General features: G+C 59.7%; 104 protein-coding genes, 5 tRNA genes, 6 pseudogenes and 1 riboswitch (1 of these 116 running past the window's edge). Of the genes and pseudogenes, 68 read left to right on the top strand and 47 right to left on the bottom strand.

Going from position 1 to position 113,117, the window contains the following annotated elements:
* The 6 genes and pseudogenes from CAF73_RS00555 to CAF73_RS30690 all read left to right on the top strand — a co-directional run.
* Positions 1-483, top strand: the 3' portion of a protein-coding gene (locus CAF73_RS00555; RefSeq protein WP_085701628.1) for a fatty acid desaturase. The gene continues 459 nt to the left of window position 1, outside the view; only the last 483 of its 942 coding nucleotides appear in the window; its start codon lies beyond the left edge, outside the window; the stop codon is at positions 481-483.
* 7 nt (positions 484-490) lie between these two features.
* Entirely contained in the window at positions 491-1,282 is a 792-nt protein-coding gene (locus CAF73_RS00550) for a phosphate/phosphite/phosphonate ABC transporter substrate-binding protein (protein WP_085701627.1), read from the top strand.
* Positions 1,283-1,409: 127 nt separating this feature from the next.
* On the top strand, positions 1,410-1,955 hold the full coding sequence (locus CAF73_RS00545) for a sigma-70 family RNA polymerase sigma factor (RefSeq protein ID WP_085701626.1): 546 nt from the start codon (positions 1,410-1,412) through the stop codon (positions 1,953-1,955).
* The gene (locus CAF73_RS00540; RefSeq protein ID WP_085701625.1) at positions 1,952-2,965 is read left to right on the top strand and encodes an ABC transporter substrate-binding protein; all 1,014 of its coding nucleotides are present in this window, start codon (positions 1,952-1,954) and stop codon (positions 2,963-2,965) included. The genes CAF73_RS00545 and CAF73_RS00540 overlap by 4 nt, the downstream gene beginning before the upstream one ends.
* A 579-nt stretch (positions 2,966-3,544) precedes the next feature.
* Positions 3,545-4,315 (top strand): annotated as a pseudogene (locus CAF73_RS30695) (PAS domain-containing protein); the annotation flags it as partial.
* Between the two features lie 9 nt (positions 4,316-4,324).
* A complete protein-coding gene (locus CAF73_RS30690) occupies positions 4,325-4,864 on the top strand; it encodes a methyl-accepting chemotaxis protein (RefSeq protein WP_371320920.1) in 540 nt (179 codons plus the stop codon).
* A gap of 86 nt (positions 4,865-4,950) precedes the next feature.
* On the opposite strand, the gene CAF73_RS00530 is transcribed toward CAF73_RS30690, so the two are convergent.
* From CAF73_RS00530 to CAF73_RS00520, 3 genes are all read right to left on the bottom strand, one after another.
* Positions 4,951-5,517 (bottom strand): hypothetical protein, encoded by a 567-nt coding sequence (locus CAF73_RS00530; protein WP_085701623.1) that lies wholly within the window; start codon positions 5,515-5,517, stop codon positions 4,951-4,953.
* Between the two features lie 154 nt (positions 5,518-5,671).
* Positions 5,672-7,093 (bottom strand): MFS transporter, encoded by a 1,422-nt coding sequence (locus tag CAF73_RS00525; protein ID WP_085701622.1) that lies wholly within the window; start codon positions 7,091-7,093, stop codon positions 5,672-5,674.
* Between the two features lie 125 nt (positions 7,094-7,218).
* Positions 7,219-7,659 (bottom strand): PACE efflux transporter, encoded by a 441-nt coding sequence (locus CAF73_RS00520; RefSeq protein ID WP_064598890.1) that lies wholly within the window; start codon positions 7,657-7,659, stop codon positions 7,219-7,221.
* A gap of 121 nt (positions 7,660-7,780) precedes the next feature.
* On the opposite strand from CAF73_RS00520, the gene CAF73_RS00515 reads away from it, so the two are divergent.
* Positions 7,781-8,653 carry a LysR family transcriptional regulator gene (locus tag CAF73_RS00515; protein ID WP_085701621.1) on the top strand — a complete coding sequence of 291 codons (873 nt, stop codon included), beginning with the start codon at positions 7,781-7,783 and terminating at the stop codon, positions 8,651-8,653.
* Between the two features lie 70 nt (positions 8,654-8,723).
* Here the strand turns inward: CAF73_RS00515 and CAF73_RS00510 are convergent, their stop codons facing one another.
* Entirely contained in the window at positions 8,724-9,755 is a 1,032-nt protein-coding gene (locus CAF73_RS00510; RefSeq protein WP_085697120.1) for a LacI family DNA-binding transcriptional regulator, read from the bottom strand.
* 216 nt (positions 9,756-9,971) lie between these two features.
* Between CAF73_RS00510 and CAF73_RS00505 the strand changes: the two genes are divergently transcribed.
* Together CAF73_RS00505 and CAF73_RS00500 are read left to right on the top strand one after the other, a co-directional pair.
* Entirely contained in the window at positions 9,972-10,505 is a 534-nt protein-coding gene (locus CAF73_RS00505; protein WP_085701620.1) for a gluconokinase, read from the top strand.
* Positions 10,506-10,587: 82 nt separating this feature from the next.
* On the top strand, positions 10,588-11,940 hold the full coding sequence (locus CAF73_RS00500; RefSeq protein ID WP_085697118.1) for a GntP family permease: 1,353 nt from the start codon (positions 10,588-10,590) through the stop codon (positions 11,938-11,940).
* A 192-nt stretch (positions 11,941-12,132) separates the two neighbouring features.
* Here the strand turns inward: CAF73_RS00500 and alaC are convergent, their stop codons facing one another.
* Complete coding sequence (gene alaC / locus CAF73_RS00495) at positions 12,133-13,341, bottom strand: alanine transaminase (protein WP_085701619.1); 1,209 nt, start codon at positions 13,339-13,341, stop codon at positions 12,133-12,135.
* 139 nt (positions 13,342-13,480) lie between these two features.
* On the opposite strand from alaC, the gene CAF73_RS00490 reads away from it, so the two are divergent.
* The 3 genes from CAF73_RS00490 (at position 13,481) to CAF73_RS00480 (ending at position 15,512) form a co-directional block, all read left to right on the top strand.
* Entirely contained in the window at positions 13,481-14,143 is a 663-nt protein-coding gene (locus tag CAF73_RS00490; protein ID WP_085701618.1) for a LysE family translocator, read from the top strand.
* Between the two features lie 68 nt (positions 14,144-14,211).
* The gene (locus tag CAF73_RS00485; protein WP_085701617.1) at positions 14,212-14,706 is read left to right on the top strand and encodes a GyrI-like domain-containing protein; all 495 of its coding nucleotides are present in this window, start codon (positions 14,212-14,214) and stop codon (positions 14,704-14,706) included.
* Between the two features lie 317 nt (positions 14,707-15,023).
* Positions 15,024-15,512, top strand: a complete 489-nt coding sequence (locus CAF73_RS00480) for a GNAT family N-acetyltransferase (protein ID WP_085697114.1) — start codon at positions 15,024-15,026, stop codon at positions 15,510-15,512.
* Positions 15,513-15,627: 115 nt separating this feature from the next.
* On the opposite strand, the gene CAF73_RS00475 is transcribed toward CAF73_RS00480, so the two are convergent.
* Complete coding sequence (locus CAF73_RS00475) at positions 15,628-16,113, bottom strand: N-acetyltransferase (RefSeq protein WP_085697113.1); 486 nt, start codon at positions 16,111-16,113, stop codon at positions 15,628-15,630.
* A 141-nt stretch (positions 16,114-16,254) separates the two neighbouring features.
* Between CAF73_RS00475 and CAF73_RS00470 the strand changes: the two genes are divergently transcribed.
* From CAF73_RS00470 to CAF73_RS00460, 3 genes are read left to right on the top strand one after another with little or no spacing between them, the layout of a single operon-like run.
* Positions 16,255-16,680: a nuclear transport factor 2 family protein gene (locus CAF73_RS00470; protein WP_085701616.1), complete on the top strand. Its 426-nt coding sequence runs from the start codon at positions 16,255-16,257 to the stop codon at positions 16,678-16,680.
* A 40-nt stretch (positions 16,681-16,720) separates the two neighbouring features.
* Entirely contained in the window at positions 16,721-17,065 is a 345-nt protein-coding gene (locus tag CAF73_RS00465) for a YciI family protein (RefSeq protein WP_007951101.1), read from the top strand.
* Positions 17,058-18,287: an RNA polymerase sigma factor gene (locus tag CAF73_RS00460; protein ID WP_085701615.1), complete on the top strand. Its 1,230-nt coding sequence runs from the start codon at positions 17,058-17,060 to the stop codon at positions 18,285-18,287. The genes CAF73_RS00465 and CAF73_RS00460 overlap by 8 nt, the downstream gene beginning before the upstream one ends.
* Before the next feature lie 122 nt (positions 18,288-18,409).
* On the opposite strand, the gene CAF73_RS00455 is transcribed toward CAF73_RS00460, so the two are convergent.
* Positions 18,410-19,135: an SDR family oxidoreductase gene (locus CAF73_RS00455; protein ID WP_085697110.1), complete on the bottom strand. Its 726-nt coding sequence runs from the start codon at positions 19,133-19,135 to the stop codon at positions 18,410-18,412.
* A gap of 111 nt (positions 19,136-19,246) precedes the next feature.
* Here CAF73_RS00455 and CAF73_RS00450 point away from each other — a divergent pair, with 111 nt between their 5' ends.
* On the top strand, positions 19,247-20,083 hold the full coding sequence (locus tag CAF73_RS00450) for a LysR family transcriptional regulator (RefSeq protein ID WP_085701614.1): 837 nt from the start codon (positions 19,247-19,249) through the stop codon (positions 20,081-20,083).
* Between the two features lies 1 nt (position 20,084).
* Here the strand turns inward: CAF73_RS00450 and CAF73_RS00445 are convergent, their stop codons facing one another.
* The gene (locus CAF73_RS00445; RefSeq protein ID WP_085701613.1) at positions 20,085-20,939 is read right to left on the bottom strand and encodes a LysR family transcriptional regulator; all 855 of its coding nucleotides are present in this window, start codon (positions 20,937-20,939) and stop codon (positions 20,085-20,087) included.
* 88 nt (positions 20,940-21,027) lie between these two features.
* On the opposite strand from CAF73_RS00445, the gene CAF73_RS00440 reads away from it, so the two are divergent.
* Entirely contained in the window at positions 21,028-21,465 is a 438-nt protein-coding gene (locus CAF73_RS00440; RefSeq protein ID WP_085701612.1) for a multidrug/biocide efflux PACE transporter, read from the top strand.
* A 58-nt stretch (positions 21,466-21,523) separates the two neighbouring features.
* Here the strand turns inward: CAF73_RS00440 and CAF73_RS00435 are convergent, their stop codons facing one another.
* Entirely contained in the window at positions 21,524-22,279 is a 756-nt protein-coding gene (locus CAF73_RS00435) for an SDR family NAD(P)-dependent oxidoreductase (RefSeq protein ID WP_085701611.1), read from the bottom strand.
* Between the two features lie 120 nt (positions 22,280-22,399).
* On the opposite strand from CAF73_RS00435, the gene CAF73_RS00430 reads away from it, so the two are divergent.
* Positions 22,400-23,296, top strand: a complete 897-nt coding sequence (locus CAF73_RS00430) for a LysR family transcriptional regulator (protein ID WP_085701610.1) — start codon at positions 22,400-22,402, stop codon at positions 23,294-23,296.
* 25 nt (positions 23,297-23,321) lie between these two features.
* On the opposite strand, the gene CAF73_RS00425 is transcribed toward CAF73_RS00430, so the two are convergent.
* Positions 23,322-24,935 carry an inorganic phosphate transporter gene (locus CAF73_RS00425; protein WP_085701609.1) on the bottom strand — a complete coding sequence of 538 codons (1,614 nt, stop codon included), beginning with the start codon at positions 24,933-24,935 and terminating at the stop codon, positions 23,322-23,324.
* A gap of 241 nt (positions 24,936-25,176) precedes the next feature.
* A complete protein-coding gene (locus CAF73_RS00420; RefSeq protein WP_085606510.1) occupies positions 25,177-26,199 on the bottom strand; it encodes a transporter in 1,023 nt (340 codons plus the stop codon).
* A gap of 275 nt (positions 26,200-26,474) precedes the next feature.
* Between CAF73_RS00420 and CAF73_RS30685 the strand changes: the two are divergent.
* The 3 genes and pseudogenes from CAF73_RS30685 to CAF73_RS00410 form a co-directional block, all read left to right on the top strand.
* Positions 26,475-27,164: pseudogene (locus CAF73_RS30685) on the top strand (methyl-accepting chemotaxis protein); the annotation flags it as partial.
* A 165-nt stretch (positions 27,165-27,329) separates the two neighbouring features.
* Entirely contained in the window at positions 27,330-28,097 is a 768-nt protein-coding gene (locus tag CAF73_RS30680; protein ID WP_371917914.1) for a methyl-accepting chemotaxis protein, read from the top strand.
* Positions 28,098-28,209: 112 nt separating this feature from the next.
* Complete coding sequence (locus CAF73_RS00410; protein WP_085701607.1) at positions 28,210-28,653, top strand: hypothetical protein; 444 nt, start codon at positions 28,210-28,212, stop codon at positions 28,651-28,653.
* A gap of 60 nt (positions 28,654-28,713) precedes the next feature.
* On the opposite strand, the gene CAF73_RS00405 is transcribed toward CAF73_RS00410, so the two are convergent.
* Positions 28,714-29,019, bottom strand: coding sequence for a PepSY domain-containing protein (locus tag CAF73_RS00405; protein WP_007951089.1), 306 nt, complete (start codon positions 29,017-29,019; stop codon positions 28,714-28,716).
* Between the two features lie 138 nt (positions 29,020-29,157).
* The gene (locus CAF73_RS00400; protein ID WP_085701606.1) at positions 29,158-30,285 is read right to left on the bottom strand and encodes a glycerophosphodiester phosphodiesterase; all 1,128 of its coding nucleotides are present in this window, start codon (positions 30,283-30,285) and stop codon (positions 29,158-29,160) included.
* Positions 30,286-30,502: 217 nt separating this feature from the next.
* On the opposite strand from CAF73_RS00400, the gene CAF73_RS00395 reads away from it, so the two are divergent.
* Entirely contained in the window at positions 30,503-30,829 is a 327-nt protein-coding gene (locus CAF73_RS00395; RefSeq protein ID WP_085701605.1) for a DUF2025 family protein, read from the top strand.
* 85 nt (positions 30,830-30,914) lie between these two features.
* Here the strand turns inward: CAF73_RS00395 and CAF73_RS00390 are convergent, their stop codons facing one another.
* Positions 30,915-31,229 (bottom strand): antibiotic biosynthesis monooxygenase, encoded by a 315-nt coding sequence (locus tag CAF73_RS00390; RefSeq protein WP_085701604.1) that lies wholly within the window; start codon positions 31,227-31,229, stop codon positions 30,915-30,917.
* A complete protein-coding gene (locus tag CAF73_RS00385) occupies positions 31,226-31,933 on the bottom strand; it encodes a CTP synthase (RefSeq protein WP_085701603.1) in 708 nt (235 codons plus the stop codon). The genes CAF73_RS00390 and CAF73_RS00385 overlap by 4 nt, the downstream gene beginning before the upstream one ends.
* Before the next feature lie 15 nt (positions 31,934-31,948).
* Between CAF73_RS00385 and CAF73_RS00380 the strand changes: the two genes are divergently transcribed.
* A complete protein-coding gene (locus tag CAF73_RS00380; RefSeq protein WP_085701602.1) occupies positions 31,949-32,890 on the top strand; it encodes a LysR family transcriptional regulator in 942 nt (313 codons plus the stop codon).
* Between the two features lie 7 nt (positions 32,891-32,897).
* Here the strand turns inward: CAF73_RS00380 and CAF73_RS00375 are convergent, their stop codons facing one another.
* From CAF73_RS00375 to CAF73_RS00360, 5 genes and pseudogenes are all read right to left on the bottom strand, one after another.
* On the bottom strand, positions 32,898-33,440 hold the full coding sequence (locus CAF73_RS00375; protein WP_085697097.1) for a DUF1003 domain-containing protein: 543 nt from the start codon (positions 33,438-33,440) through the stop codon (positions 32,898-32,900).
* A gap of 125 nt (positions 33,441-33,565) precedes the next feature.
* Positions 33,566-34,003 (bottom strand): annotated as a pseudogene (locus CAF73_RS30675) (methyl-accepting chemotaxis protein); the annotation flags it as partial.
* 108 nt (positions 34,004-34,111) lie between these two features.
* A pseudogene (locus CAF73_RS30670) lies at positions 34,112-34,885 on the bottom strand (PAS domain-containing protein); the annotation flags it as partial.
* A gap of 175 nt (positions 34,886-35,060) precedes the next feature.
* A complete protein-coding gene (locus CAF73_RS00365; protein ID WP_085701833.1) occupies positions 35,061-36,113 on the bottom strand; it encodes a diguanylate cyclase in 1,053 nt (350 codons plus the stop codon).
* 147 nt (positions 36,114-36,260) lie between these two features.
* A complete protein-coding gene (locus CAF73_RS00360) occupies positions 36,261-36,869 on the bottom strand; it encodes a TetR/AcrR family transcriptional regulator (RefSeq protein WP_085701600.1) in 609 nt (202 codons plus the stop codon).
* A 213-nt stretch (positions 36,870-37,082) separates the two neighbouring features.
* Between CAF73_RS00360 and CAF73_RS00355 the strand changes: the two genes are divergently transcribed.
* Positions 37,083-38,135, top strand: a complete 1,053-nt coding sequence (locus CAF73_RS00355) for an MBL fold metallo-hydrolase (protein WP_085701599.1) — start codon at positions 37,083-37,085, stop codon at positions 38,133-38,135.
* Between the two features lie 42 nt (positions 38,136-38,177).
* Here the strand turns inward: CAF73_RS00355 and CAF73_RS00350 are convergent, their stop codons facing one another.
* From CAF73_RS00350 to CAF73_RS00305, 10 genes and pseudogenes are all read right to left on the bottom strand, one after another.
* Positions 38,178-38,429 (bottom strand): XRE family transcriptional regulator, encoded by a 252-nt coding sequence (locus tag CAF73_RS00350; protein ID WP_085701598.1) that lies wholly within the window; start codon positions 38,427-38,429, stop codon positions 38,178-38,180.
* Positions 38,430-38,449: 20 nt separating this feature from the next.
* Positions 38,450-38,767: a hypothetical protein gene (locus tag CAF73_RS00345; protein ID WP_085701597.1), complete on the bottom strand. Its 318-nt coding sequence runs from the start codon at positions 38,765-38,767 to the stop codon at positions 38,450-38,452.
* A gap of 93 nt (positions 38,768-38,860) precedes the next feature.
* Positions 38,861-39,271: pseudogene (locus CAF73_RS00340) on the bottom strand (helix-turn-helix domain-containing protein); the annotation flags it as partial.
* Positions 39,272-39,336: 65 nt separating this feature from the next.
* Positions 39,337-40,323 carry a hypothetical protein gene (locus tag CAF73_RS00335; protein ID WP_085701596.1) on the bottom strand — a complete coding sequence of 329 codons (987 nt, stop codon included), beginning with the start codon at positions 40,321-40,323 and terminating at the stop codon, positions 39,337-39,339.
* 89 nt (positions 40,324-40,412) lie between these two features.
* Positions 40,413-41,126: an HNH endonuclease signature motif containing protein gene (locus CAF73_RS00330; protein WP_085701595.1), complete on the bottom strand. Its 714-nt coding sequence runs from the start codon at positions 41,124-41,126 to the stop codon at positions 40,413-40,415.
* Between the two features lie 113 nt (positions 41,127-41,239).
* A complete protein-coding gene (locus CAF73_RS00325) occupies positions 41,240-41,773 on the bottom strand; it encodes a Bro-N domain-containing protein (protein ID WP_085701594.1) in 534 nt (177 codons plus the stop codon).
* Positions 41,774-42,193: 420 nt separating this feature from the next.
* On the bottom strand, positions 42,194-43,150 hold the full coding sequence (locus CAF73_RS29525) for a sce7725 family protein (RefSeq protein ID WP_139834791.1): 957 nt from the start codon (positions 43,148-43,150) through the stop codon (positions 42,194-42,196).
* Positions 43,151-43,178: 28 nt separating this feature from the next.
* Positions 43,179-44,036, bottom strand: a complete 858-nt coding sequence (locus CAF73_RS00315; RefSeq protein ID WP_139834790.1) for a sce7726 family protein — start codon at positions 44,034-44,036, stop codon at positions 43,179-43,181.
* Between the two features lie 156 nt (positions 44,037-44,192).
* Entirely contained in the window at positions 44,193-45,443 is a 1,251-nt protein-coding gene (locus CAF73_RS00310; RefSeq protein ID WP_085683612.1) for a ribonucleotide-diphosphate reductase subunit beta, read from the bottom strand.
* Positions 45,444-45,998: 555 nt separating this feature from the next.
* Positions 45,999-46,259 (bottom strand): DUF2790 domain-containing protein, encoded by a 261-nt coding sequence (locus tag CAF73_RS00305; protein ID WP_085683611.1) that lies wholly within the window; start codon positions 46,257-46,259, stop codon positions 45,999-46,001.
* A 452-nt stretch (positions 46,260-46,711) separates the two neighbouring features.
* Here CAF73_RS00305 and acs point away from each other — a divergent pair, with 452 nt between their 5' ends.
* The 7 genes from acs to argR all read left to right on the top strand — a co-directional run bounded on the left by acs (position 46,712) and on the right by argR (position 54,751).
* On the top strand, positions 46,712-48,667 hold the full coding sequence (acs, locus tag CAF73_RS00300; RefSeq protein ID WP_085697086.1) for an acetate--CoA ligase: 1,956 nt from the start codon (positions 46,712-46,714) through the stop codon (positions 48,665-48,667).
* 694 nt (positions 48,668-49,361) lie between these two features.
* A complete protein-coding gene (locus tag CAF73_RS00295) occupies positions 49,362-50,135 on the top strand; it encodes an ABC transporter substrate-binding protein (protein WP_064383630.1) in 774 nt (257 codons plus the stop codon).
* Between the two features lie 91 nt (positions 50,136-50,226).
* Positions 50,227-50,916, top strand: coding sequence for an ABC transporter permease (locus tag CAF73_RS00290; RefSeq protein ID WP_007951063.1), 690 nt, complete (start codon positions 50,227-50,229; stop codon positions 50,914-50,916).
* Positions 50,913-51,611 carry an ABC transporter permease gene (locus CAF73_RS00285; protein ID WP_085697085.1) on the top strand — a complete coding sequence of 233 codons (699 nt, stop codon included), beginning with the start codon at positions 50,913-50,915 and terminating at the stop codon, positions 51,609-51,611. Before CAF73_RS00290 ends, CAF73_RS00285 begins: the two co-directional genes overlap by 4 nt.
* 1 nt (position 51,612) lies before the next feature.
* Positions 51,613-52,725: a succinylglutamate desuccinylase/aspartoacylase family protein gene (locus tag CAF73_RS00280; RefSeq protein WP_085701592.1), complete on the top strand. Its 1,113-nt coding sequence runs from the start codon at positions 51,613-51,615 to the stop codon at positions 52,723-52,725.
* A gap of 23 nt (positions 52,726-52,748) precedes the next feature.
* Positions 52,749-53,513: an ABC transporter ATP-binding protein gene (locus CAF73_RS00275; protein ID WP_003227281.1), complete on the top strand. Its 765-nt coding sequence runs from the start codon at positions 52,749-52,751 to the stop codon at positions 53,511-53,513.
* Between the two features lie 257 nt (positions 53,514-53,770).
* The gene (argR, locus tag CAF73_RS00270) at positions 53,771-54,751 is read left to right on the top strand and encodes a transcriptional regulator ArgR (protein WP_011335538.1); all 981 of its coding nucleotides are present in this window, start codon (positions 53,771-53,773) and stop codon (positions 54,749-54,751) included.
* Between the two features lie 48 nt (positions 54,752-54,799).
* Here argR and CAF73_RS00265 read toward each other — a convergent pair whose 3' ends face one another.
* Positions 54,800-62,533, bottom strand: a complete 7,734-nt coding sequence (locus CAF73_RS00265; protein ID WP_085701591.1) for a dermonecrotic toxin domain-containing protein — start codon at positions 62,531-62,533, stop codon at positions 54,800-54,802.
* 306 nt (positions 62,534-62,839) lie between these two features.
* Here CAF73_RS00265 and CAF73_RS00260 point away from each other — a divergent pair, with 306 nt between their 5' ends.
* From CAF73_RS00260 to astE, 7 genes are all read left to right on the top strand, one after another.
* Positions 62,840-64,060 (top strand): aspartate aminotransferase family protein, encoded by a 1,221-nt coding sequence (locus tag CAF73_RS00260; protein WP_085701590.1) that lies wholly within the window; start codon positions 62,840-62,842, stop codon positions 64,058-64,060.
* A 201-nt stretch (positions 64,061-64,261) separates the two neighbouring features.
* Positions 64,262-65,281: an arginine/ornithine succinyltransferase subunit alpha gene (gene aruF, locus CAF73_RS00255; protein WP_064598807.1), complete on the top strand. Its 1,020-nt coding sequence runs from the start codon at positions 64,262-64,264 to the stop codon at positions 65,279-65,281.
* A 51-nt stretch (positions 65,282-65,332) separates the two neighbouring features.
* A complete protein-coding gene (astA, locus tag CAF73_RS00250; protein ID WP_011335534.1) occupies positions 65,333-66,358 on the top strand; it encodes an arginine N-succinyltransferase in 1,026 nt (341 codons plus the stop codon).
* Positions 66,355-67,824, top strand: coding sequence for a succinylglutamate-semialdehyde dehydrogenase (gene astD / locus CAF73_RS00245; RefSeq protein ID WP_176247697.1), 1,470 nt, complete (start codon positions 66,355-66,357; stop codon positions 67,822-67,824). The genes astA and astD overlap by 4 nt, the downstream gene beginning before the upstream one ends.
* 138 nt (positions 67,825-67,962) lie before the next feature.
* Positions 67,963-69,309, top strand: coding sequence for an N-succinylarginine dihydrolase (astB, locus tag CAF73_RS00240; protein WP_085701588.1), 1,347 nt, complete (start codon positions 67,963-67,965; stop codon positions 69,307-69,309).
* 59 nt (positions 69,310-69,368) lie between these two features.
* Positions 69,369-69,659, top strand: coding sequence for a topoisomerase II (locus CAF73_RS00235; RefSeq protein ID WP_085701587.1), 291 nt, complete (start codon positions 69,369-69,371; stop codon positions 69,657-69,659).
* Between the two features lie 12 nt (positions 69,660-69,671).
* A complete protein-coding gene (gene astE, locus CAF73_RS00230; protein ID WP_007951052.1) occupies positions 69,672-70,682 on the top strand; it encodes a succinylglutamate desuccinylase in 1,011 nt (336 codons plus the stop codon).
* A 148-nt stretch (positions 70,683-70,830) separates the two neighbouring features.
* Here the strand turns inward: astE and CAF73_RS00225 are convergent, their stop codons facing one another.
* Complete coding sequence (locus CAF73_RS00225; RefSeq protein ID WP_039772077.1) at positions 70,831-71,340, bottom strand: 6,7-dimethyl-8-ribityllumazine synthase; 510 nt, start codon at positions 71,338-71,340, stop codon at positions 70,831-70,833.
* A gap of 102 nt (positions 71,341-71,442) precedes the next feature.
* Positions 71,443-71,614, bottom strand: a riboswitch (FMN riboswitch).
* 197 nt (positions 71,615-71,811) lie between these two features.
* Here CAF73_RS00225 and ltaE point away from each other — a divergent pair.
* From ltaE to CAF73_RS00185, 8 genes are all read left to right on the top strand, one after another.
* Positions 71,812-72,816, top strand: coding sequence for a low-specificity L-threonine aldolase (gene ltaE, locus CAF73_RS00220; protein WP_085701586.1), 1,005 nt, complete (start codon positions 71,812-71,814; stop codon positions 72,814-72,816).
* 146 nt (positions 72,817-72,962) lie between these two features.
* Positions 72,963-75,587, top strand: coding sequence for an alanine--tRNA ligase (gene alaS / locus CAF73_RS00215; protein WP_085683602.1), 2,625 nt, complete (start codon positions 72,963-72,965; stop codon positions 75,585-75,587).
* A 90-nt stretch (positions 75,588-75,677) separates the two neighbouring features.
* Positions 75,678-76,919 carry an aspartate kinase gene (locus CAF73_RS00210; protein WP_007951048.1) on the top strand — a complete coding sequence of 414 codons (1,242 nt, stop codon included), beginning with the start codon at positions 75,678-75,680 and terminating at the stop codon, positions 76,917-76,919.
* 186 nt (positions 76,920-77,105) lie between these two features.
* On the top strand, positions 77,106-77,294 hold the full coding sequence (gene csrA, locus CAF73_RS00205) for a carbon storage regulator CsrA (protein ID WP_002554426.1): 189 nt from the start codon (positions 77,106-77,108) through the stop codon (positions 77,292-77,294).
* A gap of 62 nt (positions 77,295-77,356) precedes the next feature.
* Positions 77,357-77,447, top strand: a tRNA-Ser gene (locus CAF73_RS00200).
* Between the two features lie 107 nt (positions 77,448-77,554).
* A tRNA-Arg gene (locus CAF73_RS00195) sits at positions 77,555-77,631 on the top strand.
* Positions 77,632-77,703: 72 nt separating this feature from the next.
* Positions 77,704-77,780 (top strand) — tRNA-Arg (locus CAF73_RS00190).
* 72 nt (positions 77,781-77,852) lie between these two features.
* A tRNA-Arg gene (locus tag CAF73_RS00185) sits at positions 77,853-77,929 on the top strand.
* 19 nt (positions 77,930-77,948) lie between these two features.
* Here the strand turns inward: CAF73_RS00185 and CAF73_RS00180 are convergent.
* The gene (locus CAF73_RS00180) at positions 77,949-78,467 is read right to left on the bottom strand and encodes a cell envelope protein SmpA (RefSeq protein ID WP_085701585.1); all 519 of its coding nucleotides are present in this window, start codon (positions 78,465-78,467) and stop codon (positions 77,949-77,951) included.
* 320 nt (positions 78,468-78,787) lie between these two features.
* Here CAF73_RS00180 and mgtE point away from each other — a divergent pair, with 320 nt between their 5' ends.
* The gene (gene mgtE, locus CAF73_RS00175) at positions 78,788-80,230 is read left to right on the top strand and encodes a magnesium transporter (RefSeq protein ID WP_011335525.1); all 1,443 of its coding nucleotides are present in this window, start codon (positions 78,788-78,790) and stop codon (positions 80,228-80,230) included.
* 114 nt (positions 80,231-80,344) lie between these two features.
* Here mgtE and CAF73_RS00170 read toward each other — a convergent pair whose 3' ends face one another.
* Positions 80,345-80,671 (bottom strand): Arc family DNA-binding protein, encoded by a 327-nt coding sequence (locus tag CAF73_RS00170; RefSeq protein ID WP_003178899.1) that lies wholly within the window; start codon positions 80,669-80,671, stop codon positions 80,345-80,347.
* Between the two features lie 112 nt (positions 80,672-80,783).
* Here CAF73_RS00170 and CAF73_RS30090 point away from each other — a divergent pair, with 112 nt between their 5' ends.
* Together CAF73_RS30090 and phnN are read left to right on the top strand one after the other, a co-directional pair.
* Positions 80,784-80,939, top strand: a complete 156-nt coding sequence (locus tag CAF73_RS30090) for a hypothetical protein (RefSeq protein ID WP_176247691.1) — start codon at positions 80,784-80,786, stop codon at positions 80,937-80,939.
* 121 nt (positions 80,940-81,060) lie between these two features.
* Positions 81,061-81,630 carry a phosphonate metabolism protein/1,5-bisphosphokinase (PRPP-forming) PhnN gene (phnN, locus tag CAF73_RS00165; protein ID WP_085701584.1) on the top strand — a complete coding sequence of 190 codons (570 nt, stop codon included), beginning with the start codon at positions 81,061-81,063 and terminating at the stop codon, positions 81,628-81,630.
* On the opposite strand, the gene CAF73_RS00160 is transcribed toward phnN, so the two are convergent.
* Both CAF73_RS00160 and CAF73_RS00155 read right to left on the bottom strand, forming a co-directional pair.
* Entirely contained in the window at positions 81,605-81,784 is a 180-nt protein-coding gene (locus CAF73_RS00160) for a PA3371 family protein (protein WP_085701583.1), read from the bottom strand. The two genes, phnN and CAF73_RS00160, sit on opposite strands and share 26 nt — an antisense overlap.
* Before the next feature lie 19 nt (positions 81,785-81,803).
* On the bottom strand, positions 81,804-82,031 hold the full coding sequence (locus CAF73_RS00155) for a hypothetical protein (protein ID WP_085701582.1): 228 nt from the start codon (positions 82,029-82,031) through the stop codon (positions 81,804-81,806).
* Positions 82,032-82,315: 284 nt separating this feature from the next.
* Here CAF73_RS00155 and CAF73_RS00145 point away from each other — a divergent pair.
* The 5 genes from CAF73_RS00145 to CAF73_RS00125 all read left to right on the top strand — a co-directional run bounded on the left by CAF73_RS00145 (position 82,316) and on the right by CAF73_RS00125 (position 87,855).
* Positions 82,316-82,392: transfer RNA gene (locus CAF73_RS00145), tRNA-Arg, on the top strand.
* A gap of 275 nt (positions 82,393-82,667) precedes the next feature.
* Complete coding sequence (locus CAF73_RS00140) at positions 82,668-84,272, top strand: tetratricopeptide repeat-containing response regulator (protein WP_085697072.1); 1,605 nt, start codon at positions 82,668-82,670, stop codon at positions 84,270-84,272.
* Positions 84,269-84,961, top strand: coding sequence for a sensor histidine kinase KdpD (locus CAF73_RS00135; RefSeq protein ID WP_007960318.1), 693 nt, complete (start codon positions 84,269-84,271; stop codon positions 84,959-84,961). Before CAF73_RS00140 ends, CAF73_RS00135 begins: the two co-directional genes overlap by 4 nt.
* A gap of 219 nt (positions 84,962-85,180) precedes the next feature.
* Complete coding sequence (locus CAF73_RS00130; protein ID WP_176247696.1) at positions 85,181-86,422, top strand: glutamine synthetase family protein; 1,242 nt, start codon at positions 85,181-85,183, stop codon at positions 86,420-86,422.
* Between the two features lie 68 nt (positions 86,423-86,490).
* A complete protein-coding gene (locus tag CAF73_RS00125; protein WP_085701580.1) occupies positions 86,491-87,855 on the top strand; it encodes an MFS transporter in 1,365 nt (454 codons plus the stop codon).
* Positions 87,856-87,915: 60 nt separating this feature from the next.
* Here CAF73_RS00125 and CAF73_RS00120 read toward each other — a convergent pair whose 3' ends face one another.
* The 4 genes from CAF73_RS00120 to flgA form a co-directional block, all read right to left on the bottom strand.
* The gene (locus CAF73_RS00120; protein WP_085697068.1) at positions 87,916-88,662 is read right to left on the bottom strand and encodes a flagellar brake protein; all 747 of its coding nucleotides are present in this window, start codon (positions 88,660-88,662) and stop codon (positions 87,916-87,918) included.
* A 95-nt stretch (positions 88,663-88,757) separates the two neighbouring features.
* A complete protein-coding gene (locus CAF73_RS00115) occupies positions 88,758-89,225 on the bottom strand; it encodes a flagella synthesis protein FlgN (RefSeq protein WP_085683591.1) in 468 nt (155 codons plus the stop codon).
* Positions 89,226-89,273: 48 nt separating this feature from the next.
* A complete protein-coding gene (gene flgM, locus CAF73_RS00110) occupies positions 89,274-89,600 on the bottom strand; it encodes a flagellar biosynthesis anti-sigma factor FlgM (protein ID WP_007960324.1) in 327 nt (108 codons plus the stop codon).
* Positions 89,601-89,807: 207 nt separating this feature from the next.
* Positions 89,808-90,569: a flagellar basal body P-ring formation chaperone FlgA gene (flgA, locus tag CAF73_RS00105; RefSeq protein WP_085701579.1), complete on the bottom strand. Its 762-nt coding sequence runs from the start codon at positions 90,567-90,569 to the stop codon at positions 89,808-89,810.
* An 82-nt stretch (positions 90,570-90,651) separates the two neighbouring features.
* Between flgA and CAF73_RS00100 the strand changes: the two genes are divergently transcribed.
* The 6 genes from CAF73_RS00100 (at position 90,652) to flgE (ending at position 95,661) form a co-directional block, all read left to right on the top strand.
* Entirely contained in the window at positions 90,652-91,584 is a 933-nt protein-coding gene (locus CAF73_RS00100) for a chemotaxis protein CheV (protein ID WP_085697066.1), read from the top strand.
* Positions 91,585-91,631: 47 nt separating this feature from the next.
* Positions 91,632-92,459, top strand: coding sequence for a protein-glutamate O-methyltransferase CheR (gene cheR / locus CAF73_RS00095; RefSeq protein WP_085697065.1), 828 nt, complete (start codon positions 91,632-91,634; stop codon positions 92,457-92,459).
* A 241-nt stretch (positions 92,460-92,700) separates the two neighbouring features.
* Positions 92,701-93,108, top strand: a complete 408-nt coding sequence (gene flgB, locus CAF73_RS00090; RefSeq protein WP_085697064.1) for a flagellar basal body rod protein FlgB — start codon at positions 92,701-92,703, stop codon at positions 93,106-93,108.
* Between the two features lie 3 nt (positions 93,109-93,111).
* Positions 93,112-93,555, top strand: a complete 444-nt coding sequence (gene flgC / locus CAF73_RS00085) for a flagellar basal body rod protein FlgC (protein WP_085701578.1) — start codon at positions 93,112-93,114, stop codon at positions 93,553-93,555.
* Positions 93,556-93,570: 15 nt separating this feature from the next.
* Positions 93,571-94,299 carry a flagellar hook assembly protein FlgD gene (flgD, locus tag CAF73_RS00080; protein WP_085697063.1) on the top strand — a complete coding sequence of 243 codons (729 nt, stop codon included), beginning with the start codon at positions 93,571-93,573 and terminating at the stop codon, positions 94,297-94,299.
* Positions 94,300-94,329: 30 nt separating this feature from the next.
* Positions 94,330-95,661, top strand: a complete 1,332-nt coding sequence (gene flgE / locus CAF73_RS00075; protein ID WP_085697062.1) for a flagellar hook protein FlgE — start codon at positions 94,330-94,332, stop codon at positions 95,659-95,661.
* 252 nt (positions 95,662-95,913) lie between these two features.
* Here flgE and CAF73_RS00070 read toward each other — a convergent pair whose 3' ends face one another.
* Entirely contained in the window at positions 95,914-98,808 is a 2,895-nt protein-coding gene (locus CAF73_RS00070) for a ribonucleoside-diphosphate reductase subunit alpha (RefSeq protein WP_085701577.1), read from the bottom strand.
* 735 nt (positions 98,809-99,543) lie between these two features.
* Here CAF73_RS00070 and CAF73_RS00065 point away from each other — a divergent pair.
* Together CAF73_RS00065 and CAF73_RS00060 are read left to right on the top strand one after the other, a co-directional pair.
* On the top strand, positions 99,544-100,266 hold the full coding sequence (locus tag CAF73_RS00065; RefSeq protein WP_085697060.1) for a response regulator: 723 nt from the start codon (positions 99,544-99,546) through the stop codon (positions 100,264-100,266).
* Positions 100,263-101,873 (top strand): ATP-binding protein, encoded by a 1,611-nt coding sequence (locus tag CAF73_RS00060; protein WP_085701576.1) that lies wholly within the window; start codon positions 100,263-100,265, stop codon positions 101,871-101,873. Before CAF73_RS00065 ends, CAF73_RS00060 begins: the two co-directional genes overlap by 4 nt.
* 115 nt (positions 101,874-101,988) lie before the next feature.
* Here CAF73_RS00060 and CAF73_RS00055 read toward each other — a convergent pair whose 3' ends face one another.
* Both CAF73_RS00055 and CAF73_RS00050 read right to left on the bottom strand, forming a co-directional pair.
* The gene (locus tag CAF73_RS00055; protein WP_085701575.1) at positions 101,989-102,714 is read right to left on the bottom strand and encodes a 4'-phosphopantetheinyl transferase; all 726 of its coding nucleotides are present in this window, start codon (positions 102,712-102,714) and stop codon (positions 101,989-101,991) included.
* Between the two features lie 98 nt (positions 102,715-102,812).
* Positions 102,813-103,604 carry a dienelactone hydrolase family protein gene (locus CAF73_RS00050; protein WP_085697057.1) on the bottom strand — a complete coding sequence of 264 codons (792 nt, stop codon included), beginning with the start codon at positions 103,602-103,604 and terminating at the stop codon, positions 102,813-102,815.
* A 142-nt stretch (positions 103,605-103,746) separates the two neighbouring features.
* Between CAF73_RS00050 and CAF73_RS00045 the strand changes: the two genes are divergently transcribed.
* From CAF73_RS00045 to CAF73_RS00035, 3 genes are all read left to right on the top strand, one after another.
* On the top strand, positions 103,747-104,352 hold the full coding sequence (locus CAF73_RS00045) for a hypothetical protein (RefSeq protein ID WP_085683581.1): 606 nt from the start codon (positions 103,747-103,749) through the stop codon (positions 104,350-104,352).
* A gap of 104 nt (positions 104,353-104,456) precedes the next feature.
* Positions 104,457-105,134, top strand: a complete 678-nt coding sequence (locus CAF73_RS00040; RefSeq protein WP_085683580.1) for a response regulator transcription factor — start codon at positions 104,457-104,459, stop codon at positions 105,132-105,134.
* Positions 105,131-106,477: an ATP-binding protein gene (locus tag CAF73_RS00035; RefSeq protein ID WP_085697056.1), complete on the top strand. Its 1,347-nt coding sequence runs from the start codon at positions 105,131-105,133 to the stop codon at positions 106,475-106,477. The genes CAF73_RS00040 and CAF73_RS00035 overlap by 4 nt, the downstream gene beginning before the upstream one ends.
* Before the next feature lie 4 nt (positions 106,478-106,481).
* On the opposite strand, the gene CAF73_RS00030 is transcribed toward CAF73_RS00035, so the two are convergent.
* Positions 106,482-107,480 (bottom strand): AraC family transcriptional regulator, encoded by a 999-nt coding sequence (locus CAF73_RS00030; protein ID WP_085697055.1) that lies wholly within the window; start codon positions 107,478-107,480, stop codon positions 106,482-106,484.
* A 352-nt stretch (positions 107,481-107,832) separates the two neighbouring features.
* Here CAF73_RS00030 and CAF73_RS00025 point away from each other — a divergent pair, with 352 nt between their 5' ends.
* Entirely contained in the window at positions 107,833-109,167 is a 1,335-nt protein-coding gene (locus CAF73_RS00025; RefSeq protein ID WP_085697054.1) for a dicarboxylate/amino acid:cation symporter, read from the top strand.
* A gap of 145 nt (positions 109,168-109,312) precedes the next feature.
* A complete protein-coding gene (locus tag CAF73_RS00020) occupies positions 109,313-110,494 on the top strand; it encodes a CaiB/BaiF CoA-transferase family protein (protein ID WP_085701574.1) in 1,182 nt (393 codons plus the stop codon).
* Positions 110,495-110,577: 83 nt separating this feature from the next.
* Here CAF73_RS00020 and CAF73_RS00015 read toward each other — a convergent pair whose 3' ends face one another.
* On the bottom strand, positions 110,578-111,072 hold the full coding sequence (locus tag CAF73_RS00015) for a SprT family zinc-dependent metalloprotease (RefSeq protein WP_085697052.1): 495 nt from the start codon (positions 111,070-111,072) through the stop codon (positions 110,578-110,580).
* Positions 111,073-111,244: 172 nt separating this feature from the next.
* On the bottom strand, positions 111,245-111,847 hold the full coding sequence (locus tag CAF73_RS00010) for a Yip1 family protein (protein WP_007957761.1): 603 nt from the start codon (positions 111,845-111,847) through the stop codon (positions 111,245-111,247).
* Positions 111,848-112,136: 289 nt separating this feature from the next.
* Between CAF73_RS00010 and ttcA the strand changes: the two genes are divergently transcribed.
* Complete coding sequence (ttcA, locus tag CAF73_RS00005; RefSeq protein WP_064598661.1) at positions 112,137-112,961, top strand: tRNA 2-thiocytidine(32) synthetase TtcA; 825 nt, start codon at positions 112,137-112,139, stop codon at positions 112,959-112,961.
* Between the two features lie 41 nt (positions 112,962-113,002).
* Here ttcA and CAF73_RS30365 read toward each other — a convergent pair.
* Positions 113,003-113,117, bottom strand: a pseudogene (locus CAF73_RS30365) (IS110 family transposase); the annotation flags it as partial.

The following is a 113,117-nucleotide window of genomic DNA, read 5'->3' as shown; positions in this document are numbered from 1 at the left end:
CTTGGCGCGCCGCTGGCGTTGCTGGCGCTGGCCGGTGAAGAATTGCAACGACTGAAAAGCCGCGAGCGCCAGGCCTGGCTGATGTGGCTGACCCACGGCGCCCTGGCCGTGCTGATGCTGTTTTTCATCGCCCGCTACAGCGTGTTGCCGGTCTGGCATTACCTGTTTTTGATCAGCGTGCCGGCGCTGTCGATTGCGATGGTTCGCTCTTACTATGAACACCGGCCGCACACACAAGCGGAACAGCGCACGGTGCTCAACGAAGCCGGGTGGCCTTGGCGCTGGCTGTTCCTGAACCTGAATTTCCACCTCGTGCACCACGATTTGCCGAAGCTTTCGTGGTACGACTTGCCCGAGGCCTACCGCATGCGTCGGGAGCAATGGGTGGCGCGCAGCGGTGGATTTCTGGTGCAAGGTTACGGGCAACTGTGGCGCCAGCACGGCATCAAGCCGATCGACAGCCCGCAGCATCCGTTTATTTGAGGCCAGCATGACGTCAGGTTACGCAGAACTGTTGATGTACATCGCCCCCGCGCCGATCCGCGCGGCCAATGAACAGTGGCTGGCGCGGATTCTCGAGCACTTGGGCTATTCGCGGCTCAGTGCCGAAGGTTTGTCGCTGCCGGAGCTCTGGCTGTCGCCGCAACTGCTGCTGACCCAGACCTGCGGCTACCCGCTGATGACCGCACTGCGCAGGCAGGTGAGGATTGTCGGCCGTCCGCGCTACGAATTGCCGGACGCCACGGCCGGCAATCATTGCAGCCTGATCCTTGCCCGCGCCGATGATCCGCGCCGACATCTGGCGGAGTTCTTCGACAGTCGCGGAGTGATCAACAGCGAAGACTCCAACAGCGGCATGAACCTGTTGCGTCAGCGTCTGGCGCCATTGCAGCGGGACGGGCAGTTTTTTGCTTCGGTGGGCATCAGTGGCGGCCATCGCGAAAGCCTGCGCTGGTTGCGCGAGGACCGTGCCGATCTGGCGGCCATCGACAGCGTGACCTTCGCGTACCTGGCACAGTACGCCGTTGAAGAGGTCATTGGATTGCGGGTGTTGGCGCGCAGTGCGTTCAGCCCGACCTTGCCCTTTATCACCGCCGCCAGCACGTCGGACCAGCAGATCGAACGCTTGCGCCGAGCCATGAACCGCAGCCTTCAAGACCTGCCCGAGGTGGCCCGCATCCTCGGCTTGTCCGAAGTCCTGCCTGCCAGCGAAAACGATTACCTCATCCTGCTGGATTACCAGCGCGAGGCCGAAGAACTGGGTTATGGCCGCTTGCGTTAGGGCCCTCGATTAATTCACTAATGGAATATAAGAATTCTTTTTAAGTATTTTTAACGCATAAGGCACCTTGCTAGGATCGCGCCACCGGACGACCGGACATTCAGCGACCCTTGACCAAGGAGCCCCCATGTCCGGCGCCGACTCATTCCATCGCAATCATGTGAACACGTTGTTTCGCGACCATTACCCGTGGTTGTGCACGCGTCTGCGTCGGCAATTGAATGATGCGGCCACGGCCGAAGACATCGCCGCCGAAACCTTCGCGCAACTGCTCGAAGCCCCGGACCTGACCGCCATCCGCGAACCCCGCGCCTTGCTCACCACCATCGCCCGACGCCTGCTGTACGAACGCTGGCGGCGCGGCGATCTGGAGCGTCGGCATCTCCAGCAACTGCGACAGAGTGACCTTGATCACGGGCCGTCCCCAGAGGAACTGGCCGACCTGTCACAGAGCCTCAAACATCTGGACCGGACGCTCCAGCGCCTGCCGGGCAAAGTCCGTTCGACCTTTCTGCTGGCGCGCATCGACGGCCTGACCTACCCGCAAATCGCCGCCGAACTGGGCATCTCCCAGCGTTCGGTCAGCCTGTACATGACCCGTTCCCAGGCGCTGTGCAACCGCCACAGCGCCAATCAAACCCTGATTTCCTCCCAGAACAAGAGGTCCGCATGAGATCGATCAAAACCCTGCTCGGCAGTTCGCTGCTGGCCCTGACCCTGACGACCGGGCATGTTGGCGCCGCGGAAACGAGAGCGCCGATCCACTTCGGTGACATCACCTGGGAAAGCGGCAGTTTCATCACCGAAGTGCTGCGCCTGATCGTCGAGAAAGGCTACGGCTACCCGACCGACACACTGCCGGGCAGCACCGTCAGCCTGGAAGCGGCGCTGGCGAAAAACGATATTCAAGTGATCGGTGAAGAGTGGGCAGGGCGCAGTCCGGCGTGGGTCAAGGCCGCTGCCGAAGGTAAGGTGTTCGGTCTTGGCGACACCGTGAAGGGCGCCACCGAAGGCTGGTGGGTGCCGGAATACGTGATCAAGGGCGACCCCGAGCGCGGGATCAGACCGCTGGCGCCGGAGCTGAAATCGGTGGCCGACCTGCCGCGCTACAAGGATGTGTTCAAGGATCCGGAAGACCCGAGCCGCGGGCGTTTCCTCAACAGCCCGACGGGCTGGACTTCGGAGATCGTCAACAGCCAGAAGCTCAAGGCGTATGCGCTGAACGACAGCTTCGTCAACTTCCGTACCGGTTCCGGCGCGGCGCTGGATGCCGAGGTGGCGTCGTCGATCAAGCGCGGCAAGCCGGTGCTGTTCTATTACTGGTCGCCGACGCCGTTGCTCGGCCGTTTCAAACTGGTGAAGCTGGAAGAGCCGCCGTTCGACGCCGAAGCCTGGAAAACCCTGGCCGATGCCAGCAACCCAAACCCGAAAGGTACCCGCTCGATGCCGGCGAGTCTGGCGATTGGCGTGTCGGCGCCGTTCAAGGCGCAGTACCCGGAACTGGTGACGTTCTTTGAGAAAGTCGATTTGCCGATAGATCTGCTGAACCAGACCCTGGCCGGGATGAGCGAAAAGCGCCAGCAACCACGCCAGGTGGCCGAAGCGTTTCTGCGCGATCAACCGCAAGTGTGGACGCCTTGGGTGCCGGGTGATGTGGCGAGCAAGGTGAGCGGGAGTCTGTAATTCTTTTCTGAAATTTCTGTAGTGCTGCACCGTCGCCATCGCGGGCAAGCCCACACAGGTATAACGCTGACTTGAACAGCGCGTAGAACCTGTGGGAACGGGCCTGCCCGCGAAAGTGGTAGATCAAACAAAACACATTCGCTGAACCGTTTCTCGTCCGCTTCCTGTCCGAATTCACTCAATGCTGGCCGACTAGTGGCCTTGCGCAAAGCATTGCGCTGTCTATGCTCATTCATAACTAACTATGTCGAACGCCTTCAGTGTGGTTCGACCGCTAGCAGTTACCGATCTCAAAGCTGCCAGAGTGCGCAATCCAAGGCACCGACACTTGACCGACAAGGAGCTGTTTTTAAAGGGAAGTTCTTCTGCATGTTAGGAATGGCCCGTCACCGGGCTATCAAGAGAAGGATGTCTTGATTAGAGCGTCGCCGCATGGACCCTCCGATTGATCATCGTTTATCACCTGACAACTTCCTCCTGTGGAGGAATGCGTGTGCCTGTTCCGTGGAACGTAGTGGTGGATTCTGAAAGACCTGAACTTTCATCAAATCAAAAGACTGCGCTCAAGGTGATCGAGACATGTTCAACCTACATCACAAGGCTGACCTGCAGGAAATCGAACGCTTCAGTTGTGCCCTGACCGAAGCCAACGCCAAGTTGGCGGCGATCAGCCGTTCGATGGCAATGATCGAATTCACTCCCGAAGGCATCGTGCTGGATGCCAATGAGAACTTCTGCAAGACCATGGGCTACAGCGCCGAAGAAGTGCGTGGCAAACATCACCGGATCTTTTGTGAAGAAGAGTTCTATCGCAGCGAGGAATACGCCAAGTTGTGGCGTGACCTGGCCCGGGGCGAACCCATCAGCGGTACTTTCCTGCGCTTGAACAAGAGTGGCCGGGAGATCTGGCTCGAAGCCAGTTATATGCCGGTGTATGGCCCGGACAAACAAGTCCGCAGTGTGATCAAAGTGGCGTCGGACATTACGACGCGCGTGAACAAGGAAAAGGAAGAGGAAAGCATGCTGGCCGCGATCGGCCGTTCGATGGCGGTGATCGAGTTCACCCCGGAAGGCAATGTGATCTCGGCCAACGACAACTTCCTCAAGACCATGCAGTACTCGCTCAACGAAATCGTCGGCCACCATCACAGTCTGTTCTGTCACCGGGCCGAAGCCGAATCCGCGCAGTACAAAGCGTTCTGGGCTTCGCTCAATCGCGGCGAATATCACTCGCACCGTTTCGAGCGCAAGAACAAGTCCGGGCAGACCGTCTACCTCGAAGCCTCGTACAACCCGCTGTTCGACGCCAAGGGCCGGTTGTACAAAGTGGTGAAGTTCGCCAGCGACATCACCCACCAGATGACCACCTTGCAGACTGCTGCGGAATCGGCCCACAGCACTTCGGTACAAAACGACGCCTGCGCGCAAAAAGGCTCACAGGTCGTGCAGCAAACGGTGCAGATCATTCAGGACATTTCCCGCGATCTCAATGAAGCGGCGCTGAGCATCGATGCGGTCAGCAAGCAGTCGGACATCATCGGCACCATCGTCCAGACCATTCGCGGGATCGCCGACCAGACCAACCTGCTGGCGCTCAACGCGGCCATCGAAGCGGCGCGGGCGGGTGAGCACGGACGCGGTTTTGCGGTGGTGGCGGACGAAGTGCGCAGCCTGGCGGCGCGGACCAGCCAGGCGACCCTGGAGATCGTCGATGTGGTGCGCAAGAACCATGAGTTGTCACTGAGTGCGGTGTCGAGCATGCAGTCGAGCCTGAGCCGCACCGGGCTCGGTGTGGAACTGGCGAACGAGGCGGGCGACGCGATCCGTGAGATTCAGCAGGGCTCGCGGCATGTGGTGGATGCGATCAGCCAGTTCAACGAGACGTTGCAGCTGAACTGACTGATCGCAACGTCCGAAAAACCTGTGGGAACGGGCAAGTCCGCTCCCACAGGTGTCAGTGCTTAATCCGATTCAACCGGCAGCAGTCAGAGTGCGGCGAGGAACTTGTCAGCCGACTCGTCGCTGATCTTCGCCGAATTGGCGTCTTGCTTGTTCTGCTTCTCGGCTTCGGCCAGCTTCATCTTGTCCTGCAGGCGCTCGGCGATCTCTTTGCCGATGGCCAGTTGTTTCTCCGGCGGCATGGCTTTGATGTCGTCTTCGGTCAGGCCCATTTCCTGGAGGATACTGTCGCGCAAACGCTGTTCCGGCGTCTTGCTCATGTAGTCCTTGAACTCGTCCAGCGCCGATGAACCTGAGGATTTGGTCGGCGAGTTATCGGAGGTTTGCAGGGCGACGCGGGTCTTGGCGAATGCCTCGTCGACGTTGTCGCTGATGCGCGTGGCTTCGCTGACTTGCTGAGTGGCGAGCTGGGTGGCCGACTCTTGCACCTTGGCGGTGGCTTCGGCGGTTTGCGCCTGTGTCTGGGCTTGCAGGGTTTGCAGCATTGCGCCATGCAACCCGCCTTGCAGGCCGGCAGCGGCGGTGGTGGTTGCGTCATCATTCAGGTGCTTGGGCAGATGGATGATTTGCTGTTGTTTTGCACTGACCAACATGATGGATAGACCTGTAGGTAATGGCTGTCAGCCCTACGCCAGCAAATACCGTGCCTTTCGAAAAAGTCGTTTTATTTCAGTTGTTTGGGTTCAAGCATAACCGGATGAAGCGGTCATCCCTTGCCGGTGGGCGGCAGAGGATGACCGTTGTCCGTCAGCGATGGGCGATGTTTTCCAGCGCCAGGTTGCGGGTGCGGGGGCCGAAATAGCCGATGGTCAGCATCACGATCAGCATGCTGACAACGATGAACGCCAACACGCCCGGTGTGCCGAAGTGGTCGAGGAACAGACCGATCAACAGGCTGCTGAACACCGTCGACAAACGACTGAATGAATAGCAGAAGCCCACCGCCCGGGCGCGAATGTTGGTGGGGAACAGTTCGCTCTGATAGGAGTGATAACTGAAGCTGAGCCAGGCGTTGCAGAAGGTGATCATCACCCCGCAGAAGATCAGGCCGAAGGCGCTGGTCTGCAGGGCGAACAAGGTGCCGAAGGTCATGGCGCCCAGCGCCGAGCCGACGATCTGCCATTTGTTCTCGAAGCGGTTGGCGAATTTCACGAACAGCAACGGCCCGAGCGGGTAGGCGAGGGTGATGATGAACGCGTACATCAGACTGTGGGTGACGCTGACACCCTGACCGGAAAGCAACGCTGGCAGCCAGTTGCCGAAGCCGAAGAAACCGATGGCCTGGAAGATGTGGAAGGCGATCAGCATCAGCGCGCGGCGCCGGTACGGTGGTTGCCAGATATCAGCGAAACGGCCCTTGCCTTCAACGTCGACGGGCATGGCTTGCGGTGCGTCCAGTGGTTGACGGTGATCTTTCTCGCAGCGTGCCTCGATGCCATCGAGAATCCGGTTCGCTTCATCGAAGCGGCCATGCTGGGCCAGCCAGCGCGGCGATTCCGGCAGACGCTTGCGCAGCCACCAGATAAACAATGCAAACACCGCACTTGCCAGCACCACCCAACGCCAGCCGGACACCCCGAACGGCGCCTGCGGCACCAGCCACCAGGACATCAGCGCCACCGCCGGCACCGACAGGAACTGCACGAAAAACGCGAAGGCAAACGCCGAACTGCGCATGCGTTTGGGCACCAGTTCCGAGAGGTAGGCGTCAATGGTTACCAGCTCGATGCCGAGGCCGATGCCCACCAGAAAACGCATGCAGATGATCCCCAGCGCCGAACTCTGCACGCCCATCAGCACCGTGGCGACGGTGTACCAGACCAGCGCGAACGTGAAGATCGCCCGCCGCCCGAACCGATCCGCCATGGGGCTGAGCAGACTGGCGCCGAGAAACAGGCCGAGGAACGTCGCCGAGGCGAACGCGGCCTGATCGGAGAAACCGAACACGCCCTGATTGCCGGTGGCGAAGATGCCGTCGCGGATCAGGCCTGGGCTGATATAGGCGGTCTGGAACAGGTCGTAGAGTTCGAAGAAACCACCGATCGACAGCAGCGCCACCAGCCGCCAGATTGTGGTGACGGCCGGGAGGCGGTCGATGCGGGCGGAAATCTGTGCGGCGCGTATCGGGTCGATGCCGTCGCGTTGTGCGGCGGGGGCGTGTGCAGTCATGGGCTGATCCATTTTTTATTGATGGAAAAGCTTAGCCTGCTATCGGAAATCAAGGATTGTTTATATCGGCGGTTGGCGCGGAAAAACCGCCGATTTCTTGCAATATCTGCTTACCAATTAACGATTTATGTCGCGGGCTGCGGATCCGGCAATGCCGAGGCCGGAAGGCCGAACACTTTATCGAACAGCCAGTTGAAGGCGAAGGTGTAGCAAGGGATGAACACGATCAGCGCCAGATCCAGCAAAAAGGCCTGCACAAGGCTGATGTTCATCCACCACGCGATCAGCGGAATCAGGAACACGATCAGCGTCAGCTGGAAGCCGACGGCGTGGGCAATGCGCCGTTTCACCGTGCGGGTGCGTGACACCTGACGGCTTTCCCAACGCTCGAACAGCGAGGTGTAGATGAAGTTCCAGGTCACGGCGATGGTGGTAATGATCACCGCCAGCGGGCCCGTGCTGCCGGGCGAAGTGCCGGACAGCAGCGCCAGACCGAGGGCCGAGAAGGTCATGCCGATCACTTCATAGAGCGACACATAGACCAGTTTGCGTTTGACGCCTTGCATGGGAAATTGCCTCTTTCTTTCGACTTGTTGCCAGTGGGACTGGCGAAGGCGACGAAAGATAGCTTCAATTGAGGTGACAGAAAAAGTAAGTAGCTTTCAGTTTTATTGATAGGTGTGTGAAGTGAATTTCAACAGCGAAAGCATCGAACTGTTTCTCGCCGTGATCGAGCGCGGCTCGTTTTCCGCCGCTGCCAGAGCATTGGGTAAAGTCCCGTCGGCGGTGAGCATGGCCATCGGCAATCTGGAGGCCGAACTCGGCTATGCATTGTTCGACCGCCGTCACCGCGAACCGCAACCCACGGCCATGGCGCTTTCGCTGGTGCCCCACGCGCGATTGATCGCCGATCAGCTCAAGCAATTGCAGGTGCATGCGGTGCAATTGTCGTTGGGGCTGGAGAGCAAATTGTCGATCGGCGTGGCGGCGGATATTGATCGTCGACGGTTGTTGGCGGCCATCAGGGAGATCAGCGAGCGTCATCCGCTGCTCGATATCGAAGTGCTGACTGCGCCGCAGGACGATGTGCTGGCGATGCTTCACAGTGGCCGGGTCAGCGTTTGCCTGGCGTTCGCCGGGTTGAGTGTGAACGTGCTGGAGCGCTTTCAGTTTGTCGGCAGCGAGCGAATGATTGCGACGCTGGCGGCGGACAGTCCGCTGTTGCAGGGGCAGGATCTGTTTCTCGAGGATCTGGTGCATGTGCGGCAGATCGTGGTCGGCAGTCGTGATTTGCCGATCAGCGAAACACGGCCGCTGGTGGCTGAATCCCACTGGCGCACCGATAGTCTGGAGACGGCGCTGGAGATGGTCGAGGCGGGTTTGGGCTGGGGCAATTTCCCGTTGTCGGTGGTGCAGCCGTGGCTCGATAGCGGTCGATTGAAACGGCTGAATTTCCGCAACATCGAAAACGGCCTGGTGCTGCCGGTGCATGCGGTGTGGCTCAAGAGCCAGCCGTTGCAGAAGGGGGCGGCGGCATTGGTTGAAATACTCGGCCGGTGATCGTTCCCACGCTCTGCGTGGGAATGCAGTCCGGGACGCTCCGCGTCCCTTCCAGAGCCGAACGCAGAGGTCAGGTGCTCTCGCGGATTTTCAATTCGAAGCCCATGTCCTCGACCGGCCGCGCCACGCTGTTGCCGGCCATCAGCGTCAGCATCTGTTCCGCCGCACGCCGGCCGATGGCTTCACGCGGGGTGTTGATGCTGCTCAGGCGCGGCACCATGTGCTCCGACATCGGCAAATCGTTGAAGCCGAGGATCGCCACTTGTTCGGGGATCCTGATTCCGTTGCGCAGGGCCTCGAGCAGGGCGCCCTGAGCCAGGTCGTCGTTGCCGAAAAAGATCGCATCGACATCCGGATGCGCCGCCAGCAATTGCAGAAACAACTCGCCGCCCAGGCCCACGGACGATGAACGCGGGGTCAGCACTTCCAGATCCGGGTCGTAGCGACCGGCCTTCTGCAGTGCTTTGCGAAAGCCTTCGCCACGCAGCAATGTGCGCTGATCGAGCTGCGCGCCAATGTACGCCAGACGCTTGCGGCCACGGGACAACAAATGTTCGGCAGCCGTTTCGCCGGCGCTGAGCTGTGAGAAACCGACGCAATTCACCCCGGCGGCGCTGTCCAGCTCCATCATGTACACGCAGGGAATGTTGCTGGCCTCGATCATCCGCCGCGAACTTTCGGTGCGGTCGAAACCGGTCAACAGGAGGCCGCGTGGCTGATAGGCCATGTAGTTGCGCAGCAGGTTTTCTTCTTCATCGCGCGAGTAGTGGAAGTTGCCGATCAGCACTTCGAAGCCCTTGGGCGTCAGCACCCGATGAATGGCTTCCAGGGTGTCGATGAACAACAGGTTGGACAGCGAAGGCACCAGCACCACCACCGAATGGCTCTGGGCCGAGGCCAGGGCGCGGGCGGCGGGGTTGACCACGTAGTTGAGTTCCAGCGCGGCTTTCTGGACTTTTTCCACCAGTTCGGTGGCAACCGTGCTGACCCCGCGCAGGGCGCGCGAGGCGGTAATCGGGCTGACGCCGGCCAGACGGGCGACTTCGTTGAGGGTGGGACGGCCGGTGGTGCGGGTGTTTTTATCGTTTTTAGGGGTGGTCATCGGGCGGCTTGCCAAACAAAAATCAAGGCACTAAGGTAGCGCTGTCCTTATGCAGCTGCAAATGCGTAAGCGAGGTCCTGCCTGATCCTCGCTTTTTGGCGTACCGACAAAACCTGCTGCAACCCAAAAAAACGACAAGAAGGCGTCGGCAACTTCTGCCTGTGCACTAGAGTCATAGCTAGCAAAGGTAGCGCTGTCTGCGCGCTGAGGTGTTACATGAATCATCCCATCACCGCCCTGGTCATCATGGGCGTTGCCGGTTGCGGCAAGACGTGCGTCAGCCAGGCCCTGTGCCAATTGAGCGGCGCCACTGCCATTGAAGGCGATACTTTCCATCCGGCCGCGAACATCGAAAAGATGAGCGCGGGGATCCCCCTGAACGACGAAGACCGTGCCGGCTGGCTCGACAGCCTGTGCGACGAACTGCGTCGCGTCGACGCCCTGGGCGAACGCCCGGTGCTGACCTGCTCGGCCCTCAAGCACATTTACCGCGAACGCCTGCGCAGCGCCTTGCCGGGCCTGGGCTTCGTATTCCTCGAATTGACGCCTGAAGTCGCCGCCGACCGCGTTTCCCATCGCCCGGGCCACTTCATGCCGGCCACCTTGATCGAAAGCCAGTTCGCCACCCTCGAATCGCCGATAGGCGAGCCGTTGACCCTGGCCCTGAATGCTTCGATCCACAGCGTCGAAGAACTGGCGTCGCAAGCCCACGTCTGGTGGCAGGCCCATGGCCTGAAACAGGCGGTATGAGTGTGATTGCGAAGATAGCGCTGTCATTACGGCTTCTGATTAACCCGCTTTAATAACAACAACAAACCAGGAGACACCCCCAATGTTTGGCATGTCCCATGACGCCTACCTGCTGCTTGATGCAGTGGTCACGGTGATCGGGCTTATCGTCCTGATCACCAAGTTCAAGATTCACCCCTTCATTGCCCTGACCATCGCCGCCGCGTTCCTCGGCCTGACGTCCGGCATGCCGATCGGCACCATCATCAAGGCGTTCCAGGACGGCTTCGGTGGCGTGCTCGGTTTCGTCGGCATCATCCTCGCGCTGGGCACCATGCTCGGCAAGATGATGGCCGAATCCGGCGGTGCCGATCAGATCGCCCAGACCCTGATCCGCGCGTTCGGCAAGGACAAGGTTCAGTGGGCGATGATGTTCGCCGCGTTCCTGGTGGGCATTCCGCTGTTCTTCGAAATCGGCTTCGTGCTGCTGATTCCGCTGGTGTTCATCGTGGCTCGCCGCACCGGTGTGTCGATCATCAAGATCGGTATCCCGCTGCTCGCCGGCCTGTCCGCCGTGCATGGTCTGGTGCCACCGCACCCGGGCCCGCTGCTGGCCATCGGCGTGTTCGGTGCCGACATCGGCAAGACCATTCTGTACGGTCTGATCGTCGCGCTGCCAACCGCCATCATCGCTGGCCCGATCTTCGGTACGTTCATCGCCAAGCACATTCCCGGTACACCGAATCAGGAACTGGTCGATCAACTGGCCCGTGAGTCGGACTCGCAGGATCTGCCAAGTTTCGGCATCACGCTGGTCACCGTGCTGTTGCCGGTGTTCCTGATGCTGCTGAAAACCTTCGCTGACGTGGTGATGCCGGAGGGTCATTTCTTCCGCACCTGGATGGACATGATCGGTCACCCGATCTCGGCACTGCTGCTGGCGTTGCTGCTGTCGCTGTACACCTTCGGCTACAAGCAGGGCATCGGTTCTCAGCAGATGCTCAAATGGCTCGACGCGAGCCTGGCGCCGACTGCCGCGATCATCCTGATCATCGGTGCCGGCGGCGGTTTCAAGCAGATGCTGGTGACCAGCGGCGTGGGCGACGTGATCGGCCACATGGCGGTCAGCGCGCAAATCTCGCCGATCCTGCTGGCGTGGCTGGTGGCGGCGGTGATTCGCATCGCGACTGGTTCGGCCACCGTGGCGACCATCACTGGCGCGGGCATTGTGGTGCCGGTGGTCGGGATGATTCCGGGCGTGAATCGTGAGTTGCTGGTGCTGGCCACCGGTGCCGGCTCGCTGATTCTGTCCCACGTCAACGACGCCGGTTTCTGGCTGGTGAAGCAGTACTTCAACATGACTGTGGCCGAGACCTTCAAAACCTGGACGGCGATGGAAACCATCCTGTCGGTGGTTGGCCTGGGCTTTATTCTGTTGCTGTCGCTTTTCGTCTAACGGCGAATCGCAGACACAAAAAAACCGCAGCGATGCGGTTTTTTTGTGGGTGCAATTCGCGAGTGATCGTTCCCACGCTCCGCGTGGGAATGCCTCAATGGACGCTCTGCGTCCGCTTTCGGCAGGGACGCGGAGCGTCCCGGGCTGCATTCCCACGCGGAGCGTGGGAACGATCAGGTGGGGAGGAGGCAGTTACTTAGTGCCCAGGCCATCCGCCCGGAACATCCCGCGAATCCCGCGGACCGCCTGACGAATCCGGTCCTGGTTTTCGATCAGCGCGAAGCGCACATGATCGTCGCCGTACTCACCAAAGCCGACACCCGGCGAGACGCAGACCTTGGCCTCGGCCAGCAGCTTCTTGGCGAACTCCAGCGAACCGAGGTGCGCGTAGGCTTCGGGAATCTTCGCCCAGACGTACATCGAGGCTTTCGGGTTCTCGACCATCCAGCCCAGTTCATGCAGGCCCTTGACCAGTACGTTGCGGCGCTGGCGATACTGCTCGGCGATGTCACGCACGCACTGTTGATCGCCTTCCAGCGCAGCAATCGCGGCCACCTGCAGCGGGGTGAACGTGCCGTAATCGTGGTAGCTCTTGATCCGCGCCAGCGTGCTGACCAGTTCCGGGTTGCCGACCATGAAACCGATGCGCCAGCCCGCCATGTTGTAGCTCTTGGACAGGGTGAAGAACTCCACCGCAATGTCCTTGGCGCCCGGCACCTGCATGATCGACGGGGCTTTCCAGCCGTCGTAGACGATATCGGCGTAGGCCAGGTCATGCACCACCAGCACGTCGTACTGTTTGGCGAGGGCGATCACCCGCTCGAAGAAATCCAGTTCCACACATTGCGCGGTCGGGTTGGACGGGAAGCCGAGGATCATCATCTTCGGTTTCGGAATCGAGCCGCGAATCGCCCGTTCCAGTTCGGCGAAGAAGTCCACGCCCGGCACCAGCGGCACCGACCGCACTTGGGCGCCGGCAATCACGGCACCGTAGATGTGAATCGGGTAGCTCGGGTTCGGCACCAGCACGGTGTCGCCCTGGTCCAGGGTCGCCAGCATCAGATGCGCCAGGCCTTCCTTGGAACCGATAGTGACGATGGCTTCGCTTTCCGGGTCGATCTCGACCTCGTAGCGTTCCTTGTACCAGTTGGAAATCGCCCGACGCAGGCGCGGAATGCCCTTGGACGTGGAATAACCGTGGGTGTCTTCGCGTTGTGCAACCTGCACCAGTTTTTCAACGATGTGCGGCGGCGTGGCGCCGTCGGGGTTGCCCATGCTCAAGTCGATGATGTCTTCGCCACGACGTCGGGCGGCCATCTTCAGCTCGGCAGTGATGTTGAAAACGTAAGGGGGGAGTCGATCAATGCGCGCAAAGCGGCGCGGCGAACCTTGTTCAGCCATTGTTGCCTCGGATAACGTAAGCGCCCGGAACCGTCCGAGCGACGCTGGTCACTGCGGTGACCTGTGGCGGAAGATAAGGGCAGCAATGGCTGACTGTCCAGCGTGCACGACAACAATTTTTTCCCAAGGAAAACGGTTAATGGAATTCACCAGTGGCTTCTTGCTGAGCCTTTCGCTGTGCCTGGATATCGGCGTGGCCAACATCGCCATGATCACTTTGGCCATGCAGCGCGGCTATTTTCAGGGCTTCGCATTGGGCCTCGGCACCTGCGTCGGCGACCTGATCTACGCGGTACTGGCGCTGGCCGGGATGACCGTTCTGCTGCAATACGAAACCGTGCGCTGGGTACTGTGGATCGGCGGTTCGGCGTTGTTGGTCTATTTCGCGGCGAAGATGATCCATTCGGCGATTCATCACGAAGCGCAATTGGCGGCGACCGCCGAAGTCGGGCAGAACTCCCATCGCAAGGAGTTCTTTCGCGGGATTTTTCTCGCCATGTCGTCGCCGAGCGCCATCCTCTGGTTCGCGGCCGTCGGCGGCACCTTGATCGCCCGTTCCGGTGGCGGCGGCCCTTTGAGCTCGGCGCTGTTCCTCGGCGGTTTCTTGTGCGCCGGGCTGCTGTGGTCGGCGGGGCTGTGTTTCGCCGCGAGTCACGGCGGCAAGTTGCTCGGCGACAAGCTGCTGCGCTATTCCTACCTGGCATCTGCGGCGATCTTCTGCTATTTCGCGGTCTACGTGATCGTATCCGGTTATAACGAATTCGTCGGTTCAGGCGCCGCCGAGGCCCTGCATACGCTGTAAATGTGCGAATCGGGTTTGGCTTCTATACTCCCAGCCGAACCCCCTTTTTTCGTTCAAGGAGTCGCGTCATGGATGAGCAAAAACGCGTCGAAGTGGCTGAACCTCGCTTCGAACATGGGCACTTCCTGCTGATTGCAGGTTTTCGCGATCGCTTTACCAAAGAGACCGTTCAGGACATCTCCGCGCTGTGGGAAAAACTGATCCCGCACATCGGAAGCATTCCGGGTCAAAAGGGCGAAGTGACCTACGGCGTTTGCAGCAATTTCGACGGTAACGGCGGTTTCGATTACATGGCCGGGGTCGAAATCAGGAAGCTGGATGACTTCCCGCAGGAAAAGTATCCGTGGATCGAAATCCTGCCGCGTCAGTACGCAGTGTTCGAACACAAGGGGTCGCTGGATCAGCTGCCGCAGACCATTGACTACATCTACAACACCTGGCTGCCGGCGTCTGATTACAAAGGGCTCAACGCCCCGGAGCTGGAGCGCTACAGCGCCGACTTCAACCCGAAGCTCAATACCGGCAAGCTGGAAATCTGTGTCCCGGTCGAAAAGAAAACCTGATCGACAACCGGCAGCGCGAACCCGCTTCGCGCTGCCGGTCGAGCCTTACTTGCCCTTGATCCGTCGTGCCCGCAACAGGTCGATGCCCAGGGTGATGAAACCGAAGACACTGATGCCCAACACCATCAACAAACCGATTTCCACGCTGCTCATAAACGGTTCCCTCCTCGGGTGATCAGAGACAGGCGTCAGAAATAGACCGTCCCGAATCCGAAGAAAAGCGCTTATACGCAGGCTTTACGCTCCCCGCGCGGATCGATATGAACACCTTATTCCTTTATCCTTGGCCGCCTTGTTTCCACTGATTTCGAGCCGCCATGAACACCGTCATCCGCCACGTCACCGCCGCCGACCTGGACCGCTGCTACGCCATCGAAACCCTCGCCTATGAAGGCGACGAAGCCGCGACCCGCGAGAAGATCGCCACGCGCATCGCCACCTGGCCGGACGGGTTCATCGTCGCCGAGGTGGACGGGCAGGTGGCCGGGTTCATCAACTCCGGCGCGGCGTTCGATGTGCAGATGTCCGACGAGGCGTTCAAGGAACTGATCGGCCACGACCCGGCCGGGCCTAACGTGGTGATCATGTCGGTGGTGGTGCACCCGGACTATCAGGGCCAGGGCCTGGCCAAGCGTCTGCTGGGTGAATTCATCGAACGCATGCGCGAGCAGGGCAAGGCAACGATTCACCTGATGTGCAAGGAGCGGCACATCCCGCTGTACGCCGGATTCGGTTTTGCCTATATCAAACCGTCCGAGTCCGACCACGGCGGGATGGCGTGGCACGAGATGATCCTGACCCTCTGAGGAGAAGCCCCTGACCTGATCGTTCTCACGCAGCGCGGGAACGATCAACGGGTGGGTCGGTAGAGCATGTCGCGCACCCGCGCCTTACTCTCGATCATCGTTGCTCCCCCGACGATTAGAAGAACAACCCCATCCGCCGCTCGTAACCGATACGGCCCTTGTACGCTTCGCCGCTGTCGACAAAACCGTACTTGGCGTACAGCGCAATCGCGGCGTCGTTGTCGGCGTCCACCGACAGTTCCAGCCCTTTGATTTCCGGCCATGCCTCGCGCGCAACTTCTGGCAGCGCCAGCAGGCAGGCCTTGCCATAGCCCTTGCCCTGGGCGCGGTGATCGACCTGCAACGCATGCAGGGTGGCGCTGTGTTCATCGGCCCATTCCGGCAACGCCGGCGGGCGCTTGAGCAGCAGGAAGGCCACCGGCACGTCTTCGGCCAAAAGCGCAAATCCCTTCACGCCTGGGCCGGGTTTGGACAGCAGCGTGTGCAGGGCGCCGTGGATGTCGCCGGAGAATTTGATCTGCTCGGGGTGGATTTCAATGGCCTCGACCTGTTGGCGTTGGGCGGCGTTCAGGCTTTCGTAAGGTACGAGTCGGGCTGACACGGGAATTTCCTTTTCCTGCAAAGATGAGCCTCGGATTCTAGCGATTTTGGCTTCTTCGGTAATTTTTTGTTTCGGTTGTCGATCCGGCCAAACGCCGAACGACTAAGGGTGTCTTCACAACAAAAACCAGGGAGAAACCCCATGAGTACGCAAGCGCAGATTCAAGCCGTGATCGACACCTACCGTCAGGCCGTCATGACCAAGGACGTGGACAAGGTCATGACCCTTTACGCCGACGACATCCTCTCGTTCGATGCGATCAAGGCCCTGCAATTCAAGGGCAAAGATGCCTACCGCGCCCACTGGATCGCCTGCATGGAAATGTGCCCCGGCCCGCACATCTTCGAATTCCACGAAATCGCCATCGAGACCGGCGACAACATCGCCTTCGCTCACTGGGTCGCCAACTGCGGCGGGACCAATGAAAAAGGCGAAACCCAGAGTTGCTGGATGCGCGCCACTGCCTGCTATCGGCTGGTCGGCGATGCCTGGAAAATTGCCCACGAACACTGGTCGGCACCGTTCGATCCGATGACTGGTGCGACCCTGTTCGATGCGAAACCCTGATCTTCAGCCATAGTTGATCCGTCCGATTCAGGAGAACGCCATGAAGTATTTATGCCTGGTCTACAGCGACGAGCGCCTGCTGCATTCATCGCCCGACAGCCCGGAAGACGCCGAGTGCTGGGCCTATGCCGAGTCGATCCAGGGCAGCGGGCGGATGGTCGCCGCCGAAGCGCTGGAGTCGGTGCAGACCGCCACCACGGTACGCATGCGCAACGGCAAGCTGTCGATCACTGACGGCCCGTTCGCCGAGACCAAGGAGCAGCTGGCCGGTTTCTACCTGATCGACGCGCGGGATCTCAACGAGGCGATTCAGGTCGCCGGGAACATTCCGGCGGCCCGGGTCGGCAGCGTCGAAGTGCGTCCCGTGCGCCAGTTGAATGTCTGAGGTCAGGGCGCGGGTCGAGCAGGTCTATCGCGAAGACTCGCGGCGGATCCTCGCGACCCTGATCCGCCTGCTCGGCGATTTCGACCTCGCCGAAGAAGCCTTGCACGAGGCGTTCTTCGTCGCGGTCGAGCGCTGGCAGCGTGACGGCGTGCCGGACAATCCGCGGACCTGGCTGGTGTCCACCGGGCGTTTCAAGGCCATCGACGTGTTGCGCCGTCGCGCCCGGTTCAAGGCCTCGCAACCATTGTTGCTGGCGCAACTGGAAGAACTGGAACAGGCCGAATGGGACGCTGAAGACGTGGAAGACGATCGCTTGCGCCTGATCTTCACCTGCTGTCATCCGGCGCTGGCGGCGGACGCGCAAGTGCCGCTGACCCTGCGTGAAGTCTGCGACCTCACCACCGAAGAAATCGCCCGCGCATTCCTCTCGGCCCCGGCGGCGATTGCCCAGCGCATCGTGCGGGCCAAGGCGAAGATTCGCGACGCGAAAATTCCTTATCAAGTACCGAGTCTGAGTGAGTTGCCCGAACGCCTCGACAGCGTGTTGCGGGTGATTTATCTGGTGTTCAACGAAGGCTACTCGGCGTCCGGCGGCGCCCAGGTGACCCGCGAGGATTTGACCCGCGAGGCGATTCGCCTCGGGCGGTTGTTGCTGGAGTTGTTGCCGGACCCGGAAGTCATGGGGTTGCTGGCGTTGATGCTGCTGCATGAGTCGCGGCGGTCGGCGCGCTCTTCTCCGGATGGTGAGTTGATTTTGCTGGATGACCAGGATCGTAGTTCGTGGAATGCCGAGCTGATTGCCGAGGGCTGCAATCTGGTGGAGCGGGCGCTGACCACCGGACGCTTCGGCCCTTATTGCCTGCAAGCGGCAATCGCGGCAGTGCACGCCGAGGCGCCGACAGCAGAGGCGACGGACTGGGCACAGATCGTCGGGCTGTACAACGTTTTGCTGCGGGCGGTGCCGTCGCCGGTGATCGAGTTGAACCGGGCGGTGGCGGTGGCCAAGCGCGACGGGGCGCTGGCCGGGTTGACCTTGATCGAGGGGATTCTGCAGCGCGGGGAGCTGCAGGATTACCACCTGGCGCATTCGGCACGGGCGGAGTTTTGTCGACAGTTGGGGCGGGTCGAGGAGGCTCGGGCGGCTTATGCGCGGGCGCTGGAGTTGACGCGGCAGGAGCCGGAGCGGCGGTTTATCGAGGGGCGGCTTAAAGCACTGGACTGATCCGAAAGGATCGTTGGCAATATTGGCCCCTTCGCGGGCAAGCCCGCTCCCACAATTGGAATGCGATCAAATGTGGGAGCGGGCTTGCCCGCGAAGGGGCCATTTAGGTCTGTAACAATGGATCAGGCCTGCTGACGCGTAGCAGCCATCACAATCTCGCGAATACAAACCCCCTGCGGCTGCCCATACGCATAGGCAATCGCCGTCGCCACATCTTCGGCGCTCAGCACCGTGCCGCCCATGTCCTGCTTCCACGCCTGATACCCGGTCTTGATCGCCTCATCCGTGGTGTGGCTCAGCAATTCGGTCTCCACCGCACCCGGCGCAATCGTGATCACGCGCACGTTATGCGGCGACAACTCTTCACGCAGGTTTTCCGACAACCCGTGCACCGCAAACTTGGTGCCGACGTACGCCACATGGTTGGGGAAGGTCTTGCGCCCGGCCACCGAGCTGACGTTGATGATGGTGCCGTGCTTGCGCTCGATCATCCCGGCCACCACCGCGTGTACGCCGTTGAGCAAACCTTTCACGTTGACGTCGAGCATCTGGTCCCACTGCGCCGGGTCCTGTTTGCTCATCTCGCCCAGCAGCATCACGCCGGCGTTGTTGATCAGCGCATCGGCCGGGCCAAATTGCGCTTGCGCCTCGGCGACAGCGGCCAGCAACGCGGCGCGGTCGGTGATGTCGACGCGGCGGTTGAGGGTGTTCGGCAGTGCCAGTGCTTCAAGGCGTTCGATGCGCCGGGCCAGCAACAGCAGAGGATGGCCGGCAGCGCTCAAGCGGCGGGCGGTGGCTTCGCCGATGCCCGAGCTGGCACCGGTGATGATGATCAATGGCTTGCCCATGGTTGAACTCCTGAAATAAGAAAAACAAATAACCAGATTCGTGGCGCAGTATATTTAGCCCGCTGGAGGCTGAAAAATGCCTTATTCCTCTGTCTGCTATCGGAATCTCCTATGGATATCCGCCATCTCAAAGCCTTCCTCGCCGTGTTCGAGGAACGCAACATCACCGCTGCCGCGCAACGGCTGTTCATCAGTCAGCCCACGTTGTCGGTGACCATCAAACAACTGGAAGAAGAACTCGGCGCGCCGCTGTTCGTGCGTCAGCCCCGTGGTGTGGAGGTCAGCGACGAAGCGCGATTGTTGTACCCGCAGGCGCGGCGGATGGTGGCCGAAGCCGAGGCGCTGAGCCGGATGTTTCGCGGCCGCGAAAACCGCGCGCCGCTGACCCTCGGCATCGAGGGCGACATCGCCGCCAGCCACATCGAAGCCTTCGTGCGCATGGCCCATCAGGCGTTGCCCAATCTGCTGCTGACCCTGGAGGAGGGTTGTCACGGCGATGGTCGATTGGCGGTCGAGGAAATGTGCTGCGAGGACGAACTGTTCCTGCCGTTGTGGGAAGAATCCTATGTGATGGCGCTGCCCCTTGATCATCCGATGGCCAACGCGCAGGCCGGCTGGGCGCCGATCGAGGACTGGATCACCTGTCCGCAACATCCGTCCCATCAGCGTTTGATGGCGCTTTATGGGCGGTCGCCGGAAGCCGTGGCGGGGCATGCCGGTTCACTGCAACAGGCGTTGCACATGGTGGCGGCGGGCGTTGGCGTGGCGATGTTGCCGCGGTCGCTGGTCAGCGGGCACGAGCGTATCGTCGTGCGTGCGCTGCACCTGCCGGCGCCGACCCGGCGGGTGGGATTGTGTTACGCGGCGCAGGCGCTGGAGTTGCCGGCGATGCGCCGGTTGCACGAGTATTTTCAGGTCAATCGCCCGGCCGCCATCGAGGCGGCCTGAGCTATTCCAGCATTTTGCTGAGCAACCAGCTGCCCGCCGGCCCCGGCGGGTACAGCCGCGACCACAGTGCATCGACGAACACCGGTTTCGGCCAACCGCGCACCTTCAGTTCAACCAGCAAGTCATTGCCGAAACGCTCCACCAGCCAGCGCGGCAATGGCGCCCAGCCGAAACCTTTTTCCGCCATTTCCAGCAGCATCAGATAACTCGGCGCCGACCACACCCGGCCTTTGCCGCGACTGTCATAGGGATTGACGATGGTGGCCAGGCGCAGCTCGCGATGTTGTTCAAGGACTGTTTGATCGATGGATTCCTGCGTTGCCAACGGATGGTTGCGACCTGCGAACAAGGCGATTTCAGTGCGTTCGGCGACGGTCGCAGTCGCCAGATCCGGCGGGTAGTTGTCCTGCATTTCGGCGAACGCCAGGTGCGCCCGACCGCGCTGCACCAGTTCAACCAGGTCATCGCATTCGGCGATCAGGCATTCCAGTTCCAGATCCGGATACCGCTGCTCGAACCCCACCAGTGCCGCTTCGAATCGGTCGGACTGATACGTGTCGGAAATCGCCACCGTGAGTTTCGGTTCGACGCCTTGAGCCAATTGGCGGGCGGTCATTTCCAGTCGGCTGGTGGCCGCCAGAATCGCCTCGGCCCGTTGCAGCATCACGTGGCCGGCCGGGGTCAGCGTCGGTTTGCGGCTGCTGCGGTCGAACAGGATCAAGTCCAGATCAATCTCAAGGCTGGCCACCGCCGCACTCACCGTCGACTGACTGCGCCCGAGTTTGCGCGCCGCCGCCGAAAAAGAACCTTGAGTCGCCGCCTGGACAAACGCCAGCAACACTTCCTGAGAGGCCATGAACTATTGCCTTGATCGATGGTTATTGGTTTTGAAGTATCGGTTTGGTGCTGGATCATGGCAACCATCTTCACAGAGGAGTTCGGCCATGACTGCCAACAAATCCATCACTGAACGTATTTTCCAGGCCATCGGTTTCGAACTTTTGGCGATCCTGATCTGTACTCCGTTGCTGGCCTTGATCATGGGCAAGCCGCTGGTCGAAATGGGTGCGGTCACCATTGCCATCGCGCTCTTGGCCCTGGGCTGGAACGTGGTGTTCAACGGCTTCTTCGATCGCATGCTCAAACGCTGGAACATCCCGCACAACGCCTGGGTGCGGGTGGCGCACGCGCTGCTGTTCGAGGGCGGTTTGATCGTGATGGGCGTGCCGCTGATTGCCTGGTGGCTGTCGGTCAGTCTGTGGCAGGCGTTCCTGCTCGACATCGGCGTGCTGCTGTTCTTCCTGCCGTACACCTACATCTACCACTGGGGTTATGACGTGGTGCGCGAGCGGCTGGTGATGCGCAACGCTTGCCAGAGCTGAAACAAAAAATCGCAGCCTGAGAGGGCTGCGATTTTTTTGTCCGGTTTTTGTTGAGGGTTTAGAGAAACATCCCGCCCGACGCTTCAATCCGCTGACCATTGATCCACTGCGCCCCCGGCGACAGCAGCAGCGCCAACGCGCCGCCAATGTCATCCGGCTTACCCGCACGACCCAGCGCGGTGTTGCTGGCGACCATCGCGTTCAGCGCCGAATTGTCGCGCACCGCGCCGCCGCCGAAGTCGGTTTCGATGGCGCCCGGGGCCAGGATATTCACGGCGATCTGCCGCGCGCCCAGTTCCTTGGCCTGATAGCGGGTCAGCACTTCCATCGCGCCTTTCATCGCCGCGTAAGCGGCATAACCCGGCAGGGTGAAACGGGCCAGACCGCTGGAGATGTTGATGATCCGCCCGCCATCGTTGATCAGCGGCAGCAGTTGCTGAGTCAGGAAGAACGGCCCTTTCAACTGCACGTTCATCAGCAGGTCGAACTGCTCCGGCGTGGTGTCGGTGAAGGACGCATGCACGCCAATCCCGGCGTTGTTGATCAGGAAATCGAAGCGCGGACGATCGAGCTGTTGCAGCGCCTGTTCGACTTGCACGGCGAAATCGGTAAAGCCTTCGCTGCGGCCGACATCCAGTTGCAGCATCACGGCGTTGGCGCCGAGATTTTTCAGTTCCGCGACCAACGACTGCGCTTCATCGGCGCGGCTGTTGTAGGTGCCGATGATGTCCACGCCTTGGGCGGCGAGGTGCAGGGCGGCGTTCTTGCCGAGGCCACGGCTGGCACCGGTGATCAATGCGATTTTGCGGTTCATGGGTCTTCCTCGTTGGCGGTGACGGTTGATGGGGCAAAGTTTATTTATCCGCCGTGAGGTGATAAACAGACTGAAACCGGAATCACTGGTCGGATTGTCCGAACAATCAATGGGTGGCTCATGAACAAACTGGAACTGCTGCGCACCTTCGTCCGGGTCAGCGAATTGTCGAGTTTCACGATGGCGGGGGAGAGTCTGGGGTTGCCGCGTTCGACGGTGTCCGAACAGGTTCAGGCGCTGGAGACCCTGCTCGGCACGCGCCTGCTGCAACGCACCACGCGCCGGGTGCAGGCGACTCAGGACGGGCTGGCGCTGTACGAGCGCAGCAAGGATCTGCTGTCGCACATGGACGAAATCGAGAACCTGTTCCGTCAGGACGAAGCGTCGCTGACCGGGCGGATTCGGGTCGATATGCCGAACATTCTGTCGCGGCGGCTGATCATGCCGAAGCTGCCGGAGTTCATGGCCCGTCATCCGAATCTGGAACTGGAAATCAGCAGCACCGATCGCCGGGTCGACCTGCTCGCCGAAGGTTTCGATTGCGTGCTGCGCGTCGGCGCGCAGCCGGATCAATCCGTGGTGGCGCGGCATCTGGGGGATTTCAGCATGATCAACTGCGCCAGCCCTGCATATCTGGAGCGTTACGGCGTGCCGCAAACGCTTGAGGATCTGGCGCAGCATCGGCTGGTGCACTACGTCGGTGTGCTCGGTTCGCGTTCGGAAGGGTTTGTCTACGAGCAGGACGGGCAGGTCCATCGCGTGCCGATGGCCGGCAGCGTGACGGTCAACAGCACCGATGCCTACGAGTCGGCGTGCCTGGGAGGATTCGGTCTGATTCAGGTGCCGCGCACCGGCATGAACACCTATCTGGACAGCGGCGAGATCGTCACCGTGCTGCCGCAATACGCCGCGCCGGCGATGGGCATTTCACTGCTGTACGCGAGGCAGCGGCATCTGCCGTTGCGGGTTCGGGTGTTCATGGATTGGTTGGGGGATTTGATTCGCTCAACGCTTTAACAGCTCCCACAAAAGCCCGAAGTGTTCAAAAGATCCGGGTAAACAGCCAATACAGACTGCCCGACAGCACAATCGCCGCCGGCAAGGTCAGCACCCACGCCATCAGCAGATTGCGGATGGTCTTCATCTGCAGGCCGCCACCGTTGGCGACCATGGTCCCGGCCACGCCCGAGGACAACACATGAGTGGTCGACACCGGCAGACCGAACATGTCGGCGGCGCCAATGGTCAGCATCGCAACCGTTTCTGCCGAAGCGCCCTGGGCGTAGGTCAGGTGGGTCTTGCCGATCTTCTCGCCGACCGTGACCACGATCCGCTTCCAGCCGACCATGGTGCCCAGCCCCAACGCGATCGCCACGGCAATCTTCACCCACAACGGAATAAACCGCGTGGCGTTGTCGATCTGCTGTTTGAACAACTGCAGCTTGCCGGTGGTATCGGCGTCGAAGTTACCGACCTTGCTCTTGTCCATCAGGCGAATGGTTTCGCTGGCCAGGTACATGTCGTTACGCACGTTGCCCATGGCCTCGGCCGGCACTTTCGCCAGCGAGCCGTAGCCTTTGACTTCTTCACCGATGTGTCCGGTCAGGGAAGCAAGGGCCGGGATCAGTTGCGGCGTGGCTTGCTTGCTGCGCACGTAATCCGAGAGCACCGGACGCGGATCGGCCGGGGCCGGCAGCGGGGCGCTTTTCACCAGCGCCTGCTGGGTGACCTCGGCCACCGCCGCGAACTGCAACGTCTGATCGGCAGGCATGGTGCGGTTCAGCGCATAAGCCATCGGCAGCGTACCGACCAGAATCAGCATGATCAGGCCCATGCCTTTCTGTCCGTCGTTGGAGCCGTGGGCGAACGAGACGCCGGTGCAGGTCGCAATCAGCAGACCGCGAATCCACCACGGCGGCGGGGTGTTGCCTTTCGGTGCCTTGTACAGCGAACGGTTCTTCACGAATGCGCGCAACGCCAGCAGCAACAGCGCCGCACAACCGAAACCCACCAGCGGCGAAAGAAGCAGGGCGTAACCGATCTTGGTCGCCTGGGCCCAGTCCACACCGCTGGTGCCGTCGCGGCCATGCATCAACGCGTTGGCCACGCCGACGCCGATGATCGAACCGATCAGCGTGTGCGACGACGAAGCCGGCAAGCCCAGCCACCAGGTGCCGAGGTTCCACAGAATCGCCGCGATCAGCAGGGCGAAGATCATCGCGAAACCGGCGGACGAACCGACCTGCAGAATCAGCTCCACCGGCAGCAGCGCGATGATGCCGAACGCCACCGCGCCGCTCGACAGCAACACGCCGAGGAAGTTGAAGAACCCCGACCAGACCACCGCGAAATACGGCGGCATCGAATGGGTGTAAATCACCGTGGCCACGGCGTTGGCGGTGTCGTGGAAACCGTTGACGAACTCGAAGCCCAGCGCAATCAACAGCGCCACGCCGAGCAGCAGAAAAGGGGTCCAGGTGGTGACCACCGTGCCGAGTTGGTGCATGTCGTGCATCAGGCTGTAGGCGGTGAACAGCAGCCCCATCGCCAGCACCGCAAAAAACACCACGTAGGTGAACGGGCCGGTTTTCTTGTCGAGGACCGGTCTGCCACTGGCAGCGGAGGCCGGGCTGGCGGTCAGGGAGGGAGTAGCCATGGGCGGACAATCCTGAGCGGGGGAAGGAGTGTTGCCCATGATCGTTGCTAAATATTACAGAGAATCTGCGATAGATCAGTGTTTGGGGTTTTAGCTTCACCGCTGATCTGAAGGATGATGATCGTTCCCACGCTCCGCGTGGGAATGCATAAGGTGACGCTCTGCGTCACAGGGACGCGGAGCGTCCCGGGCGGCATTCCCACGCGGAGCGTGGGAACGAGCGGCACAAGGAGATCGGCTCTTAATAATCCCGTCGCTTGCGAAACGCCCAGCGCCCGGCGATCACGGTGAACGTCGCCACCAGCGCCACCAGAATCCAGAACCCTTCGGGATCGGTGGCCAGCGGCACACCGCCGACGTTCATGCCGAAGAAACCGGCAATGATGTTGATCGGCAGCGCCAGTACCGTGACCACGGTCAGGGTAAACAGGGTGCGGTTGCTCTGTTCGTTGAGGTTGGCGGCGATCTCTTCCTGCAACAGCTTGATCCGCTCGCCGAGGGCGGTGAGGTCGTTGATGATCAGCGCGAACTCCTCGGTGGATTTGCGCAGCTCCTTCACGTCTTCCTTCTGCAACCACGGCGGCGGCCGGTTGAGCAGGCGCAGCAGCGAACCCGGCTCCAGCGCCAGCAATCGTTGCAGGCGCACCAGCACCCGGCGGTTGGCGCCGAGTTCGGCGCGGTTGGTCGAGAGTCGCGAGGAGAGTAATTCGTCTTCGACCTGATCGACGCTCATGCTGGTCTTGCGCACGATCTGGGTCAGCACTTCACCCTGATCACGCAGCAGATGCACCAGCAGTTCCAGCGGCGAACGAAAGCACTCGCCGGACTTCACCGAAGAACGCAGCTTGTCCACCGAGTGCAGCGGTTGCAGGCGCGCACTGACGATCAGTTTGCTGCGCACGCAGACCCACAGCGTCGACACGTCCGACGACACCATGCTGCTGAGGTTGAACACCACGTCGTTGACCACTGCCAGCAACGCCGAATCGACATGCTCGATGCGCGTCGAGCGCGAGCCTTCGTGCAGCGCTTCGAAAAACTCTTCGGGCAATTGCAGATGGCTTTTCATCCAGCGCTCGCACGCGGCGTGGGCCAGGTTCAGGTGCAGCCAGAGAAATTCATCGCCCTCGCTGTCGTCTTGCAGGCAGCGCAGGGCGGTCGCCGAATCCACCTCGCGCCCGCGTTCACCGGGGCGAAACCGAAAACCGTAAAGCAGGCCGAACAGGTCAGGATCACGATGACTGATATCGAGGCTGTGGTTCATGAAGGCTCGCTGCGAGGAGGCGTCTGTCGCGGGATTTGCAGATTCACCTGAGCCGCATCATCGCAATGTCACATGACACTTGTGTGACAGCAAAATGATGTCAAATCAATGCGTTACCGGCGGTCGGATATTTCTAAAGAAGGGCTCTGGCACGCCGATCACGCATGGGTTAGGTTGCGCGCCTTCGGCCAAGAGCCAAGGTTCGCCGACAGGGATGTCCGGTTAAAAAATCACGTCTTGCCGGACGTGCCTCATCCCTGTCCCGAGTACCTGCGATGCTGCAAAAATCCCTGAGAGCGCAAATTCTTGCCCTGCTGAGCGGCAGCCTGCTGGCGATGCTGTTGATCGCGCTGGCTTGTTTTCACTTCCTGTCCAACGGCGTGCAGAGTTACAGCCAGTTGATCGCCGGCCCCTTGCACGCCTCGCAACTGATCGACGAAGCCAACCTGCAATTCAAGGTGCAGGTCCAGGAGTGGAAAAACGTTCTGCTGCGCGGCAAGCAACCGGCGGATCTGGCCAAATACTGGAGCCAGTTCGAAGACCGTCAGCGCGATGTGCAGGGCATCCTCGGTGAGCTTGCGAATCAGAAAAGCCTTGAGCCTGCACTGAAAACCCGCATCGAACGTCTGCGCGAAGAACATCGTCAGCTCGGTGCTGCGTATCAGAAGGGTCGCGATGCCTACGTCGCCGCCGGTGCCGATCCGACCGCTGGCGACGCTGCCGTCAAAGGCGTCGACCGAGCCGCCAGCGACCAGATGAGTGAACTGGTGGCCGAGCTGCGCAAGCAGGGCACCGAACAATCGGCGCAGATCAGCGCCAGTGCCGATCGCACCGTTTGGCTGGGGCTGCTGGTGATGCTTGCGTCGGGCCTGCTGATCGGTTTGCTGAGCCTGTGGCTGGTCAACCGAAATCTGGTCGAACCGATCCGCAAACTCATCGACTACGTCACCCAGTTGAGCAAGGGCCGTCTGGTCGAGCGCGTGGCCAGCGACCGTCAGGACGAGCTGGGTAACCTGGCGGCTGCCGCCAACACCCTGCGCGATTTCCTCGCCGAAACCTTCAATCACCTGCAACGCAGCGCCAGGGATCTGGACAGTGCCAGCGGCGAGTTGAACGCCATCGCCACGCTGATGGCCGGCGGCACCAACGAGCAGTTCAACCGCACCGATCAGGTGGCCACGGCGATGAACGAAATGTCCGCCACCGCTCAGGAAGTCGCCCGTCATGCGGCTGACGCTGCGCGTGCTGCCGACGATGCCGACCAGTCCGCGCAACAGGGCGAGAAGGTCATGCAGAGCACCATCCACAGCATCACCCAGATGCGCGGTGAAATCGCCAACACCGCCACGGTCATCCGGCGTCTGGAAGCCGACAGCGGCCGCATCGGCAAGGTGCTGGAAGTGATTCGCGGGATCGCCGAGCAGACCAACCTGCTGGCGCTCAACGCCGCCATCGAAGCGGCCCGGGCCGGGGAAGCCGGGCGTGGTTTTGCGGTGGTCGCTGATGAAGTGCGCAACCTCGCGCAGCGCACGGCGGAGTCGATCATCGAGATCAACCAGATCATCCACAGCGTGCAGACCGGTGCGGTGGACGCTGCCCAGGCCATCGACAGCGGCCAGACCCGCAGCGATGAAAGCGTCGAGCAAGTGACCCAGGCCGGCGCCATGCTCGAGCGCATCACCCACGCGGTGGAAGCGATCCGCGACATGAACCGCCAGATCGCCACGGCGGCTGAAGAACAGACCTCGGTGGCCGAAGACATCTCGCGCAACCTGACCGAGATCACCTCGATCGCCAGCACCAACCTCGACAACGTGCAGCGCACCGAAAGCGCCAGCCGGAACCTGCACGGCCTGTCGGGCCAACTGAACGACGTCACCGCGCGCCTGAGCGTCTGACCGGCCAGTGACTGTGTACCGGTTCGGTTACCGAGTCGGTACACAGTCGATCTCAATTCGTGCAGACCGCCGCCGATGCCCGGTCATCTATAACCGGCATTGGAGATTTCCCATGGTCAGCATCACGTCTGTTTCGATCAATCAGACCGTCACCACGCCCACCAGCAAAACCTCGATTGCCGATACGGGCGACGACACCTCGACCACGGCGGCGGCCAGCACCGGGGTGAAAGCCGATACCAGTAAAGTTGCGGCGGGCGGTGGTGCGGCGCCGGCGGGGGACAGCAATTCCAGCAGCGATGAATCGGACACCGTGAAAGAACTGCGCAAGCAGATTGCCGAGTTGCAGAAGCAGTTGCAGGAAGAGCAACAGGCGCTGCAAGCGGCTCAGGCCAAAAAGGAAAGTGATCAGGCCAGGATGACCGAGGTCGCCGCCGCGCAAGCTCAGGTCACCAGCACCTCGGCGTCGTTGCAAACGGCAACGGCGGCGTTGTTGCAGGCGTTGCAGGATTCGGATTCGAGTACGTCAGGCTCGCTGGTCAGTACCTCCGCATAATTTGCGGACACAAAAAAGCCGCACGATTTATTAATCGTGCGGCTTTGTCTTATCAGCCAATCAAGTGTCTTGCTTGTTGGTCAGCACCTTGCCGGTCGTTGCGTCGAAGTCCACATCGAACTCTTTGCCATCAGCCGTACGCAATTCAACTTCGTACTCATAACCATTGAAGTGGTTATCCAGATCCGTGTCGGTAATGGTCGCACCCGGATGCAGTTTCAGCGCTTGTTCGTTCATCGACTCCAGCGACTTGATCTTGCCTTCCTTGACCAGTTGCGGGATCTGGTCGACGCGAACGTCAGCCTGGGCCAGGCCAGCGGTGAGGGTCAGGGCGGCAGCGGTAAACAGGGCAGTCAGGGTTTTCATGGGTTATTCCTTTGGGTGATTCGTTTAAGTGAGTTCAGGTTAATCGCCGCAACTTAATTCACCCTTAAAACGCAGCGAGCAGGCCGGACTCCTCTAGGGAGCGAGCCTGCTCGCGGTACTGACGCCCTGATTTGCAGATCAGAAGCCGTTGTTCTTCAACACCTGATCCACACTGGCGGCGGCCGGGCGTTTATAGAACTTCAACAGTTCGCTGGCGCGGTTGGTGAAGATGCCGTCGACGCCGGAGTCCATGACCTTCTCGAAGTCCACCGGCTCATCCACGGTGTAGACGTGCACCAGCATTCCCTTGTCGTGGGTGTACTGGTTCATCCATGGCTGCACCAGGTCCGAATAGCTCTGATCGCCGCCGTGGGTCAGCTTCGCCGAAGGGCCGGTGCCGATGGCGCCCTGGGCCTTGGCGTAGTCGATCCACTGCTTGAATTCGGCCTCGGATTTCGGCTCTTGCTTGCCGTAGAACGCGTTCTTGTCCTTCTCGCCGGATTCGGCAAAGGTCACTTTGGATTTCGGCTCGATGCTGCCTTCGCCCACCCACAGCAGCAGGATTTTTGGCACCTGCGGCATTTCCTTCTGCAGCATTTCAAGGCTGCTCTTTTCGAAGGTTTGCAGGATCACCTTGCCTTTACCCTGGCCGACACCGAGAGCGCTTTTCGCCAGTTTCGAACCGGCCGGGCTGAGCCAGCCGCGATCCTGGAGTTTTTCCTTCAGGTCATGCTCGATCCCCGGGAACAGTTTCGGCTCCTTGGTTTCGATGTACAGACCCGGCTTGTGCTTCGGATTGGCCTGGGCGATGTCGATGATTTCGTCCAGGGTCAGAATCTTCAGACCGACGTAGGAAGGACGCGCGCGATCCGGGTATTTGGCGTTGTACCAGCTGCCGGCGTCGAGGGTTTTCAGTTCGGCCATGGTGAAGGCATTGGCCGGGCTGTCCTTGCGCTCCGGAAACTTGGTGGCGACGTCGGTGGTGCGCTGCAGATTGTCATCGTGCAGGGCGAACAGCACGCCGTCCTTGCTGCGCTGCAAGTCCATTTCCAGGTAATCGGCGCCCAGGTCGCGGGCCAGTTTGTAGGAGGCGGCAGTGGATTCCGGGGCATCGAAGGACGCGCCACGGTGGGCGATCACCGCCGGACGCGGAATGCCCTCGGAGGCAGCGAGCGCAGCAGGGCTTGGCTGGGCGGCGGCATGAGCCTGGCCGAGGCCGAGCATCAGGCTCAGCAGCAGTGCGCTTTTGGTGAACGTGGCGGGCATGTCGAGGTCCTTTCGCAGGTATTTTCGAAGATGTACCTTTTAGCAACTCAAACGAAAACGTGCTATCGCGAGACCGACATAAACGTACTGAAAACGAATATTTCCGCACTTTTGTGCGTTCGTTTGCAGTACGCTTGGGCACGGCAACCGCCCCGGCAGAGGGCGCGCCTCTCATTGCCCTGCGTGTAGACCATCGATCCTTTTCGTGAGGTTTACCATGCGCATCACATCGCAACTCATCTGCCAGGCGGCCGACGACCTCAAGGGCTTCGTCGGCCTCAACCGCAAGACCGGCCAGTACATCGTGCGCTTCAGTGAGGACTCGTTCGGCATGGACGTGGCCGATGACGGCATTATTCCCGCCAGCGAATTCGTCTGGGCACCGGCCACCGAACAGACCATGACGTTGAAGCGCGAGTTGATCCAGTTGCTGCTCGATCAGCACATCGACGACCGGATCAATATCACCGAGCCGTTGCGCGTTTACATGAGCAAGCGTGAAGTGCCGGAGATTGAGGCGGTGCGCAGTCTGGTGAAGGGCTGAGGTTCTGCTGTGACTTTTCTGGCTTCATCGTCGGAACGCCGCCCGGGGCAAGCCCGCGATGAGGTCAGTGAGCACGCCTCAATACTCACAGAGCAAACCGATACTCCCGCTCCACCCGACACACCCGCGTATGAAACGCCGAATACCATTCCGCCCGCCCGCGCGCCTGAATCACCCGGTGCTCCGGATGCTCGCGCCAGGCCAGAATCGCCGCCTCACTCTCCCAGTACGAAACCGTAATCCCCACGCCGTCCGCGCCCCGGATCGAATCGATACCGAGAAAACCCGGTTGCTCGGCCACCAATTGCATCATGCGCTCGGAGGCCTCGGTGTAGCCGTTGTCACCCTCGGTGCGGGTCGAGGTGAAGATCACGGCGAAGCATTCAGTGTTCGGTTTCATCGAGGTTGCTCCGCGCAGGCTTCGACAAACGCCCGCACCAGCGGTGGCAATTGCCCCTTGAGTGCTGCGCGTTCCGGCTGGAACAGCGTCGCGACAAAGAACACATGGTTTTTCAGTTCGATGGCGCGCAGATCACCTGCCGAATCGTGACCCACGGCGTGCAGATCATGGATCAGCAACTCCCGTTCGAACTGCGGATTCACACCATAGCGGCAGCGATAGCCTTCGCGAATCTCCGACGTTTCGTACGCCTTGGCGATCAACGAACCGGGCACCAGATGGATGCTGTCCACCGCTTCCACCAGTGAACACGTCAGGGGCGAGAGCACCGCACGGCTCGAGTCAGGTGAAGTTTCGCCATGCTCGGCGTCGGCCCAACCCAGTACGTTGCGGGAAAACTCCAGCACCGCATGCTGAAAACCGCCGCAGGTGCCGAGGAAAGGGCGCTGCTGTTCGCGGGCAAAACGAATGGCTCGCAGTGCACCGACTTCGCTTTTGTAGGGGCTGGCCGGCACACACCAGAAACCGTCGAAATTTTCCAGCGGCGTCTCGGGCAGGATTCGGTCGGTGGCCAACCAGTCGAAATCGACCGGATGGCGAAGGTGCTCCGTCGCCAGACCAAGGGCGAGCGGGATGGCCCGGTGGGCGGTGACTTGCGGATCGTAATCACCGATCAGGGCGACGCGCAGGGCTCTGGATTCCATGAGTACTCGCTGTGCTTGTTGAGGGATGGCGCTCACTATAGATTGGCGTTCACGCACTCAAAATTGGCGTTTGCCCAAGTGATCAATGCAGCCACGCAATACCGACTGGATTTCCCGGATCTGGCCCTGATCCTCGCTTTAGTGCGCGGCGGCTCTCTGGCCCGGGCCGCGCAGCTGCTGAAGGTCGATGTGTCGACGGTGTTTCGCGCCGTGCGCCGACTGGAAGCCGCACTGGGACAGCAACTGTTCGAAAAAAGCCGCGCCGGTTACCTGCCCACCAGCCTCGCGCAAACCCTGGCCGAGCAGGCCGAACGTGCTGAACAAGCGCTGGAAGCGGCGCGTATTGGTGTGGAGCAGGGCGGTGAAGTGGTCAGCGGCACGGTGCGCCTGACCTGCACCGACTCGGTGTTGCAAAGTCTGTTGCTGCCGGCGCTGGCGCAGTTCATGCCGAACTACCCGGCGCTGACCATCGAGCTGAGCACGTCCAACGATTTCGCCAACCTCAGCCGTCGTGATGCCGACATCGCCGTGCGCCTGACGCGTACACCGCCGGAGCATCTGGTCGGACGGGAGCTGGCGAAGATTTCCTACCGGGTCTGCGCCAGTCCGCGTTATCTACAAAAGGTTGAAGCGGCCGATCTGGCAGCGCTGACCTGGATCGCCCCGGACGACTTTCTGCCCGATCACCCGACCGTTGCCTGGCGCCGTCAGCAGTTGCCGGGTGTGACGCCAAGTTATCGCTGCAACAGCATGCTGTCTGTGACCGAACTGGTCCGCGCCGGACTGGGCGTGGCGGCGTTGCCGGACTTTCTCATCAACGAAGGGCTGCAAGCTCTGAGCGAACCCTTGCACGGTTATGACACCGCGCTTTGGTTGCTGACCCGCCCGGACTGCCGCGCATTGCGCTCGGTGGTCACGTTGTTCGATGAGTTGGGGCGGGCGTTGCGTCTGGCCTGAAGAGGAATCATGACGAAGGGCGTTGTTCCTGTTGCAGGATGTGCTGATGAACTTCGCGTGTGAGGATTTCGATGCGCTCGGTCAGGTCCTTGGTCATCTCGGTCAGGTGTGTGTTCTGCTGCAGTAATTCGAGCAGTTGCGCAGTGTTCTTCGCCGCCTCCGCTTGGCGTTCGCTGTTGGCCACTGCCAGCGCCTCACGGTGCTGTGCGTCGGCCTCTGATTGCGCTTTGTCCCGTGCGGCCTGACGGGTCTGGGCCAGCAGAATCAGCGGGGCGGCATAGGCGGCCTGCAAACTGAACGCCAGATTCAACAGGATGAACGGGTAAGCGTCGAACCCGGTTACGCCGCTGACGTTGAGCCCCATCCAGAGCACCACAATCAGAGTCTGCGCGCCGAGAAAGGTCGGCGTGCCGAAGAATCGTGCAAACGCCTCGGCGCGCAAGGCGAACTTGTCGTTGCCGAACGTCGTGTTGAGATGGGCGTGGGGGCGGTGGAAGCGCAGGTGATCGGCGGCGGCAGGGGAAGGCGATTCGGGATGTTTGATAGTCATGATGGGCTCGGTGACGCTTGGGACTGAAGACACTATAGTCCCGCGCCGTGGAGCTTGTGCTCAGCGCTGGCAGCTGGCTCCCGAAATAGATGCCAGCGCCGGGGGCTAGCCGATGGTGGCGGATTTCATCCTCGCGCCCGCTCATTGGCGAACATGCTTACGGCTTCCACCGCCTCGCTGGCGCCGTCACGAATCTGCAGGATTACCGTGCCGGCCTGATCCGCCAGTTCAACACCCTGTGCTGCGCGACCCCGGGTGCCGTCCATGCTCTTGATCGCCTGACGGGTTTCACTCTGGATCAGGCCGATCATATTGGAAATCTCTGCTGTCGAGCCGCTGGTGCGCGCCGCCAACTGCCGCACTTCATCGGCCACCACCGCAAAGCCGCGACCCTGCTCGCCCGCACGGGCGGCTTCGATGGCGGCGTTCAGGGCCAAAAGGTTGGTCTGGTCGGCAATTGCGCGGATGGTGTTGACGATGGCGGTGATCTGTTCGGAGCGCTCGCCCAGTTGCGCAATCAGTGTGGATGACTCGGCAATGTCGTCGGCGATTTCGCGCATTTCACTGGCCGCTTGCTGGATCACTTGCGTGCCTTGCTCGGCGACTTTTCGGGTGGCCACGGAGATGTGATAAGCGGCACTGGCGCTGCGTGCATCCTGCTCATGCTGCTCGACCCGGGCGGTTACGTCGGACGCGAATTTTACGACTTTGCACAAGCGGCCGGCGGCGTCGTAGACCGGGTTGTAGTTGGCTTCCAGCCACACGGTCTGGCCGCGTTTGTCGATGCGTTCGAACTGCCCCTGAAACAACTCGCCCTGGTTCAACCGGCGCCAGAAGTCCTGATAGTCGCTGCTGTTGACCAGATCCGCCGGGCAGAACAGCCGATGATGCTTGCCCTTCAGTTCGGCGAGTGTGTAACCCATGCGCGTCAGAAAATTCTGATTGGCAGTGAGGATATTGCCGTCGAGATCGAATTCGATCACCGCCATGGCGCGATCGATGGCCTGCAACTTGGCGTTGGCTTCACTTTCCTGCTGGACTTTGGTGGTGACGTCCATGGCGTATTTGACCACTTTCACTACCCGGCCCGAGGCATCCTTGATCGGGTTGTAGCTGGCCTCGAGCCAGATCGGTCGGCCTTGGCTGTCGATTCGTTCAAAGGTGCCGGACTGGAACTGGCCGCTTTTCAATCGCGACCACAACTCGGTGTATTGATGGCCATTGGCAAACGCTGGCGGGCAGAAGCGGCGATGGGGCTGGCCGATCGCCTGTTCAGCCGTGTAGCCCATGGTTTTCAGGAAGTTCTCGTTGGCACTGAGCACGACGCCGTCGAGATCGAATTCGATCACCGCCATGGAGCGGTTGATCGCTTCCAGCAGACTGGACTGTTCGGTAATGGTGTTTTGGAGATCGGCGAGGACGGTCTTGTGGCGATTGAAAAACATGCTGGAGGCACTCTGGAAATAGGGCTGATAGTGGGTTCCCTGTTTCCGCGTCAGTCAGCCAGACATGTCGATGGCTGGCAGCAGTGTGCCAGCATCCAGGCTGGCGAGCTCACTTATACAAAACTTTATAAACTTGTACAAGAAATCGATTTTTTTCAATTTTGTACAAGTTTTTTCAGGCGCTGGATCGGCTCAACGCTACGCTGATCGTGTTACGTCCCGCGTGCTTGGCGGTGTATAGCGCCTTGTCGGCATCGTCGAACCACTCAAGGGCGTCGGCGTAGAGGGTCTGATAGCGGGCGAGGCCGATGCTCAGGCTGACGCGCAGTTCGGCGACATCGGGGTGGCGATAACGATCCATCCTCTGACGCAATTGCTCCATGAGTGCTTCGGCCTTGTTCAGTGGCAGGTTGGGCAAGATGACGCAGAATTCATCGCCGCCGTAACGCCCGGCCAGCTCGCTTTCGTCGAGCACGAATTTCAGCTCGCGACTCAATTGCCGCAGCACCGCATCGCCGACGATGTGCCCGTAACTGTCGTTGATCGACTTGAAATGATCGATGTCGATCAGCGCCAGAATGGCTTGGGAATTGTGTTGTCGGCACTGCTGGAACTTGAGATGCAGCAGGTCTTTCCAGGCACCGTGGTTGAGCAGTCCGGTCAGGCTGTCGGTGCGGCTTCGGGCGCTCAGGGTGCGTTTGTGTTCGGCGAGTTTGATCGCCAACCGGTAACAGACCATGCCCAGCGCCAACGGATAAAGGGTCAGCATTGGCAGGCAGGCCCAAACCTGAATCGGCGTGGCCGTCAGGGTGAAATGGACGCCGAACACTGACCAGCCCAGCAGCACGCCGATCACCTGAGCGAGGGCGCCGAGCAGGAACAGGCGCTGGCCGCCGGCGGCCACGTTGTTCATGGTCATCATCGACAGAATGGTTACTGTGGTCAGCGGATTGAACTGGAAGCACGCGGTCCAGAAGCCGCCGCAAACCGAGTCATAAAGCAGGTTGCGGCGTTCGGCGCGATAGGGGAAAGCCGAGCGGGTCGACCATTGATAGGCCACGTGAGGCCAGAGAAAACCGTTGAACAGCAACAGCGCCCAGAGCCAGCCCGGCATGTTCAATGGATACAGCGCTGCACTGACACTGAAAAAACCGATGCCCAACCCGATGGCCCGTGGCAAGTAAATGCGCTTGGCGAATGACAAGCCTTTGCCGCGTTGGTTTTCCATGATGTTCTGCGCCAGATTCATTCTGAAACACTTTGCAGTGTCATTCTTCAGACAGACCGTTCATCGGCCAAAGGCAGACATTGTCATTTATTCCAGCGGGAAAATTCAGTGTCCTTATGAGCCATTTACCGTGGCGCAGGTCCTTGTCTAGAGCTGATAACAGGCCAGAAACATATCGAGTGCAGAGTCGACCACGGCATTTTGCGTGGTGCTGTCGAGTGAGGGCTGGCCCATGGAGATCTGCGGCCAGAATGCAAACGCCTTCAACAACCCCTGCACCTGATGCGCGGCGAACTCCGGATCAACCGGTTTCAACCGACCGTCGGCCTGGGCGGCACGAATCCACACGGTCACGCTTTCCTCACGTTCGCCCATGCGCGCCACCATGTTTTGCGCGCGCTCGGGGGAGTGGATCGCGGCGGCGATAGCGACCCGGGCCAGGTTCATGAAGTTGTCGTCTGCCATCGTCTGCAGTTTGGCCAGCAGCATCGTTCGCAATTGATCGCGCAATGGCTGGTCGGGCTGGTACGACACGGCTTGCTCGGTGCTGATCCGTGCCCACAACTGGTTGAGAATTTCGGCGAACAGCTCTTCCTTGCTGGGGAAATGGTTGTACACCGTGCGCTTCGACACCCCGGCAGTGGCCGCAATCCTGTCCATGCTGGTGACCTCGAAACCGTTGGTACGGAATTCGGTGATCGCAGCCTGGATGATGGCTTCGCGTTTACGGTCGGTGAGGCGCTGGGGGGCTGTCATAAATTCGATTCGGCAGGAAAAGGGTGAAATTACACTCGGCAGTTTACTTGTCACCAGGATTGATGCAACCTAGAAAGTACACCGGTCAGTGTAATGCTGCGTTAATCGGTGCAACCTAAAACCAGATGTCCGGCTGATGCGTGCGTGCCTTGGCCATTATCGTCCCACCGTGGGAATCCGTGAATTGCGCGGTGTTTCCGGAGTCATTCAGTCATGGCCAAATCCATTGCTTCTGCGGGCAGTCAAACTCCTGAACCTTCGCGTCAAGCCGAAGGCGTATTCCGCAACCATGCGCCGGTGCAGCGTGAAGGTGTGCGCAAGATGCTACGAATCATGTGGAACATGATCTTCCACAAACCGCGCAACACCCGGCCGGCCGCGGCCATTCCGGTGCAGCCACTGACCCGCGCGGACCTGATCGCGGCGCCCAACCACAGCGTTTATCGCCTCGGTCACTCGACCCTGCTGCTCAAACTGCAAGACAAATTCTGGATCACCGACCCGGTGTTCGCCGAGCGTGCCTCGCCGGTGCAATGGGCCGGGCCGAAACGCTTTCACCAACCACCGATCAGCATCGACGAATTGCCGCCGATCGAAGCGGTGATCCTGTCGCACAACCACTACGACCACCTAGACTACGAAGCGGTGTTGAAACTGGCCGACAAGGTCAACGTCTTTCTGACCCCGCTGGGCGTCGGCGACACCCTGATCAAATGGGGCATCGATGCCGACAAGATCCACCAGTTCGATTGGTGGCAGGGCACCGAAGTCGCCGGCATCCGCTTCATCGCCACCCCGTCGCAGCATTTTTCCGGTCGCGGTCTGTTCGATGGCAACCAGACCCTGTGGGCTTCCTGGGTGATCATCCACGGCGACACACGGATTTTCTTCAGCGGTGACAGCGGCTACTTCGACGGCTTCAAACGCATCGGCGAACAGTACGGCCCGTTTGACCTGACCCTGATGGAAACCGGCGCCTACAACGTCGAATGGCCCCACGTGCACATGCAACCGGAAGAAACCCTGCAAGCCCACATCGACCTCAAGGGCCGCTGGTTATTCCCGATCCACAACGGCACGTTCGATCTGGCGATGCATGCCTGGCATGAACCGTTTGATCGCATTCTGGCGCTGGCCTGGGAGCGCAGTGTTTCCATTACCACCCCTCAAATGGGCGAGGCGTTCAACCTGGCACAACCGCAACGCGGGAATGCGTGGTGGTTGGAGGTTGAAGGGGAGAGTGAGGCGGTGGTTCAAGGGGCCTGACGAGTTTCTCGGGCTCGCTCCCCATCGGAGCGAACCGCTCTTTCAGGCTTCTTTTTCCGAAATCTGATTCAGGTACTTTGAAATTGTGGCGGATGGTATATCGCGGAATCGTCCTCGGAGCATGCCCTCTAGTTTCTCCAGCGATATCTCAAGTTTCTCCGCCGCTTCAATTCCGCTCATCTGCGCAGTTTCCATCAGTGCAGCCAACTTCATCACCGCTTCTGCCTTGGTCTGCATCTCGTATGCATCACCAACGCCTAGGTCTTGATAAACGTTACCTGTGCTTTCTTCCATTTCGATCAAGTCCTGAGTCTTCAGTCTGCCATCGCATAATTCCCACGTTCCACCGACTCGGCCGTGGTCCCTTTGATGCTTGTCGAACGCCCCGGCGCAAACCCCGGAAAGAACACCAGCCCCTGCGCCTCGAACCGATACGTCAACGCCAGCCGCGCCGCATCCGCAACGTCCTGCTGCGCTTCGAACCGCTGAATGTCGTCAACCGAAACCCCGGCTTCCCGCGACAGTTGTTCCACGCTCCAGCCCAACATCTCTCGGGCCTGGGCGCAATGGGTCGGGGTGAACTGGAAAAGGGCAATACGTTCGAGGATGAGGTTCATCGCAGAAGAGGCCATGGTGTGCTCCGGGCTCGAGAGTGCTGATGGAAAATGTACTGTGTTTTTGTACAGTTGTTTTCGGCCGGGATCAAACGCATTTTTTGATTTGCCCTAGTTCGCCGCCTCCAACCAGACGGACGGTGCCTGACCGAGGATCCGGCGGAACATCGTCGAGAACGCCGCCGGGCTGTCATAGCCGAAATCCAGGGCAATTCGCGTCACCGCTTCACCGGCCGCCAGCCGTGCCAGTGCCAATACCACGCAGGCGCGCTGGCGCCATTGGCTGAAACTCAGGCCGGTCTGCTGGCGAAACAGTCTGTTGAAGGTGCGTAAGCTTACGTGCAGCTGATCGGCCCATTGCTGGGGTGATTGGTGGGCATTCGGCTGATGCAGAAAGGTCTGACACAGTTCGAGCAGTCTTCCGTCAGGCGGCAGCGGGATATGCAGCGGCAATGGCGCACTGCGTACCAATTCATGCAGCAACAAATCGATCAGCGCGCCGTCGCGCCCGCTCAGGTCATACGTCTGGCTGTACTCCCTGATCAAACCCCGGCGCCGTCAAACTGCAACTGCCCCAAGGCTAACCCTCACGCCAGCCCCGGCGCTTCACGAATGATGAAGTGATCCAGGTTCTCGATATTGGCATTGAAGACCTCGAAAGGCTTTTCGGGGTTCTTCTTGCCCGGCACCTGCTTCAACTCCGGCGTCACGCCATAGAAGAAGCAGAACAACTCCTTGTCACTGTCGATGGCGTGCTTGATCTCTTCCAGAAACGCCTTGCGCTTGCGGTAGTTGTCGATCAGCTTCTTGTTGAGATAGACACTTACCGGATAAGGCTTCTTCTTGCTGTCATCCGGTTTCTTGAACCAGACCCTGTCCTCGAAATCGATCCGGAAACTGGCGCTGTGAAAGTCCTCGATCTTCTTGATCCGGCCCCAGTAAATCAGCCCCTTGTTGTCCATCAAGTACTCGATCTTCTTGAAGAACGAACTGTACGGCGCCGTATGCTCGCCAATCTTCAACGGCATGCGCTTGAGCAAATCCTTGTCCGCGAAGTTCGACACAAAACACTCCACGGGGTGAGCGAAGACACTGGTCTTGTCCGGCGCCGTCTCACGACTCGGCGATTCTTTCAAAGGGGCAGTCGCCACCCGCACCGGATCATCCCGCAACACATCCGCCGCCCCCGCTGGCGCAGCGGGCTTGCGCACATACTCACGGCGCGTCAGTAACAACTCCGACGGGAAATGCTCCTCCCGCCCGTCATCCGCTTCCCCATCCGCCGCCTCAACCCCAGACGCCGACGTCTTCAAACTCACATACGGACAACCCGCCACATGCTGCGTACCGGGCAGATTCTTGAAGTGCGGCGTGCGCACGTAATTCACGTTCTTGGCGTTGAAGGTGCCCAACTCGTTGGAGGCATCGAACGCCGAACGACAGGCGTCGTTGGGGCACTGGAAATGCTCCTTGGCGGAATCGAACGCCACCGTCTCATCGAAATTGAGATCGCGAACGTCATAGATCGACAGCTTGTCGTCGAGGCTGAGGCAGTAGGCGAGGTCGAATTTCATGTTGGGGCTCGGGTCCTTGAGTGGGGGGGTTAGTAGCGAGAGGCGGGTTGGATTTCTTTCCTCACCACATCCTCTATTGGGCAGAGAATTTACTGCCGCTTCAACCGTTTCACTTTTTTATAGAGCGAATCAGTGAACTCCACTCGGTCGCTCGAGTGGTGGCAGCGCCGATGGCAATTCGGACAGAGCGCAACAGTATTGTTTTTGTGATCCTTACCCTGCTGTGCCAAGTGCTTAACGTGATGAACCTCAAGGTACGGTTTTCCATCCACTTCGAATGGACCAGGTTGATCACAGGCCTCACAAATACCTTTAGCGTTTTCTAGAATCCAGCCTTTGATTTTTGAGTTTCGAACGAAGTACCGGGTAACTGTCACCCCTTGATGTGGGGGCGAGTCATCTTCTGGAACGTCTACGAAATTCTGTGCTTTAGCTGGCTTAACGTGTCGACTCCGAACGCCACCCTCGGTAGCAAGCAGCTCGGTGCTCTGAGTCAGAAGGCCTTTGGCTTCTAAAATTTTGGTCAGGCGCGCAGTGATCCCCGAGCCAATGTTGACTTTCGGCTTGTAATGGACAATTGGCTTCAGTCCCAGCTCATCAAAAAGAGCCGAAATGTTTTGTAGGCGATAGTCGATCGACTTGGTATTGCGACTGGCGAGCACGTCATCCTGCAGAAGCTTGTGCTCTGCAGACTTGTTGAATTTTTCATCGTTTGGATATTTCGCTTGAATCGCGAGATAGGCGTCGACCGATGCTTCCAATTCGTCATTGGTCCAGCCTTTTTGTTCCTTTTTCGTATCCATACAGTCGCCGAGGGTTGTTAACCCTCGGACGATACTGAGTGGCCATTACAGCTGTCTACGAAAATTCCTACAGAATATCGCGACGGATCTCGCATGGTCCTACAACCACAGCTCTAACCCATCGAGTGCTTCGAAGACTGGAATACTTGCGCGACTCTCCGCCACCAAGGTTTCGCCGCTCTAGCTCGCTCTTGGCTCTGATCATTCAGCAGGTAAGGCATGTCTCGCAGCCGAATCCAGCCTTCATCTCGCCAATGCAGCAAGCTCAGCGACATCTCCGGCCAATCCAGCAAACTCAACATCGGTCGATCCGTGTTCTCAGACGGATCCGCGTCGCGCAAGGCTGGCACAACCTGATTGGTTAGCCACTCACGTAGCAGCCGGTTTCCTGGGACGTAGTGATATACCAACAGCGCATACACACCAGATTCGCTAAGCATCAGCTGTTTTTCGGGTTGTCGGTAATAGTCGACCCACAGGACGCGGTGCTGATCTTTATCTAGCTTGTTGACCATGCGATCGCATAGGTGGACTCCCATCAGGCGGCCGATATCGCGGGCACAGAACCACGGTTGGTTTTCAAGGAGGAGGGCGTGAAGGGCAAGGTTGTGACGATTGAAAACTGTGGGTGTGATGACTTCAGACATGATCGACCTCCTTGTGTGGAGGCGTAAATGCAGCAGTAAAGCTGTAGGTGATTTCCTTCACTGAGAAGGGAAAAATCTTAGGCATATCCATTACCTCTACTTGATAGCTTTCTTAGGGCTAAGGCGCCGGGAGTTAAGAAACCCCAAGTAGAAGGCCGGACATATTCCCCTTTCGGGTCTTGTATTAGCCCACTCCCGACATAGCAGAGGTGTTTTACGCCCACGAGAAATCCATAGGCACAAAAAAGCCGCATCTTTCGGGAGCGGTCAAGCCGCTACTTGAGGCGTTTCTTAGGCGCCGGAGACAAAAGCCTATGGACATTTGTTCTCGTGGTCAAGAGCTAGATTTATTTATCAAGTGCTCTGAGTTAATCATACGATCTTTAGGTCGAGCGATTTTTAATCGCTCGACCTTTTTGTTTAGAGTCGTTTATTTAAAACGTCAAGCATAAGCTGGATGTGATGTTTTATCTGATATTCTTTGTTTTTTGGCAGTCCTGACCATGTACTATGTTTTACATGATCGTCGTAGGCTTTCAAACTGCTATTCCAGCCGAACTCAGTTGGCGAGCCTCTTACTTGACGGACTAGTTTGCGCGCCATCTCTAAGAATTTTGTTTCTGCGTCACTGATGTTTCTATCGGTTTCGTCTGATACAAAATGCTCAATCCAGATGTCTGAGGTATTAGAGTTTTTATAGATTATATGGCTTGCCACGGCGCCGGGTTTTCCGCCACCCATTTCGAGTTTTTTTCCCGTGATGGTGTAATCACCAATTGCACAGAAATCTTTACCTACGGCTTTGTGTTTGTCCGTAAAAAATTCTTTTCCACTGTAGTCTGCATTACGGTCAAGTTTGTTGAAAAAATCTTGTGTGATTACGGCTTTGTTTTTTGGTATTTTAGAAAGCTGTGCGGTGGAGATTTTGTCGTTGAGGATTACATGAAATGAAACTTGACTAAGGGTGGAATTTGTCTGTATTTCTGCTTCGCTAAGAGCTGGGTTGTTGTAAAGAAGTGCGACGTTTTTGCTCGGGTACTGTTTTAGGAATGCAGCTACGTGGCTTTGTGTAGTTGTAGGTCCTATGCAATAACCTGGGAGTAAGGTTGAATGACTGTTGAATAAGTTTTGACTGTTTTTGACAAGATTTGCCTGCGTTGCTGGGCTATTTAAATATTGGTGTTGGTTTGGGTTCGTAACGACTATTAAGGGTTTTTTATCGTTTCCGAAGGCGTCCATGCAGCGATGTATGCCACTAGTGTCGGAAGTTACGGGCTCTAATATCGGTAATAGTCCTGTTAAGTCAGCTTTTTCAGTGACCAGGAATCTTAGAGCTAGTAACTCTGATGCGCGTGCGTAAAGGTACGGGCTATACATATTGCTTTCCTTGCTAATGAAAATGTGGCTAATTAATTTTTTCCTCAAGTGCCGTTAGTAAACGAGCTCTCTGAGGTCTGGACAGAGGGGAGGCGTATCCGAGAACCCTTAAATGGCTAGGAAGACTCCTCATGAAATCTACAGTTTCAGGTCTGGTTGTCCTTTGGCGCATTGCATCAATATAAATTTTGTGTGCTGCCTGTTTCTCAATTTCTAAAAATATTTTTTCACAATGGTTTCTTATTATGCCATTGGGTAATTGGATTTTTTCTCCTGTTACTCTTTCGAGTGCTGGTAGGTATTCATCTTTTCGCAACATTCTAAATATTATTTTTTGGTCAATGTTTTCAATGTTGCTGGTTGCTGGCTTTATTTCTGAAAAACTTCCTTTTGAAGTTAGTGATAATACTCCAATGTGTGAGTCGGCTTTTTCAGCATAGCGTTTTGCTTGTTGTGGGTGTGTGACGATATATATCTTGTCAAAGGCTTTTGTGTAGTCTGGTGTCTGGGAAGTTAGCCTTCTTGGGCTGTCGAATTCGGTCTTTATCTCGTACGCTGTTGATGTTCCATTGAATACCGCAGCATCTACAATGGAGCTTCCCACTGGCAGTTCTATTGAAAGTGCTGATGAGTTTGGGCTGTGTCGGCCAAAGATTATGCGATCCGCGATAGCGGACTTATATATATATTCATTTCTATAGTTTTTTTGAATCGAATTGTATGCGTAAGCATATAAGTCGTTAGTTGTACTGATGCGTATGTGGTCGATTTTATCTAGGTAGAGTTTGAAAATGTCGCGTGGATTTTCTCCACGGGCTAGCGACGTAAATGTTGTACGGTTGAGAATCCTTGCTAGGAATCGTGCGTGATCTATATCAGGTTGCATGCCGAATTCCGAAAAAAATGGTGATGATGCGAGACCAGTCTAGCAGGTGAGAATTGAAGAGATAAGGGTGAGGTCGACAAGCTGGTTCTGATGAATCGAAAATCAAAAAAAGGGCTACCAGTGGTAGCCCTTGCTGTGTTTCAGGGGAGCATCGGATCAATCCCAGCTCAACGCACCACCAGTCTGATACTCAATAACTCTCGTCTCAAAGAAATTCTTCTCTTTCTTCAAGTCCATAATCTCGCTCATCCAAGGGAACGGGTTAGTCGTCCCTGGGTACTCTTCCTTCAAACCGATCTGCGACAGACGACGGTTAGCGATGAACTTCAGGTAGTCCTCCATCATCGCTGCGTTCATGCCCAGTACGCCGCGAGGCATGGTGTCGCGGGCGTATTCGATTTCGAGCTGAGTGCCTTGCAGGATCATCTGCGAGGCTTCTTCCTTCATTTCGGCGTCCCACAGGTGTGGGTTTTCGATTTTGATCTGGTTGATCACGTCGATGCCGAAGTTCAGGTGCATGGATTCGTCGCGCAGGATGTACTGGAACTGCTCGGCGACGCCGGTCATTTTGTTGCGGCGGCCCATGGAGAGGATCTGGGTGAAGCCGCAGTAGAAGAAGATGCCTTCCAGAACGCAGTAGTAGGCGATCAGGTTGCGCAGCAGTTCTTTGTCGGTCTCTACGGTGCCGGTGTTGAATTCCGGGTCGGAGATGGCGCGGGTGTATTTCAGGCCCCAGGCGGCTTTTTTCGCGACCGACGGGATCTCGTGGTACATGTTGAAGATCTCGCCTTCATCCATGCCCAGCGATTCGATGCAGTACTGGTAGGCGTGGGTGTGGATCGCCTCTTCGAAGGCCTGGCGCAGGATGTACTGGCGGCATTCCGGGTTGGTGATCAGGCGGTACACGGCCAGGGCCAGGTTGTTGGCAACCAGGGAGTCGGCGGTGGAGAAGAAGCCGAGGTTGCGCATCACGATGCGGCGCTCGTCGTCGGTCAGGCCTTCCGGGTTTTTCCAGAGGGCGATGTCGGCGGTCATGTTGACTTCTTGCGGCATCCAGTGGTTTGCGCAGCCGTCCAGGTATTTCTGCCAGGCCCAGTCGTACTTGAATGGCACGAGCTGGTTGAGGTCGGCGCGGCAGTTGATCATGCGCTTTTCGTCAACGGCGACACGGGCGGCGGAGCCTTCGAGTTCGGCGAGGCCTTCGGCGACGTCGAGGGAATCCAGTGCAGCCTTGGCGCGGGCCACGGCGGCCGAGTCTTCGGCGGTCACGGCACGGGCTTCGAGGGCGGCGGCACCGCCGGCGCTGTCGAGGCGGTCCATGTTGGCTTCGCTAGCGTGGCCGGCGTTGGCGCCTTTCACTACTGCTTCTTCACTGTCTTCTTTGTCGAATTCGTCCCAGCTCAGCATGACGTGTCGTCTCCTGCGTGAGGGCCTGTGCCCGTGTGAAAACTGATGGGTTGGTTTTTCACACGGCCGTACAGGCCGCGTTGGATGTCGTTTTTTGCAGCGGTGCTACGCAGGCAATAAACAGAAAATTTTTTTCGGGTTTCCGAGAGCCTCTGACGGGCGCGAGTCAGCGTTGACGCTGCTGCGGGGCTTCAGAATGGCTTTGATCCCTGTAAGGGAATATTGCTGACCCGATGGGGCGGCATTATAGGGAAAAAAACAACCGCGTGGGGGAGGGCGAAACAGCGCAGGGTGGTCGAGCGGGAAGGTGATTTCGTTCGGAGCGAGGGTTTACAGGGCTTTCGCCGGGATTGGCCCCGGAGAATTTTTTTTCATTAATTTTTTGGCGTGTGATTGATTGCTCAAAAAACGAGCAAAAAACCGTGTTTTTCACTATATCTTGTGTTTTGCAAGCCTTTTGCGCCGCTTCAAACACAACTGAGCCCGACCGAAGCCGGGCTGGAATCGACCCTCGATGTTGCGCTGAGCGATCCGATTCGGTGCAGTCTCAAAACATCAATTGGTGCAGCCGTTGCCCATGATGCTGTAACGCAGGATGTGACGCTGACCCTTGGAGTCGTCGTACTCCATTTTCATCGGTACTACTTCGCAGACATTTGGAACTTCGCTCATGGAAACAACTTTGGCGATGTCCAGGTGAGTGGAGTAAGTGTATTCCTCGATGGCGGGTTGTTGCTGTGCGACATCAGTCGGAACCTCGTCTGCCATGGCGGTTGCGCACAGACTGCTGAGGGCCAGAACCAATAAAGCTTTCATTTGAAATTTACCTTCTTGAGGTCGAGTGGGGTCACGCAACCTTTTTGGGGTTGCGTGTGGAACTTCATCGTTTTGCTTTGTTACTTCAGAACTGGATTAACGGCCTTCGTGGGGGCTGTAACCTTGTTAATCGCTTTGCCTTGTCGGCGAGGTGAATTTTAGGGAGGCGGAGTAGGGGTAAACAGACCCGGTTTTGATAAACACCTTTGGCAGATTTGGTAACAATCGCTGGATATCGTGTGACCACCGCTGCGGCTTTCTCGGGAAACCGGGTCGTCTGAATCGCTCGCAAGCCAGCTCCCACAAGGGTTGCGTCATTTGCTTCAGGGGTGTTCCGGGCATTTCTGGATGTTTTGTAGGGGCTTGTTACTACCATCGTCGAATGGTTCTATACGGGCGCCCCGGCTACAACAGGGTCATACAAAAACAACTATTACACCGAGGTAGGAAAGATGAGTGCGGCTTCCCTGTATCCCGTTCGTCCCGAGGTTCTGGCCAATACGCTGACCGACGAGGCGACCTACAAAGCCATGTACCAACAGTCGGTCGTCAACCCTGACGGCTTCTGGCGCGAACAAGCCAAGCGCCTCGACTGGATCAAGCCTTTCACCACGGTGAAACAGACTTCGTTCGACGATCACCATGTCGATATCAAATGGTTTGCCGACGGCACCCTGAACGTTTCCTACAACTGCCTCGACCGTCATCTGGCCGAGCGCGGCGATCAGGTCGCCATCATCTGGGAAGGCGACGATCCTTCCGAAAGCCGCAACATCACCTACCGCGAACTGCACGAACAAGTGTGCAAGTTCGCCAACGCCCTGCGTGGCCAGGACGTACATCGCGGCGACGTGGTGACCATTTATATGCCGATGATTCCCGAAGCCGTGGTCGCCATGCTGGCCTGCACCCGGATCGGTGCGATTCACTCGGTGGTGTTCGGCGGTTTCTCGCCGGAAGCCCTGGCCGGGCGCATCATCGACTGCCGCTCGAAAGTGGTGATCACCGCTGACGAAGGCATCCGCGCCGGCAAGAAGATTTCCCTCAAGGCCAACGTCGACGACGCCCTGACCAACCCGGAAACCAGCAGCATCCAGAAAGTCATCGTGTGCAAGCGCACTGGTGGCGACATCAAGTGGAACCAGCATCGCGACATCTGGTACGAAGACCTGATGAAAGTGGCGGGCACCGTCTGCGCGCCGAAAGAGATGGGCGCCGAAGAAGCGCTGTTCATCCTTTACACCTCCGGTTCCACCGGCAAGCCGAAGGGCGTTCAGCACACCACTGGCGGCTATCTGTTGTACGCGGCCATGACTCACGAGCGCGTGTTCGACTACCGTCCGGGCGAAATCTACTGGTGCACCGCCGACGTGGGCTGGGTCACCGGTCACTCCTACATCGTCTACGGCCCGCTGGCCAACGGCGCGACCACACTGTTGTTCGAAGGCGTGCCGAACTATCCGGACATCACCCGGGTGGCGAAGATCGTCGACAAGCACAAGGTCAACATCCTCTACACCGCGCCGACCGCGATCCGCGCGATGATGGCCTCCGGCACCGCCGCTGTTGAAGGCGCGGACGGCAGCAGCCTGCGTCTGCTGGGTTCGGTGGGCGAGCCGATCAACCCGGAAGCCTGGGACTGGTACTACAAGAACGTCGGCAAGTCCCGTTGCCCGATCGTCGATACCTGGTGGCAGACCGAAACCGGCGGCAACATGATGAGCCCGCTGCCGGGCGCTCATGCAATGAAGCCGGGTTCTGCAGCACGTCCGTTCTTCGGTGTGGTGCCGGCGCTGGTGGACAACCTCGGCAACATCATCGAGGGCGAGGCCGAAGGCAATCTGGTGATTCTCGATTCGTGGCCAGGTCAGGCGCGCACGCTGTATGGCGATCATGACCGTTTCGTCGACACCTACTTCAAGACCTTCCGTGGCATGTACTTCACCGGTGACGGCGCCCGTCGCGATGCCGACGGTTACTACTGGATCACCGGTCGCGTGGACGACGTGCTCAACGTGTCCGGCCACCGCATGGGCACCGCCGAGATCGAAAGCGCGATGGTCGCTCACCCGAAAGTCGCCGAAGCGGCGGTGGTCGGTGTGCCGCACGACATCAAGGGGCAGGGCATTTATGTCTACGTCACCCTGAAAAACGGCGAAGAGCCGAGTGAGCAGCTGCGTCTGGAACTGAAGAACTGGGTGCGCAAGGAGATCGGTCCGATTGCTTCGCCGGACGTGATCCAGTGGGCGCCGGGGCTGCCGAAGACCCGTTCGGGCAAGATCATGCGCCGCATCCTGCGCAAGATCGCCACGGCCGAGTACGAAGGGTTGGGTGATATTTCCACCTTGGCCGATCCGGGTGTGGTGCAACACCTGATCGATACGCACAAGACCATGAACGTCGCGTAAGCGGCGGGTCTGGAGGCTGAAAAGCCCCGCCCGGCATCGCGCCGGGCGGGGCTTTTTCATTTGTGGAGTCGATCGTTCCCACGCTCTGCGTGGGAATGCAGCCCGGGACGCTCTGCGTCCCAAGAGCGGACGCAGAGCGTCGAGGGAGGCGTTACCACGCGGAGCGTGGGAACAATCAGTTAGGGGGGGAATCTTCGGCCAATAATTATCGAATTGCTCCGTCAGCCCATTCCCACTGTTACCCGTCAGCCTTCAAGTAACTGAATGTGTAACCGCCCGCTCCGCAACGGGGCGTCCGGAAACGCATCGCCCCGTTTTAGAGCCTCAAAACCCCCGGTGAAAAATAAGAGGCATCCCCGCGCTTGCCGGATTAGAAGGGTTTGCGAATAATAGGCCCGCAATTTGCAGCATAGATCGGTTCACTGTCTTTCGCTCTTGCATGAAATTGCAGGGCTGTCAATGTGCTCAAGCGGGTTTCTCGGTGCATCTGTAATTAGTTGTCGCATTGAAGAAATATCGGCTTCGGGCCTGTCGTTAGAATGCCGATCACTCGCTCGTCGTGGCTTGCGTTGAAGCCTTCGCGGTTTTGACTGGAACTGTCCCACGCACGCAGCAATCGATTTCGTTACACCCATTCGCATATTGGGCTGTCGCTCACTCTGCCGTTTTTGCCCTTTACCGATGGAGTCCCAAGATGAAGAAACTTGTGCTGCTTGGCGCCCTGGCACTGTCCGTGCTGTCCCTGCCGACATTCGCCGATGAAAAGCCTCTGAAAATCGGTATCGAAGCGGCTTACCCTCCATTCGCCTCCAAAGCGCCGGACGGCAGCATCGTCGGTTTCGACTACGACATCGGCAACGCACTGTGCGAAGAAATGAAGGTCAAGTGCCAGTGGGTCGAGCAAGAGTTCGACGGTCTGATCCCGGCACTGAAAGTGCGCAAGATCGACGCGATCCTGTCGTCCATGTCGATCACTGAAGACCGCAAGAAGTCCGTGGACTTCACCAACAAGTACTACAACACCCCGGCTCGCCTTGTGATGAAGGAAGGCACTCAGGTCAGCGAAGGTCTGGCCGAGCTCAAGGGCAAGAACATCGGCGTGCAGCGTGGTTCGATCCACGAGCGTTTCGCCCGCGAAGTCCTGGCCCCGCTGGGTGCCGAGATCAAGCCGTACGGCTCGCAGAACGAAATCTACCTCGACGTGGCCGCCGGCCGCCTCGACGGCACCGTGGCGGACGCTACGCTGTTGAATGACGGCTTCCTGAAAACCGACGCCGGCAAAGGCTTCGCGTTCGTGGGCCCGGCGTTCACCGACGTCAAATACTTCGGCGACGGCGTAGGCATCGCGGTACGCAAGGGCGACGCCCTGAAAGACAAGATCAATACTGCCATCGCGGCCATCCGCGAAAACGGCAAGTACAAGGCAATCCAGGACAAGTACTTCGACTTCGACATTTACGGCAAGTAAAGACGTCGCTCGACCCGTCCGAAATGGCGCAAGCAACAGGATCTCTGCGGTTTGCGCCATTTTTTCATCCCAACTTTCGAGGACCTGAATCATGTTGAAAGGCTACGGGGCTGTCATCCTCGATGGCGCTTGGCTGACGCTTCAGCTCGCCTTGTCGTCCATGGCCCTGGCCATCGTTCTCGGGCTGATCGGCGTCGCGTTGCGCCTGTCGCCGGTGCGCTGGCTGGCGTGGCTGGGCGATCTGTATTCCACGGTGATTCGCGGGATTCCCGACCTGGTGCTGATCCTGCTGATCTTCTACGGCGGTCAGGACCTGCTCAACCGCGTTGCGCCGATGCTCGGCTATGACGACTACATCGACCTGAACCCGCTGGCCGCCGGTATCGGCACCCTCGGTTTCATCTTTGGTGCGTACCTGTCGGAAACCTTCCGCGGCGCGTTCATGGCGATCCCCAAAGGTCAGGCCGAAGCCGGCATGGCGTACGGCATGAGCAGCTTCCAGGTGTTCTTCCGGGTGCTGGTGCCGCAGATGATCCGTCTGGCGATTCCGGGCTTCACCAACAACTGGCTGGTGTTGACCAAGGCCACCGCGCTGATTTCCGTGGTCGGTCTGCAAGACATGATGTTCAAGGCCAAGCAGGCGGCCGACGCCACCCGCGAGCCTTTTACCTTCTTCCTCGCAGTGGCGGCGATGTACCTGGTGATCACCAGTGTCTCGTTGCTGGCGCTGCGTCACCTTGAGAAGCGCTACTCGGTAGGCGTAAGGGCGGCTGATCTATGATCTTCGACTACAACGTCATTTGGGAGGCCCTGCCGCTGTACCTCGGCGGTCTGGTCACCACCCTCAAGTTGCTCGCGCTGTCGCTGTTCTTCGGTCTGCTCGCGGCGCTGCCGCTGGGGCTGATGCGGGTATCCAAGAACGCTGTGGTCAACGGCGCGGCGTGGCTCTACACCTACGTGATTCGCGGCACGCCGATGCTGGTTCAGCTGTTCCTGATCTACTACGGTCTGGCCCAGTTCGAAGCGGTGCGTGAAAGCTTCCTCTGGCCGTGGCTGTCCAGCGCCACGTTCTGTGCGTGCCTGGCGTTCGCGATCAACACCAGCGCCTACACCGCTGAAATCATCGCCGGCAGCCTGAAGGCCACGCCGAACGGTGAGATCGAAGCGGCCAAGGCCATGGGCATGTCGCGGGTCAAGATGTACAAGCGCATTCTGTTGCCGTCGGCCCTGCGCCGGGCGCTGCCGCAGTACAGCAACGAAGTGATCATGATGCTGCAGACCACCAGTCTGGCGTCCATCGTGACCCTGATCGACATCACCGGCGCGGCCCGTACCGTCAACGCGCAGTTTTACCTGCCGTTCGAGGCGTACATTACCGCCGGCGTGTTCTACCTGTGCCTGACCTTCATTCTGGTGCGCCTGTTCAAGCTGGCCGAGCGTCGCTGGCTGAGCTACCTGGCCCCGAGGAAGCACTGATATGGAACGTATCGACCACGTTCTGCCGTGGAGCCACCTGGGCAGCGAGCGCCGGATTTCGGTATTTCGATTCGGCAGCGGCGAGCGCAAGGCCTACATCCAGGCCAGCCTCCACGCTGACGAACTGCCCGGCATGCGCACCGCCTGGGAACTGAAAAAACGCCTCGGCGAACTCGAAGCCAAGGGTCTGCTCAACGGCGTCATCGAGCTGGTGCCGGTGGCCAACCCGCTGGGTCTTGGCCAGTTGTTGCAAGGCAACCATCAGGGCCGTTTCGAGGCCGGCAGCGGCAGGAATTTCAACCGTGATTTCGTCGAGCTCAGCGCCCCCGTGGCCGCCAGGCTGGAAGGACATCTCGGTGATGACCCGCACGCCAACATCCGTCTGATCCGTCAGGCGATGGCCGATCATCTGGCCGCATTGCCCGAGGCCGGCAGTCAGTTGCAAGGCATGCAGCGCATCCTGCTGCAACACGCCGCCACCGCCGATGTGGTGCTGGACCTGCATTGCGACTGTGAAGCCGCGCTGCACATGTACGCCTTGCCGCAGCACTGGCCGCAGTGGCGTTCGCTCGCCGCGCACCTGGATGTGAAAGTCGGCCTGCTGGCGGAAGATTCCGGCGGCAGCTCGTTCGACGAAGCCTGTTCGCTGCCGTGGCTGCGTCTGTCGCGTCTGTTTCCGGATGCACAGATTCCGCTGGCGTGCCTGGCGACGACTGTCGAACTGGGCGGTCAGGCTGACACCACGCCTGCGCAGGCTGAAGCCTGGGCCGAAGGGATTCTGGCGTTCCTTGCCGAGCAAGGCCTGATCCGTGGCGAGTGGCCGGGCGCGGCGCACGAACCGTGCGAAGGCATGCCGTTCGAGGGCACTGAATTGCTTCTGCCGCCGCATCCGGGCGTGGTGAGTTTCCTGCGCAAGCCCGGCGAGTGGGTTGAAGCCGGTGACAAGATTTTCGAAGTGATCGATCCGCTGTCGGATCGGGTCAGCACGGTGTGTGCTGGTACGTCCGGGGTGCTGTTTGCCATTGAGCGGCTGCGTTACGCCCAACCCGGTTTCTGGCTGGCCAAAGTGGCGGGGCGCGATGCGCTGCGCGACGGCCCTTTGCTCAACGACTGACTGTTTTTGTGAGAACCGACCGCATGTACAAGCTTGAAGTCCAAGACCTGCATAAACGCTATGGCAGTCACGAAGTGCTCAAGGGCGTTTCCCTGAAAGCGGCCGCCGGCGATGTGATCAGCATCATCGGCTCCAGTGGCTCCGGCAAAAGTACTTTCCTGCGCTGCATCAACCTGCTCGAGCAGCCGCACGCGGGCAAGATCCTGCTCAACAACGAAGAGCTGAAGCTGGTCGCCAACAAGGACGGCGCGCTGAAAGCCGCTGACCCGAAACAGCTGCAACGCATGCGTTCGCGCCTGTCGATGGTGTTCCAGCACTTCAACCTGTGGTCGCACATGACCGCGCTGGAAAACATCATGGAAGCGCCGGTTCACGTCCTTGGCGTGTCCAAGGCCGAAGCTCGCGAGAAAGCCGAGCACTACCTGAACAAGGTCGGCGTGGCCCATCGTAAAGACGCGTTCCCGGGGCACATGTCCGGTGGCGAGCAGCAGCGTGTGGCGATCGCCCGTGCGCTGGCGATGGAGCCGGAAGTGATGCTGTTCGACGAACCGACTTCGGCCCTCGACCCGGAACTGGTCGGCGACGTGCTGAAAGTCATGCAGGCCCTCGCTCAGGAAGGCCGGACCATGGTGGTGGTAACCCACGAAATGGGCTTCGCCCGTGAAGTGTCGAACCAGCTGGTGTTCCTGCACAAAGGCGTCGTGGAAGAAAGCGGCAACCCGCGTGAAGTGCTGGTCAATCCGCAGTCGGAACGTTTGCAACAATTCCTCTCGGGCAGCCTCAAGTAATCGCTCCCGTTACGCACCAAATTAGGTCATGCTTCGCGATCTGAAGGCGGACCAGATTCCTCTGTGGGAGCGAGCTTGCTCGCGAATGTGATGGTTCAGAAGCAGTGATGTCAGCTGACACACCGCTTTCGTCGGATCGCCGCCCGGAGCAAGCTCGCTCCCACAAGGGATCCGCGCCAGTTTCAAGATTTGTGTTCATTTTGGGCTAGCATTGGCCCTTGCCTTCATCACCGTTCTTCGCTTCGGATTGCCCGCCCATGACTGCCCATCGAATTGGTTTCCTGATTTGGCCCAGCACTAAAGCTCTGACTTTGGCGCTGGCAGAGGAGGCCTTGCGTGTCGCCCAGCGTGTGCATCCGGACGTGGTTTACGAGTTGTCATTCCTGCAGGCCGAAGCCCCGGCCGAAGGTGAATGGCAACTGCCCGGCGAACCCTGGGCCGGCAAACTCGAGAACTTCCAGAAACTGTTCCTGCTCGCCGATGAGCCTCCGACGACGTTGGCGCCGGCACTCAGCAGCGCGCTCAAGCAACTGGTGCGCGCCGGTTGTGTGATCGGTGGTCTGTCGGCCGGTGTGTACCCGCTGGCGCAACTGGGTCTGCTCGATGGTTACCGCGCGGCGGTGCACTGGCGCTGGCAGGACGATTTCGCCGAACGCTTCCCGAAAGTCATCGCTACCAGCCATCTGTTCGACTGGGATCGCGATCGCCTGACCGCGTGCGGCGGCATGTCGGTGCTCGATTTGCTGCTGGCTGTGCTGGCCCGTGACCACGGTGCGGAGCTGGCCGGTGCGGTCTCCGAAGAACTGGTGGTCGAGCGCATCCGCGAGGGCGGCGAGCGTCAGCGCATTCCATTGCAGAACCGTCTCGGCTCCAGCCATCCGAAGCTCACCCAGGCGGTGCTGCTGATGGAAGCCAACATTGAGGAGCCGCTGACCACCGACGAAATAGCCCAGCATGTGTGCGTGTCCCGGCGTCAGCTGGAGCGGATCTTCAAGCAATACCTCAACCGTGTGCCGAGCCAGTACTACCTGGAACTGCGCCTGAACAAGGCCCGGCAGATGTTGATGCAGACCAGCAAGTCGATCATCCAGATCGGCCTGTCCTGTGGGTTCTCTTCGGGGCCGCATTTCTCCAGCGCCTACCGCAACTTCTTCGGCGCCACGCCACGGGAAGACCGCAACCAGCGGCGCAGCAGCAGTCCTTTCGAACTGTCGTCGGTGCCGCCCGAGCGCGGTTGATCCATAACCGATACAGCCATGGCACGAGCGGCCATGGCTGCAGCTCGATCAGTCTTCTATTTCCATATCCGGCCTCACCTGTGGTGGTGGAGTGCCGTCAATGCCTGCGACGTTCAGGTCGTTACCCGTTTCCTCATAGTAGGCGCGGATGCGCGCCAGGCTTTGTGCCGACAATGGGTTGCCGCCCAAGTCGTAGCGGTCACCGATGGTCGGGGGCACTTCCATCAGGGTTTCCGGCACTTCGGTAATGGCATTGCCGGACAGGTCAATCTCACCCCAGTGCAGGTTCTCCAGCACGCCTTTCGGGATTTCGGAGATTCCGGTATGACTCAGGTCCAGTTCGGTCAGGCTCTGCAGGTTGCTGAGGTCGGGGGTCAGTCCCAGAGGATTGTCGCTCAGGTTGAGCACCTCGAGCTTATCCATACCTGCCAGTGCCGCCACAGATTCGGGTGTCAGGCTGATTCCGCAATCCGAAAGGCTCAGGGCTGTCAGTCGATTCAGGGTGTAAATGTCCTTGGGTATGTCGCCCAGATGGATTGCCCGGATGGCCAGGCTGTCGATATTGGGGAACGCTTCAAGGAAATGCCCGAGTCGCGTCGAGTGGCCGTCGCCCGTCAGATACAGATCATGTACGTGAGGAAATTCGGTGCCCAGTATCGGCAGGTCTCCGGCGAAGTTAATCGCATGGTTGAACGCGTAAGCGTCGAGGGTCGAGTCTTCCAGCGGAACCTTGCGCCAGCAGGTCAGCAGTTCCTCGGCGAACTGTGAGCGCAGTTGCTCCTGGTGCGATCGCGCGGTTTCGGACAGTGGCTCGCCGGTGCGCGGATCGAGCGGAATGTCGCTGATCCAGCGAGCGAGATTGCGGTTGAGATCGCTCAGTACCTTTTCCAGACGTGTCAGTTCGTTGCGACCGTCGGCCAGACTGCCGGGCAAACGATAAAACAGGGTGCTGGCCTGCTCATCATCCAGACTGGGGTAGAGGGTTTGCACCCGAGCGAGATCCCTCTCATCGGCAAGCACGCCGAGATCACTGCCGGTACGCCTGAAGTAGTCCTTGACCCGCTCGCGAGTCGCAGGGCTCAGGGGGTTCTTGCCAAAGTCGTAGCCGTCACCGCTTTCTGCCGGCAAGTTGAAAATCTCATCAGGAATTTCGCTGATGCGATTGTTGTTGAAAATGGCGATGCCCAGCGTCGGATGATTGATTATCCCGGCAGGCAATTCGTCCAACCCGGTGCTGGCCAGATCCAGAAAATCCAGATTCGGCAGGGTATCAATGTGCGGTGCCAGCCCCAGCGGATTGTTGTACAGATCGAGTTTTTTCAGCCCTGTCATCGTGGCGAGAGTGGCGCGACCTTCGACATCCAGTTTCAAGGCGCAGTTGCTCAGCACCAGGCTTTCCATGGCTGACATCTGCCTGAATGAGGCCGGTATCTGCCGCAATCCCAAATCACGCAATTCCAGAGTCTTCAGCCCTGTGAACGTGCTGAAGAAGTTGTCGCCGATGCGCAATCGGCCAGTGCCGGTTATCGACAGCGCCGTGACGTGGCTGAAGTCTGCGCTCGGTGGGGGCAATTCACCGATCAAGGACAGGTTGAGAGTCAGGCTGTCCGAGCGAACTTCGGGGCGGACTGTCGAGCGTTCTCGCCAGAACGCTTGCAGGTCACGGCGATATTGATCACGCCCGGCGCGCTCAGCGGCTTTTTCCTCATCGGTAAGTCGTATGCCGCTGGATGGATGTCGTTCGGGAATTTCTGCGGCCCATTCTCCGAGAGTCGCATTCATCTGCTGCCACTCTGTTTCCCAGTGGCCGATCCGGGCACGTCCCTCATCCATTGTTCCCGGCAACCAATAGAGCAACTGATTCGCTTGCTCGGCGTCCAGTGCTGGAAACAGTGCGCGTACACGGTCGATGTCGGCCTGTGGCATCGATACCCCGAAGTTCTGCCGATCGCGCTGGTAGTGGGTCTTGATCCGGTCGCGAGCGGCCGGGGACAGAGGGTTATCCCTCAAGGTGAATTGCTTGGGCGACAGTGCCGAGCGTTGGTAAAGACTGTCGGGCGGTTCGCTGATCCGGTTTTGATCGAAGTCAGCCATTTTCAGCGTCGGGTGTTCGATCAGGCCGTCCGGCAGCTCAGAGATCCCGGCGTCTACCAGACGCAGGCGGGCCAGTGCCGGCAATGTATTCAACTGTGGTGTGGCACCCAGCGGGTTATGGCTGAGATTGAGGAACTGCAATCGGCTCATTGAAGAGAGGCGGGCCTGGGTTTGCGGTGTGAGGCTCAGCCCACAGGACTCCAGCACCAGACGCTCCAGTAAAGGCATGCGTTCGCAAGCCTGTGGCAGGTGCTCGAGTCTGAAATCATGCAATTCCAGGTGGCGCAGGCCGGGAAAGCCCGAGAGGAACGCGTCGATATTGCCCAGATTCGGATTGCCATCGAGCGTCAGGTCGAGAATATGACTGAAGTCGGCCGACAGCTCAGGCAAGTCTCCAATGAAGGTCAGACTGGCCATCAGTACATCGCCTCGCTCCGTGGGTTTTTCGGCAGACCGGTGGCGCCACAGTTCTTCAATACGTTGGGTGAAAACCCGCCGGCTGGTACGCATCGCCGACATCTGCCACGGGGTCAGCCTCTGTCCCGTAAGCGGGTGAATGTTCGGCGCAGCCGCCTCCCATCGCAACAGTTCGTCTTTCATTTGACGCAGTTCCGCCTGCCAGTGCCTGACCTGGCTGCGACCATGCTCGATCGACCCCGGCAAGCTGTAGAACACGTCGCTGGCATCTTGATCATCGAGGTCGGAAAACAGTTGCTGGATGGACTCGATATCTGCGCGGTCGGCGAGCACCGCGAAATCCTGGCCGGCTTCACGCTGGTGTTGCTTGATACGTTCGCGGGTGGCCGCATTCAGCGGGTTGTTCGACAGGTCATAGCCGTCGGCGACCTGATTCGGTATTTCGAACAAACCTTCCGGCAACTCGGTGATCTGGTTCTCGCTGAGAATAACGGTCTTGAGTCTCGGGTGGCCGATCAGACCGGACGGTATTTCCCTAAGGCCGGTGCGCGACAGATCGAGATAGGTCAGTGAGTTCAGCATTTGCAGGTCGGGCGCCAGCCCCAGCGTGTTGCCGGGCAGTTCCAGTGACTCGAGCCCAGGCATGCTGGCCAGCGCTGTCAGCGACTCGGCAGTGAACGTCACACCGTAGTTTTCCATGACCAGTATCTCCATCATCGGCAGGCCATTGAGCATCGTGTGCAACTGATCAATCTTGCCGTTGCGCACCATCAGCTGTCTGAGTCGGGGGAAACTTCTCAGGAATGCCGTGTTGCCGCCAATCCCCTTGTTGCCGTTGAGAGTCAGCTGAGTGATATGGCTGAAATCGGCGTTCAATACCGGCAAATCCCCCCTGAAGTTGGCCTGGATCGAAAGGACGTCGGCTCTGACGTATGGAGGGCTGGTTGAGCGGTGTCGCCACAGGCGCAACAGATTGCCGGCGAAAGTTTCGCGGGCGTCAATTTCGGTAAAGCGCTCATTCGCCTCCAGTGTGGTGCCACTGATTGGATCGCGGTCGGGAATATCTCTTGCCCATGAAGCCAGATCGGCGTTCAGCGTGGCCAGCTCCGTTTCCCACACGGTCAGTTGCAGGCGACCCTGATTCAGCGAGCCGGGCAGGTTGTAGAGCAGGCTGCTGGCCTGGCCGTCATCGATATCCGGAAACAGCGCCCGGGTTCGGGCTATATCAGCCTGCTCGGCACGCACGCCGAAATTGAGTCCGGTCCGGGTGAAATAGTTTTTGATGTGTTCGCGCGTGGCCGCAGAGAGCGGGTTGCCCGAGAGGTCGTACCCGGCGCCGACATCGGGCGTGAGTTCAAACAGGGCATCAGGCACAGAGGTGATCAGGTTTTCGCTCAACCATGCGCTTCTGATTCTCGGGTGGTCGATCACCCCGAAAGGCACCTCGGCGATCGCGGTGCGGGAGAGATTGAGGTAGGTCAGCGATGACATGCGGGTGACATCAAGGCGTGTGCCCAGCGGGTTGTCCTTGAGGTCCAGTTCGATCAATTCATCAAGGGAGGCCAGCAGTGCCTGGTTTTCCGGGGTCAGTACGATCTCGCATGTGCGCAGCCGAAGTTGGCGCAGGGAGGGCTTTGCGATAACTGTTGGCAGATCGTGCAGGTCGAAGTTGCGCAGATCGAGGCGCCTCAGTTCAGGAAAGTGACTGATGAACGCTGCGATGCCTGAGGACGTTCCGCTGCCACTCAGTTCCAGGCTGACGACATGGCTGTAATCGGCTGACAGCTGCGGGAGATCGCCCAACAGCGGTTCGTTGAACTGCAGGCGATAGCCAATTCGGTCCAGGGTTTCCCGGCGCCAGCAACTGAGCAGGGTGCGGGCAAACAAATGGCGATTGCGCTCTGCGGCTTCCCGCTGGGCGAGGGACAGTTCCCGGCCGGTCGCAGGATCGGTCCGCATGGCCCTGAACCGCCATTGATCGAGGTCGCTCTCCAGGCGTGCGTATTCGAGGCGCAGGCGCGAGAGTTCGGCAACCGGATTTCCCGGAAGATTTTGCAGGTGTTGCACCATCGCTTGCAGGCCGTCCCGGGTGATCCCTGGAAACACGTTTCTGGTGCGTGTTTCCAGGGTAGGCGGCGAGCTGTCCGTCGATCGATTGCGTGAATAACCCTCGGTGCCCAGAAGGCGCAAGGTGTCGCGTGTCGGGGTCGGCACCGGTGCGTCGGTCAGCGTGAGACGCAGGTTGGAGCGGGGCAGCGGGTTGTCGCGTATGAGTTGCTGGAGTTTCGCTCCTTCGCCGATCTGCAGGTTCAACGCCTGACGCTGGGCGTCCGGCAAGGCTTGAAGCACGCAGGTGTAAAAGTCCGTCGAACCGTGCAATTGCAATCCGTCCGAATCGAACGGTTGCCACAGGCCATCGGCCTGACGTACCAGGATTTTCTTGATGGCTGCATCCATAGGGCCGGTGCCATCGAGTCTGTTTCCGGCAAACGTCAGGTCACGGACTTCCAGGCTCAGGCCTTCGGGCCAGCCGGGCAACAGCTGCAGGCTGTGCAGGGCCAGTATCTCGGAATCCGGATTACGCACCGAATCGATTTCCAGCCCCTCATAGGCGCGGGTGATGCGCAGCTCGTGCATGGCGGTTTGGGAAAGCTCTTGCTGACGCTGCGGAAACTGTCCTTCGCCCAGTTGCAGCAGCTCGGTGCCCGTGGCGGTGTCTATGAGCTCTTCGGCAATTCTGACGGGCAGTTGCGGCACATGCCGGGCCACCGCCTTTATCAGTGGAGCCTCGCGGTGCTGAAGTGACTGATAGCGTTTTTCGAACAGGTTCGGGCGCTGTTGATCGGCGATTCCGGCGAGTCTGGCGCGCAGTCGCCGGGTGCGGGATTCAATGGAAAGCACCTGCCCGAATTCTTCGTCGAGCAGCGTGTTTTTTTCGGACTCGCTGAGCGATTCCAGCATGGTCTTGAGCAGATCACCGTCGGTCAGCTGGCCTTGGTGAATGTCTGTCAGCGCAAGCTGCGCATCGCTTGAGGATTGCCAGAGGGTTTCGCCCCGGGCGTTGAGCAAGCGCAGTCGCCGGTTGGCAGGCCACAAACCCTGCTCGTTGAGCAATTGCAGCTGAATCAACGGATCGGCCATCCGGTACTCGGTCGGGTCGTTGCTGGAGAGCTGTTGTATGAAGGTCTGCAGGTCCTGATCGATCTTGAAGCGCTCGATGGTATCGGCCAGCAAGGGTGGCACTCGCTCCTGATTGACGTGCATTTTGCGTAACCCGTCTTCGGTGTAACCGCTGACTTGCAGAATTCGCTCGCGCTTTGCCGCAGCAAACGGTTCCATGCGTGGGCCGATACGTCGCAATGCGGTGGCGCGGTCCCATTGCAGCGGGTTTTCCAGCTCGGTATGAAACGCACCTTCGCCGTTGTGCCGCACAATCGGCTGATAGGCATCCGGATCGGTGGGGTGTTCGATGCGCAGCTTGCCGGGATGTTCGTGATCGCTGACGGTGTAGTGCGCCTGGTCGGCAGGCAGCAGTTTTTTTCCGTCGAGCAGGTGCAGACCCTGTGCGTCGTGACTGGAATCGGCCGCTGGGGTCAATGGGCTCTCGTAGGGTTTCAGGTCCGGTTTCCAGTACAGGGTCTTGCCATTGCGCAGTTTCACCGGCTGGAAGCGATCCATGAACGCCACCACTTCGGGCGGTAATACTTTGGGGAGTTCCGCCATGGCAATGCCGGTTCCGACTCCGAATGAACCGAGCTGGATCATGGATTCCAGTGCGGCAAAAAAGTGTTCGCAAGCTTCGGTGGTGAGTCCTTCGGACAGATCGACAACGAACGTGAAGACTTCGTCAAGCAACTGGTAAGTGATGTACGCCATCATCATTTCACCCAGAAACGGCACGAACGGCAGAACAACGAACGCGGCCGCTTCCAGGATCGACTCGGCGACACTGACCAGTGCATCCCAGCGCTGCCAGCGAGCGTTGCGATCAACCGTCGCAGTGGAAATCGCGATCGCGGCGGCATCGTTGAGTATCTTGTTCAACTTGCGCTGATAGAGGTGTTCCCAGAGTTCGCCGGCGATGGGCGTAGCGGCAATTTGCAGAATCGGCCTTGCGACTGGCGTTTCGCGCCAGGGAGGCGATAAATCGCCGGCCTGTGGCTTGTGATAGGTAACCTGACTCAGGCGCTGCCTGAGCTGGCCGAAGAATTGCCCGCGTTGATCGTGGGCGACAAAACGGCTGAAGAATCGCTGGAAGGCCGCTTCGCGCAATTGCCGGATCAGCGCTTCTGTCAGTTGGGCTGTAGACGCGTATTGCTTGACCGGGTGTTCAGGGTGGCCAGGTATGTAAGCCACCACTTGCGCCGCGGTTCGTACCTGTTCGAGGTTGGGTGCGAACAGCACAATCCCGGTCAGTTCGACCGACATCATCGTCAGGTCCTGGCACAGCAGCGGCTGGCCATTCATTTGCACGTTGTGGGCACCATCGAGCAGACGTTCAATCGCATGCAGATGCGCGTGGTCGATATCGCCCTTCATCCGCGCCAGTTTCAGGGCGGCGCGCAGTGCGGCTTTTTGCGCCGCATTGATCTTGTGGCGCAAGACTGCGGCAGCCACCGGACTGGACACTGCCAGGTTTTCTTCGAGATAGGTTTTGTAGCGGCTGCCGATGTCCAGTTCCCGGCACAGTCGGGTGAAAGGGGCAATCCCCGGATTCATGTTGAGGGGCGCCAGCGTTTCGTATGCCCCGCTTGCCGAGGGTCGGGTGACGAATGATGAGCCGGCGGCATAGGCGTCGGCGACGGTTTCGTCGGTCTCGAAGTTATGCAAGGCCGCGTCGAGCAGAGACACCGTCCATGTCCGGGTGCCGGTGGTAATGCCGGAAGCGGTCACGGGGATGTACAAGTGCAGGAAGGTTTCTCTGACATTCACGTCAACGCCGAAGCTTGATTTGAGCGCCTCGGTCAGCAGCGGTTCGGCGAAGGTGCTGGCGTCCTGAACGCGATCGAGCACCTGATCGACACCGTTTTGCGCCTTCATGTACTCGACAATGAGCGTTCTGAGGGCATCGTGCTGCTCTCGCGGGGCTGCCTTCACGGCATGGTGGAGGCGGTGGCGGTTGTTCTTCAAGGCGAGGCGCCGGGCTGGTGAGGCCTTGCCCAGCCATTCGGGAAGCGCTTTGACCAGCGGTTCATAGTGAGACGGAGGGTTGAGTGCCGCCGCGCCGGGCGTGAGTGGAAGGGCGGGCAAGTGCCCGGTATTGGATGGCATTGTTGGCGTCCTTGAGCATCGAAATGGAGCCCAAGCAAAACAGCAGCCGGCCATCGGCAGGTGGTAGAGATGTATGACAGGCAGCGCCTTCGCAATTGATATGCTCGCAGGCCTGCTGCAATGGCCGGCGGCAGTTTAAACTGCGCCTTTGCGACGCTATATGTCGCATTGCCGTAAACCCGGGAAAATCCGGGGTTTGCGCTATAAGAAGTTGTCGCTTGGCGACAAGGCCGGGCACAAAACTGTCCTTACAATCCCCCCATCGCTCGCCAGTTTCAGGCGGGTGGCCCTCATCAGGAGACTCCGATGTCCGTTGAGCACGCTGCGGTACAACGCGCCGATTTCGACCAGGTTATGGTTCCCAACTACGCGCCTGCCGCTTTCATTCCGGTGCGTGGCGCCGGTTCCCGCGTCTGGGATCAGGCCGGCCGCGAGCTGATCGACTTCGCCGGCGGTATCGCCGTCAACGTATTGGGCCATGCGCACCCGGCGCTGGTTGGTGCCTTGACCGAGCAAGCGAACAAGCTGTGGCACGTGTCCAACGTGTTCACCAACGAACCAGCCCTGCGCCTGGCGCACAAGCTGATCGACGCCACCTTTGCCGAGCGCGTGTTCTTCTGCAACTCCGGCGCCGAAGCCAACGAGGCTGCCTTCAAGCTGGCCCGTCGCGTCGCGTTCGACCGTTTCGGCACCGAGAAGTACGAAATCATCGCCGCGCTCAACAGCTTCCACGGCCGCACCCTGTTCACCGTGAACGTCGGCGGCCAGTCGAAGTATTCCGACGGTTTCGGCCCGAAAATCACCGGTATCACCCACGTGCCGTACAACGATCTGGCGGCGCTGAAAGCCGCTGTTTCGGGCAAGACCTGCGCGGTCGTTCTGGAACCGATCCAGGGCGAGGGCGGCGTACTGCCGGCCGAGCAGGCGTACCTGCAAGGCGCCCGTGAGCTGTGCGACGCGAACAACGCGCTGCTGGTGTTCGACGAAGTGCAGACCGGCATGGGCCGTACCGGCAACCTGTTCGCCTACCAGCATTTCGGCGTGGTTCCGGACATCCTGACCAGCGCCAAGAGCCTGGGCGGCGGTTTCCCGATCGCCGCAATGTTGACCACCGAAGCGCTGGCCAAGCATCTGGTTGTCGGCACTCACGGCACCACTTACGGCGGCAACCCGTTGGCGTGCGCCGTGGCTGAAGCGGTGATCGACGTGATCAACACCCCTGAGGTGCTGAACGGCGTCAACGCCAAGCACGACAAGTTCAAGACCCGCCTGCAACAGATCGGCGAGAAGTACGGCCTGTTCACCCAGGTGCGCGGTCTCGGTCTGCTGATCGGTTGCGTGCTGAGCGATGCCTGGAAAGGCAAGGCGAAGGACATCTTCAACGCCGCTGAACAAGAAGGCCTGATGATTCTGCAGGCCGGCCCGGACGTGATCCGTTTCGCCCCGAGCCTGGTGGTTGAAGACGCGGACATCGACGCCGGTCTGGATCGTTTCGAACGTGCTGCAGCGAAACTGACGCAAGCCTGATAGATCCTTCGGCGCCTGGAGCTTTCAGGCGCCGAACCCAATTTTGATGCCGGGCAAATCAAAGTGGGAGCGAGCTTGCTCGCGAATGCGGTGGGTCAGACAACCTGTTTGTCGACTAGTGAACCGCCTTCGCGAGCAAGCTCGCTCCCACAGTGTCCGGCGTTTTTTTACTGTGAATTTATAAGAGAAAGGAGTGACACCATGCTGGTGATGCGCCCCGCGCAAATGGCTGATCTGGGCGAGGTACAGCGTCTGGCTGCGGACAGCCCGATTGGTGTCACTTCCTTGCCGGATGACGTTGAACGCCTGAGCGACAAGATTGCCGCGAGCGAAGCCTCGTTTGCCGCCGAAGTGAGCTTCAACGGCGAAGAGAGTTATTTCTTTGTCCTCGAAGACACCGCCACCGGCAAGCTGGTGGGCTGCTCGGCGATCGTTGCGTCGGCCGGTTATTCCGAGCCGTTCTACAGTTTTCGCAACGAGACCTTCGTGCACGCCTCCCGCGAGCTGAAGATCCACAACAAGATCCACGTGCTCTCGCAATGCCACGACCTGACCGGCAACAGCTTGCTGACCAGTTTCTATGTGCAGCGCGAGCTGGTGGGTTCGCCGTGGGCCGAACTCAACTCCCGTGGCCGTCTGCTGTTCGTTGCCAGCCATCCGGAGCGTTTCGCCGATTCGGTGGTGACCGAGATCGTCGGTTACAGCGACGAGAACGGCGACTCGCCATTCTGGGACGCCATCGGTCGTAACTTCTTCGACCTGAACTACGCCGAGGCCGAGCGTCTGTGTGGCCTGAAAAGCCGCACGTTCCTCGCCGAACTGATGCCGCATTACCCGATCTACGTGCCGTTGCTGCCGGACTCCGCTCAGGAAGCGATGGGCCAGGTGCACCCGCGTGCGCAGATCACCTTCGACATCCTGATGCGCGAAGGCTTTGAGACCGATCACTACATCGACATCTTCGACGGTGGCCCGACCCTGCATGCGCGGGTTTCGGGGATCCGTTCGATTGCCCAGAGCCGTGTGGTGCCGGTGAAGCTCGGCGAGCCGGTCAAAGGTGCCGGGCGCCAGTATCTGGTAGCCAATGCCCAGTTGCAGGATTACCGCGCGGTACTGCTGGAACTGGATTACGCGCCGGGCAAACCGGTGACCCTGGATCTGGAAGCGGCCGAAGCCCTGGGCGTCGGTGAAGGTGCCAGCGTGCGCCTGGTGGCGGTTTAACGCCTTAGCGAGTTTCACGGGTGGCCACGGCGGCCCGTTTGAGGAGATAGCATGATTGTTCGCCCCGTACGCAGCAGCGATTTGTCCGCTCTGATCGACCTGGCCCGCAGCACCGGCACCGGCCTGACCACCTTGCCGGCCAACGAAGAGCGCCTGACTCACCGGGTCGGCTGGGCCGAGAAGACCTTTCGCGGTGAAGCCGGTCGTGGCGACGCGGACTACCTGTTCGTGCTCGAAGACGACAACGGTCGCGTGGTGGGTATTTCCGCCATCGCCGGCGCTGTCGGTCTGCGCGAGCCGTGGTACAACTTTCGCGTCGGCCTGACCGTCAGCGCCTCGCAGGAACTGAACATCTATCGCGAGATCCCGACGCTGTTCCTGGCCAACGATCTGACCGGCAACTCCGAGCTGTGCTCGCTGTTCCTGCACGCCGATTACCGCACCGGCCTCAACGGCCGCATGCTGTCCAAGGCGCGGATGCTGTTCATCGCCGAATTCCCTGAATTGTTCGGCAACAAGATCATCGCCGAGATGCGCGGCGTGTCGGATGACGCCGGCCGTTCGCCGTTCTGGGAAAGCCTGGGCCGTCACTTCTTCAAGATGGAATTCAGCCAGGCCGATTACCTGACCGGCGTCGGCAACAAGGCGTTCATCGCTGAACTGATGCCGAAATTCCCGCTGTACACCTGCTTCCTGTCGCCGGACGCGCGCAATGTCATCGGCCAGGTTCACCCGGACACCGAGCCTGCGCTGGCGATGCTCAAGAGCGAAGGCTTCAGCTATCAGGGTTACGTCGACATCTTCGACGCCGGCCCGGCCATCGAGTGCGAGACCAGCAAGATCCGCGCGGTGCGTGACAGCGAAGCGCTGGTGCTGGCCATCGGCACGCCGGGCGACGATGCCACGCCGTTCATCATCCATAACCGCAAACGCGAAGACTGCCGCATCACGGCTGCGCCGGCCCGTCTGGCCGCCGGTACGCTGGTGGTCGATCCGCTGACCGCCAAACGTCTTCAACTCAACGCTGGCGATCAGGTTCGCGCCGTGGCGTTGTCCGCTGCACGGGAGTCGAAATAATGAATTCGCTATACATCGCAGGTGAGTGGCTGGCCGGTCAGGGCGAGGCCTTTCAATCGCTGAACCCGGTGACCCAGCAAGTGCTGTGGTCGGGGGAGGGCGCCACCGCCGCTCAGGTCGAGTCGGCCGTGCAGGCTGCGCGTCAGGCGTTCCCGGGCTGGGCCCGTCGTACCCTGGAAGATCGCATCAGCGTGCTCGAGGCGTTCGCCGCCGCGCTGAAAAAACACGCCGACGAACTGGCCCGCACCATCGGTGAGGAAACCGGCAAACCGCTGTGGGAAGCCGCGACCGAAGTCACCAGCATGGTCAACAAGATCGCGATCTCGGTGCAGAGCTACCGCGAACGTACCGGCGAGAAGAGCGGCCCGTTGGGCGACGCCACCGCCGTGTTGCGCCACAAGCCGCATGGCGTGGTCGCGGTGTTCGGCCCTTACAACTTCCCTGGCCACTTGCCGAACGGCCATATCGTGCCGGCGCTGCTGGCCGGTAACAGCGTGCTGTTCAAGCCCAGCGAGCTGACCCCGAAAGTCGCCGAACTGACGGTCAAGTGCTGGATCGAGGCCGGTCTGCCGGCCGGCGTGCTGAACCTGCTGCAAGGTGCCCGCGAAACCGGTATCGCACTGGCGGCAAACCCGGGCATCGACGGTCTGTTTTTCACCGGCTCGAGCCGTACCGGCAATCACCTGCACCAGCAGTTCGCCGGTCGTCCGGACAAGATCCTCGCGCTGGAAATGGGCGGCAACAACCCGCTGGTGGTCGATCAGGTCGCCGACCTCGACGCAGCGGTCTACACGATCATTCAGTCAGCATTCATTTCCGCCGGTCAGCGCTGCACCTGCGCCCGTCGTCTGCTGGTGCCGCAAGGCGCGTGGGGCGACAGCCTGCTCAAGCGTCTGGTGGAAGTCAGCTCGACCATCGAGGTCGGTGCTTTCGATCAGCAACCGGCGCCGTTCATGGGCTCGGTGGTTTCCCTCGGCGCGGCAAAAGCGTTGATGGATGCCCAGGCGCATCTGCTGGCCAACGGCGCGGTGTCGCTGCTGGCAATGACGCAGCCACAGGCGCAGTCGGCGCTGCTGACCCCCGGCATCGTTGATGTGACGGCGGTTGCCGAGCGCTCCGATGAAGAACTGTTCGGCCCGCTGTTGCAGGTGATCCGCTATGCCGACTTCGCGGCGGCGATTGCCGAAGCCAATAACACCGCGTTTGGCCTGGCCGCCGGCCTCCTGTCGGATTCCGAAGAGCGCTACCAGCAGTTCTGGCTGGAAAGCCGTGCCGGGATCGTCAACTGGAACAAGCAATTGACCGGTGCTGCCAGCAGCGCACCGTTCGGCGGTGTCGGCGCTTCGGGCAACCACCGAGCCAGCGCCTACTACGCGGCGGATTACTGCGCGTACCCGGTGGCCTCGCTCGAAACCCCGAGCCTGGTGTTGCCGGCGGCCCTGACGCCTGGCGTGAAGATGGCGTGATGCCCATCGCCGGCAAGCCAGCTCCCACAAGGACGATGAGATCCCTGTGGGAGCGAGCTTGCTCGCGAAGGCCGCGACTCGGTCTTATTGAATTGTTACCCGATGCCTATAACAACAGATTCTCGTGGAGCCTCGCTGATGAAATCCTATGAAGTCAATTTTGACGGTCTAGTGGGGCCGACCCATAACTACGGTGGTCTGTCCTACGGCAACGTTGCGTCCCAGAGCAACAGCCAGCAATCCTCGAACCCGAAGGAAGCGGCGCTGCAAGGTCTGGCAAAAATGAAAGCGCTGATGGAAATGGGCTTTCAGCAGGGCGTCCTCGCACCACAGGAGCGTCCGGACGTGGCTGCCTTGCGCCGTCTGGGTTTCAGCGGCACCGACGCTCAGGTGATCGAGCGCGCTGCAAAAGAAGCGATGCCGCTGCTGGTCGCCAGTTGCTCGGCGTCGAGCATGTGGGTGGCCAACGCCGCTACGGTCAGCCCGAGCGCCGACACCGCTGACGGTCGCGTGCACTTCACCGCCGCCAACCTGAACTGCAAATACCACCGCAGCATCGAGCACCCGACCACCAGTCGCGTGCTGGGCGCGATGTTCGCCAACCAGCAACACTTCGCTCACCACGCCGCGTTGCCGGCGGTGGCGCAGTTCGGCGACGAAGGCGCAGCCAACCACACGCGTTTCTGCCGTGAGTACGGCGAGGCTGGCGTTGAGTTCTTCGTGTTCGGTCGCAGTGCGTTCGACACCCGCTACCCGGCACCGCAGAAATACCCGGCGCGCCAGACCCTCGAAGCGTCGCAAGCGGTTGCCCGTCTGCACGGCCTGCGTGACGACGGCGTGGTCTACGCGCAGCAGAACCCGGCGGTGATCGATCAGGGCGTGTTCCACAACGACGTGATCGCGGTGGGCAACGGCGAGGTGCTGTTCTATCACGAGGACGCGTTCCTCGACACCGATCAGATGCTGGCCGAACTGCAAGCCAAACTGGCCAAGGTCGGCGGCAACTTCCAGTCGGTCTGCGTGCCGCGTTCGGCGGTCACTGTGGACGATGCGGTGCGTTCCTACCTGTTCAACAGCCAGTTGCTGTCGCGTCCTGACGGTTCGATGCTGTTGATCGTGCCGGAAGAGTGCCGTGGCAACGAGCGCGTGTGGAATTACCTGCAAGGCCTGATCAGCTCCGGCGGCCTGATCCGCGAAGTGAAAGTCTTCGACCTCAAGCAAAGCATGCAAAACGGTGGTGGCCCGGCGTGCCTGCGACTGCGCGTCGCGCTCAACGAAACCGAGCTGGCGGCCGTCAACCCAGGGGTTATCATGACCGCCCCGTTGTACGGTTCGTTGACCGCATGGGTTGAAAAGCACTACCGCGACCGCCTGACCGAAAGTGATCTGGCGGATCCGCAATTGCTGCTTGAATGCCGGACGGCACTGGATGAACTGACGCAAATCCTTAAACTGGGCGCGGTTTATCCATTCCAGATCAATTGATGACCGGTGCGCCGCCTCGTCGCGGCGCACGGTTTCATCTCCCCAAGAGAGCGTAAAACATGAGCGATTCCCTGCAGCTGATCCTTGAAGACACTGACGGCACGCAACTGCAAACTTCCTGCACCCGCGTCGCGGTCATGTGGCAAGGCAAAGAGCTGTGGATCCAGCAGGACGGCCGCGGCCAACTGCTGATCGGCGTGGACGTCGAAGAGGGCGACGAAGAGTACGCCAACCTGCTGTTGCGTCCATTGGCGACTAATCTGGTAAGTCTGCAACTGGAGATGGAACCGGCTGACCTCGGCGACGAGGACGGCCACGTGCACGGCCCGGATTGCAATCACGACCACTAAGGAAACCGCTCTATGCTCGCCCTCGGCAAACTGCTTGAACTGACCCTCGCCGGCCGTGAACCGGCGGAGAAGACTCAACTGACTGTCGAAGGCGTGCGCATGCGCTGGTTGAGCGAGGGTGCGCTGGAAGTCCGGCCACCCGAAGCGCGCGACAATGGCCTGGACCTGCTGTTGTCGGCAGGCATCCACGGCAACGAAACGGCACCGATCGAATTGCTCGACCGGCTGCTGCATGACATCGCTCGCGGCGACCTGAAGCCGCGCGCACGCATTCTGTTCCTGTTCGGCAACCCGGAAGCGATTCGCAAGGGCGAGCGTTTCGTAGAGCAGGATGTCAATCGACTGTTCAATGGCCGTCACGAACAAAGCAGCGGCTCCGAAGCCCTGCGCGCCTGCGAGCTGGAACGTCTGGCGGCAAGTTTCTTCAGTCTTCCTGATCGTCAGCGTCTGCACTACGACCTGCACACCGCGATTCGTGGTTCGAAGATCGAGCAGTTCGCTTTGTATCCGTGGAAGGAAGGTCGCCAGCATTCCCGTCTCGAGCTGGCCCGCCTGCGCGCCGCCGGCATGGAAGCGGTGCTGTTGCAGAACAAACCGTCGATCGTGTTCAGCTCCTACACCTACGACAAGCTGGGTGCAGAGTCCTTCACGCTGGAGCTGGGCAAGGCGCGGCCGTTCGGACAGAACGCCGGGGTCAATGTGTCGCTGCTGGAAACCCGTCTGAAGCAGATCATCGAAGGCACTGAGCCTGAGATGGCCGAGCAGGGCCTGGACGGTCTGCAACTGTTCAGCGTGGCGCGGGAAATCATCAAGCACAGCGATGCGTTCCGCCTGAACCTGCCGGCGGACATCGAAAACTTTTCGGAACTGGATGTGGGTTATGTGCTGGCCGAAGACCTGGCCAATACCCGCTGGATCATCGAAGAGCAGGGCGCGCGGATCATTTTCCCCAATCCCAAGGTCAAGAACGGCCTGCGGGCGGGCATCCTGATCGTGCCGACCACTGACGAAAATCTTGCCTGATGATCGTCTTACTAGATGACTGATCGTTCCCACGCTCTGCGTGGGAATGCCTTAATGGACGCTCTGCGTCCGCTTTAGGGACGCGGAGCGTCCCGGGCAGCATTCCCACGCAGAGCGTGGGAACATCATGGCAGTTTTTTTATGATGCTTAGACCGCAACAGCGCGCGGCTCGGTGCGGCGCAACGCACGCACTTTCTGCAGCGTATCGGCGCAGGTCTTCGCCGCTTCCTGACCCTTGTGCACGAAATGCTCGAAGAAGAATTTCTGGTGTTCTTCGCCGGCATGGAAGTGGTGCGGGGTCAGCGACACCGAGAACACCGGCACTTCGGTTTCCAGCTGAACCTGCATCAGGCCGCTGACCACCGACTGGGCAACGAACTCGTGACGGTAAATTCCGCCGTCCACCACCAGGGCGGCGGCAACGATACCGGCATAACGACCGGTCTTGGCCAGCAGCTTGGCGTGCAGAGGCATTTCAAAGGCGCCGCCGACTTCGAAGAAATCGATGTCCGATTCCTGATATCCCTGAGCGATCATTTCGGCGAGGAAGCCCTTGCGGCTCTGGTCGACGATTTCCTTGTGCCAGCAGGCCTGGATGAACGCGACGCGCTCGCCGTGAGGGTGTTTGCTTTTGCTGTCGATAGCGGTGGGTTGCATGTTCTGACTCCTGTTTGTGTGAAAAACAGGGCGTTATGAATCGAAAGGGATTCAAGGGTACGCACGCTCGCACGAATACGGCGGACGGCCCTTTGGCGTCAATCCCGTTCTCTCTTCATCCGGACTGTGACCGTCGGCCCCGGAATCACACCGGGTCTGCTGACCTTGCCGCCGCTCACGGCATTTGCCGTGTACGTCACCAAGCGCTCGCGGGCTATGCGCATTGCGCGCAATTACCGCCGGTGGGGAATTGCACCCCGCCCTGAGAACGTTTCGCTGCCCTTTATCGGGCGGCGCAGCGTTTTTAACACAGATTTCCGGGCAGTGCATTGCGCCTTTGTGATGATTGCCATCGAGTTTTTCGAAGCACACAAACGACTTTTCCTTGCTCAAGGGTTGATTAATCCGCGCCATGCCCGCAGTAATTCGTCTTCGTAAAGGGATTTCCCCTGCTGACCAGAGGCCAGGTTCATGAGCGTTATCGATCTTCGCAGCGACACCGTCACCCAACCGACTCCCGCCATGCTCGATGCGATGACTCGCGCCGATACCGGCGACGACGTGTATGGCGAAGATCCGACGGTCAATCGTCTGGAGACCGAACTGGCAAAACGGCTGGGTTTTGCTGCGGCGCTGTTCGTCCCGACCGGCACCATGAGCAACCTGCTGGGGTTGATGGCGCACTGCGAGCGCGGCGACGAATACATCGTCGGTCAACAGGCGCACACCTATAAGTACGAGGGCGGCGGCGCGGCGGTGCTCGGCTCGATCCAGCCGCAGCCGCTGGAAGTGCAGGCCGATGGCTCGCTGGACCTGGATCAGGTGGCAGCGGCGATCAAGCCTGACGACTTCCACTTTGCCCGCACCCGTCTGCTGGCGCTGGAAAACACCATGCAAGGCAAAGTGTTGCCGATGGAGTATCTGGCCCGTGCCCGTCAGTTCACTCAGAGCCATGGCCTTCAGCTGCATCTGGACGGCGCGCGGCTGTACAACGCGGCGGTCAAGCTCGGGGTCGATGCCCGGGAAATCACCCAGTATTTCGATTCGGTCTCGGTGTGCCTGTCCAAAGGCCTCGGCGCGCCGGTCGGTTCGGTGCTGTGCGGTTCGTCGGCGTTGATTGCAAAGGCCCGGCGTCTGCGCAAAATGGTCGGTGGCGGCATGCGTCAGGCCGGATTGCTGGCGGCGGCGGGGCTGTATGCGCTGGATCACAACGTCGAGCGTCTGGCGGATGACCATGCCAACGCGCAGTTGCTGGCCGAAGGCTTGCGCGAGGCCGGTTTCAGTGTCGAGCCGGTGCAGACCAACATGGTTTACGTGCAGATGGGTGATCGTGCCCATGCGATCAAGGCATTCGCTGCCGAGCGCGGGATCAAATTGAGCGCTGCCGCGCGGCTGCGAATGGTCACGCACATGGACGTCAACCGCGCGCAAATCGAGCAAGTGGTCGCGACATTCGTCGAGTTTTCGCGCAAGTGACAGCGTTAGCCACCCAATTGACCGTTTCTATCGTATAAACACGCTGTACCCCGCGCGCAGGGCCGATATAATGCGGCCCTTTGCCGTCGTTTCGTCTGTTGACGTTTCGTACAGGCCTTTGGCCGCAGCCTCCGTGGAAGAACCTAATGAAAAGCGCAGAAATCCGTGAAGCCTTCCTTCGCTTCTTCGAAGAGCAAGGCCACACCCGTGTAGCCTCCAGCTCTTTGATTCCGGGCAACGACCCAACCCTGCTGTTCACCAACGCGGGGATGAACCAGTTCAAGGACTGCTTCCTGGGCCAGGAAAAGCGCGCGTACACCCGCGCCGTCTCCAGCCAGAAATGCGTGCGCGCCGGCGGCAAGCACAACGACCTGGAAAACGTCGGTTACACCGCCCGTCACCACACCTTCTTCGAAATGCTGGGTAACTTCAGCTTCGGCGACTACTTCAAGCGTGATGCCATCACCTACGCCTGGAACTTCCTGACCTCCGAGAAGTGGCTGAACCTGCCGAAGGAAAAGCTGTGGGTCACCGTCTACGCCAGCGATGACGAGGCCTACGACATCTGGACCAAGGAAGTCGGTGTGCCGGCCGAGCGCATGGTGCGCATCGGCGACAACAAAGGCGCGCCATACGCGTCCGACAACTTCTGGACCATGGGCGATACCGGCCCGTGCGGTCCTTGCACCGAGATTTTCTACGATCACGGCGCCGACATCTGGGGCGGCCCGCCGGGCTCGCCGGAAGAAGACGGCGACCGCTACATCGAAATCTGGAACAACGTGTTCATGCAGTTCAACCGCACCGCCGATGGCGTGTTGCACCCGCTGCCAGCCCCGTCGGTGGACACCGGCATGGGCCTTGAGCGGATCAGTGCCGTGCTGCAGCACGTTCACTCGAACTATGAAATCGACCTGTTCCAGAGCCTGCTGGCCGCTTCGGCCAAGGCCATCGGTTGCAGCAACGACAATCAGGCGTCGCTGAAAGTCGTGGCTGACCACATCCGTTCCTGCGGCTTCCTGATTGCCGACGGCGTGCTGCCGTCCAACGAAGGTCGCGGCTACGTGCTGCGCCGGATCATTCGTCGCGCTTGCCGTCACGGCAACAAGCTGGGCGCCAAGGGCAGCTTCTTCTACCAGATCGTTGCCGCACTCGTGGCCGAGATGGGCGATGCCTTCCCTGAGCTGAAATCCCAACAGGCGCACATCGAGCGCGTACTGAAAGCCGAAGAAGAGCAATTCGCCAAGACCCTGGAGCAGGGCCTGAAGATCCTTGAGCAGGATCTGGCCGAGCTCAAAGGTGACGTGGTTCCGGGCGACGTGGTGTTCAAACTCTACGACACCTACGGTTTCCCGATGGACCTGACCGCGGACATCGCCCGCGAGCGCAGCCTGACCATCGACGAAGCCGGTTTCGAGCGTGAAATGGAAGCCCAGCGCGTCCGTGCCCGCTCCGCCAGCTCGTTCGGCCTGGATTACAACAGCCTGGTCAAGGTTGACGTGGACACTGAGTTCACCGGTTATCACGCCACCAGCGGTTCGGCGAAAGTCGTTGCCCTCTATAAAGACGGTCAGTCCGTAGATGTCTTGAGCGAAGGGCAGGAAGGCGTTGTGGTTCTGAACCAGACGCCTTTCTACGCCGAATCCGGCGGCCAGGTTGGCGATTGCGGTTACCTGCAGGCCGGCAACAGCCGTTTCGACGTGCGCGACACCACCAAGACCGGCGGCGCGTTCCTGCACCACGGCGTGCTGGCGTCGGGCAGCCTGATCGTTGGGGCGCCGGTGGAAACCCACGTCGAAGCCGACGTGCGTCACGCCACTTCGCTCAACCACTCGGCTACTCACTTGCTGCACGCTGCGTTGCGCAAAGTGCTGGGCGATCACGTTCAACAGAAAGGTTCGTTGGTCGACAGTCAGCGCCTGCGCTTCGACTTCAGCCACTTTGAAGCCATCAAGCCGGAGCAGATCAAGGCGCTGGAAGACATCGTCAACGCCGAGATCCGCAAGAACTCCGCCGTTGAAACCGAAGAAACCGACATCGAAACCGCCAAGCAGAAAGGCGCGATGGCGCTGTTCGGCGAGAAGTACGGCGACAATGTGCGCGTGCTGAGCATGGGCGGTGATTTCTCCGTCGAGCTGTGCGGCGGTATCCACGCCAACCGTACCGGCGACATCGGTCTGCTGAAAATCATCAGCGAAGGCGGTGTGGCATCGGGCGTGCGTCGTATCGAAGCCGTCACCGGCGCAGCGGCTCTGGCTTACTTGAACGCTGCTGAAGAACAACTCAAGGAAGCGGCCAGCCTGGTCAAGGGCAGCCGCGACAACCTGATCGACAAGCTGTCGGCTGTGCTGGAGCGCAACCGCGCGCTTGAAAAGCAGCTCGAGCAGTTGCAGGCCAAGGCCGCCGCCGCTGCAGGCGACGATCTGTCGGCCTCGGCCGTGGACGTCAAGGGCGTGAAAGTGCTGGCCGTGCGCCTGGATGGTCAGGACGGCAAGGCGCTGCTGGCGCTGGTCGATCAGCTGAAAAACAAACTCGGCCGCGCAGTGATCCTGCTCGGCAGTGTCCATGAGGAAAAGGTCGTACTGGTTGCAGGCGTAACCAAGGACCTGACTGGCCAACTCAAAGCCGGTGATTTGATGAAACAGGCTGCTGCGGCAGTGGGCGGTAAGGGCGGTGGTCGTCCGGACATGGCGCAGGGCGGCGGTGTCGACGCCGGCGCACTGGATGGCGCTCTGGCGCTGACCGTTCCATTCGTCGAGCAGGGTTTATAAGACGGCCCGTCGGGCCCGCAGTCTAGTGGCGGGCCGGGCGGCTGTTTGAGTGATTATTGGGCGCCCTTCATGGGCAGAGGCGGCTTTGAAATGGCTTTGATCGTACAGAAATTTGGAGGCACCTCGGTCGGCACTGTCGAGAGAATCGAGCAGGTCGCCGACAAGGTTAAGAAATTCCGCGATGCCGGCGATGACCTGGTGGTTGTGCTGTCTGCAATGAGCGGCGAAACCAACCGTCTGATCGATCTGGCCAAGCAAATCAGTGGCGAAGATCAACCGGTTCCCCGTGAACTGGATGTGATCGTTTCCACCGGTGAGCAGGTGACGATCGCCCTGTTGGCCATGGCGTTGATCAAGCGCGGTGTGCCGGCGGTGTCCTACACCGGCAACCAGGTGCGGATCCTGACGGACAGCGCGCACAATAAAGCGCGTATCTTGCAGATTGATGATCAGAAGATTCGCGGCGACCTGAAGGCCGGTCGCGTGGTTGTGGTCGCCGGTTTCCAGGGCGTCGACGAACACGGCAACATCACGACCCTGGGTCGTGGCGGTTCCGACACCACCGGCGTGGCGCTGGCCGCTGCGCTGAAGGCTGACGAGTGCCAGATTTACACCGACGTCGATGGTGTCTACACCACTGACCCGCGCGTGGTGTCCGTTGCTCAGCGTCTGGACAAGATCACCTTCGAAGAGATGCTGGAAATGGCCAGCCTCGGTTCCAAGGTGTTGCAGATCCGCGCGGTGGAGTTCGCCGGCAAGTACAACGTTCCGCTGCGCGTACTGCACAGCTTCAAGGAGGGTCCGGGCACCCTCATTACTATTGATGAAGAGGAAACCATGGAACAGCCGATCATTTCCGGCATCGCTTTCAACCGCGATGAAGCCAAGCTGACCATCCGTGGCGTGCCAGACACCCCGGGCGTGGCGTTCAAGATTCTCGGCCCGATCAGTGCCGCGAACATCGAAGTCGACATGATCGTGCAGAACGTCGCGCACGATAACACCACCGACTTCACCTTCACCGTACACCGCAACGACTACCAGTCCGCGCAGACCGTGCTGGAAAACACCGCTCGCGAGATCGGTGCCCGTGAAGTGGTTGGCGACACCAAGATTGCCAAGGTCTCGATCGTCGGTGTCGGCATGCGCTCCCACGCAGGCGTGGCCAGCCGCATGTTCGAATCCCTGGCAAAGGAAAGCATCAACATCCAGATGATCTCGACCTCGGAAATCAAGGTTTCCGTGGTGATCGAAGAGAAGTACCTGGAACTGGCCGTGCGCGCCCTGCACACGGCTTTCGAACTCGACGCTCCGGCCCGTCAGGGCGAGTGATGCGTTGTCTGAAGGGCGCGGTCTGACCGCGCCCTTTATTTTTTGAATGGCGTGAGCCCTTAACTGTTCTTTTGCTCGCGCTGGTCAATACTCAGGCATGTAGGGCTACGATCGCTCCGGTTGTAGGTCGGGTGCCTTTTTTTTGCAGACTGTTGTCCCTGAAATGATTCGCGTGAGGAGAAAGGTATGCTGATTCTGACTCGTCGGTGCGCAGAAAGCCTGATTATCGGTGATGGCGAAATCACCGTGACCGTGCTCGGCGTTAAAGGAAATCAAGTGCGTATCGGCGTCAATGCCCCGAAAGAGGTGGCCGTGCACCGTGAAGAAATCTATCTGCGTATAAAGAAAGAGAAGGACGAAGAACCAAGCCATTAATTTTTATCGATTTTTATGTTTGCAAACGGGGAAGAAGGTGGTTAATATACGCCCCGTGTTGCGGAGAGCTGGCCGAGTGGCCGAAGGCGCTCCCCTGCTAAGGGAGTACACCTCAAAAGGGTGTCGGGGGTTCGAATCCCCCGTTCTCCGCCATTATTTGCTTAGTACGTTGTAATCTGGCTTCTTCTGTAAGTTATTGAAATTTATAGAAAAAGTGGTTGGAATAGAGATTAGACGGGCTATAATGCGGCGCAACAAATGCACTCGTAGCTCAGCTGGATAGAGTACTCGGCTACGAACCGAGCGGTCACAGGTTCGAATCCTGTCGAGTGCACCATTTAAGAGTTAGTTGCAGCGATGTAAATGACTCGGCTTCAACCAGTTGTGATCTGGTCTAAAAACACAAATTGCACTCGTAGCTCAGCTGGATAGAGTACTCGGCTACGAACCGAGCGGTCACAGGTTCGAATCCTGTCGAGTGCACCATTTAAGAGTCGGTTGCAGCAATGCAGATGACTTGGTTACAGCCAGTTGTGGTCTGGTCTAAAAACACAAATTGCACTCGTAGCTCAGCTGGATAGAGTACTCGGCTACGAACCGAGCGGTCACAGGTTCGAATCCTGTCGAGTGCACCATATATCGAAAAGCCCGCGTTTAACGCGGGCTTTTTGCTGTCCGGGATTTGGCTTTTCCCGTCACGCATCCTTTTTCATCAAAATCGATTTGAGCACTGCGCCCTCGCTTGAGGTCGTAACGATAGCTTGTTGCCGAATTGCGGATATTTACCTTGTCGGGTTTGCCCAGAGCGCTCTCAACGTCCTGCTGGCTCATGCCGGCGATGATTCGTTGATTGATGATCGCCTCGCGTTTCTGTCGTGCGTCGATCAGATCTCCACATTTGTCGTGAGTGCGCCCGACGACGGTCATTTCTCGTTTTCTGATATTCATGCCCGATATTTCTTCGTGACGGGCTTCGGGTATCAGTGCCACGGTCGAACCAGGCGAGTAGGGTCGTACTTCCTGCAATGAAAGGTGTTCATCGTTCGCACAGGTCAGCGTCGTGAATGTGACGCTACCATCAGAAGCTTCGCAGCGATGAAGTGTGGTTGCGCTCCCGATGGCGGGCAGGCAGAGCAGGGTGGTCAGCATGAGTCGGGATGTTTTCGATGGCATTCGGCGTCCTCCGTGACGATCCTCTTCAAGCGTAGCCGGCAGTTTTTTCACCGCCGGTGTGTTTTCTTTTCAGAATGAGTCGTCGCAGTCTGAAGGATCAGGACAGCGCTCAGCTTTGTCTCGCAAGCGCTTGTTTCAGACACGATTTTTTAACGTTTAAAACCGTCATGCGGTGTATCATTGCGCCCGTCAGCCCCGCCGGGGCTTATGGAAAACCTCCATGGACTTACCCAGTAGTTATTCAGTAGCCCGTTTCACCAATCATGAATTGACTGATTGATCCTTCCGGCGTGCCCCGCTGCTGGGAGTGGAGTTCGCCTATGTCCGAAATCGAAGTAAAGAAAACACAGGAAAGCCTGCAGGATCGCCTGGCTCAGGTCGTCGAGCTGCTGCAGCGCCAGCGGGTCGTCGAAGACCTGACTCATCGCCAGGAAGGCCCGCATCATGACCGGGTCGAGAACCTGGTCCACCGGCAAAACCTCGTCGAGCTGCAACGCAAACTCGATGATCTGCACTCCGCCGACGTCGCCTACATTCTTGAAGCCCTGCCGCTCGACGATCGTCTGACGCTCTGGCAACTGGTCAAGGCCGACCGCGACGGCGACATTCTTCTCGAAGTATCCGATTCTGTCCGTGAAACGCTGATCGCCGACATGGACGATCACGAGCTCCTGGCTGCGGCCAAGGACATGGATGCCGACGAACTTGCTGACTTGGCCTCCGAGCTGCCGCGAGACGTCGTCCATGAGCTGATGGAGACTCTGGATCAGCAACAACGCGAGCGTGTGCGTTCGGCTCTCTCCTACGACGAGGAGCAGGTCGGTGCGCTGATGGACTTCGAGATGGTGACCATCCGTGAGGATGTCAGTCTCGAAGTGGTGCTGCGTTACCTGCGTCGACTGAAAGAGCTGCCGGGCCATACCGACAAGCTCTTTGTGGTCGACTACGACGGCGTGCTCAAGGGCGTGCTGCCGATCAAGCGTTTGCTGGTCAATGACCCGGAGAAACAGGTTTCCGAAGTCATGGCGAGTGACCCGGTGAGTTTTCACCCGGACGAAGACGCCTACGACGCCGCTCAGGCGTTCGAACGTTATGACCTGATCTCGGCCCCGGTGGTCGATAAGAACGGCAAGCTGATCGGCCGTCTGACCATCGACGAAATGGTCGACCTGATTCGTGAGGAGAGCGAAAGCGAAGTCCTCAACATGGCGGGTCTGCGTGAAGAGGAAGACATCTTCGCCTCCGTCTGGAAGTCTTTGCGCAACCGTTGGGCGTGGCTGGCGATCAACCTGATCACGGCGTTCGTCGCATCGCGTGTGATCGGCCTGTTCGAAGGTTCGATCGAAAAGCTGGTGGCCCTGGCGGCGCTGATGCCGATCGTAGCGGGTATTGGTGGTAACTCCGGCAACCAGACAATCACCATGATTGTTCGTGCCATGGCGCTTGATCAGGTCAGCACCGGCAACACCTCACGCCTGATGCGCAAAGAGCTGGCCGTCGCGTTGATCAACGGCCTGGTCTGGGGTGGGGTGATCGGTGTGGTCGCCTACATGCTGTACGGCAGTTGGTCATTGGGTGTGGTGATGACGGCTGCCATGACGTTGAACCTTTTGCTGGCGGCGCTGATGGGGGTGTTGATCCCGATGACGCTGGCGAAGATGGGCCGCGATCCGGCGATGGGCGCCAGCGTGATGATTACGGCCATGACCGACAGTGGTGGTTTTTTCATCTTCCTGGGATTGGCGACGATCTTCCTGCTCTGACCGACTGCATTGAAACAGCCTGCCGATTGGCGGGCTTTTTTTCGTCCCTGAAAAGCTCAAATTACGGGCAAAAAAAAGCCAGCATTCATGCTGGCTTGAGATGTTCGGTTTGACTCAGGATGCGTCTGCGGCCATTTCGGCGTCGTGGGCGATCAGAGAAACCAGCGCGTTCTGCTGGCGATGGGAGAGTTGGCGGAAGCGTTGCAGCAACTCGCGTTCGTGCAGCGACAGCTCCGGGCTGTCCAGGCGCATGCTCAGCTCTTCGCCCAGTGCGCCTTCCTGAATAAGACTCTGCTCAAGGCGCGCAATGATCTCGGAGTTCATGCTGCGATGATGATTGCGAGCCACCTCGGCAATGCGTTCACGCATTCCGTCTGGCAGACGTACGACGAACTTGTCAGCCGTACGGCTGGAATAAATTGCCTGTTTCAATGGGCGCATATATTTAACCGGTTAGTTCAGGGGAGCGGTTCTCGGGATTGGCCGCAGGATGTGTGGTAGGACAAGCATCCGCGCCAAATGGTTCAACCTGAATTGTTAAGAGGCGCGCATCATGCCTCAAAATTGCCAGATCATTGGCGTCAATTCTGTGACAAATATTGATCCGGGTAAAGGCGTAATGCCAGCACCAATTATCAGAAATGCGGACTGGTTTGAAAAGAAAGCTTCGGCCCGTATCGCTGACCGCGTCCTGAAGCATGTCGACTGATGCCCGAAGGAGGCAGAACGTGCATGCTATGCGGGTTGAATCGTTGTTCCTTACCTTTTACAGGATAGTGGCAAATGGCCGATTTACTAGGGGCAAGTGCCCGTCGGAGGGCGTTTTCAGGATGGATGGCAGGCTGATTTACCTCATGGGGCCTTCCGGTTCCGGCAAGGACAGTCTGATCGAGGCTGCGCGTGAACCCTTGCGGGCGTTGAACTGCGAAATCATGCGACGAGTGATCACCCGTTCGGCCGAATCCGTTGGCGAGGATGCGATCGGCGTGACGCCGCAGGAGTTCGAGCAACGTCAGCGCGCCGGCGATTTTTCGCTGGCGTGGGAGGCCAACGGTCTCGCCTACGGGATTCCAGTGGAAATGGATCAATGGTTGAAAGCCGGTAAACACGTCCTGGTGAACGGCTCTCGGGCGAACCTTCGGCAAGCGCAGCAAAGCTATCCGACGCTGGTGCCGGTGTTGCTGACGGTTCAAGATGATGTCCTGCGTGAGCGCCTGCTCCGGCGTGGCCGGGAGACGCGTGAGCAGATTGATGCGCGGCTGGCCCGCAACACGTTGTTCAAGCAGAGGCGTTCAACCGACAGCCCTGTGCACCTGATCGATAACTCGGGCGACCTGGCCGACGCGGTCAATCATTTGCTGGAGCTGGTCAGGTTTAGCGTAATACCGGATCAAACTTGATCTTGCGCCCGGCCACCAGCGCCAGTACGAACAGTGCCGAAAACACGCCGCAAGCGATCAGGGGCAGGGATATTTCGGTTTCCTCGAAGAGCGAAAAATGCCCGAGGCCACTCAATAAGGCGAGGATCAGAAACCCCGCAGCTGACTTGGACATGCTGTACTCCTGAAGATATTCAAAAAACCAGACGTTCAGTCGAATGCGCCGGCAACGCCTGTTCAGACTCGCTGACCGCTTGCGGGGCGAAGCTCTGATCGCTCAACACCGCCCATTGCGGCGCCTTCTGCACTTGCAGGTAATGCGGCATGCGCCCGGCCACTTTCTCGTTGTCCTCGGGGACGAAGTGAAAGCCCACCAGGACGGCCAGTGCGATTGCGTTTGCGAACACGAGGGCGCTGTTCATGAGACGAGTCTCCGACTGTTCTTGTATAAGAACCGGTAAAGCAGCCGTCGTGCCAATAGTCTAACTGCTGTTAAGTCCTTTAAAAACAAGCATTTAGAAGAGTTTTTCGGAGAGGGTGCATTGCAATCTGCAATGATGGCTTTCTGCGTTGATGCAAATTGCACGGTAAAACGTCCGGCACCCTTGCAGGGCGCCTGCCTACACTTAAAAAGCCCTGCGGACGACATGACAAATCAGGGCCTGGCCGTTAACATGCACGCCGTCTGTCGCACCGGCAGTCCTGTGTCCCAGTAGCTCAATTGGATAGAGCATCCCCCTCCTAAGGGGAAGGTTGGCAGTTCGAACCTGCCCTGGGACACCATCTATTGAAAAGCCCCGAGCAGAGTAATCTGGCGGGGCTTTTTGCTGCTTGGAAAAGTCATGGAACGTCTCGGCGCCTTCCTCAGTTTTGCCAATCGATGTGCCGACCCCTGTACAACGAATCTTGAACCCTCGCTTCAAGAGAACCGCTGATCCGGCCGATAACCCGTTCGGTGACTTCAGAGTCGCGCGAAATCGCTTGATAGCATTTGGCCGGCAGCTATCATCTGCGCGCCTGGAAATGGACCATCTTCTTCAATTGCCTGGAAATCCTCGATGCTGTCGTATCACCAAAAGAGTTTTCTGATCGTCGATGATTTCTCGGATTTCCGCAGTTCCGTGCGTTCGATGTTGCGCGAGTTGGGCGTCAAGGATGTGGACACCGCCGACACCGGTGAGCAGGCGCTGAAAATGTGTGCGCAGAAGTCCTACGATTTCATCCTCCAGGACTTCCACCTCGGCGACGGCAAGAAGAACGGTCAGCAGGTGCTGGAAGACCTGATGATGGAGAAGCTGATCAGCCACGAAGCGGTGTTCGTGATGGTGACGGCCGAAACCAGTCAGGCGATGGTGCTCAGTGCTCTGGAGCACGAGCCCGACGCGTATCTGACCAAGCCGTTCAACCGCTCTGGCCTGGCTCAGCGCCTGGAGCGTCTGGAGCAGCGCAAGACGTTGCTCAAGCCGATTCTGCAAGCCCTCGACCGTGGCAAACCGGTCGAGGTGCTCAACGCCTGTATCGCCCTGTGCAAGCAGGACATCCGTTATTCGCCGCTGTGCCTGCGCTATCGCGCAGATGCGTTGCGCGACATGAACCAGAACGAAGCGCTCGAGCGCCTTTACGACAGCATCATCGCCGACCGGCCGTTGCCGTGGGCCTTTGCCGGGTTGGGCAAGTTGCTGTTCAAGCGCGGGCAGGTCAGTCAGGCCAAGGGCGTTTACGAAAAAGCCCTGAAGGTCTTTCCGATGATGCCAGCGCTGTATGACGGGATGGCCGACGTGCTGGTCGCCGAGGGCGATACCAAAGGCGCGCAGCAAGTGCTGGAGGAGGCGATTCGTCTGTCGCCGCTCGCGGTGCGTCGTCAGGCGTTGCTGGGCAAGCTGGCGATGGCCAACGAAGATTTCGACACCGCCTCCCGGGCTTATCGCCAGGCGGTGAATCAGGGCGCGCAATCGCGGTTCAAGGATCCGGAAAGCAATCTAGGCCTGGCGCACGCGCTGATCAGCAAGGGTAGCGAGCGCGGGCTCGATACCCGTACGCGTCTTGAGATCAACACCACTCTCAGCGCAGTGGCCAAGGAAAACCCGACCGATCCGGGCCTGCAAATTCGCGCGCGCCTGATGAAGGCCACCAGCCTGTTGCTCAACGATGCCGAGACCGCCGAAAAACTCACCGAACAAGCGCTGATGCGCCTCGACGGCATGGAGCAGTTCATGAGCCCCGAGGCTGCGTTGCTGGTGGCCAAGCAATTGCAGATGCTCGGTCAGGCCGAGGCGGGCACGTCGATGCTCAAGAGTTGCGCGGAGATCTACGGCGATGACCCGGCGGTGATGAAAGACATCGCCAAGCTCACCGATGACCCGACTATTCTCAGCTCAAGTAATGCGGCCGCCGACCTCAACCGTCAGGGCGTGCGCGTGTACAAGACCGGCAACCTGGTGGAGGCCCGCGAGGTGTTCCGCAAGGCGCTGAAGATGCAACCGAAGAACATCAGTATTGCGCTGAACATGGCCCAGTCGCTGCTGCACGGCACCGACACCAGTGTGCCGTCGGCGGAGCTGGAAGAATGTCGGGCCTGCCTGAAACTGGTGGGCATGATGCCCGATACCGACGCGCGTTATCCGCGTTATCAGAAGCTGAAAAGCAAGGCGTTTGGCGAATGAACCAAGACGAGCAGGCACTGGATTTTTCCACGGTGATTGCCTCCACCGTGCACGACATGAAGAACTCTCTGGCGATGCTGATGCAGGCCCATAGCCAATGGCTGGCGCGTCTGCCCGAGGCGCAGCGCCAAGGGGCGGAGCAGGGCGTGATCGACTTCGAGTTCGCTCACCTCAACGGCATGCTGGTGCAGTTGCTCGGACTGTACAAGCTCGGGGTCAACCAGATGCCGTTGCAGCCGGCCTATCACGAGCTGGACGATTTCATCGAGGCGCAACTGGCGGCGCATCAGGAAGTGTTCGCCAGCCGTGGAATCATCGCCACTTACGAAGTCGATCCGCTCAGTCCCCTGGGTTTTTTCGACCGCGAACTGATCGCCTCAGTGCTGGGCAACTGCATCAACAACGCGATCCGCTACGCCCGTGAATCGCTGCTGATCACCGTCAGCGACGAGGCCGGGCAACTGGTGCTGAGCATCAATGACGACGGCGACGGTTATCCGGCCGAAATGCTCGAGCGCCAGTCCGATTACGTGCAGGGCATCAACCACAGCAGTGGCAGCACTGGCCTTGGTCTGTACTTCGCCGGGCGCATCGCTGCGCTGCATCAGCGCAACGGTGTGGGTGGCCGGACCGAGATCCGTAATGGCGGCCCGTTGGGCGGCGGCGTGTTCAGTATTTACCTGCCCTGAATCACGGATTCATCGACCGGAATTCTTTTTGTTGGCTGCTGCTTGATATTCCGAACAGCCGAAGCCTATTTTGTCCGGGTCGCCGTTCGCGGCTCGCACAATAACAAGGATTGCGTCATGACAACCGATGGCCAGCGTTCACTCGCGCAGCGATTGACGGGCATTGATGAGATTGAATGTGTCACGCCGGATTTGAACGGCGTGCCACGTGGCAAGGTAATGACCGCCGAGGGCTTCCTCGAAGGGCGGCGTTTGCAGTTGGCCCGGGGGGTGCTGCTGCAATGCATCATGGGTGGTTATCCCGCCGCCAGATTCTATGGCAGCGATGACGGTGACCTGGCGCTGGTGGCTGATCCGGCGCAGATCCATCCGTTGCCATGGAGTGACGAACCACGGGCCTTTGCCATCTGTGATGCCGACGAGCTGACCGGCGAGAGCTCCAACCTGTCGACCCGTGGCCAGCTCAAGAAAGTCATTGCCCGCTACGCATCCCTTGGTCTGGCGCCGGTGGTGGCGACCGAACTCGAATTCTTTGTGTTCGCACCGAACACCGACCCGACCCAACCGTTCCAGCCGCCAGTCGGCCGCGACGGTCGTCGCGAGGACGGCCACTCGGCGTTCAGTGTCAGCTCCAACAACGGCCTGCGACCGTTCTTCAGTGAAGTCTATAAATGCATGGCGGCCCTCGGTCTGCCGCGCGATACCTTCATGCACGAAATGGGCGTCAGCCAGTTCGAGATCAACCTGCTGCACGGCGATCCGCTGCTGCTGGCCGACCAGACCTTCCTGTTCAAGCACCTGCTCAAGGAAGTCGCGCTCAAGCACGGTCTGACCGTGGTGTGCATGGCCAAACCATTGGCGCACACGCCGGGCAGTTCGATGCACATTCACCAGAGCATCGTCGAAATCGGCAGCGGCAAGAATGTGTTCAGCGACGCGGACGGTCAGCCGACCGCAATGTTTCGCCACTTCATCGGCGGGCAGCAGGCGGGTATGGCTGATTTCACCGCGCTGTTTGCGCCGAACGTCAATTCGTACCAGCGTCTGTGCCATCCGTTTGCATCGCCGAATAACGCCTGCTGGTCCCACGACAACCGCGCCGCCGGTCTGCGTATTCCGGCCAGTTCGCCGGTCGCGCGCCGGGTCGAGAATCGCTTGCCGGGCGCTGATGCCAATCCGTATCTGGCGATTGCCGCGAGCCTGGCCGCCGGTTTGTACGGCATCGAGCATGAGCTTGAGCCAAGCGAAGCGATTCAGGGCGAGTTCGAAGTCCCGGACCATCTTTCGCTGCCGTGTACCTTGCACGCGGCGCTCGAACGTCTCAAGCGCAGTCAGCTGGCCAAGGAACTGTTCGGCACGGAGTTCATCGAAGGCTACGTCGCTTCGAAGACCATGGAGTTGACCAGTTTCTTTGATGAAATCACTCCCTGGGAACGCCGTGTTCTAGCTGCCCAGGCCTGACGAAATGTCGCCGTCGGGCTATCGTTTGATAGCCCGATACTTACCGCAAGGAGCCGCTCGGAACGCCGATGCGCCAAATCTGGAAATCCTTTCGAGCGCTGTATTTCGCCTCGCTGATGATGTTGATCGGCTCGGGCCTTCTTTCTACTTATCTGGCGTTGCGTCTGGCGGCCGACCATGTCGACGGGTTGTGGGTCGGTGCGCTGATGGCGGCCAACTATTTCGGTCTGGTGCTGGGCGGCAAGATCGGTCACCGCTTGATTGCCCGGGTCGGGCATATCCGTGCCTACTCGGCGTGTGCCGGGATCGTCGGCGCGGCGGTGCTCGGTCATGGTCTGGTGGACTGGCTGCCGGCCTGGCTGGTGCTGCGGACCATCGTTGGCCTCGGCATGATGTGCCAATACATGGTCATCGAGAGCTGGCTGAACGAGCAGGCTGACGCCAATCAGCGCGGTCTGGTGTTCAGCGGCTACATGATCGCGTCGTATCTGGGGTTGGTGCTCGGTCAGCTGATTCTGGTCATGCACCCGGGCCTTGGCCTGGAACTGCTGATGCTGGTCGCGCTGTGCTTCGCCCTGTGTCTGGTGCCGGTGGCGCTGACCCGGCGGATTCACCCGGCGCCGTTGCATCCGGCGCCGATGGAGCCGCGTTTCTTTATCAAGCGTGTGCCGCAGTCGCTGAGCACCGTGCTCGGGGCCGGGCTGATCATTGGTTCGTTTTACGGTCTGGCGCCGCTGTATGCCTCGCAGCAGGGGTTGTCGACCGAACAGGTCGGTCTGTTCATGGGTAGCTGCATTTTTGCCGGGCTGGTGGTGCAGTGGCCGTTGGGCTGGTTGTCGGATCGTTATGACCGGGCCTTGCTGATTCGCTGCTTTGCGCTGTTTCTGGCAGTCGCTGCATTACCGCTGGCGATCCTGCCGCAGGTGCCGCTGGAGGTGCTGTTCGTGGTCGGCTTCCTCTGCTCGCTGGTGCAGTTCTGCCTGTACCCGTTGGCGGTGGCGTTCTCCAATGACCATGTCGAAGGCGAGCGCCGGGTGTCGCTGACGGCGATGTTGCTGGTGACCTACGGCGTGGGTGCCAGTGTCGGGCCGCTGGCGGCCGGGGTGCTGATGAAGCTGTTCGGGCCGCAGAGCCTGTACGCGTTCTTCACCTTTTTCGCGCTGGTGCTGGTGTGGCGGATCCGGCCGAAAGCCGTGACCAATCTGCATCAGGTCGACGATGCGCCGCTGCATCACGTGGCGATGCCGGACAGCATGTCCAGTTCGCCGCTGGTGGCTGCGCTTGACCCGCGGGTAGACGAGCAGGTGGTGCAGGAGCAGATGCAGAATACGGTCGCTCCTGAACCGGAGCCGGAACCTGAGCCGGAACCTGTCACGCCAACCGACTCGACAGTCGAGGGCGAAGGGCCGGACATCAGCCCCGCCAGGCCTTGATCCGGGCATAAAAAAAACGGGCAGTCACCGCAATGACTGCCCGTTTTTCATGCCTTCCGATCAGAAGTCGTCTTTATCAAACCGTCGCGCTTCGCGTTGCAGCTGATAAACGAAACGCTCGACGTTGCGTGCTGCCGGGCCGCTGATGTTGTGAAAGCGCAGGCCGGCGAAGGTGATGTTGAGTTTTTCTTCGAAGTGCAGGTAACGCAGTTCGACCGAGGCCGGTTGGTTGCCGAACAGCGGTGCGGCGATCAGCCGATCGTAGACCTGGCCCAGTTGCAGGCGGTCGGTAATGTCGCCTTCGAAACGCAGTTTGCAGCCAGTGGCGGAGATATCCAGCAGCTTGCCGTCGATCGGTGACTTGAGCTTTTCGCCACCGAGCACGACGCTGACCAGATCGGTCAGCTTCAGGGCTGCGCGGAAGGCGTTGCGGCGCTGGTGGTAAACCACTTCGGTGGGCAGGTCGCCGGTGTAGAAGCGGTCGCCACTGGATTCTTCGATGTTCAGCTTGCCGTCGCATTCCCAGGCAATGCGCACGCCGTCATGAAAACCTTCGACCTTGAACGGTTCGCCGGCGAGCAGGAAGCGTTCGCCATCGCGCGGGATCATTTCGTCCAGGGCAATCGTGGCGGTTTCCCGGTCAACCTTGATCAGGTAACTCTGGAAGCGCTGGCTGCGCTCGTGGAAGGTGATGATCAGCGGATCGTGGCTCTCTTGCAGCTGGCGCAGGTTGCTGGAGATTTCCAGAGGTGTGGTGAGCACCTTTGGGGGCTGCGGAGCATCATCCGCGCTGAGGACGTTGGACACGTTAAATCAATCTCCAGACAAAATTTGACTACGGCTGGCCAGTATTTTGCCAGCATGTTTCGCACGTTGATAGGGCGCAAGCATTGAAGAAAGCCTCACGCCTGGCTGAGCGCGCGTGGTTTCTGCAGTTTGGAGAAGGTGCCACTGGCATCGTAGAGCGCGGGAGGCTCGCCGCCGGTGAGGATTTTCAGCTGATTGGCGGTGGCGGCCTGCTGCATGATGATCGACTGGCCGTTCTTGGCGTTGGCTGCCTGGCACTGGGCAATCAGGTCGGTGAGGACGTCGCTCTGGCTGAGCAACTGGTCGCCGATGCTCGACTGACTGGCCAGTTGTTCCAGGCCGGCGCGGTCGAGCGACAGATTGAGACTGGCGAGGATTTCGCTGCGCTTGCGGCCATGCTGTTCGAGCAGAATGATCAATGCCTGTTTGCGCGCCAGAATTTCTTCCAGCAGAGGCATGTCGCGACCGTGCAAGGCGAGGGACTCGGTTTGCAGTAACTCCAGCAATTGTTGAGCTGGAGCAAAGTCGTCGGTGATCAGTTGCAATAAATTAGTGTCGTGCATGGCTGGCCTTGGGTTTTAAGCGTCCAAAAGCCTGGCGCTGACCGAGGCCTAGCGCTGGGCTTCGAAATTAAGCAGTTTGCTGGCTACACGGTTGCTGTCGACCTTGTAGCTGCCATCGGCAATCGCTGCTTTCAACTCGGCCACGCGGGCTTTATCGACGGCAGGCTGATCGCGCAGCTTGTCAGTGACCTTCTGCAACTGTTGAGCCTCATTGCTGAGGTGTACCGATTCCCCGCTTTTTGCGGTACTGGCCTGTTCGGCCGGGGTATTCAGCGGCGCGGAGGTGCCGGTTTCGGCGGTTTCCTTGGCGTTGCTGGTACGTGTACTGCCCGTAAGTGACGAGGAGCTGTTCAAACGGCTGAAATCGATGACCATGTTAAAAACCTCTGGGAATTTGGACGCTTGCCATGTTCTCGGCCATCCCCTGGAAAACTTTAGGCTCATTTAGCAATGAGCTTGCATGCGCCGTTGCAGATCCTGCTGCGGCACAGTTTAGGGAACAGCTCTGGTCAGCGCCAGTTTTCTGCCTGGTTACTCAGGGGCTTTTCAAATATCCGTTCATGCAACCGTTTGCATCGCCGCTCACATGGCCACTTCCACCTGGCCGGGCGCAACGACCTGCGCCTTGATGACCCGTTGGGAGTTGAGGTTTTTCACGCGAATCTGTTCTTTCAGGCCGCCGTTGGCCAGCGCTTCGCCCGGCATTCGGACGGCCAAGGTGCCGCTGCGGGCGGTGATTACCACTTGATCGCCCTTGCGAACCACTTCCGCCTGTTCCAGATGCACCAGAGTAATGACTTGGTCGGCTACCGTTGGTCGGGTCAATTTCTGTCCGATGGCTTCATCCACCGACGTCAGGAAACCCTGATTGATCGTACTGACGTCGCGCTCGCGCAAGGTCACGTCCTGAGGTTCGATGATGCCGGCGCGTTTGAGTGGCCGCGTGGTGGTGACAATCTCGCGAAACAGGCGGACTTGAGCGGGCACAAACACCGTCCAGGGGGAGGCGCCTTCGCAGCGGACTTTGACCGTGACACGGCCCAGAGGACGTGCCGGACTCTCCAGTGTCGCTGTCAATTCCTTGTCGCACATAGGCATGCGCATGCGTGGATCAAGCTGCTTGACCTCGATTTCATAACGACCTTCCGTTTGACTGGTAGCCAGATAGTCTTCTACGGTGAATTCAAGAAAGCCCTGAGTGACGCCGATAAGCATGTCAGGCAAGGTAACCGCATCAGCACCGGCAGGGCTGCCAGCGAAAAAAAGGCAAACGGCGGACATCGCGCAAAGCCCTCTGCGGAGGGGAGATGTCAGGCGTCGGAAAAATGTCGTTTGAACGTTCATACGAGTTAAAAAGCAAGCGCCGTGCCGTTTAGCAATGAATGTGCGTCGCAACAACACTTGGCGTTGGGGTAGGAGTCTGGGCATGGCTGGTGTAATGGATTCGGTGAACCAGCGCACGCAACTGGTGGGGCAGAATCGCCTGGAGCTGTTGTTGTTCCGTCTCGACGGTCAGCAGCTCTATGGGATCAACGTGTTCAAGGTTCGGGAAGTGCTGCAATGCCCGCAACTGACGCTGATGCCCAAGTCCAGTCCTGTCGTGTGCGGGGTGGCGAATATTCGGGGGGCGACCATTCCGATCCTTGATCTGGCGATGGCGACCGGCTCCGGAGCTTTGAAAGACAAGAACAGTCCGTTCGTGATCATCACGGAATACAACACCAAGACCCAGGGTTTCCTGGTGCGCTCGGTGGAACGCATCGTGAACATGAACTGGGAGGAGATTCATCCGCCGCCCAAGGGCACTGGACGTGATCATTACCTGACCGCTGTGACTCGGGTCGACAATCAGTTAGTCGAAATCATCGACGTCGAGAAGGTGCTGGCGGAAGTTGCGCCGACGCCGGAAGCGATTTCGGTCGGCGTGGTGGATGTCGAGACCCAGAGCAAGGCATTGTCGTTGCGGGTGCTGACGGTCGATGACTCGTCGGTGGCGCGCAAGCAGGTGACGCGTTGCCTGCAGACGGTCGGCGTCGAAGTGGTGGCGTTGAACGACGGCAAGCAGGCGCTGGATTACCTGCGCAAGCTGGTCGACGAGGGCAAGAAGCCGGAAGAAGAGTTCCTGATGATGATTTCCGACATTGAAATGCCGGAGATGGACGGGTACACCCTGACGGCCGAGATTCGCAGCGACCCTCGCATGCAAAAGCTTCATATCATCCTGCATACTTCGTTGTCGGGAGTGTTCAATCAGGCGATGGTCAAGAAAGTCGGTGCCGATGACTTCCTGGCCAAGTTCCGTCCTGATGACCTGGCATCCCGGGTAGTCGACCGGATCAGAGCAGCAGATATCAGCTAAGGGCCTTTTGCCCCTGGCGTTCAACACGATTTAAGAGGCGGCATCATTTGTCTACGGGTAATTTGGATTTCGAACAGTTCCGGGTCTTCCTGGAAAAAGCCTGTGGCATTTTGCTCGGTGAAAACAAGCAGTACCTGGTGTCGAGCCGTCTCAACAAACTGATGGAGCAGCAAGGCATCAAGTCCCTGGGTGAGCTGGTACAGCGCATCCAGACCCAGCCGCGCAGCGGTTTGCGCGAGCAGGTGGTCGATGCCATGACGACCAACGAAACCCTGTGGTTTCGTGACACCTATCCGTTTGAAGTCTTGAAGAACAAGGTGCTGCCCGAGGCGATCAAGGCCGCTCCCAACCAGCGTCTGCGGATCTGGTCGGCGGCCTGCTCGTCGGGTCAGGAACCCTATTCGCTGTCGATGTCGATCGACGAGTTCGAACGAGCCAACATCGGTCAGTTGAAAATGGGCGTGCAGATCGTTGCCACCGATCTGTCCGGCAGCATGCTGACCAACTGCAAGACCGGCGAGTACGACAGTCTGGCGATCGGTCGCGGTCTGTCCGCCGATCGTCTGCAGCGCTACTTCGATCCGAAAGGGCCGGGACGCTGGGTGATCAAGGCGCCGATCAAGAACCGGGTGGAGTTCCGCTCGTTCAACCTGCTGGACAGCTACGCAAGCCTGGGCAAGTTCGACATCGTGTTCTGCCGCAACGTGCTGATCTACTTCTCCGCCGAGGTGAAGAAAGACATTCTGTTGCGCATCCACAGCACGCTGAAGCCGGGCGGTTATCTGTTCCTTGGCGCTTCCGAAGCGCTGAACGGTCTGCCGGATCATTACCAGATGGTTCAGTGCAGCCCGGGGATCATCTACCAGGCGAAGTGATCAAGATCGGCAACACAAGAAACGGGAGTCCTCAGGGGCTCCCGTTTTTTTATGCCTGAAGGTTTTGCCGGGGGCAGGCGGCGGCAGAAAAGCGGCATCTGGCGGAAACCGGTTGCCGCTTTTCTGGCATTGCCGCATTGCCGATCCCCGGCAAAGCCCCGTAATCCGGGGCTTTCTCAAACTGGCACGACGCTTGCTATGACCCTGTTACGAAAAATCCGGTCACCTGAAGGTTCCCGACATGAGCATCAGCTTCGATAAAGCGCTCGGCATTCACGAAAAGGCTCTGGGCTTCCGCGCCCAGCGTGCCGAAGTGCTGGCCAACAACATCGCCAACGCCGACACCCCGAACTACAAGGCGCGGGATCTGGAGTTCTCCAAAGTGCTCGAAGCACAGAGCCAGAAGAACGCCAACGGCACCATCGCCCTGAACATGACCAACAGCCGTCACATCGAAGCTGAAGGCCTGGGCAATGGCGACGAGTCGCTGATGTATCGCACGCCGATGCAGCCGTCGATCGACCAGAACACCGTGGACGCCCAGCTGGAACAGTCGAACTACGCGCAAAACGCTGTCGACTTCCAGGCGAGCTTCACCCTGCTCAACAGCAAGTTCAAAGGGCTGGTGTCAGCCCTGCGCGGAGAATAATCCATGTCCCTGTCCAGCGTTTTCAACATTGCCGGCAGCGGCATGAGCGCCCAGACCACCCGTCTGAACACCGTGGCTTCGAACATCGCCAACGCCGAGACCGTCTCGTCGAGCATCGACCAGACCTACCGTGCCCGTCACCCGGTATTCGCCACCATGTTCCAGGGCGGCCAGAGCGGCGGCAGCAATTCGTTGTTCCAGAACCAGGATTCAGCCGGTCAAGGCGTGCAGGTGCTCGGCGTGGTCGAAGACCAGAGCAACCTCGAAGCGCGCTACGAGCCGAACCATCCGGCGGCCGATGCCAAGGGCTACGTCTACTACCCGAACGTCAACGTGGTGGAAGAAATGGCTGACATGATTTCCGCGAGCCGGTCGTTCCAGACCAACGCCGAGATGATGAACACCGCCAAGACCATGATGCAGAAGGTACTGACCCTCGGTCAGTAATAAGGGGCGACTGCCATGAGTGTTACCGATACCACCAGCAGCCTGACGATGAACGACATACTGGCCAACTCTTCGAAGAAGACCAGTAGCACGACCACCGGCGGCATCGCTTCGGCCACCAACAGCTCGACCGGCGGCCAGGCCCTGGGCAAGGACGCGTTCCTGCAACTGCTGGTTACCCAGCTGAAGAACCAGAACCCGCTCGACCCGCAGGACAACAGCGCGTTCGTTGCCCAGCTGGCGCAGTTCAGCAGCCTTGAGGGGATCACCACCCTCAACAGCACCGTCAGCTCGCTGGCCGGCAACTACAACTCGTCGCAAGCCCTGCAGGCTTCTTCGCTGGTGGGTCGCAACGTGATCGTGCAGACCAACACTGTTCAGCTGGATGACCCGAGCAAAGGCATGACCGGTTCGGTCACCGTTCCGTCGTCGATCGCCGGCGGTACCGTCTCCATCACCGACAGCAGCGGCGCCGTTGTTCGCACCATCGATCTGGGCAGTCGCGCCGCAGGCAATGCGAGCTTCACATGGGACGGCAAGGACAAGGACGGCAACCTGGTGAAAACCGGTACCTACACCGTCAAGGCGAACGCCTCGATCAACGGCACCGCGACCGACCTGGCGACCTACCTGCCAGCCACGGTCACCAGCGTGACGATCAGCCAGACCGGTGGCGAGCTGATGCTCAACCTGTCCGGCAAGGGCACCGTTGCCCTGTCCAAAGTACAAACCATTGGTATATAGAGCCGACTAACCGGCACAAAGGAGTGGAATATGTCTTTCAATATCGGCCTTAGCGGTCTCTATGCAGCCAACAAACAACTGGACGTGACCGGCAACAACATCGCCAACGTCGCGACCGCCGGTTTCAAATCGTCCCGTGCAGAATTCGAAGACGTCTACTCGGCCACTCGCCTGGGCAGCGGCAGCAAGGTCATCGGTAACGGTGTGCGTCTGGCCAACGTTTCCCAGCAGTTCACCCAGGGCGACATCAACAACACCGGCAACGTGCTGGACATGGGCATCAACGGTTCGGGTTTCTTCACTCTGAGCAACAACGGTTCGATCTCCTACACCCGTGCCGGTACGTTCAAGGTCGACAAGGATGGTTTCATCACCAACACCGACTACACCTCGCGTCTGCAAGGCTACGGTGTGGACTCCAACGGCAAGATCATCAACGGTGTGTTGACCGATCTGAAGATCGACACTTCGAACCTGGCACCGAAGTCCACCTCGCTGGTGACCTCGACCATCAACCTGAACTCGACCGCTCCGGTGATCGACGATACTGCGGCGGCAGGCAAATTCGATCCGACCAACACGGCGACCTACACCAAGTCGTTCAGTACGCCGATCTATGACAGCCAGGGCAACCAGCACACCATGGATCAATACATGGTCAAGACCGGTGCCAACACCTGGAAGGTCTACACCTTGGTGGACGGTCGCAACCCGGATGCCACCGGCAGTGATCCGAAAACCACGGCACCGGTGGCCTCGACCATGAGCTTCGACAGCACCGGCAAACTGACTCAGGTCAGCACCCCGGATCCTGCGAACCCTGGTACGCCGATCATCAGCAGCGACCTGAAACTCACTGGCTGGGTGCCGGGTACCGTGACCAACGGTGTATGGACTGCCAACGGCGCTTCGGCAAACCCGGCCGGCATCACCATCTCCATGGCCAAGACCACTCAGTACAACGCTGACACCGCGCGATCGATCCCGACTCAGGATGGCTACGCCACCGGCCAGATCACCAACCTGACCATCGATGGCACCGGTACGCTGTTCGCCAACTTCAGCAACAACCAGAGCAAGGCCATCGGCCAGGTTGCGCTGGCCAGCTTCACCAACGAACAGGGCCTGCAGCCTATCGGCGGTACCAGCTGGAAAGAGACTTTCGCTTCGGGTATCCCGGGCTACGATGCGCCGGAAACCGGTACTTTGGGTTCGGTTGTTTCGAACTCGCTGGAAGAGTCGAACGTTAACCTGACCAATGAGCTGGTTGATCTGATCAAGGGCCAGAGCAACTATCAGGCGAACGCCAAGACCATTTCGACTCAGAGCACTATCATGCAGACCATTATTCAGATGACCTGATTTCTGGTTTTGGCTGGTTAAGGAGCCCCTCTTTTTGAGGGGCTTTTTTTGTCTTGGATTTGGGGGGGATCGTTATTTCAAGCTGGCGCATCTCTTGAGAACAGCTCGTTCAGTTCCCTTTCCCTCAGGAAGAGGGGAGGGCTGAGGGCCGCTTTTGACTTTTTTCGCGGGCAAAAGAAAACCCCCGACAAACCGGAAGTCTGTCGGGGGTTTCTCGGATCAGGCGTTTCGCAACGCCCGATTCAGCTCAACTTATTGGCAAGCTTCGCAATCCGGCTCGTCAATGGCGCAGGCCTTCGGTACTGGAGCCGGGCCGGCAGGGGCTGCCAGGACCGAGTCGTCACCGTGGTTGCCGCCGCTGGATACAGCGTTCAGCTTGCCGGTGTTGATGGTCGACTTCTCGGTGCTGGTCGCGGCCAGGGCACGGAGGTAGTAGGTGGTTTTCAGACCACGGTACCAGGCCATGCGGTAGGTCACGTCCAGCTTCTTGCCCGATGCGCCGGCGATGTACAGGTTCAGCGACTGGGCCTGGTCGATCCACTTCTGACGACGGCTGGCGGCGTCAACGATCCACTTGGTGTCCACTTCGAACGCGGTCGCGTAGAGCTCTTTGAGTTCTTGCGGGATGCGCTCGATCTGCTGAACCGAACCGTCGTAGTACTTCAGGTCGTTGATCATGACCGAGTCCCACAGACCGCGAGCCTTGAGGTCGCGAACCAGGTACGGGTTGATCACGGTGAATTCGCCCGACAGGTTCGATTTCACGTACAGGTTCTGGTAGGTCGGTTCGATCGACTGCGATACGCCGGTAATGTTGGCGATGGTCGCGGTCGGTGCGATGGCCATGATGTTCGAGTTGCGGATGCCTTTCTGTACACGGGCGCGAACCGGTGCCCAGTCCAGGGACTCGGTCAGGTCGACGTCGATGTACTTCTGGCCACGGGCTTCGATCAGGATCTGTTGCGAATCCAGCGGCAGTACGCCTTTGGACCACAGCGAACCCTGGAACGTCTCGTACGAGCCACGCTCGTCAGCCAGGTCGCAGGAAGCCTGGATCGCGTAGTAGCTGACCGCTTCCATCGACTTGTCGGCGAACTCGACGGCAGCGTCGGAACCGTAAGGGATGTGCTGCAGGTACAGCGCGTCCTGGAAGCCCATGATGCCCAGACCGACCGGACGGTGGCGGAAGTTGGAGTTCTTCGCCTGCGGTACCGAGTAGTAGTTGATGTCGATCACGTTGTCGAGCATGCGCACGGCGACGTCGATGGTGCGCTTGAGCTTGGCGGTGTCCAGCTTGCCGTCGACGATGTGGTTCGGCAGGTTGATCGAGCCCAGGTTGCAGACCGCGATTTCGTCCTTGTTGGTGTTCAAGGTGATCTCGGTGCACAGGTTCGAGCTGTGAACCACGCCGACGTGCTGCTGCGGGCTACGCAGGTTGCACGGGTCTTTGAAAGTCAGCCATGGGTGGCCGGTTTCGAACAGCATCGACAGCATCTTGCGCCACAGGTCTTTGGCCTGGATGGTCTTGAACAGCTTGATCTTGCCCGGGTATTCGGTCAGGGCTTCGTAGTACTCATAGCGCTCTTCGAAGGCCTTGCCGGTCAGGTCGTGCAGGTCCGGTACTTCGGACGGCGAGAACAGGGTCCACTTGCCGTCATCGAAGACGCGCTTCATGAACAGGTCAGGGATCCAGTTGGCGGTGTTCATGTCGTGGGTACGACGACGGTCATCACCGGTGTTCTTGCGCAGCTCGATGAACTCTTCGATGTCCATGTGCCAGGTTTCCAGGTAGGCACACACAGCGCCTTTGCGCTTGCCACCCTGGTTAACGGCGACGGCGGTGTCGTTCACCACTTTCAGGAACGGAACCACGCCTTGGGATTTGCCGTTGGTGCCCTTGATGTACGAACCCAGTGCACGAACCGGCGTCCAGTCGTTGCCCAGGCCACCGGCAAATTTCGACAACATGGCGTTGTCGTGGATGGCGTGATAGATGCCCGACAGGTCATCCGGAACGGTGGTCAGGTAGCAGCTCGACAGCTGTGGACGCAGGGTACCGGCGTTGAACAGGGTCGGAGTCGAAGCCATGTAGTCGAACGAGGACAGCAGGTTGTAGAACTCGATCGCACGGTCTTCTTTCTGCTTCTCTTCGATCGCCAGGCCCATGGCCACGCGCATGAAGAAGATCTGCGGCAGTTCGAAACGCACGCCATCCTTGTGGATGAAGTAGCGGTCGTACAGGGTCTGCAGGCCCAGGTAGGTGAATTGCTGGTCGCGCTCGTGGTTGATCGCCTTGCCCAGTTTTTCCAGGTCGAAGTCGGCCAGCACAGGGTTCAGCAGTTCGAACTCGATACCTTTGGCGACGTAGGCCGGCAGTGCCTTGGCGTACAGGTCGGCCATCTCGTGGTGGGTCGCGCTCTCGGCGACGCCCAGGAAGCCCAGGCCTTCGGCACGCAGGGTGTCCATCAGCAGGCGGGCGGTCACGAACGAGTAGTTCGGCTCACGCTCGACCAGGGTACGCGCGGTCATCACCAGTGCGGTGTTGACGTCGTTCAGGGCCACGCCGTCGTACAGGTTCTTCAGGGTTTCGCGCTGGATCAGGTCGCCGTCGACTTCGGCCAGGCCTTCGCAGGCTTCAGTGACGATGGTGTTCAGGCGGCCCATGTCCAGTGGCGCGAGGGTGCCGTCGGCGCGGGTGATGCGGATCGACGGGTGCGCTTGAACTGGTGCTTCGGCGGTGGTGCGGGTGGCGCGTTCCTTGGAACGGGCGTCGCGGTAGATCACGTAGTCGCGAGCCACTTTCTGCTCGCCTGCGCGCATCAGGGCCAGTTCGACCTGGTCCTGGATTTCTTCGATGTGGATGGTGCCGCCCGATGGCATGCGACGCTTGAAGGTCGCGGTGACCTGTTCGGTCAGGCGGGCAACGGTGTCGTGGATTCGCGACGAGGCGGCAGCGGTGCCGCCCTCAACTGCGAGAAACGCTTTGGTGATAGCGACGGTGATCTTGTCATCGGTGTAAGGAACGACAGTGCCATTACGCTTGATCACACGCAGTTGACCTGGCGCGGTGGCTGCCAGATCCGAATTCGAATCGGCGGCCTGCGGCAAGGTGCCCTGCGGGTTCTCGCGAGTTGTGTCGGTTTGCATGGGGGGTGATCTCCACATTCTCTATGTTTGTTTGGGCACCATCATGGTGCTCACCGTTCTGGTCCGAAGCACTACAGCCGACGGGCGTCGGGCATAACAACTTCGGACCAGTAGGAAAAAGGCTGATGAAGCCGCATCCTTGCCGAAGTTTTTGGCCGCGAGCCAAGGCTCGAGCCGAATTACTTCTCGGGTGACAGTAATGACTGCAACACCCGTACCGTTCCAGTCGTTTCCAACCTGAAAAACGGTGCCATCCGCAAGTGCGGTTTGGGCTTTGAAAAACTTGCTTGGTTCAACCGGAAACCAGCAATAAAGCGCTTGAGTTTCAGGTCTGAAATGTGGTTGGGCTCTAAAACGGAAAACCCTATATGTAGGGGCTTCCCTTGCGCCGCGCTACAAGATAATGCGTTTCGAGGGGGCTTGCAACGTGCGAGCTGTGGATAAACCTGTGCGTAAATTGTGTAAGAAACCAGGAAAACCCGTGTAGGCCGCGAACCTGCTGAGCTAGACCGTTTGTCACTGTTTTTTCGCCGGGAAAAACGCTTCAGCGGAATTTTGAGGGCGCGAACCCTATCACAAAAATCCGCCTTGTCCGAACGCATTTACCGACTTGTGTTCTGGCTGTACGCCGTTTATACAATCGGCCCGTGCGCACGCATTCTTATCCTCCTGAAAGATGACAAAAAGACGGGAGGACCTTCCTTTATAAGCAGCATCGGCAAGCAGAGGTCACCCGTGGAGCAAGAAGCCTGGCAGGTATTGATAGTCGAGGACGACCAGCGTCTGGCCGAACTGACCCGTGAATACCTGCAAGCCAACGGATTGCGCGTGGAGATCGAAGGCAACGGTGCACTGGCGGCGGCGCGGATCATCAAGGAACAGCCGGACCTGGTAATCCTCGACCTGATGCTGCCCGGCGAAGACGGACTGAGCATTTGCCGCAAGGTCCGTGACCGCTACGACGGGCCGATCCTGATGCTCACCGCGCGCACCGATGACGCCGACCAGATCCTTGGTCTCGACCTCGGCGCCGACGATTACGTGTGCAAACCGGTGCGCCCACGGCTGCTGCTGGCGCGGATCCAGGCGTTGCTGCGACGCAGTGACACACCGGAGCCATCGGCAGGCAATCCGCGTCGCCTGCAATTCGGCCCGCTGGTGGTGGACAACGCGTTGCGCGAAGCCTGGCTCAGTGACAGTGGCATCGAGCTGACCAGTGCCGAATTCGACCTGCTCTGGCTGTTGGTATCCAACGCCGGACGCATCCTGTCCCGGGAAGAAATCTTCACCGCGTTGCGCGGTATCGGCTACGACGGCCAGGACCGCTCGATCGATGTGCGCATCTCGCGCATCCGCCCGAAGATCGGCGACGACCCCGATCACCCGCGCCTGATCAAGACCGTGCGCAGCAAAGGTTATCTGTTCGTGCCGGAAGCCTGCGCAGACCTGCCGCTGTGAATTCGATCTTCCTGCGCATCTATGGCGGCATGTGCGCGGCGCTGATTCTGGTGGCGGTGCTCGGCGTGCTGGCACTGCACCTGCTCAATCAGGTGCGCAGCGAGCAATACCGCGAGCGTCTGGCCCATGGCACGTTTTCGCTGATGGCCGACAACCTGCAACCGATGAACGAAACCGAGCGCCATCGCGCCTTGCTGGTGTGGGAGCGCCTGCTCGGGATTCCGCTGGCGCTGAAGACCTTTGCCCAGACCGACCTCGACCTGACCCAGCGCACTCGGGTGCAGCGCGGGCAGGCGCTGGTCGAACAGACCGGCCCGCACGCGGCCAAGGTCTATCGACTGGTCAGCGACAAGGATCAACTGGTGCTGGTGGGCGAGGTGCAGCAGATCAGCGAGCAACTGGCACGGGCGACCATTTACCTGTTGGCCGATGAACTGGTGCGGGTGCCGGTGGGCGAGCAGCCCAAACGGCTGGCGCAATTGAAGGAAGACAAAGGCTTCGGTTTCGACTTGCGGCTGGTCACCGTCAGCGATGCCGACATGGACGAAGACCAGAGCCGTCGGGTGGCCGAGGGCGATACGGTGATGGCGCTGGGCAAGGGCGGCGATTCGATCCGGGTGTTCGCCGGCATGGTCGGCACGCCGTGGGTGCTGGAAATCGGGCCGCTGTATCAGATGAATCCGTACCCGCCGGAGTGGCTGGTGCTGATCGCCGCCCTCGGCCTGACCCTGATCGGCCTGATCGTCTATTTATTGGTGCGCCAGCTCGAGCGACGTTTGCGCGGGCTCGAAGCCGCCGCCACGCGCATCGCCAAAGGCAGCCTGGAAACCCGCGTACCGGCCCGGGGTGCCGACTCGGTGGGCAAACTCGCAGCGGCTTTCAACGGCATGGCCGAGCACTTGCAGCAGTTGCTCGCCATCCAGCGTGAACTGGTGCGCGCGGTGTCCCACGAATTGCGCACGCCGGTGGCGCGCCTGCGTTTCGGCCTGGAGATGATCGGTTCGGCCACGACCCCGCAGGCGCTGGAAAAATACCGCGAGGGCATGGACCACGACATCGAAGGCCTCGACAAACTGGTTGATGAAATGCTCACCTACGCCCGGCTGGAGCAGGGTTCGCCGGCGCTGACGTTCCAGCGCATCGATCTGGATGCACTGGTCAATCAGGTGATTGAAGAGTTGGCGCCTCTGCGCGCCGAGGTCACAGTGCAACGCGGTCTGTGCCTGTCAGCGGCGGATTGCGATGATGCGTGGGTCGAGGCCGAGCCGCGCTACCTGCACCGCGCCTTGCAGAACCTGGTGAGCAACGCCATGCGCCATGCACGTTCGAAGGTCACGGTCAGTTATCAGGTCGGGCAGATGCGCTGTCGGGTGGATGTCGAGGACGACGGACCCGGTGTGCCGGAAACCGCCTGGGAGAAAATTTTCACGCCGTTCCTGCGCCTGGACGACAGCCGAACTCGGGCGTCCGGCGGGCACGGGCTGGGTCTGTCGATCGTGCGGCGGATCATCCACTGGCACGACGGCCGCGCATTGATCGGCAAGAGCAAGAGCTTGGGCGGGGCGTGTTTCAGCCTGAGCTGGCCGAGGAATCAGGAGCGGCGCTGAATCTTGCATTGGTCAAGCTGACCCTTTCGCGTACAAGCTCGCTCCTACAGGTCAGCGCGCTTCAGGGTGGGAGCGAGCTTGCTCGCGAAAGGGTGATTCCAAATAAAACAAACCTTCAGGCAGGAATGCTGACCAGACTCAGCAACTGGCCGTCCTGCACGCTGAATTGCGCATCGAGTTCCGTGCCGTTGCGCCATTCGCCGGACAGATCTGTCAGCAACCGCAGCCGCACCTGACCCTGTTCATTCCACTCCAGCATTTCGGCGTGTTCGAAATAGAAGCGCTGCTGCACGATCGGGTACAGCGCCTTGAACAGGCTTTCTTTTACTGAAAAGGTCAGGGTCACCCAAAGCGCGATCTGATCCCGGGAACCGGCGGCCATGCGCTGCATTTCCGGCGGGGTCAGGATCTCTCCGGCCAGTCGCTCGGCGCGTTCGGCGTTGAGCAGGTTTTCCAGGTCCATGCCCAGCCCGCGCCAGTGCTGTTTGTTGGCGACAATCGCCGCCGCACGACCGGTGCTGTGGGTGATCGAGCCGCAGATGTGCGCCGGCCATACCGGTGCACGATCTTCACCGATCGCCGGAACGCTGCTTGTGCCTTCCAGCTGCAGCAACGCCGCCCGGGCGCAAATCCGCCCGGCGAGGAATTCCGCCTGCCGCTTGGCCACCGAACGCTGGATACTCGACGGCGGCTCGATGGCGCTGCGGCGAAAGTCATCGCCGAGCAATTGCGACGGGTCGAAATGGGTGCTCAGAAACGCGGTGTCGGGCAATGCGGTCGGCAGCGGCCAATGGGCATCGAGCGGGGTGCAGCAGGCGGGGAGGAAAGGGTTGGCAGTCATGTCGGGCATTTTGCCGGGTTGTCTTCGGGCTGGATAGTGCCGACATGATCGTTCCCACGCTGTGCGTGGGAACGATCAGCGTTTGAGGGCGATCGGGTTCAGCCGAAAATCTTCTTGAAGAACGCCTGCATGTCCGCCCAGGATTTTTCATCGGCAGCCTTGTTGTAGCCGATATCCGGGCCACCGTGATCGCCGTGGCTCAGGCGATCCGCATCGGGGTTGCTGAAGCCGTGCTTGGCGCCCTCGAGGCTGACAAATTGATAGTCGGCGCCGGCCTTGTCCATTTCCGACTTGAACGCCGTGACGTTGTCCGGGGTGACCATGCTGTCCAGCGCGCCGTGCTCGACGAGGATTTTCGCCTTCACGCTGCCCGGCGCAGCTGGCGTCTTGGTGGCCAGCGCTCCGTGGAAACTCACCACGCCGGCCAGCGGCACACCCTGACGCGCCGCATTCAGCACCACGCCACCGCCGAAGCAGTAACCGATGGCGGCGATTTTATCCTTGTCGGTCTGCGGCTGTTTCTTCAACAGATCCAGCCCGGCCTGAAAGCGCTTGCTGGCCGCATCGGCGTTTTGCGTGGCGGCTTGCATGAAGGCCATCGCGTCTTTCGGGTGCTCGGTGTTCTTGCCCTCACCGTACATGTCGATGGCCAGCGCGCTGTAGCCAAGCCCGGCGAGATCCCGGGCGCGGCGCTTGGCGTAGTCGTTCAGTCCCCACCATTCATGCACCACCACCACGCCGGGGCGCGGGCCCTTGATCGCGTCGTCGTAGGCGTAATAACCGATCAGCTTTGTGCCGTCGGCACTCTGATAGGGGATTTCCTCGGTCTTGATCGCAGCCTGGCTGAGGCCGCTGAAGACGAGCAGGGCGAGGGTCAATAGCAGGCGCATGATCGGGTCTCCGGACAATAAAGGGTCAAAACAGCCTAGTTCATTTCATTCAGGCCAGGTTCAGAGAGCGTTCAGGGGCGGTACAGGGGAGGGTCAGTAACCTTGCGCCATACCCGAAGAGCACAACTGAGAGGAACACTCAATGACTCGTTTGAACAAACTGCTGCTGGCTTTCACTGTCATGAGCGCAAGCATTGCCGCCCATGCCGACACCACCACCAACTTCGCCGGCCTGACCTTTGGCCAGACCAGCGACAAGATCAAGAAATCCAACGCCCTGAACGACAACCTCGGCCACCCGGATGCCACCGCGGCCATCGACGGCAACAACACCTACGGCCTGCGCCTGGGTCAGCAAAACAGCCAGGGTCGCTACTACGCCACCTACGACAACGTGTCCGGCTCGCACAATGGCATTAAACTGCGCCAGGAAAACCTGCTGGGCAGCTACGATCTGTTCTACCCGGTGGGCGGCAGCACCAAGCTGTTCGGCGGTGCGACCGCGGGCCTGACCAAGCTGACCCAGGATTCGCCGGGCTACAGCCGCGACAGCGACATCGGTTACGCCGTCGGCGGCCAGTTCGGTGTGCTGCAGCAAGTCTCGCAGAACACCTCGGTCGAACTCGGTTACCGTTACCTGCGCAGCAACGCCAGCACCGAGATGAAAGAGAGCGGTGGCAGCAAGCAGGGCTCGCTGGATTTGACCAGCAGCGCCCAGACTTACCTGTCGGCCAACTACGCTTTCTAAGCGATTGGCGTCAGGCCCGCGCCGGGTCGTCCTTCGAGGGGCGACCCGGCGCAGCCATGTGAGGCGAAAGCCTTTGGAGTTGTCGATTTACCCGGGAGAGCGTCATGAAACTGTTGGTCGTCGAAGATGAAGCGCTGTTGCGCCATCACCTGCAAACCCGCCTGACGGAGAGTGGTCATGTGGTCGAGTCCGTGGCCAACGCCGAAGAAGCGTTGTACCAGACCGGGCAATTCAACTTTGACCTGGCGGTGATCGACCTCGGCCTGCCGGGCATGGGCGGGCTCGACCTGATCCGCCAGTTGCGCTCGGGCGGCAAGACCTTTCCGATCCTGATCCTCACCGCGCGCGGCAACTGGCAGGACAAGGTCGAAGGCCTGGCCGCCGGCGCCGACGATTACGTGGTCAAGCCGTTCCAGTTCGAAGAACTCGAAGCGCGGCTCAATGCGTTGCTGCGTCGCTCCAGCGGTTTCACCCAGTCGACCATCATCGCCGGCCCGCTGTTGCTGGATCTGAATCGCAAGCAGGCAACTCTCGACGAGCAACCGCTGGCGCTGACCGCCTACGAATACCGGATCCTCGAATACCTCATGCGCCATCACCAGCAGGTGGTGCCCAAGGATCGGCTGATGGAGCAGTTGTACCCGGATGACGACGAGCGCGATCCGAACGTGATCGAAGTGCTGGTCGGCCGTCTGCGCCGCAAGCTCGAAGGCCCGGCCGGGTTCAAGCCGATCGATACCGTGCGCGGCCTCGGTTACCTGTTCAATGAGCGCTGCACTTGATCCGTTCCCTTCGCGTCCGGCTGATGCTCGCCGCCACCACCCTGGCGGTGTTGTTCATGCTCGCGTTGCTCCCGGCGATGCAGGGCGCGTTCAGCCTGGCGTTGCAGGACTCGATCGAGCAGCGGCTGGCGTCCGACGTCACTACGCTGATCTCCGCCGCGCGGGTTGAAAACAACCGCTTGATGATGCCGGCACAGTTGCCCGACGAGCGCTTCAACCTTACGGACAATCGCCTGCTCGGCTACATCTATGACCGCGAAGGGCATCTGGTCTGGCGTTCGAAGGGCACCCAGGAAGAGAAGATCAACTACACGCCGCGCTACGACGGCCTCGGCAACGAGTTCGCGCGGATTCGTGAGGCCAACGGTCAGGAATTCTTCGTCTACGACGTTGAAGTCAAACTGCTCGGCGGCAAGAGCGCGGCCTTCAGTATCGTGGCCCTGCAACCGGTGCGCGAATACGAAACCACCCTCGAAGGTCTGCGGGAAAATCTCTACCTCGGTTTTGGTGCGGCGCTGTTGGTGCTGCTCGCCTTGCTGTGGATTGGCCTGACCTGGGGCCTGAAAGCCTTGCGCCGGCTCAGTCAGGAACTCGACGAAATCGAGGGCGGAACCCTCGAAAGCCTCAGCGAACAGCACCCGCGCGAACTGCTGCGCCTGACCGGTTCCCTCAACCGCCTGCTGCACAGCGAACGCCAGCAACGCAGCCGTTACCGCGACTCCCTCGACGATCTGGCCCACAGTCTGAAAACCCCGCTGGCGGTGTTGCAAGGCGTCAGCGAAGACATGGCCCAGCGCCCCGAAGACCGCGATCAGGCGTGGGTGCTGCAAACCCAGATCGAACGCATGAGCCAGCAGATCGGCTACCAGTTACAGCGCGCCAGCCTGCGCAAAAGCGGTCTGGTGCGCCATCAGGTGCGCCTGCGCCCGGTGCTGCAAAGCCTGTGCGACACGCTGGACAAGGTCTACCGCGACAAACACGTGCGCGTTGCCTTCGATCTGCCGGAGCACTGTTATGTGCCGATCGAGCAGGGCGCCTTGCTGGAAATGCTCGGCAACCTGCTGGAAAACGCCTATCGCCTGTGCCTGGGCGAAGTGCGCGTCAGTGTGCGTGAAAGCCATTCCGGAAGCGAACTGTGCATCGAAGACGACGGCCCCGGCGTACCACCGGATCAGCGCGCACGGATTCTCGAACGCGGCGAGCGTCTGGACCGTCAGCATCCGGGGCAGGGGATCGGGCTGGCGGTGGTCAAGGACATCATCGAGAGCTACAACGCCAAGCTGACGCTGGGGGACTCGCCGATGGGCGGGGCGGCGTTCAGGATTCATTTTCCGGCGGTGTGACGGCTTACTGCTCCTGCGCCCGATAAGCCCCCGGCGTCAGCCCTGTCCATTTCTTGAACGCCCGATGAAACGCCGACGGCTCGGAAAACCCGAGCTGTTCGGCGATCTGTTGCAACGACAGATCCGCCCGCCCGAGGTGATAAATCGCGATGTCCCGCCGCAACTGATCCTTCAATTCCTGAAAACTGGTGCCTTCTTCGCGTAGGTGCCGGCGCAGGGTTTGCGGGCTGATGTGCAGGTGCGCCGCCACCGCTTCGAGGTCCGGCCAGCGTGCGCTGTCGTGGCTGAGCAAGCGCCGCAGCCGGCTGCTCAGGCTGTTGCCGTCGTCCGGGCGGGACAGCAGGTCGGCGGGGGAGCGTTCGAGGAAATGCTTGAGGGTGCGTTCATCCTGCAACAGCGGCATTTGCAGATAACGGCTGTGAAACACCAGGCTGCTTTGCGCTGCCGAAAATTCCAGCGGACAGGAAAACAGCAGATCGTATTCCGCCCCGTGCGCCGGTTTCGGGTAGCTGAAACTGGCCTGCTCCAGGCGAATCCGCTGGCCGATCAGCCAACTGCCCAGGCGGTGCCAGATCACCAGCAGGCTCTCGCTGAGAAAGTGATCCGGATCCCACAATTGCGCATCGTCGAGGCTCAGGCGCACCCATTCGTCTTCACGGCTCAGGGTCAGGCGCGGGGCTTCGGGGAATAGGCTATAAAACAATAAGCCGCGTTGCAGAGCCTTCTCCAGGCTGCGGCAATGAATGATGGCGTGGCACATCATGGCGAAGCTGCCGGGTTTGCTCGGCGCGTTGCCGAAACCCAGGTATTCGTCGTCCAGGGCCAGCCAAAGGTTCTGGATCAGTTGGGTAAATTGCTCCGGGGCGATCCGCGCGCGCGGCTCGTCGAGCAGTTCGGGGCTGATGCCCAGTTGCTGCAGCAGGTCCGAATAGTCGTAACCCGAGCGCCGTGCGCCACCGAGGGCGGCGCGGGCGAAATGACTGGCGATGGTGCGTTCACGCATGAGCGGCAGATCCTTCCTCTGGCGACCGATGGTAGCGGCTGCCTTTGATCGGTAACAAGGCGGATTTCCGCCAAATTGTAGGACGAGGTCGGGCGACTTGGCGGAAATCCGCCACACTTGAGTCACCGAACGGTGACACAAAAAAACCTGTATCCCCTGATATCAAAAGGCTTGCAGCGATTTGCACCAAAGTGGCACGACGTTTGCGATAAGAGCGACAGAAGCGTGCGCCGAGCCGGTCCGGAAAGCGCCGTTCGACACAACAAATCCCTCCAGTGCAGGAGGGTTCGCAATTCAAGTGTCGCGTACAACAGATGGATGTTGCCGCGCGGGACTCTTGAGGAACTTTGCAATGACGACTCGTCAGCCACTGTACAAATCCCTGTATTTCCAGGTGATCGTCGCAATCTGTATCGGTATCGCGCTCGGCCACTACTACCCGCAGTTCGGCGTGGCCGTAAAGCCGCTGGGTGACGGGTTCATCAAACTGATCAAAATGATCATCGCCCCGATCATCTTCTGCACCGTGGTCAGCGGCATCGCTGGCATGCAAAGCATGAAATCGGTCGGCAAGACCGGCGGTTATGCACTCCTGTATTTCGAGATCGTTTCGACCATCGCCCTGCTGGTCGGTCTGATCGTGGTCAACATCGTGCAACCGGGCAACGGCATGCACGTCGATGTCAGCACGCTGGACGCCTCCAAAGTGGCGACCTATGTGCAACAAGGTGCTGACCAGAGCGTCGTCGGCTTCCTGCTCAACGTAATCCCGAACACCATCGTCGGCGCGTTCGCCACCGGTGACATCCTGCAAGTGCTGATGTTCTCGGTGATCTTCGGTTTTGCCCTGCACCGCCTGGGCGCCTACGGCAAGCCGATCCTGGACTTCATCGATCGCTTCGCCCACGTGATGTTCAACATCATCAACATGATCATGAAGCTCGCGCCGATCGGTGCCTTTGGTGCGATGGCGTTCACCATCGGTGCCTATGGTGTCGGTTCGCTGGTGCAGCTGGGTCAACTGATGGCCTGCTTCTACATCACCTGCCTGGCGTTCATCCTGATCGTGCTGGGTGGCATCGCCCGCATGCACGGTTTCAGCGTGCTGAAGATGATCCGCTACATCCGTGAAGAACTGCTGATCGTGCTGGGTACTTCCTCTTCGGAATCGGTACTGCCACGCATGCTGATCAAGATGGAGCGTCTGGGCGCGAAGAAATCGGTAGTGGGTCTGGTGATCCCGACCGGTTACTCGTTCAACCTCGACGGTACCGCGATCTACCTGACCATGGCGGCCGTGTTCATCGCTCAGGCGACCGACACCCACATGGACATCACTCACCAGATCACGCTGCTGGTGGTGTTGCTGCTGTCCTCCAAAGGCGCAGCCGGTGTGACCGGTTCTGGCTTCATCGTACTGGCGGCCACTCTTTCGGCGGTAGGTCACCTGCCGGTGGCCGGTCTGGCACTGATCCTGGGTATCGACCGCTTCATGTCCGAAGCCCGCGCCCTGACCAACCTGGTCGGCAACGCCGTTGCCACCATCGTTGTGGCCAAGTGGGTCAAGGAACTGGACACCGACGTGCTGGATGCCGAGCTGGCGTCGGGCGGTCGCGGTATTGCCGATACCCGGCCTGAAGATGACCTGGGCGTGGCCGAAGGCCCGACCCCGAGCAATGTGAAGTAAGCATCGCTTGCCTGGAAAAACCCGCTTCGGCGGGTTTTTTCTTGTCTGCTGTTTTAGCGCAACGGTCAGCGCAACTGATGGATCCGGTAATTGCCCCATCGCCGATGGCTGCCTAGGCTGCATGCATCGTTGATGGAGATCGCCCATGTCTGCACCGCTGGCCTCACTGAAGATTCTGGATTTCTCGACCCTGCTGCCGGGGCCTTTCGCCTCGCTGTTGCTGGCGGACATGGGCGCCGACGTGCTGCGCATCGAATCGCCGACCCGCCTCGACCTGGTGCGGGTTTTGCCGCCCCACGATCACGGCGTCTCTGCCAGTCACGCTTATCTCAATCGCAACAAGCGCAGCCTGGCGTTGGATCTCAAGCAGCCCGAGGCGCTTGAGCTGGTCAAGCAGTTGCTGGCGGATTACGACATCGTGCTGGAGCAGTTTCGTCCCGGTGTGATGGAGCGGCTGGGGCTGGGTTACGAAGCGTTGAAGGCGATCAATCCGAAGCTGATTTATGTGTCGATCACCGGTTACGGCCAGACCGGGCCGTACAAGGATCGCGCCGGCCACGACATCAACTATCTGGCCCTGGCCGGGCTCTCCAGCTACACCGGGCGCGCCGACAGCGGGCCGTTGCCGCTGGGCATGCAGGTGGCGGATGTCGCGGGTGGCTCGCTGCACGGGGTGATCGGCTTGTTGGCGGCGGTGATTTCCCGCCAGCAGACCGGGCAGGGCACCCATCTGGACGTGAGCATGACCGACTGTGCATTCAGCCTCAACGCCATGGCCGGTGCCGGGTATCTGGCGTGCGGCGAGGAACCGGGCTGGGAAGAACAGATGCTCAATGGCGGCAGTTTCTATGATTACTACCGCTCCCGCGACGGGCGCTGGATGTCGGTGGGCAGTCTGGAGCCAGCCTTCATGCAGCAACTGTGCGCGGCACTGGGCCGGCCTGAGTTGGCGGCGCAGGGCTTGTTACCCAAGCCTGAGCAACAACGCGCGCTGAAGGACGCCTTGAAGGTCGAGTTCGAAAAGCATGATTTTGCCGAACTGTGCGAGCTGTTCGCCGGCATTGATGCCTGCGTCGAACCGGTGTTGAACCTTGGCGAGGCGGTGCAGCATCCGCAGTTACAGGCCCGGGAACTGGTGACGCAGGTGCCCCGTGGCGATGGTTCGACGCAGGCGCAGATCGCTTGCCCGCTGAAGTTCTCTGAAGCATTGCCGGCGCCGCGACATGTCGGCGCCGCGCTGGGGCAGCATACGGATCAGGTGTTGGGGGAGTTGGGGTTGAGCCCAGAGCGGATTGCCGGATTACGTGCTGCGAAAGTGGTTTTGTAGCTCGTTCCCACGCTCTGCGTGGGAATGCCGCCATGGACGCTCCGCGTCCACTGTGACGCAGAGCGTGGGAACGAGGTGGGGACTTACTCGACTCGCGTCTCGCCACTGAACACCAGCGTGTTGCGACAGCGCCGGCACAAATAGCGCCGACCTTGCCTGACCAGGCTATGACGCTGCGCCGAAAACGGAAAATCGCTATCCGCGCACGGGCATTTATAGATGTAGCGGGTCACGCTGCGGCGCTTGACTTCATAGGTATGGCAGCGATCCGGCGGCAACTCATAGACCCCGCGCATGATCAGTTGCCACTCCTCGCCATGGGGCTGGATACGGTCGCCGAACAGCTGATGGGCGATCAGGTGTGCGACTTCGTGGGCCACGGTCTGCTTGAGGAAGTGTTCGGTGTTTTCCCGGTACAGCTGCGGATTGAAGCGCAGCAGATTCTCGTGCAAATGCGCGACCCCGGCTTTTTGCCCGCGCAGCTTGAGGCTCACCACGGGGCGTTTGAAAGGACGTTTGAAAAAGGATTCAGCGAGTTGGAAACAGTCTTCGACGCGGGTATTGAGTTGCTCGGGCATGCTTGATGGATCTCCAGAGGTTTGGAGTATGCCGCAACCGTCCGGTCTTGCGCATCGCCAGACTGCCGAATGGTCGCAACGTCTCTTTCAGGCATGAGAAGGCCGCCTTGCGGCGGCCTGTGTTGGCGGATCTTGTTCTTTTCGGCGTTGCAGCCAGCCAGTTGGTGGCTCTCTAATTGGTGTAGACAGGCCCCACGCCCAGTCCCCAGACAATCACGGTAAACGCCATGATGGCGACCAGCACCACCAGACCCACCGCCAGCACCGAGCTGGAAAACAGGAAGCCCTCGTCGGATGGAATGTTCATGAAGGTCGGCAGCCCCACATACAACAGGTACACCGTGTAGCAGATAGCCGCCGTGCCGACGATCATCCCCAGCCACATGTGCGGATACAGCGCCGCCAGCCCGCCGACGAACAACGGTGTCGCGGTGTAGGTGGCAAATGCCACGCAACGGGCCAGGCTCGGGTTGGCGTCATAAGTGCGGGCCATCCAGTGCACAAAGGCACCCATGACCGCGACCCCGCCGAGCATCGCCAGGTACGACATGATCGTCATCCACAACGCGCTTTCGACGGTGAGCATCACCGGTGCGCGGTTGCCGATCACCCAGCCGACCTGAGTGGTGCCGATAAATGCCGAAACAGCGGGGATCGCCGCCAGAATCAGCGTGTGCGTCAGGTACATGTGGCTGATGCTTTCCTCTTGGTCGCCACGGATTTCCTTCCATTCCTGATCGGGGTGGGTAAAAAGTCCCACTACGTGATGGATCATGCCAGTCACTCCTCTCGTTATTGCCATCGCCCCCCAGCGGAGCGCGTACGGGCCAAAGCGGCCGAGCAAATACAGGTCTTCAGATTGTGTGCGACCTTATGTCGCAGTATAGAAAGGTCTTAACCGCACAGGTGGTAGGGGCTTAGAGCAAATCGCGCTGTAAAACCTCGGGGTAATCGCGTCGAGGTCTGTGCGAGCGGGCATTCGAGGGGGCGACAACCTGTGGCCACAACCTCGGTCTTTTTGCGTAAAATGCCCGCCTTTCGTCACACCTCACGGATTTCGCGTCATGGGCACTCTTACGGTCAACCAGAACAAACTGCAAAAGCGCCTGCGCCGCCTGGCCGGCGAAGCCGTCACCGACTTCAACATGATCGAGGACGGCGACAAGGTCATGGTCTGCCTGTCCGGGGGCAAGGACAGCTACACCATGCTCGACGTGCTGATGCACCTGCAGAAGGTTGCACCGATCAAGTTCGAGATCGTCGCCGTGAACATGGACCAGAAGCAGCCGGGTTTCCCCGAACACGTGCTGCCGGCCTACCTGAAAGAACTGGGCATCGAGTACCACATCGTCGAGAAGGACACCTACTCGGTGGTCAAGGAGCTGATCCCGGAAGGCAAGACCACCTGCTCGCTGTGCTCGCGCCTGCGTCGCGGCACGCTGTACACCTTCGCCGACGAAATCGGCGCGACCAAGATGGCCCTCGGTCATCACCGCGACGATATCGTCGAGACGTTCTTCCTCAACATGTTCTTCAACGGCAGCCTCAAGGCCATGCCGCCGAAGCTGCGCGCCGACGACGGCCGCAACGTGGTAATCCGTCCGCTGGCCTACTGCAACGAGAAAGACATCCAGGCCTACTCGGACTTCAAGCAATTCCCGATCATCCCGTGCAACCTCTGCGGTTCTCAGGAAAACCTGCAACGTCAGGTGGTCAAGGAAATGCTGGTGGACTGGGAGCGCAAGACCCCGGGCCGCACCGAGAGCATTTTCCGCAGCCTGCAGAACGTGATCCCTTCGCAGCTGGCTGACCGCAATCTGTTTGACTTCACCAGCCTGAAGATTGATGAAACCGCCGCTTCGCGATTCGTTAACGTCGTAAACCTGTAAACACCGTCCCTGTGGGAGATTCTATGGTTTAGGGGAAACCCTCAACTTGCTTTCGGCTGGTATTCGCTCTGCCCCTTTAGTAGTGCGAATACGACCCGAGCAAGTTTACGGGCCAGAATCACCAGTGCCTGAGTGGTGCTGAACCCTTTAGCTCGT

The sequence above is a fragment of the Pseudomonas sp. B15(2017) genome, assembly GCF_002113215.1.
Taxonomy (GTDB): domain Bacteria; phylum Pseudomonadota; class Gammaproteobacteria; order Pseudomonadales; family Pseudomonadaceae; genus Aquipseudomonas.
The sequence above is the reverse complement of the archived record's forward strand: the minus strand, read 5'-3'. Positions and strand labels throughout refer to the sequence as shown.

Bases quoted from the DNA above. Each gene is read 5' to 3' on its own strand.
- CAF73_RS00550 (WP_085701627.1), top strand. From the start codon at position 491: ATGACGTCAGGTTACGCAGAACTGTTGATGTACATCGCCCCCGCGCCG.
- CAF73_RS00545 (WP_085701626.1), top strand. From the start codon at position 1,410: ATGTCCGGCGCCGACTCATTCCATCGCAATCATGTGAACACGTTGTTT.
- CAF73_RS00540 (WP_085701625.1), top strand. From the start codon at position 1,952: ATGAGATCGATCAAAACCCTGCTCGGCAGTTCGCTGCTGGCCCTGACC.
- CAF73_RS30690 (WP_371320920.1), top strand. From the start codon at position 4,325: ATGACCACCTTGCAGACTGCTGCGGAATCGGCCCACAGCACTTCGGTA.
- CAF73_RS00530 (WP_085701623.1), bottom strand. From the start codon at position 5,517: ATGTTGGTCAGTGCAAAACAACAGCAAATCATCCATCTGCCCAAGCAC.
- CAF73_RS00525 (WP_085701622.1), bottom strand. From the start codon at position 7,093: ATGACTGCACACGCCCCCGCCGCACAACGCGACGGCATCGACCCGATA.
- CAF73_RS00520 (WP_064598890.1), bottom strand. From the start codon at position 7,659: ATGCAAGGCGTCAAACGCAAACTGGTCTATGTGTCGCTCTATGAAGTG.
- CAF73_RS00510 (WP_085697120.1), bottom strand. From the start codon at position 9,755: ATGACCACCCCTAAAAACGATAAAAACACCCGCACCACCGGCCGTCCC.
- CAF73_RS00505 (WP_085701620.1), top strand. From the start codon at position 9,972: ATGAATCATCCCATCACCGCCCTGGTCATCATGGGCGTTGCCGGTTGC.
- CAF73_RS00500 (WP_085697118.1), top strand. From the start codon at position 10,588: ATGTTTGGCATGTCCCATGACGCCTACCTGCTGCTTGATGCAGTGGTC.
- alaC (WP_085701619.1), bottom strand. From the start codon at position 13,341: ATGGCTGAACAAGGTTCGCCGCGCCGCTTTGCGCGCATTGATCGACTC.
- CAF73_RS00490 (WP_085701618.1), top strand. From the start codon at position 13,481: ATGGAATTCACCAGTGGCTTCTTGCTGAGCCTTTCGCTGTGCCTGGAT.
- CAF73_RS00485 (WP_085701617.1), top strand. From the start codon at position 14,212: ATGGATGAGCAAAAACGCGTCGAAGTGGCTGAACCTCGCTTCGAACAT.
- CAF73_RS00480 (WP_085697114.1), top strand. From the start codon at position 15,024: ATGAACACCGTCATCCGCCACGTCACCGCCGCCGACCTGGACCGCTGC.
- CAF73_RS00470 (WP_085701616.1), top strand. From the start codon at position 16,255: ATGAGTACGCAAGCGCAGATTCAAGCCGTGATCGACACCTACCGTCAG.
- CAF73_RS00465 (WP_007951101.1), top strand. From the start codon at position 16,721: ATGAAGTATTTATGCCTGGTCTACAGCGACGAGCGCCTGCTGCATTCA.
- CAF73_RS00460 (WP_085701615.1), top strand. From the start codon at position 17,058: ATGTCTGAGGTCAGGGCGCGGGTCGAGCAGGTCTATCGCGAAGACTCG.
- CAF73_RS00455 (WP_085697110.1), bottom strand. From the start codon at position 19,135: ATGGGCAAGCCATTGATCATCATCACCGGTGCCAGCTCGGGCATCGGC.
- CAF73_RS00450 (WP_085701614.1), top strand. From the start codon at position 19,247: ATGGATATCCGCCATCTCAAAGCCTTCCTCGCCGTGTTCGAGGAACGC.
- CAF73_RS00445 (WP_085701613.1), bottom strand. From the start codon at position 20,939: ATGGCCTCTCAGGAAGTGTTGCTGGCGTTTGTCCAGGCGGCGACTCAA.
- CAF73_RS00440 (WP_085701612.1), top strand. From the start codon at position 21,028: ATGACTGCCAACAAATCCATCACTGAACGTATTTTCCAGGCCATCGGT.
- CAF73_RS00435 (WP_085701611.1), bottom strand. From the start codon at position 22,279: ATGAACCGCAAAATCGCATTGATCACCGGTGCCAGCCGTGGCCTCGGC.
- CAF73_RS00430 (WP_085701610.1), top strand. From the start codon at position 22,400: ATGAACAAACTGGAACTGCTGCGCACCTTCGTCCGGGTCAGCGAATTG.
- CAF73_RS00425 (WP_085701609.1), bottom strand. From the start codon at position 24,935: ATGGCTACTCCCTCCCTGACCGCCAGCCCGGCCTCCGCTGCCAGTGGC.
- CAF73_RS00420 (WP_085606510.1), bottom strand. From the start codon at position 26,199: ATGAACCACAGCCTCGATATCAGTCATCGTGATCCTGACCTGTTCGGC.
- CAF73_RS30680 (WP_371917914.1), top strand. From the start codon at position 27,330: ATGGCCGGCGGCACCAACGAGCAGTTCAACCGCACCGATCAGGTGGCC.
- CAF73_RS00410 (WP_085701607.1), top strand. From the start codon at position 28,210: ATGGTCAGCATCACGTCTGTTTCGATCAATCAGACCGTCACCACGCCC.
- CAF73_RS00405 (WP_007951089.1), bottom strand. From the start codon at position 29,019: ATGAAAACCCTGACTGCCCTGTTTACCGCTGCCGCCCTGACCCTCACC.
- CAF73_RS00400 (WP_085701606.1), bottom strand. From the start codon at position 30,285: ATGCCCGCCACGTTCACCAAAAGCGCACTGCTGCTGAGCCTGATGCTC.
- CAF73_RS00395 (WP_085701605.1), top strand. From the start codon at position 30,503: ATGCGCATCACATCGCAACTCATCTGCCAGGCGGCCGACGACCTCAAG.
- CAF73_RS00390 (WP_085701604.1), bottom strand. From the start codon at position 31,229: ATGAAACCGAACACTGAATGCTTCGCCGTGATCTTCACCTCGACCCGC.
- CAF73_RS00385 (WP_085701603.1), bottom strand. From the start codon at position 31,933: ATGGAATCCAGAGCCCTGCGCGTCGCCCTGATCGGTGATTACGATCCG.
- CAF73_RS00375 (WP_085697097.1), bottom strand. From the start codon at position 33,440: ATGACTATCAAACATCCCGAATCGCCTTCCCCTGCCGCCGCCGATCAC.
- CAF73_RS00365 (WP_085701833.1), bottom strand. From the start codon at position 36,113: ATGGAAAACCAACGCGGCAAAGGCTTGTCATTCGCCAAGCGCATTTAC.
- CAF73_RS00360 (WP_085701600.1), bottom strand. From the start codon at position 36,869: ATGACAGCCCCCCAGCGCCTCACCGACCGTAAACGCGAAGCCATCATC.
- CAF73_RS00355 (WP_085701599.1), top strand. From the start codon at position 37,083: ATGGCCAAATCCATTGCTTCTGCGGGCAGTCAAACTCCTGAACCTTCG.
- CAF73_RS00350 (WP_085701598.1), bottom strand. From the start codon at position 38,429: ATGGAAGAAAGCACAGGTAACGTTTATCAAGACCTAGGCGTTGGTGAT.
- CAF73_RS00345 (WP_085701597.1), bottom strand. From the start codon at position 38,767: ATGGCCTCTTCTGCGATGAACCTCATCCTCGAACGTATTGCCCTTTTC.
- CAF73_RS00335 (WP_085701596.1), bottom strand. From the start codon at position 40,323: ATGAAATTCGACCTCGCCTACTGCCTCAGCCTCGACGACAAGCTGTCG.
- CAF73_RS00330 (WP_085701595.1), bottom strand. From the start codon at position 41,126: ATGGATACGAAAAAGGAACAAAAAGGCTGGACCAATGACGAATTGGAA.
- CAF73_RS00325 (WP_085701594.1), bottom strand. From the start codon at position 41,773: ATGTCTGAAGTCATCACACCCACAGTTTTCAATCGTCACAACCTTGCC.
- CAF73_RS29525 (WP_139834791.1), bottom strand. From the start codon at position 43,150: ATGTATAGCCCGTACCTTTACGCACGCGCATCAGAGTTACTAGCTCTA.
- CAF73_RS00315 (WP_139834790.1), bottom strand. From the start codon at position 44,036: ATGCAACCTGATATAGATCACGCACGATTCCTAGCAAGGATTCTCAAC.
- CAF73_RS00310 (WP_085683612.1), bottom strand. From the start codon at position 45,443: ATGCTGAGCTGGGACGAATTCGACAAAGAAGACAGTGAAGAAGCAGTA.
- CAF73_RS00305 (WP_085683611.1), bottom strand. From the start codon at position 46,259: ATGAAAGCTTTATTGGTTCTGGCCCTCAGCAGTCTGTGCGCAACCGCC.
- acs (WP_085697086.1), top strand. From the start codon at position 46,712: ATGAGTGCGGCTTCCCTGTATCCCGTTCGTCCCGAGGTTCTGGCCAAT.
- CAF73_RS00295 (WP_064383630.1), top strand. From the start codon at position 49,362: ATGAAGAAACTTGTGCTGCTTGGCGCCCTGGCACTGTCCGTGCTGTCC.
- CAF73_RS00290 (WP_007951063.1), top strand. From the start codon at position 50,227: ATGTTGAAAGGCTACGGGGCTGTCATCCTCGATGGCGCTTGGCTGACG.
- CAF73_RS00285 (WP_085697085.1), top strand. From the start codon at position 50,913: ATGATCTTCGACTACAACGTCATTTGGGAGGCCCTGCCGCTGTACCTC.
- CAF73_RS00280 (WP_085701592.1), top strand. From the start codon at position 51,613: ATGGAACGTATCGACCACGTTCTGCCGTGGAGCCACCTGGGCAGCGAG.
- CAF73_RS00275 (WP_003227281.1), top strand. From the start codon at position 52,749: ATGTACAAGCTTGAAGTCCAAGACCTGCATAAACGCTATGGCAGTCAC.
- argR (WP_011335538.1), top strand. From the start codon at position 53,771: ATGACTGCCCATCGAATTGGTTTCCTGATTTGGCCCAGCACTAAAGCT.
- CAF73_RS00265 (WP_085701591.1), bottom strand. From the start codon at position 62,533: ATGCCATCCAATACCGGGCACTTGCCCGCCCTTCCACTCACGCCCGGC.
- CAF73_RS00260 (WP_085701590.1), top strand. From the start codon at position 62,840: ATGTCCGTTGAGCACGCTGCGGTACAACGCGCCGATTTCGACCAGGTT.
- aruF (WP_064598807.1), top strand. From the start codon at position 64,262: ATGCTGGTGATGCGCCCCGCGCAAATGGCTGATCTGGGCGAGGTACAG.
- astA (WP_011335534.1), top strand. From the start codon at position 65,333: ATGATTGTTCGCCCCGTACGCAGCAGCGATTTGTCCGCTCTGATCGAC.
- astB (WP_085701588.1), top strand. From the start codon at position 67,963: ATGAAATCCTATGAAGTCAATTTTGACGGTCTAGTGGGGCCGACCCAT.
- CAF73_RS00235 (WP_085701587.1), top strand. From the start codon at position 69,369: ATGAGCGATTCCCTGCAGCTGATCCTTGAAGACACTGACGGCACGCAA.
- astE (WP_007951052.1), top strand. From the start codon at position 69,672: ATGCTCGCCCTCGGCAAACTGCTTGAACTGACCCTCGCCGGCCGTGAA.
- CAF73_RS00225 (WP_039772077.1), bottom strand. From the start codon at position 71,340: ATGCAACCCACCGCTATCGACAGCAAAAGCAAACACCCTCACGGCGAG.
- ltaE (WP_085701586.1), top strand. From the start codon at position 71,812: ATGAGCGTTATCGATCTTCGCAGCGACACCGTCACCCAACCGACTCCC.
- alaS (WP_085683602.1), top strand. From the start codon at position 72,963: ATGAAAAGCGCAGAAATCCGTGAAGCCTTCCTTCGCTTCTTCGAAGAG.
- CAF73_RS00210 (WP_007951048.1), top strand. From the start codon at position 75,678: ATGGCTTTGATCGTACAGAAATTTGGAGGCACCTCGGTCGGCACTGTC.
- csrA (WP_002554426.1), top strand. From the start codon at position 77,106: ATGCTGATTCTGACTCGTCGGTGCGCAGAAAGCCTGATTATCGGTGAT.
- CAF73_RS00180 (WP_085701585.1), bottom strand. From the start codon at position 78,467: ATGCCATCGAAAACATCCCGACTCATGCTGACCACCCTGCTCTGCCTG.
- mgtE (WP_011335525.1), top strand. From the start codon at position 78,788: ATGTCCGAAATCGAAGTAAAGAAAACACAGGAAAGCCTGCAGGATCGC.
- CAF73_RS00170 (WP_003178899.1), bottom strand. From the start codon at position 80,671: ATGCGCCCATTGAAACAGGCAATTTATTCCAGCCGTACGGCTGACAAG.
- CAF73_RS30090 (WP_176247691.1), top strand. From the start codon at position 80,784: ATGCCTCAAAATTGCCAGATCATTGGCGTCAATTCTGTGACAAATATT.
- phnN (WP_085701584.1), top strand. From the start codon at position 81,061: ATGGATGGCAGGCTGATTTACCTCATGGGGCCTTCCGGTTCCGGCAAG.
- CAF73_RS00160 (WP_085701583.1), bottom strand. From the start codon at position 81,784: ATGTCCAAGTCAGCTGCGGGGTTTCTGATCCTCGCCTTATTGAGTGGC.
- CAF73_RS00155 (WP_085701582.1), bottom strand. From the start codon at position 82,031: ATGAACAGCGCCCTCGTGTTCGCAAACGCAATCGCACTGGCCGTCCTG.
- CAF73_RS00140 (WP_085697072.1), top strand. From the start codon at position 82,668: ATGCTGTCGTATCACCAAAAGAGTTTTCTGATCGTCGATGATTTCTCG.
- CAF73_RS00135 (WP_007960318.1), top strand. From the start codon at position 84,269: ATGAACCAAGACGAGCAGGCACTGGATTTTTCCACGGTGATTGCCTCC.
- CAF73_RS00130 (WP_176247696.1), top strand. From the start codon at position 85,181: ATGACCGCCGAGGGCTTCCTCGAAGGGCGGCGTTTGCAGTTGGCCCGG.
- CAF73_RS00125 (WP_085701580.1), top strand. From the start codon at position 86,491: ATGCGCCAAATCTGGAAATCCTTTCGAGCGCTGTATTTCGCCTCGCTG.
- CAF73_RS00115 (WP_085683591.1), bottom strand. From the start codon at position 89,225: ATGCACGACACTAATTTATTGCAACTGATCACCGACGACTTTGCTCCA.
- flgM (WP_007960324.1), bottom strand. From the start codon at position 89,600: ATGGTCATCGATTTCAGCCGTTTGAACAGCTCCTCGTCACTTACGGGC.
- flgA (WP_085701579.1), bottom strand. From the start codon at position 90,569: ATGAACGTTCAAACGACATTTTTCCGACGCCTGACATCTCCCCTCCGC.
- CAF73_RS00100 (WP_085697066.1), top strand. From the start codon at position 90,652: ATGGCTGGTGTAATGGATTCGGTGAACCAGCGCACGCAACTGGTGGGG.
- flgB (WP_085697064.1), top strand. From the start codon at position 92,701: ATGAGCATCAGCTTCGATAAAGCGCTCGGCATTCACGAAAAGGCTCTG.
- flgC (WP_085701578.1), top strand. From the start codon at position 93,112: ATGTCCCTGTCCAGCGTTTTCAACATTGCCGGCAGCGGCATGAGCGCC.
- flgD (WP_085697063.1), top strand. From the start codon at position 93,571: ATGAGTGTTACCGATACCACCAGCAGCCTGACGATGAACGACATACTG.
- flgE (WP_085697062.1), top strand. From the start codon at position 94,330: ATGTCTTTCAATATCGGCCTTAGCGGTCTCTATGCAGCCAACAAACAA.
- CAF73_RS00070 (WP_085701577.1), bottom strand. From the start codon at position 98,808: ATGCAAACCGACACAACTCGCGAGAACCCGCAGGGCACCTTGCCGCAG.
- CAF73_RS00055 (WP_085701575.1), bottom strand. From the start codon at position 102,714: ATGACTGCCAACCCTTTCCTCCCCGCCTGCTGCACCCCGCTCGATGCC.
- CAF73_RS00050 (WP_085697057.1), bottom strand. From the start codon at position 103,604: ATGCGCCTGCTATTGACCCTCGCCCTGCTCGTCTTCAGCGGCCTCAGC.
- CAF73_RS00045 (WP_085683581.1), top strand. From the start codon at position 103,747: ATGACTCGTTTGAACAAACTGCTGCTGGCTTTCACTGTCATGAGCGCA.
- CAF73_RS00040 (WP_085683580.1), top strand. From the start codon at position 104,457: ATGAAACTGTTGGTCGTCGAAGATGAAGCGCTGTTGCGCCATCACCTG.
- CAF73_RS00030 (WP_085697055.1), bottom strand. From the start codon at position 107,480: ATGCGTGAACGCACCATCGCCAGTCATTTCGCCCGCGCCGCCCTCGGT.
- CAF73_RS00025 (WP_085697054.1), top strand. From the start codon at position 107,833: ATGACGACTCGTCAGCCACTGTACAAATCCCTGTATTTCCAGGTGATC.
- CAF73_RS00020 (WP_085701574.1), top strand. From the start codon at position 109,313: ATGTCTGCACCGCTGGCCTCACTGAAGATTCTGGATTTCTCGACCCTG.
- CAF73_RS00015 (WP_085697052.1), bottom strand. From the start codon at position 111,072: ATGCCCGAGCAACTCAATACCCGCGTCGAAGACTGTTTCCAACTCGCT.
- CAF73_RS00010 (WP_007957761.1), bottom strand. From the start codon at position 111,847: ATGATCCATCACGTAGTGGGACTTTTTACCCACCCCGATCAGGAATGG.
- ttcA (WP_064598661.1), top strand. From the start codon at position 112,137: ATGGGCACTCTTACGGTCAACCAGAACAAACTGCAAAAGCGCCTGCGC.